Source organism: Anatilimnocola aggregata, assembly GCF_007747655.1.
Classification (GTDB): Bacteria; Planctomycetota; Planctomycetia; order Pirellulales; family Pirellulaceae; genus Anatilimnocola; species Anatilimnocola aggregata.
Map to the genome: position 1 here is coordinate 6,284,617 of NZ_CP036274.1, position 115,343 is coordinate 6,399,959.

The window sequence follows — 115,343 nt, forward strand, 5'->3', positions numbered from 1 at the left end:
GGAGACAATCAGAACGAGAGCAAGCGGGGCGTGCGCGGCCGCGTGACCGACGCCCTCAACACGGTGACCGGTGCGGTTCCGCCCGACGAATTTGAGCCCGACGATTTGCGGGCCACCGTGAACGGCGAATTAAGTAACTTCGGCGCTCGCACGGTGAAGACCTACGGCGACGATACGACCGAGCAATTCCGGTACGGTGCCGACTTCCGGTATATCACCCAGCGGACGCGTGAAGACTTCTTCATCACCGATCAATTTAATCCGGGCGATCCCGCGAACGGCTATCTCGCTCCAGAAGATGAAATCTTCTTTACGCAGCAGCCGCGCAGCGTCATGACCGACCCAGGCATCTTTGCCGAAGTCGCCATGCCCTGGTTCTCGTTCATGCGCACGACTGCCGGTGCACGGTTGGATTACGTGAACACACATCCGCCGGTCGGATACACCGCGATCAACGAAGCAGTGACCGGTGACGACGCCTACAACCAAAACGACATTCTCGGTGCGGGCTACCTGGTGGGAGATATCGATCTCTCGCAAGAGTGGAGCGTGCGCGTTGGTGCCGGCTATGCCGAGCGGGCTCCGAACCTGAGTGATCGTTACGCGGACGGCGTGTTCATTAGCATGCTGCAGACCGGCTTCAGCCGCGTGATTGGCACGCCTTCGCTGGAAAAAGAAAAAGCGATTCAGTTCGACACTGCGATTCGAGCCGACTACGAGTTCGTCCACCTGCGGGCGAGCTTCTTTTATAGCTGGATCCGCGACTACAACACGTACATTAATTTTGGCCTCGATCCACCGACTCAAGCCCGCCTGTTGCTCGCGACCAACACGCCGCTGGCCACACTTAACGGTTTCGAGCTCTATGGCGACTACAATGCCACCGATCGGCTGACCTACTTTGCTTCGTTGCAATACGTCGAGGGCCAGGACCAGACGATCAATGCTCCGCTGCCGGGCATTTATCCGCTCGAGAGCCGGCTCGGCATTCGCTTTACCGATTGCTGTGCCGGCCAGGTGTGGGGCACGGAATGGGGCTGGCGTCTCGTGGCTGCCCAGGACCGCCTGGGACAACTTCGAGCGAACGCGTTCGATACCGTCAACTTGAACGTGGTCGAAACGCGCACCCCGGGATTCGCCACCTCCTATATCAAAGGCTATTACAACTACAGCGAAGGAGTTCGCTTCGTCGGCGGCATCGACAACCTGTTGGATCGCAACTATCTCGAACACCTCGATTTGCGATTCGCGGGTCCGCCTACGCCCAACTCTGGTCCGCTGGTGGCAGCCTATTCGCCTGGCTTTACCGCCTATGGTGGCATCGAAATGAACTGGTAATCTCTGCCCGCAGTACGAGCAAAGCAGCCGGCACCGCTCTAGCGAAACGTGCCGCTGCTCAGCTTGGTAACGCGGCGGAGATCGACGCGGCGAATTGCCGACCAGGGAATGACCGAGAGCGAGAAGTTGTCGTCGGCATCTTTGAGGGCGAACACGCCATAGTCACCGGTCGACAGAATCTCGGCATAGTGATCGGGCGAAAGAATCTCTCCTTCGGTCAGAAAAATCTCGAGTTCCGTCGTTTCCGTCCGATGGTCCCACAGACGGCCAACGATATACCCGAGCGCATGCACGCCCGGGGGAATCGGTTCCGGATCGGGCTCAACTTCTTCCACCGTGGCTTCCACCACATCTTCGTCTTCGCCCAGGGTCAAGTCGTCTTCGACCGCTTCACCCGAGGGAACTTCATCGTCTTCGGCCTGTCCCGTCGGAATTTCGTCATCGGGCGGCACTTCGTCGTCTTCCGGAATGACGAACCGCGCGCCGCAATGCGGGCATTGGCCGGCCTTACCTTTAAGCGTTGCCGGACCGTTGAGCTTATGACCGTTGGGACAGAGAAAAACAAACACGCCGGACGATGGAGCCGAGCCCTTCTGGCTTCCCATACCGATCTTGGAACCTGCCGCAACATTCGACTTGCCCGACTCACCTGACGCGATCCCTGACTTGCCGCCGTTGTTGCTGGGCGAACTATCGGGCTTGTCTCCGGCCCCTGACGAATCGGGAGGAGTCGCACCTGCTTCGGCCAGTTCTTCGAGTGTCGGCACCATGAAGGCAGACGAACATTTAGGGCATTTGCCCCCCTTGCCCGCCAGATTATCGGGCGCGCTGAGTTGATGACCGTTCGGACACAAGAACTTGATCATGCCTGAGAGGAGCTTCTTTGAAGTGAATTATCGCGGCGTGAAATCATCGAACGGGCCTGGTCGAACAGTTCAATCTGCTGCAGCCCAGCCTAATCGCCCGGGTGATTTGGTTCAATTGGCAGGGATTGGTGACAACCCACTCGGCGCGAGTTACTCGTCCGTCGAATTGGTCCGATCGATCAATTTGCGCAGTTCAGAGAGTTCCCGCTCGTAACCGCCCGAGAGAATCGGAAACCGGCACCAGGTTTTGGGATCGAGGTTTTCGTCGTCCAAATGGAACGACGGCGCATACCGCTCGCGCTTCCACTGGTTCCGGCACCAAAGCCGAAAGAATCGTTCGACCCAAGCACCCAATTGGCGACCAGAGTGTTGCGGAAACTCGACCTGCATCACCCGCCAGATATCGATGGGGGACATCTTATCGCGAATGGCTGCCCGCTCGATGGCGTCGAGCAAGTCATAAGGCATCAGGTCGTCTTCGTCGGTCTGCTTGGAAGCAGCGGGGCGCAACTCGGCCGTGGGAGCCTGTTCGTTGACAACGACCAGTGCGGGGAGGGGACCGCCCAGGTACGAATCGTTGCCAAGTGGACCTTCTTTTTCGAACCAGCGGAGCCAATGACGAATGAAGTTTTTATCGATGCCAGCAATGGGTGAGAGCCCGCCACTCGTGTCGCCATCCATCGTGGCATAACCGACGGCCGCTTCCGAGCGATTGCTGGTTGAAAGGAGCAGAGCGCCTTTGATATTCGCCAGCATCCACACACTGGGGGAACGAACGCGGGCCTGAATATTCTGCAGGGCGATGTCGTCGGTCTGCCAATCGAGCGGGCGGCCCAGTTCGCCGCTCACTACATTGATATAACCCTGGACAAGCGCGTCAACATCGAGTTCCAAGTACTCGGCACCGAGCGCTTCGGCGACGGTGCGGGCGGCGTTGCGCGTGACGGGACCGCTGTTGCGCGTGGATTGATACGCGCACGTTAATAGTTGGCGAACGATGCCCTTGGTGTCCTTGTCACTAGTGCCCTTCGCATCGCCCAGGCCGGAGATGTAGCTCAACTTTTGGAGAAAGGCCTCGCGACCGATATCGGCAATGGCCAGAGCGACTGAAGAAGCAACGAGCAACGAAACGGCCGTCGAATCGGCACCACCACTGAGCGAGACCACAAAGCCGCGCGATCGACTCTTGCGCAGGTAGTCGAACAGTGCCAGCGAAACGGCGCGGGTGAATTCTTCTTCTTTGAGTCGGAGCGAAGATTCCCAACTCACTTCCATGGGAGCTGCCCGCTCAGGCTCAAGCGTCGGGAACGAGAAATCGCAACGAATGCTGCCACGATCTTCGTCCATAATCTCCGGCCGAAAACTGGCGAGGCGCGCGCGGCTCATTCGAATCGCATCGACATCGAGCACGGCGGACGTGACTTGCCAATCGGCATACGAAAAGCGTGACCCCGTAGCAATCAACTTCCCCGCAGCAGCGATCATTGCATCGCCGTCGTAGATCGCGCGACCCGATTCATTGCCGAGCAAGTTGGCGTAGAGATAGCCAACGTTGAAAGCTCGCGAACCTTCGGTGACAAAGCGCTTGCGCACTTCGTGCTTACCAAAGGCAAAATGGCTGGCGCTGGGGTTCAAAATCAAATCGACGCCCCGCTGGGCAAGATTACCGCCGGGACGTTCGGCGACCCAGGCGTCTTCGCAAATCTCGAAGCCCAAACGCACGCCGCCGCATTCGAAGATCAAATCGCCAAGTGGGATATTCCGTCCCATCACGTGAGTCGTCACTTGCTTGTCGCTGGGCCAGGGCTTGAACCAGCGCGGCTCGTAGTGAATCCCTTCGCCGGCCAGGTTCTGCTTTCCCACAAAGCCCAGAAGTTTGCCGTCGGCGGCCAGGCAGCAGGTGTTATAGAGCCCGCTGCCGTACAACAGTGGCACACCAAGCGAGACGATCATGCCGTGCGTTTCGGGGAGCAGCTCGCCCAGGACTTGCAGCGCGTACTGTTGTGTGCCGACGGCATGAAACGCGTCTTCGCAGCCGTAGCCAGTGATGCACAACTCGGGCAGACAGAGGATCGTCACCCCTTGCTGGCGCGCTGCGGCAATTGCTCCGCTAATGCGACGCTTGTTCCCATCCCAATCAAGGGGCGTTTGGTTCAGGATGGCTGCGCCGACTCGGACGAGCTTCATGGCGGGTCTCAGGGTGCTGCGATGGCGGGGTTCTCTACCTGCATCTTACCTTGCTGACGACAATGGTGTGATCCATCTCCGTTACTTACCCGCGGGAGGTTTATTGCGATTGGCAGCTGGCGGGGGCGCGAACTCCTTCACCCAATGGGCGATATCTTCGGCCGATTGGGGATGATCGCGATTCTCGGTCGTCGACGTGGCAGCAGCCGCTTGCTGACGGAGGTCGCGAATCCAAAGTTCGCTGTCTTGATGGGCGACTCCTCGCTGGCGGGCAGCGCGCTGGACTGCGTGATCGCTGGAAATGACCAGCAATTGACGGGGCTGCTTTTCGGCCGCGATCAGGTCGGCGATTAGTTCGTCGGCCGTCGTTTTGCGGCGGGAGAAGAGGACCGAAATCCGCTCAAACGATAGTTGCGAAGGAAGGCCTGGGGGCGCGTCTTTGCCATCGAAGACGACCGTAGTTTGCTTGCGGTCTTTTTCGGTCAGTTGCTGTGCCAGCAGGTCGAGGAGTGCGCGGCGGGCCGTTTCGAAGGTCGGCGGATCGCTGGGATGGCCGAAGACACCGCTGGCATGCAGCAGGTTGTAGCCATCCACGAGCAGTTTCATTGATCACTTCCGCTGTTCGTTGCCTGACGGGTCGGGCGACAGGCCTACATGCCGCCCATGCAGCGCCCCTGACCGCATTGAGGCTTACCGCAGCCCCCTTCCATGCCACTCATGGGCAAACCACCACTGTGGGCAACGTGAGCCGCTGGGACGCTCAACAGTTTGTCCATTTTCTTGCTGTGGCACTCGGGACATTCGGGCTTCTCGTCGCCACGAATGAGCAACTCGACTTCGGTCTGGCAGTTCTGGCATTGATAGTCGAACAACGGCATGGCGCATTACCTTCCAAAGAACGAACTGTTCGGGACTCCTCCATTCTATTCTCTCCGCATCGCTTCTGGAGCGAGGGGCAAAGCGAGAACGGGATTTCCGCGTGTGAGGAGGGTCGGCAGGGGCCCAATCGGTACCGCGAATTTTCTTCCAGCATTCACGCTGGCATGTAGGTCACATCCGCCGGATGTGATCCTGGTCGGCAGTTGGGCCATCATTCGGCATCCGACCGGCAAACTACAAATTCGGTGTCTCGCCGCTTCAGGTTCCGGCCAGCGGCCAGAACCTACCGGGAACTGGCGTAAACGGATACCAGTTATCTTCGCGCCGTGACCAGACGTGTCACAGGTCAAACGTCTAATTGGTTGCGGGACGGTCTTTCTCAACTTGGTAGCAACTGCGATTAAATTGCGCACGAAACGACTGCGAAATCAGAATTTACTAGTGTACTACTCACCAACTTCTATGGCGGAGATTTCGCCATTGCAAGATCACGAGGTAGCGGCGAAGAACGGCACGTCGCTCAGCGCGGACGAGTTAGGCGAATGCCTGATTTGCGAGTTTATGTCGGCACTGAGTGAGTAGTCATGTTTCAGCAGTTTGGAAATTCCGGAAATCGATTTTCGGACTTTCCATCTCGCGGTAAGGACTTAGAGCGAGTGGTTTGGACGCAATCGCCTGAGGCGAAAGTCGTTAGGAGATAATGGAAACTTTTCGCGCGCAACGCGAATAACGGAAATTTCCAAATTGCCGTGTGACAGCAATCGCGATCGTGCCGGGCTGTTCTTACCAGAACGGCCCGGTGTTCGTTCCAAGATACGGCTGGCTTAGTTGCCGCCGCTGCTGCCACTACCGCCGCTGATGCTGGCATCGGCGGGGAGGCGTGGGGCGGGAATCGACGAGTTAACGGCGTTGTTGAGAGCGTTGAGATACTCGCCGGAAGCACCTTCGGGCTCGGTGTGCGTCAGCATCACTGGCGGCAAATGGCCTTCGGGCATGACGCGAGAAATGTAGCGTTGGACCGATTCGACGCGGACCCGAGTATCTTCGGGGGTCTCGCCAACCAGCACGAACACCGCGCGGCGGTGAATCGGGGCCTGAGTAATCACCCATTTCACCTTCAACTCGCCGGCCCGGTTCAATTCCTGCGTTTCGGGGCTGAAGAGGTAGGTACCGATCGTGTTCTGCATCTTCCAGCCGTTGTTGACCATGATGCAGAAGGGCTCGCGCGTCACAGCGCGATCTGCGGTCTGAAAGGGTTCCGGCCAGGCATTGTTGCGGTGAAAGTCGATTTTCACCCGTTGCCAGAAAGTCGGCTCTTCGGCAGCAGAAGTGGAAACCAGGAAGGTGCTGCCGCCTGCAATGAGGGCCAAACCCAGCGAGCTGGCCAGAAACCATTGACGCATACCAGCATCCTCCGTAACAGCTGGCCCGCGACTATCCGTAGGGGCCCGCGACTGACCGCCGGGTAACAAACGCAACAGCAGGTGGTTCGATCCGAACCTATGACTTGTCGCCAGTACCGCTGACATGCGACGCTGGCATGTTTTGGACTGGCGCTTGGGGGCTTTCTCCAAGATGTCATCGGCTGGCGAAATGCCAATTGTCGACCCGCGATGCAAGCAGCGTCACAACCGGTGCGACCGTCACGCCGCACCGGTTCTGGCAGTCTAGATTGCGAGGCAAACGTGCCTTCCCAGCACTAAGCTGGTGCTTCCTGGGGGGCTGGATCCACTGCCAGCCCTTCAATCACATGTTGAAAGATGTGCTCTTCGCACAATTGTCCGATCGAATCGATCACCACGTCGGGACGATAGGCATAACGGACCAGGTCTTCGCGCTTGGTCGAACCGGTGAGGACCAACACGGTGCGATAGCCCATCGAAACGCCACCGAGAATATCGGTCTCCATCGTATCGCCGATCATCACGACGCCCCCGGTCGATAGGCCCAATTCTTTGCGGGCCGAGCGCATCATTACCGGACTTGGCTTACCAACACTGAAGGCCTTCAAACCGGTGGCGGTTTCCAGCATGGCAACGATTGCGCCGCAACCGGGCCGCAGCCCATGAGCCGTGGGACAGTTAGGGTCGAGATTCGTGGCAATCAACTTCGAGCCGCGGAGAATCATCCGCACCGCTGCTTCGACGGTTTCCATGTTGAACATGCGGCCCTCGCCCACAACGACGTAGTCGGGATCGTCGTCGACAATCGCATATCCATTTTTATGCAAGGCTTGCAGCAGACCTCCTTCCCCAATCACAAACGCAGTTCCACCGGGCTTTTGAGACGCCAGGAACCGTGCCGTCGCCATTGCACACGTGAAGATGTGGCTCTCGTCGACGTGGATTCCCATCCGCGCGAGTTTGATGACGCCATCTCTGCGTGTCCGCTGACTGTTATTGGTTAAGAAGGCAAACGGAATTTGTTCATCGAGCAGTCGTTGAATAAAACGATTCGCCCCTTCAACGACTTGCTTCCCCTTGTAAATCACACCATCCATGTCGATCAAAAAACCAAACTGGCCCATGACAGGCTCCCTTACGGAGAGGAACGTGAATTCCTGGCCGTCGCTTGTCCACTCCGTTCGGACGCCAATTGGCGTAACCGGTTTGGCAGCGACCTGCTGGCAAACTTGTGGGCATGACTGCCGGCAGCCGAATCTGAGACCACGTGTCTCAGCGGTGGCGGCTAAATCTCAGCCGCTCGGAAGCAGACAGGCGAAACGGTTGGTAAGAACAAATTGTTCCGCAAAGAACCGGGGGAAGAAGCACTGCATCGCCGCCTGCAATTCCAGTCCGACGCAGTAGTTCAAAGCGGCCGTTGGGGTGTACGATTTTGCAAACGGTATGCCGGACAGTCTGCCGCAGTCGCGGTGACTCGGCCAGAAGGGTGGCCGCTAACGCTGGAAACGTGGCAATTTTCGTCAAAATCGCAAACGTGCAGGCGGCACAAACGCGTCACGCATCGATCCACGACTGCCTATCTCTGAGGCAAGTTTGCCCGGCGATTCGGCAAACTCACACATTGCGAATTGTCAAATTGCTTAGCGATTTTGCCCCATTTCACATTCTTGGCCAGTGAACGACCGACTACTCGTTGCGGTCCGCTTATGCAGAGTCAGTCTGCAGAAACTTGGCGATTCAGCTAAAAGTCTTTCAAGATCAAGCTCGACATTCGCGGTGTTTGCGGCATAGAATCGGGAGTGGGACGGGCGAGGGGAATTGTGCGCGGGGATCTTGTCATGCGGCGTACGTTGCTGCAACGTTGGTGTTCGGCTGTTGCGATGGGAATGGTACCGGCACTTGTGCTGGGGCAGTTCTCGTCTCTAACCGCTGCGGAACCGTCGACAATCGCCATTGCGCCGACTGTTGAACTCAATCGCCTGGTGCTCGATCTCGATGCTGACGCCTATCCCGTGCGCGAACGGGCGACAGCCAGATTGATTGAAGCTGGACAAGCCGCCATCGAATTGCTCGCTCCGGCGGTACTCAGCGATAGCCCGGAGGTTTCGTGGCGCGCGAGCGTTGTCCTGCAACGGATTGCTGCACACGGTGATGAAGAAACTGTCAACCATGTAGCTGCGGCGCTCGGCAAGCTGAATTCCAAGCGACCAGTGCTCGTTGAAGTGATGCGCGACATCAAAGTGCAGCAACTGAAGCTTCGCCATACGCGGGCGATTGTGAAAATTCGGACGCTTGGCGGTCATCTAACCGGCCAGTGGCAAGACCAATCGCTCGATACTGCTCCTCCGCCCACGGCTGCTGAAGTTGTCGATCTCGATGTGGCACCAGCCGTCGCCATCGAACCGATTCCAATCGTCGAAGTTGCACCGCCTCGAGATCTCGACGCGTTGCCCCCTCCGCGTGGCTTGATCGGCGCGATTGCCCGGATTCTGGCACCCGTTGAAAAGCCCGCCGCTGAACCGCCCGCTGCTGACGAGCCACCGCTCGAAGTTCGTCCATTGGAAGTAGCGCCTGATGCGATTCCCTTGGACATTATTCCCACTGCGCCGAACATCGAAGTTCCCGTGCCCGCCGCGCCAGCCATTGCAGCTGCGGATCTTCCCAAGTTGGAAGAGCCCGCAGAGGCCTCTGATCCAGCGGCAGACTTGGAAGCGGCACTGTTGGAATTGGCTCCGCTCGAGGGGATTGCTGTCGAACCGGCGTTTGACGTTGTCATTGGCGGAGGAATGGTCGGTGCGGTCGACCTGTTTGAAGGTGATCTTTCGGGCGAAGGGAATGACTACGCCGAACTCGTGATTAATCGCACGTTCCGGGGCACCGATGCCGACCTGGCGCTTCTAAAGGACATTCCCGAGCTTTATAACTTGTCGATCACCGACGCCAAACTGACCGATAAAACGCTCGAACATATTGCTGCCTTACCAAAGCTCACGACGCTGAACGTACAAGGGACCCCGTTCACTTCGGCAGCTCTGCGTAACTTGCGCAACAAGCGGCCAGCGCTGTCCATCATCTGTCGCAGCAGCGCGATGCTTGGCATCAATGCCCAGCTGGAAGGGCCTTGCGTATTGAGTTCCGTCTTTTTCCGCTCGGGTGCCCATGATGCTGGACTAAAGGACGGTGATGAGATCATCGCGGTCGCTGGTGAGAAGGTTCGCGATTTCAGCGACCTCACCATCTCGGTCTATCCGCGTCGGCCCGGCGAAAAGCTCAACGTGCAGTATCGCCGCGACGGTGAAGAACACAACGTCGACGTCACGCTCAAGCCCCGCGTGGTGCCGGAAGTTACCGAGTAATCAGCCTGGGACTAAGCAATAGCTTTGCGGGCTACTCCCTCACTTCCTGCATGCCACTCCGGCGGCTTTGCCCAAAAACTGCAGGCTCCGCTGCGTGGACCACCAATTCAGGGGGCGCTCAAATATCGGGGCCATTGTTGAACAGTGACCTGCGTAACTCTCGGGTTTCCGAGCGATTGCTGTTCAACTAACAGGCCTAATGTTGAACATGTAGGTTGAATTGGTGCAGCGATATTTCGCCGCCGAGCGCCGTGAAGTGGTACCGCTTTTTTTGCACGACAGTCCTGGTTGCCTGAAGTGCTTGCCTGGTTCGATCGCAGGCCGCCTCAAGTGCTGCCTGGTCAATCAAATCAGCCCACTACCCTAGTCCCCCATCGCTTCAAGAGCTTCCATTTCTCGTTCGCGGGGGTCTTTCATGCTGTCTGCCAGGCGGGCGAGAGCTTCGGTTTCGATCTGACGGACGCGTTCGCGGGTAAGGCCGAGGCTTTCGCCAATTTCCTTCAGCGTGTGAGGCTCTGTGTTTTCCAGGCCGAACCGCATCTTCAGGACGGTTGCTTCGCGGACGTCCATCGTGGTCAGCATTTCGCGAATGTGCTTCAGCGAATCATGCTCAACCATTTCGTCTTCAGGATTCCTCAGCCGTTCGTCCATCACGATTTCGCCGAGCGACCAGCCGGCTTCGGCTTGATCCGTCTGCGGCGTGCTATTGTAAATGCGAATGGCCTTCTTGATGATCGGCAGCTTCTTCTTCTGCAGGCCGAGCACGCGGGCTACTTCTTCCGGAGTGGGTGTGCGACCCAGCTCTTCGGTGAGGCGAGCACTGGCGCGGCGCCACTTGCTCAACAGTTCGACCATGTAGGCCGGAATCCGAATCGTCTTAGCACTGTTAATCAGGGCCCGCTTGATCGACTGCTTGATCCAATAGCTGGCATACGTGCTGAAGCGCGTCCCCATGTTGGGGTCGAAGCCTTCAACGGCCCGAAGCAGACCGAGGTTCCCCTCTTCGATCAAGTCTTGCAGGCTCAGGCCCTTGCCCGTGTAACCGCGAGCAATGTTGACGACCAGCCGGAGGTTAGCGCGGACCATCCGGTCGCGAGCGCGGACGTCGCCATCGGCGATTGCACCGGCCAACTCTTGCTCGTCCTTCGCGGTGAGCAGCGCCGTCTCGTTAATCTCGCGGAGATAAGTCTCCAGCGGAGTTTGCAACGAAACGCTCTTGCGGGCAGGCAGTTTTTCCTTGCCGGCTTCCAACTTGCGTTTGAGCATGGCCATCGTGCGCAATACCTTCGTGCATCGTCATTCCTCGCGGTGCCCTAAAATCCCTGGGCCATGTCAAACGTTACCGCTGACAACAGTAGATATCGGCGCTGCTATCATTCGACTGCACTAACAAGCCAAACCCGGATACGTGCGCAGACTGTGCGTGTATCGCACTTCGTAACGATGGTGCCAGCCTTAACGCCCGGCACCAGCTTGATCGGCGCGATCGCGCCACTTGGTGCGACTGCCGAGTGCGGGTCGCACCGATTGCATCGCGTCGAACACCGCGGCTGGCTTGTCGCTCGCTAACTTACTGCCCGAATGAGCATCCAGGTGCATAAGGCCAGCCACGTTGCTGCAAACAGCAAGGGCACAGCAAAGGCCAACGGCCGAGAAATCGACAGCCCATCGGTTCGCCCCGGGCCGGCGAAGGCTGCAATGGTGCGGCGATACTCCGGCACGGCCAGCTTGATGAGTTCGTTTACGTGCACGCAGTATCGCCAATGCCGAATCTGCACCCATAGCCACAAGAGCGTGAAGCTGACCGCCACTCCTGTCAGCGGAATAAACACCGCAGGTGCTGCATCCTTGTGATAAAAGATGGCGAACACGCCGAGCAGTCCAATCTGCATGGCGGAGAAATAGTTCAGCCGATCATGGAACAGCCGTTCCTCGTGCATGCCGTGCTGCCACAGTCGATTCACTTCGTCCGGGTGTGTAGGCGGCTGAGGAGCATCGCTGGGAGCAGACATAGTGGCCGCTAGGTAAAAGGCAGGTGTTTAAACTGCCCTTCATGATACTGGCTAGCGTGTGCTTTGTTGCCCGGCGACTCTGCATTGCTTTCAACGCAGATGCACTTATGCCGACGCCTTGAAGCCCAACTGATACAGCCGGCTATAGAGTTCGCAGCGCTTGAGCAGCTGGTCGTGCGTGCCGAAATCGAGGATACGGCCGCTATCGATCACAATGACTTCGTCGGCGAGGGCCAGCGAAGCAACGCGGTGCGTAATCATCAGCGTGGTGCGGCCGCGGGTGAATTGTTCGAGCACTCGATGAATCAATTGTTCACTTTCGAGGTCAATCTGGCTGGTCGCTTCGTCGAGGATCAGGATCTGTGGATCGCGCAGAATCGCCCGGGCCAGCAAAATCCGTTGCCGTTGCCCGCCCGAAAGTTTGCCTCCACGTTCCCCCACGATCGTGTCGTAACCCAGTTCGAGTTTCTCGGTAATGAACCGATGAGCGTGGGCTTTGGTTGCTGCCTCGATGACTTGCTCGTCGGTCGCATAGGGAGTTCCGTAGCGAATGTTGGCAATCACCGTATCGTCAAACAGCATTGCCTGCTGTGCGACGAGGCCAATCCGCTCGCGCAGATCGTGCTGCCGCATATTTCGCAGATCGACGTTATCGAGCTTAATGCTCCCTTCGACCGGGTCGTAGAACCGGAGGAGCAGACTCATCAACGTACTTTTGCCGCAACCGTTCGGTCCCACCACTGCGACCGTCTTGCCGTAAGGAATTCGGAGCGTAATGTTCTTCAGTACCGGCTGACCTGGCTTGTAGTGAAACGAGACGTTCTCGAACACCACTTCGGGCCGCGTATTCGTGAGCCGCACAGGTTGCTTGGGATCGACGATGGCCGGTTCGCTATCGAGTACTTCGTAAATCCGATCTGAAGCTGCCAACCCCCGCTGAATGTAATTGAACACATCGGCCAACTTGCGGGCCGGATCGCTCACACCAGCCAGCAGAGCGTAAAAGGCGATTAGTGAACCGGGACTGAGCGGCCGATCCATGATCTTGATGCCGAGAATCGTCGTCTGCTGATTCAAGACCAGGTATGCACCCGACAAAATAGCCAGCGAGATAATGATCGTCCCCGTTAGTTCCGCACTGGTACGCGCGCTGGCGTTGTATACCGCGATCCGCATCGATTTAAAGAAGAACTGCTTGTTCCGCTCGTGGAACCGTTGCCGTTCGTGGTGTTCCATGCCGAAGGCCTTGACAGCTTGAATGCCGGATAGCGTTTCGGAGATTCTGCCGTACAACTGCGAAAGCTCTTCCATAGCACGGCGATTGGCCCGCTTGAGCGACTGAGCAAGTTTAATGGCGAGGTAACCTGCCAGCGGTGCCACGATCAGCGAAAGAATCAGCAATCGCCAGCAAATAAAGGCCGCGCCGATCAGGCAGGCGATCATTTTGAATGGTTCAAGTAGTACCCGGCCAATCACGGCTGAAAGAGCAGCCGAGACATGTGACATGTCGGCAGTAAATCGCGAGAGGAGGCCGCTAGTGCCCGTGTTGCCAAACGCATCGATTTCGCGATTGAGGACTGTCCGCATCATCTGCGAGCGCAATTCAACAACCGAGACCTGCGCCAGATTCTCTACCAGGTAAATATTCACTGCCAAGAAGCCATCTTTGATGACCGTGGCCAGGCACAGAATCCCGACGAGCAGTGCCAATGCCCAAAACGAACTATCAGGCAAATAACGGACGATCCAAGGGTGATAGGCTTCAGCCTGCGTTAAACCTAGCCGGGCCGAACCCAGTGCGACCTCGTCGCGCTGCAGTTGCAGTCGCCGTGGACCCTGCTCGGCTGCCGGTAACTGCGGCAATTCGACTTGCGCGTCTGCCACTTTTTTCTCGAGCTTGGCAACTTCCTCGGCCGCTTCCAGCACTTGTGCATCGGCCCAACTGTGGGGACTTTGGCCGCTGAAAGTGATATCGACGATGGGTTTTACGAGCCCCAGATTAGCGCCCCACAAGAGGGCCACCACCAACGAGCAGAACATCGTCAGCGCAAAGACCATCCTCCTTCGCAGGGTGAGGTGCAGTACGCGAAGAAAATTCTTCATGACGCTTCCGGTGCTGGCTGAACGACCTTCCGTGATCGTGATTTCGGGCTTGTTGGGGAACAAACAGCTTGCGCCTCGCAAATTCCTGAGCGCACGCAGCTGCGGGATCCTGGCAGATAGCCCGAGACGGCCCAAGTTCTAGCAAATCGACCACTTTTCGCCAAGATCGGCCAAACGTGGCAAATTCACACGTTTTGCATCGCCGAAGCAAATTTGTGAAGTTGGAGCCAATGGAATCGCAAACTTTCTGCAGGCTGCTATCACAACAGGTCTCGGCTACAATTACTCGTGAATGGTTGGCGATGGCGCGTCAAGATTTGGCCGCTGCCATCGAACCATGCTTATCTTGAACTCAGCGGGCACGAGACTCTCATCATGGCGTGGCTTGATTACATTCGCCTTGATACCATTCCAGTTTCTAGCTTGGTGCTGGTGGGCTGGCTGCTTGTAACCGGCTCGATCGGTGAACTCTGGCGGCTGATGATCGGCCCGCGATCTCCCTGGCTCGTGCGAGTATCGATGCCGCTGGTGATCGTCGCTGTCGCGGTTGGGGCGACCTTTCTCTCCTTGCTAGTCCTGCGTCCACTTGGACTTTGGATGGGGTTTGGCAAAGCGGTCGACTACTGGCTGCTGGTCGTTCTGTTTCTCGCCCCCTTCGATATTTGGCCCGTTCCCTGGAACGACGACCCTCGCGCTGGTTGGCGAGCGAACCTCCGCAATGTGGGCCTGAAGTTATTGTTGCCCATAGTACTTGCAGTCATCGGCTTGGCGATTCTTTGGCTCTATTCGTGGGCCTCACTGGGCATTCACAATTTGCTCATTCGCCTGAGAATGGGACGGTTCGCCCTTTGGTTTAGCGAATGGTTCGTCCTCACCAAAGACTTCGATGCCGACCGCCTCACGTTCGATCAACCCTGGCTCCTGCTTCTGGCTTTGGGCATTCCCGTACTGTTTTTCATAAGCTATCGCTCGTTAGCCGCTCTGGGTAAGTATCGCCGCGTCTTCGCCTTGGGTTATCGCGGCCGGGTCTTGCTTCTGATGATTCTCGCCCTCGCTGGCGTGCAACTGCAAAAAATCAGCGAGCGGATGACCGTGATGTACTTGCTCGATCAATCGGAGAGTATTCCCAAACCGGTTCGCGAGGCGATGATTCAATTCGTCATGCAGGATGTCGACGCACACCGGCACAAGGGCGATTTACAATCGGCCACTGAGGACAAAGCAGGTGTAATCGTCTTTGGTCGGGAAGCAACCATCGAGCACCCTCCGTTTGCCGACAGTATTCGTTCGGTTGGCAATCTCGAAAGTCTGTTCGAACTTCGAACCGATGCCACCAACATCGGCTCCGCTCTCAAGCTGGCCCAAGCCGCTTTTCCTGAAGATTCGGCGAAACGAATCGTGATTATCACTGACGGCAACGAAAACTTGGGCGACTCAAGAACCATTGCCAGCGGGCTTGCCGAGAACGGCATCGGTATTGATGTCGTCGCCGTACGTCTGAGTGCCCGGAACGAAGTAGCCGTCGAAAAAGTCTCACTCCCCAGCGACATTCGCCGCGGTCAACCTCTCGAAGCACGCATTGTCGTCCAGAACTATGGCGAGCAGGACGTCAAAGGTCGCTTGCGAGTTGTGCAGAACTTCAATGGTCAAGACAACCTGCTGCAAGAGTCAGAGGTGACTCTTAAGCCTGGCAAGAATGTGTTTGCCGTGCAGCACACAATCGATGTTCCCGCGGGCTACACCTACGGTGCTCGCTTCATTCCGGATGCAAACGCCGGCGATGCGATGGAGCAGAATAACTCCGCGACCGCATTCACACACGTCCGAGGTAAAGGCCGTGTATTAATGATCGTTGATGCCGAAAATCCCAAGGAGTTCGATCCGCTGATCGGCCGCTTGGGCGAACTGAACATGGAAGTCGACACCATGCCTAGCGACAACCTGTTCACGTCACTGGCTCAACTGCAGGGTTACGACTGCATCGTCCTAGCCAATGTCGCGCGTTCCAGCGGTGGCGATGAGAATGCTGTCGCCTTTACCGACGATCAAATCGCCATGCTTGTCCGCAATACTGAGCAATTCGGCTGCGGGCTGGTGATGATCGGCGGCCCCAACGCCTTCGGTGCCGGCGGTTGGGCCAATACCGAAATTGAAAAGGCAATGCCCGTTGATTTCCAGATCAAAAACAGCAAAGTGAAAGCGGTCGGAGCGCTCGTCCTGCTTATGCATGCCTGCGAAATTCCCGATGGCAATAACATTCAGAAGAAGGTCGCCGAAGAATCGGTGAAGGTCCTTGGGCCGATGGACTACTGCGGATTGCTGCAGTGGGAGAACTTCACTGGCGGCGATAACTGGCTCTGGTTCCATCAGGGCAAAGGACTCGTACGCGTCGGCGAGCGGCAAAAGGAAATGGCCTCGCGCATTGGTCGTATGACGCCAGGCGATATGCCCGACTTCGACCCCGCGATGACCAAAGCTATTAAGGAGTTTGAAACGAATCCGGCCTCCGTCAAACACATGATCGTCATCAGCGACGGTGACCCTTCGCCACCGAGTGGCGCGATCATGCAACGATTCAAAAACGCTAGTGTCACAGTCAGCACCGTCGCCATCGGTTCGCACGGTCCGGCCGAGAGTGGGTTGTTGCAGAGAATTGCCAATCAAACGGGTGGAAAATATTACGCCGTCAACAATCCCAAGGCGATTCCCAAGATCTTTCAGCGTGAAAGCCGGCGCGTCGCGCGCCCGCTGATTCTCGAAGAGCGTTTTCAGCCCTACGTCGTCCCCGAAGCTCGCGCGCACGAGATGCTGCAGAACATTGACGGCGAATTGCCCGAACTAACTGGCTTCGTGATGACGACCGTGAAAGAAAATCCGCTGGTTGAAGTCCTCATTCGCTCACCCAAGCCGGGCGAAGACAGCAACGCTACAATTCTTGCGTCCTGGACGTATGGCGCGGGTAAGACATGTGTATTCACTTCCGATGGCGGACAGCGCTGGGCCAACAGTTGGACCGACTGGGAGAACTACAACAAGTTCTATAGCCAGATGATTCGCTGGGCGATGCGTCCCGTAAACGAAGCCGGCAAATTCACGATTGCGACGGAAGTGAAAGACGGCAAAGTGAAGGTTGTCGTCACCGCTCTGAAGGAGGACGATGAATTCCTTAACTTCCTGAATATGTCGGGCGTAGGTGCCGATCCGGAACTGAAGAACCTACAACTGAGCATGCAACAGGAAGCTCCGGGGCGCTATGTCGGCGAGTTCGATGCCGACAAGGCCGGCAGTTATCTGCTCGCCATCAATACTGGCATGGGCGGGGCGCCTCTTCTTACCGGCATCACAGTTCCTTACTCGGCCGAATATCGCGAGCGCGAATCAAACGAAGCGATCCTTACGTCACTCGCCAGCTACAAACCTAAGGGGGGCGAAGCGGGCAAATTGATCGATGGACCACTCATGAAGGAAGCGGTACCGGAACTCATCAAGCAAAACGATACATTCCGCCGCACATTGCAAAAAGCAAACAGCAGTCAGGATATTTGGCCAGCCTTTCTGCTCCTTGCCGGCTGCGTCTTTCTCGCCGATGTCTTCGTCCGCCGCGTACAAGTCAACTTTGAATGGGTCATTCCCGGCATCATGTGGACCTGGCATCGCTTGCTGCGGCGTGAACCAGCAATTACCGCCGATGAACGCATGGATCGGCTGCGCAACCTTAAGGCCACTGTTTCGAACCAGTTAGACGAGCGCCGCGCCGCAGCCCGCTTTGAACCGCAAGTGGAGAACGATGCTCCTGCGCGTGATCCCAATGAAGTGCTGCGAGAAGCTACGGCGGGCGGCAATACCCCACCCATACCGCCACCCAGCAGTTCTGCAGCCGCCTTGCCGCAAACCGAACAAGAGTCCTACACCGAGCGTTTGTTGGCTGCGAAAAAGAAGTTGCGCAAAGACCCACCCAGTTGATCGGTCTGGTATCTTGAAATTACTTATCACCACGATTCTCGATCATCGCGGGCTACATCAACCCGCACTATTAAGTTAGTTAGTCCAACCCACTAGCGCCGCCCCAGCTTTGAGGAGCATTCATGAGTATCGGCGAGTCGATGCAGAAGCAGGCCGAGGAATTTCGGAGCCGTTATACCGCTGTCCGTGAGCAAGTGGGACGAGTCATTGTGGGGCACGATGAAATCGTCCATGGTGTGCTGACCGCGATGTTCATTGGCGGACACTGCCTGCTGGAGGGTGTGCCGGGATTGGGTAAGACGCTGCTCGTGCGGACTCTCTCCGAAGCGCTCGACCTGAAGTTCAACCGCATACAGTTCACGCCCGACTTGATGCCAAGCGACATTCTCGGCACGAACATGATTAACGAAAATGCGGAAGGACGCCGCGCGTTCGAGTTCCAGCGTGGCCCGATCTTCACCCAGATTTGCCTCGCGGATGAAATCAATCGCGCCACCCCTAAAACACAATCGGCAATGCTCGAAACCATGCAAGAAGGAACCGTTACGGTCGCCGGTGTGCGATACGAACTGGAGAAGCCTTTCTTTGTGCTGGCCACGCAAAACCCCATCGAGCAAGAAGGAACTTACCCACTTCCCGAAGCTCAACTCGACCGGTTCTTATTCAAACTCGTCGTCGGCTATTCGTCCCGAGAAGAACTGGCAACCATCGTTGATCGCACTACTAAGGGGATCACGATCAGGCCCGAAAAAGTGATGGACGGCACCGAAATCTGCAAGTGGCAAAAACTGATTCGGGATGTGATCCTTGCCCAGCATGTACAGGATTATATCGTTCGCCTCGTGCTAGCCACGCATCCGAGTGGCCCCTATTCGCTCCCCATCACAAATCAGTATCTGCGCTGGGGTAGCAGTCCACGTGGAGCGCAAACGTTGGCGCTTGCTTCCAAAGTTCGGGCCCTGCTCGAGGGTCGCTACAACGTCAGCTTCGAGGATGTCCGCCGCTCGTTCCTCCCCGCCCTGCGTCATCGCGTGATCCTCAACTTTGAAGCTCAGGCTGAGGGACTTGACACCGATCACGTGCTGCTCAACATTCTCGAGAAATTGCCTGAAAAGGGCGAAGACGCACCGGTCAAGGCCGCGCTCGCGAGGTAGGCATGTGCGTCATTGTTCGTAACCCAGTTTCGCCCTGACCACGAGCCGTCAATGTCCACCGTTCCTCCCATTCAACTACTTCAGCCTCAGTTGCTTGCACAACTGGAGAGGCTGGAGCTTATCAGCCGCAAGATCTTTCGCGGACGGATGAAGGGAGAGCGGCGAAGCAAGCGCAAAGGGCAAAGCGTTGAGTTCGCCGACTTTCGCAACTATGTCGCCGGTGACGATCTGCGGTTTATCGACTGGAATCTCTACGCGCGGCTTGATCGCTTGTTTCTCAAGCTGTTTCTGGAAGAAGAAGACCTGCATGTTTACGTGCTAGTCGATTCCAGCACGAGCATGGATTTCGGCGAGCCCACCAAGCTCAATTATGCCAAGCAGTTGGCCGCGGCGCTCGGCTACATTGGCCTGACACGGGCCGATCGGATTAAAATTGAATCGCTGGGGACTTCGCATCGCAATCCTGGCCCGGTGCTGCGCGGCCGCGCCAGTGTCTGGCGAATGGTCGATCACCTGAACAGCATTCAGCCTGGCGAAAACATCTCACTGGCTCAGGGAGTGCGCAACTTTTGCCTCCGCAATCAAGGCAAAGGGATTCTCATTCTGATCACCGACCTGATGGACAAGAGTGGCTACGAGCAGGCTCTCCGCTTGCTCGTTGCCCAACAGATGGATGTTTACTTGCTCCACGTGCTGAGTCCTGAGGAACTCAACCCCGAGATTAAAGGGGATTTGCGCCTGGTCGATGCCGAGGATGCCGATATCGCCGAAGTCACGATCAGCCGACCGTTGCTCGATCGTTACAAACGCACGCTGGCCGCCTTCGTTGATGGTGCTCGTGATTATTGCACTCGACGCGGCATGAATTACTTGATGACCAGCACCGAAACTCCGGTCGACAAACTCGTCGGCACCTATTTGCGTAAACGCGGGCTGGTGAGGTAAACGTCGATGCTGCTCGCTGACTTCATCAATACACTCACGCTCGGTCAATGGCTGGTACTCGGCCTCGTTCCGCCGGCCATCATCGCCCTCTATTTTCTGAAGCTACGTCGCCAACCGCTCGAAGTTCCCAGCACTTACCTGTGGAGCCGAGCGATCGAAGACCTGCACGTCAATTCGCTCTGGCAGCGACTGCGGCAGAGCCTGCTTTTGCTGCTGCAGCTGCTCCTGATCGGCCTGCTTGTTATCACCCTCGTTCGTCCGGGCTGGAAAGGGACCGACCTGGTTGGCAGCCGGCTGATATTCATGGTCGATACATCGGCCAGCATGAACGCAACCGACATCTCACCCACGCGACTCGATGCCGCCAAGCAACAGGCAATCGGCTTGATCGAGCAGATGAAGAAGGGGGACGTCGCGATGCTTATCAGCTTCTCGAACGTCGCCCGCGTAGAGCAAACCTTCACCGACAACCGTCGTCTGCTGCGGCAAAAGGTCGAGACAATTGAACCCACGAATCGCCCCAGCGACTTGAGCGAGGCCCTGCGTGCCGCCTCGGGCCTCGCGAATCCAGGTCAAACGGGCGACCCGAACAACCCCAACGACATTCAAACGGCCGAAGCGCAGCCCGCAACGATGTATCTGTTCACTGACGGCGGCTTCACCTCGGTCCCCAATTTTCGCCTCGGCAATCTGCAGGCTGAGTATGTCAAAGTTGCCTCGGCCGAACCGCGCAATGTCGGCATCGTGGCTTTCAGTACCGATGCCAATCCCGAGAAGCCCGGGCAGATTCAAGCATTCGCGCGAGTCGAGAACTTCGGCACTAAAGATGAAAAAGCGGTTGCCACACTCTTCCTCGACGACGTCGAACTCGATTCGCAGAACGTCGATATTCCCGGTCGTAATCCTGAGAATCAGATTTCGGGAGCGGCGGGAGTAAAGTTCGAAATGCAAACAATCGAGAATGGCGTGCTGCGGCTGGAACTCGCAATCAAGGACGATCTGGTAGAAGACAATCGTGCTTCCACGGTCGTCAATTTGCCGCAGCCCGCCAAAGTACTTTTGGTGACGCCGGGGAATGATGCCTTGGAACTCGCGCTCGCCACCGACGAAGCCACGAAGATGGCCGCCATCGTCACCAAGCCCCCGTCCTATTTAGATGAAAAGGTTTACCAAGACGCCGCTGCCGACGGTGCGTTCGATCTGATTATTTACGACCAATGCATGCCGAAGCAAATGCCCAGTTGCAACACACTTTTCATAGGGCGACTGCCGCCCTATGAAGGCTGGCAAGCGGGACCAAAGAACTATCCTGCCCTCGTGCGTGACGTGAATCAACTCCATCCACTGACTCAACTCATTCAGATGGACAACGTGATGATTGTCGAAGCAGCGCCGATCACCGGACCGCCAGGAAGCGCGTCGTTAATGGAAGCCTACATCGGGCAAGGGGAGACAGCGGAATTCAAAAGCGTGTTCGTTGTCGGCCCACGTGCTGGCTACGAAGATGCGGTGCTCGGATTCGAGATCTACGGCCGCAACGAAAAAGGAGAGACGACGGTCAACACCGACTGGGAACGCCGCCGCAGCTTTCCGGTCTTCGTGCTGAATGCCGTGAAGTATCTAGGGGGCGTGCGAACCGGACTGGCAATGCCCAGCATCAAGCCAGGCTCGCCGGCAACCCTGCGTACACTCACACCGGTGCCGCAAATCTGGGTGAAGCCACCCCGCGGCAGCGAAACAACGGTCCCGCGCGAATCGCAGAATCAATACGTCTTCACACGAACCGATGAACTCGGAACTTACGCTGTGCGCGATGGCTCTGCAGCCAAAGTCTCGCAAAAATTCGCCGTCAACCTCTTCGATGCTCGCGAAAGCAATCTCGTGCCGCGCGAGAAAATCGACATCGGCAGTGAAGAAGTGAAAGCTCAAACGAGCAAGCAAGTTTCCCGACAAGAACTATGGCGGTGGCTACTGCTAGGCGCCATTGGGCTGCTAATTTTTGAGTGGTACGTCTATAACCGGCGAGTGTATTTATAACTCGCGCTGGCCAGGTACTCTCACCCCTTCATCGCAATAAGGACCAAGCCCACCAGCGTGAAGATTCCATAGAAGCCGAGCGCGATCATCAGATAGGCGACAATAAAGTAGCCGAGGACGGCAAACGCTCGCTTCAGCCAGCTGCCAAGGAACCAATTCTCTGCCAACTGGCGTTCGAGATTCTCAATGCGCGCTTCCAGCTGCGCGATCGAGGTGGGGGATTCTGCACTAATCAACGATCGCCGTGCTTCACCTATCTGGGGCGATTCGTAAGGATTCTGATACGGGTCGCTCATGGACTGCGTCTTTTGCAGTGGACTATGGTACTGAATCGCTTACGCGGCGCGGCTGTTCGCGAGAGTTGCTGCTGCGTGGATCTCGTTCCCACGGAAAACTCACGTTGATGAATTTACCGAAGGTCTCTTCTTCGTATTCGGCCAGCCCTTCTACAGTGAGATGGGGGCTGTCGACTTCGATAAAACTGTTTTTCGGCAGAGTACGCAACTCCCAAAGGCCCTGATCGGTAATCGGCATACCTTCGAGATTGAGATGATCAAGCTTCGGCAGTCTCGCTAAGACCGACATGGACATATCCGTCACGTTCGGACATTTCAGCGTTAAGGACTGAAGCTGGGTCGCGTGCCCTAAAGCAGTGGCTCCCCGATCTGTGACCAAATCCGATCCAACTTGGAGTGTTTCAAGTTTCGCCAGCCTCGCGATTTGCTGCAAATCTGCATCGGTAATATTGATCTGGTCGATATCGAGATACTCGAGGCTCGTATGAGCCACAACTTGGTTGGCGAATTCAGCTGATGCTGACTGTCGCCTTTCGAGTAGCTTAAGTCCAAACTCAAACTCGGGGCCGATCGTTCGAACCTTGCCGCCAGCACAAGAGCGCACTTCCAATCCCAGGTTTGCTAATTGATCGTTTGCTCGTCCCCAGGCGTACTCGTTGTAAAGTGCAGGAATACGCACTGCGAACGCGACAGCCACAAGCATAACGATCAGCGCACCGGGCAGGGCAAGTGGCAGCCAGCTCAGTTGTCGTTCGCGCGCGGTTGTTGCCAAGCGGCGACAACTGACTTGCACCATTGCCGCCCCCAATAAAGTTGCGGCGACTGCATTCATTACGGCGAGGACTATCAACAACAGTCCACCTAGGCCCGCGATGTTTTCCCGCCACGTCATTGCCAGCAAAAACCAACTAGGCGAGGCAACTAGCAGTCCAACAAGAATTCCCCAGGAAAATGCTGGCCAACGGAGCTCCTTCACCTTGGCCAGACTGGCCACGACTCCGCAAACGCTTGCGATTGGCAGCAATAGGCAGAGTGCCCAGCCCACGTCATGAAACAGCAACTTCAGGACTTGTTGAAATGCCACTATTAGGCCGGCAACTGCCGCTCCAGGCTCGCGATGCGAGCCAAGCGGTGAAAGAGAATGCCTAGGGCTCAATCATCTGTACGCAACAGTATGAGGTGTGGCACGCCTAAAGGCAAACACTGAATACTCGCGGTGCTACACCGGCAACGAAGAGCTGTCTGAACCGCGCGAGGCGCGTGTGGCTTCGACAACTGCCGACTTCATATCTTCGAGCGAAACGTGCTTCACATCGATCCGATATTCGCGGAGAGTCCCGAAAATAGCCTCGACCACTTCTTCGTTCGAGCGGGCCGAGCAGGCTCGCGTGCGAATGGCGTTCTTAATTTGTTCGTTCATCACCGTCACCAATTCCTTCACCTTCGTGGCTGCGGCGCTAATGCCCACAGCTTTAATGGTTCCCGACATGGGAGTCGTTTCCTATTAGACGAGGAACTACACCGTTCGGATGTCGAACCGTGGTATCGCCCGTCCGTTTTGCCGCGTCTGACGTCGGTCGTCAGACGCTGGCTACCTGTAACTTGTCGTTGCCGGCATGACTGGATAGACACGCGAGCAACAAGCAAGTTCAGATTTTTCTCACTCCTAGGTGTTCGCAGCTCAGTTGCGTTCCTTGCAACCAGTGCTGTGCACCCGCTTCGATTCCTTGCGGCGTCCCGGGAGAAGGGCCGCAATTCATCGGGTTACTCGGCAAGCTAAAAGCTTAGCCAGCCAACCTTGCTGGAGTGTAGTTATCGCCCATTAGCTCGCCAAGCTTGAATTCGCGAAAGACCCCTTTACTTTGCGTTTTTTCCCGTAAATGGCTTAAATTTTGACGTTGGCGGGACCAGTCCCTACTCAGCCAGCTAACGGTGCAGAGTTTCCCCTAATCAAATGCTGCCTAGCTGGGCTAGCAGATAAATAACTGTATTGTCACTCCTTCAGACTGGCCAAATACTCTACCAAATCGCGCAATTCGAACTTCGTGAGATGTTTGGTCAAGTCTTCGGGCATCGGACTTTTGCCGGGCTTGCGCTCCTCGATTAGCTCTTTGTCGACCGAAATGAGTTTCCCTTCAGCCGTCATTAGTTCTACCCGTTGGTCATTTTCCTGTTTCACAATCCCAGCCAGAACGCGACCTTCGGCATCGAGAATCACCACCGAGTCAAAACCCTTGGCGATGTTTTTGTTAGGCAGCACGATCGAGTCGAGCAGGTAGCGCCGCGTCTTCAGCGGATCGCTCGTCAGCTTCGTCAAATCGGGACCAACGTCGCCGCCGACTCCCGCTGCCTTATGACATCGCACGCACGAGACCTGCGCGCGCTCGAAGAAGATCTTCTTACCCCGTTCTAGATCGCCACCTTCGGCACAGTCGAGATAGGCCGCAGCCGGATCATCCTGGGGCAACTGCGATTGATACTGCTTCACCTTGCTCTTAACGGCACCTGCATCCCGCTTTTCTGCCGCGGTCAGCAAGTCGAGCCGACTATCCGCTGGGAACTTTCCGGCGACGAGTTGATCGAGGGCTTTTTCGAGAATTGCATTCGTACCTTGTTGCGTGAAGTTCGTGAGCGACGCCAGCGCGGCCTGACGTTCGATCAAATCACCTTCAAAAATCGCCTGCTCAAACGCGCTGAGCGAATCGGACGGCTTGAGTTTCATCAGCACATTGCGACCAGCGGCCCGCACGCGTGAGTCACCATCGGCCAGTGCTTCATCGACCGTTGTTGTCAATTCGGGCACTTCCAGGGCTGCAAGTGCCATAAGCGCATCGGCCCGCGTCTGACCAGCCTGGCTCTTGTCGTTCAGCAACCCGAACAACACCGGACCGACTTCTTTCATCCCGAAATCAGCGGCCAATTGCGCGGCAGCTGTTCGCAACTTCGTTGGGCCAGTGAGAATGCCGGGTAGCGCCGGCTTCAGCGCTGCGACTGCGACTTCCTTAGAGCGACCTTCGAGCGGTCGCCAGAAATTGAGGACGCGATCTTTGGGCGATGGCTTTTCCCAGTCCTTCAGCATCGCCAGCGCTTCAATCCGCATGGCTTCAGGAGCATCGCTGCGAGCCGCAAAAGCTGCCACCGCATTCGCATTCTCAACACTGCCCAGACGGAAGTTCGCATTCAACACTCGCCGGAGCAGCGGATCGCTGGTCGTCGAACGTGTAACGAGCGCGGCCAACTTGGGAAGTTCCGAGGCAATCGGCAGATCGTGAATCGCACGGGCTGCTTCGAGCACCACCCGTGGTTCGTTGTCGTTCAGAAACCCTGCCAACTCGGGCGATTCCATGCGGCGCAAAGCCAGCACCACACCCAAACGCACTGCTGGCGAAGCGCCCTTTGCTGCGACAACCAATTGCGCCGGACTCTCAGCGGCACCCACCAACCCAACGACTGCACCATGACGCAAGACTGGATCCTGATCTTGATTTTCATTCAGCAGTTCGAGCAACGCCGGAACGGCCGACTTCGTTTTCAGCTTGCCTAGCGAAACCGCCGCGAAGTAGCGCACTCGCAGGTCATCATCTTTCAACAGTTTGATCAGCGTCTCGCTACCAACAGCAAACTTGGTTTCGCCGATGACCTTGGCCACTTGCGCACGGACTTCCGCATTATCGGACGTTGCGAGGGCCACAATGGGAGTGACCAACTTCGCGGCATCTTGTCCACGGCGAACCAGTTGCTCCACACCCCAAATCGCATGCAACTTCGCAAGCATGGAGTCGCTGTGCGTCGCTACTTCCACCAGCGTGGTCGATTCTTGCTTGTCGACGAGGCTGAACTGAGCCTCTTGTCGCACGCGACGATCAGGATGCGCGAGCAGTTTTTTGAGTTCGGCCACGCTTTGCCCGGCAAGTCCGTCGTTCAGCAATTTCTTCACCTGCTGGACCACTTCGCTTTGGGAAATCTCCGGCGAATAGAAGCGATAGATCCGCCCCTTCCCTTCACCGTTCCAACCATTCACCCAGTCACTGACGTACACACCGCCATCGGGCCCAAATTCAACATCGGTGGCAAGCACACTCCAGAACGACTGCTCTGCATCGACCATTTCAAACGAAGCGCCTTTCGGCTTGAGCTTGAACGTTCGGACACCGCTGTTTGCCGGACCGCCGCGGAAATCACAGAGGAAGAAGCGGCCGTTGAAATGCTCGGGCAAACCAGTTCCCGGGTAATAAGCCAGGCCAGATGGACCATCGGCAAAGTTTACGGTGGGCGGAATAATGTACGCCGGTTGTTCAGCATTCTGCGGATGCCAGATCTTCTCGCGATTGAACGGGCCGCGATCGGGAAAATACTGATACTCCATTCGCCACCCAGTATCGCCACCTTCGACGACATAAACCCAGCGGGCCTTGTCGCCGCTATCGCTGTTATTATCGCCCGTGAAAAGATTGCCGTGATCGTCGAAAGCCAATTCCTGCGGATTGCGCAATCCCGTCGCGAACATTTCTAAGTTCGAACCATCGAGATCGCAGCGCAATACGGCGCCGCTGCTCGGATTGATCAGCCGCTTTCCTTCCTTGGTCGTGACGTTCAAGCCGCGATCGCCAATGCTGAAATAGAGGCGGCCATCGGGACCAATAATCAGCCCGTGCATATCGTGACCGCGAAAGGCATAACGCACGCCGAAGCCGTAGGCCAGTGACTGCCGCACTTCGGCCTGCTCATTCGCGTCCACATCCTTCAGCATCCAAAGGTGCGGAATGTTGGTGTAATAGACGTTGCCGCGATATTCGATTACGCCAGCGCCGGTTCCATCGACGATTTCGTTGAAGCCGTCGGCAAACACGCTCGACTTGTCCGCTTTGCCATCGCCATCGGTGTCGGTGAGCAAGCGAATGCGATCGTCGTACTTCGTGTAGTCCGAAGCCTTCTCTTTGAGGTGCTTTTTTACATACGCCAGGCGATCTTCGACCGTCTGGGCAGCAATATCGTCATCGAGCCAATGTGCGTGCCCGCGGTTGTCTTCGACTCCCTTGCTTTGACGGAATGTCTCGCAAACGAAAATGCGGCCCCGATGATCGATGGAAAACGCAACCGGGTTTGCGAGCATCGGCTCGGCAGCGAACACTTGTCGCTGCAAACCTTCGGGAACTTTGAAGCCTTGCAGCGATTGCTCGGCATCTTTCGACTCTCCAGCAATCTTGGGCGGTTCGGGCGGAACGGCCACAACTTGGGAAAGCGAAACAAGGCTCAGGAGCAGCGCGGCGCACAACAACGGCGCAGCCATTTTCTGACGAACGAACATAACTGGATCTCACGAAGCAACGACATCAGTCGTGGCCAAGGACAAAAGAACGATACAGGCGGGAGCGGGCAAATCGATAAGGAGTTGCCCGCGGCAGTTGTGGTAAGCTATTTAGATTAGTTTCTCGAGCGATTCCTGGCAAGAAAGGGACCAGCGTGGCGCGCGAATGTCCCCGCTGTGGCGAAGTGCTGATGGGTGCGGTCAACCGCTGCTGGAAGTGCGGGCTCGATCTGAGAGCTGCCACACAGTCCACGACTCCGCGCACTTCGGCCACTGCTCACGAACCGTTGATCGTGGCAGAGTTGGCCAACGAAACAGACACTGGTCCGCCCTCAACGCACCCCTCCCCTGCCCCGCCAATCTCACCAGTGGTTGCTCCCCAAACTCCGGGAGCTGTCGAGTATTTCATCGACGGCAGCATTCGTCGCCGCGGTTCACCGTTCGCACCTGGGGCGATCTTGCTCCCGCCATCTTCGGCACCCTCCTTCGGTCGAGTCGCGCCGAAGACGCAAATCTCACTGCAACAGAGTTACGCCTCGAATGGCGGCGCGATTGCCGCCATTGTGCTCGGGGTATTTGGCCTGATCATCGCGCCCCTGCGCTTTGAAGGAGCGATTGTCGGACTTGTCGGGCTAACGATGGGCCTTTGGGGCCTCTATTCGCGTCGTCGTGGCTGGGCCTTGTTCGGCCTGATTCTCTGCTGCCTGGCCATTGGCATCGGCTGCTACACCGGTGCATTTTGGCTCTTTCGGGCGGTCAACAATTCCACGCGCTGGGAATATTGAACCCCCATTATTTGCCCATCGGCCAACAATAAATCTGTTGCATTGCGCGGGCTACGATGCCGGTGATATCGGGCAAGCGTACTGGCTTCGAGAGCACCGAAAAGGCCTGAGCGGCACGCGCTTCGGCCTCCAATTGGCGATCGAGTGCGGCACTAATCAAAATACAGGGCAGTTCGAAGTGGAGCGTTCGAAGTTGACGAATTGTCTCGAGCCCCGTTAATCGCGGCATGTGCATATCGAGCAATAGCAGGTGAACGGGTTCACGCTTGATGACGTCGAGAGCCTCTTCGCCATCACCGGCGAGAATGGTGCGAAAGCCGCGCGTTTCAAACACGCTCCTCAACGTTTCGCGAAAATCGCGATCGTCATCGGTGATCAGCAGTGAAGGTGTTTCCAGCTTCATCGCAGGCTCCGCGCTCCGTCGAACCCAAAAGCTTTCCAAAAACGTGCTCAGGCACCGGTAGACCCGGCCAAACTGGCAGCGTAGAAAGAATACCTTACTCCAAGCAATTGCAGTGCCGGAGCATGAACTGCAGGAAAATAGGCCCCTCTCTCAGACCACAATTTCATCAAAAGCGAGCCTCGCGGCAATGTCAACAGTTCGCCTAGCCATTTTAATTGTTCCTGCTTTGCTGGTCGGGGCGAATTTCGCCTCCGGAGCCGAGCCCGTCAACATTTCGGGCATCTACCCGCAGTTGGCAATGTTCAACAATGAGGGCGAATGCGGCACCGGCGCAGTAGTACCGTGGGCAAACCGCTTGTGGGTCATCACTTACGGCCCACACTTGCCGTTCGGCTCGTCCGACAAACTGTATGAGATCACTCCTGAGTTGCAGCAGATTGTTCGACCGGAAAGTGTCGGTGGCACCCCTGCAAATCGCCTGATCCACCGCGAATCCAACCAATTGGCGATCGGGCCCTACTTGATTGATGCCAACGGGAAAGTGCGGGTAATACCTCCCAAGCTGATGCCCGGCCGGCTGACTGGAACTGCCCGACATCTGACCGACCCTGCCAATAAGTTGTACTACGCCACCATGGAAGAGGGCCTATATGAGGTCGATGTTCGCTCGCTGGAGATCAAAGGACTGATCGTCGACGGCAATAAGCCGGGTGCGGGTCAAACTGACGAAAAATCACCGGCGACAGTCCAATCCAAGCTGCCCGGCTATCACGGCAAGGGGCTTTACTCGGCTCAAGGGCGATTGGTGTATGCCAATAACGGCGAACGGAGCGAGGCCGCCTTACGCGACCCGACCATTCCCTCCGGCGCACTCGCCGAATGGAAAGGAGCTGGCGATTGGGAACTCGTTCGCCGGAACCAATTTACGGAAGTTACCGGCCCCGGCGGAATTCTGGGCAATTCCAAAGAAACCGACCCGCTTTGGAGCATGGGCTGGGATGCCAAGTCGCTGATACTGATGGTGCTTGATGGCGGCCAGTGGCACGCCTTCCGCTTGCCCAAGGCGTCGCATAGTTACGACGGTGCCCACGGTTGGAACACCGAATGGCCACGGATTCGCGATATCGGCGAGCCGGGCAAGACTGACCTGCTGATGACCATGCACGGCATGTTCTGGCGTTTTCCTGCGACCTTTACGGCCAAAACCGCGGCGGGAATTCGGCCCCGATCCAGCTACCTGAAAGTGATTGGCGACTTTTGCCGCTGGAACGATGGACTGGTGATGGGCTGCGACGACACCGCCAAAAGCGAGTTTCTTAACAAGCGCAAGATGAAAGGGGATCTCGCGGGCCCTGGGCAATCGCAGTCGAACCTGTGGTTCATCCAGCCCGAATTGCTCGATCAACTTGGTCCCGTCATTGGCCGCGGAGCCGTCTGGTTGAATGACGAAGTCGCAGCCAATAAACCGACCGACCCGTTCCTTGTCGCCGGATTTGAACACCGCAGTCTCGTAATCAGCCATGACCACCAGACTGAGGTGACATTCACGATTGAAATGGATGAAAAAGGCGACGGCCAGTGGAAGACCTATCGCAAAGCGCGGATTGCGCCGCAATCTAGTTCCAGGTTGTCGATTCCCGCCGAGGTGAAAGCAGAATGGCTGCGCATTCGTTCGTCAGCCGATCTGACCAAGGCCACTGCCGTTTTTCAGCTTAGCAATCCCGATCGCCGTAAACCGGTCGCGGATGAGATCTTCGCGGGCATTGCCAAACCGGCGCAGAAGGAACTCAGCGGGGGCGTGATTTACGCTCGCGGAGCCAATCTGAAAACACTGCGATTTGCCGCGAAGTCGACAGCAGGCGGCGAGGTCAAGGACCTCGGAAGCTACGACCTTGACGCCAATCTGAAACTAATTCGCGTGGATGACCCGAAGGGCCCGGAATGGGCAGAAAAGAACTATGCGATCCCCACCAACGTAATCACGATTGATGAAGCTTCGGTACTGAATATTGACGAGCAAGGCCGTCGCTGGCGGTTGCCCAAGGGCGATTTGGCATTCGATCACGTCGGCCCCTTTGGTGCCGAGCGCGTCGATCGCGAAGTTTGCACCGAGCGGGATTTGCTCAACGTTCACGGCACGTTTTATGAATTGCCCGCTGAAAACGCTGGTGGTTTTGCGAAAGTCCGCCCCGTCGCCACGCATAATCGCCGCATCCACGATTACTGCTCTTACCGCGGACTGCTCGTCGTCAGTGGCATCGAGGCGGGTGACACCAAAAATCCTCACCTCATCACTTCGGACGATGGCCTTTGCAAATTGTGGGTCGGTGCCGTCGATGATTTGTGGAAATTTGGCAAACCTCGCGGTGTCGGCGGCCCCTGGAAGCAAACCAAGGTCACGGCCAAAGAAGTCAGCGATCCGTACCTGATGACAGGCTACGATCAAAAACGGCTGACCATCGAACACGGCGCTGCGAAGGCCGTGACGTTCCGCATTGAAGCCGACTTCACCGGAACCGGTACCTGGTCGAAGTACGAAGAAGTAGAAGTGCCCGCTGGCGCAGCGCTGAAACACGTTTTTCCCGCTGATTTCTCCGCCTATTGGGTCCGCCTCGTCCCCAGTGAAAATTGCACCGCCACGGCGATCTTTACCTATGAATAATTGCAATGGGCATGATCTACGTGCTTACGAGGGCTTCTGACGCGACGATTGACTTATTGCTTGACTAACCAGAATTCTTCCCCGCATTTCTATACGGCGAAGTATCCGGAGAGCTGCTAAAGCCGGTTGCGACAAAGGATGGAGAGCCTTGCAACCTGGACAAGGCACGGCACGGAATTCACCTCTGCTAACCAGGTGCCCTCCCCTGCCCTGCCGTCGACGTAACTTTGCGGGGCCAGCTCGCAATTCGCGCGCACTTGTTGAAGAAGCGACCGACTTTATCAACAGCACCTGTGCAGTATCTCTCGTGAGCGGCACGCCTGGGCGTTGAAAAGACCGAGGACTTTTTCAACACCGTCCCCTTGAGCAGTCGCCGACTTACGTCGACCGACAATGAGAGATCGACTGGAAAGTCGCTGGCAAGAAACAAAAAAACCCGCTCAGGTTTGGCTAAACCTGAGCGGGCTATCAATTCAAAATGGTTGGTGTGCCAATGAAGCTCGAAAAGAGCTTGAAACTGGCTGACCTCTTCACAACATGAGACAGTGTGCACTTAATGTTGTCGAACATAAAGTTACGACAACGATCAATTTCCTTAGAAAGGAGGTGATCCAGCCGCAGGTTCCCCTACGGCTACCTTGTTACGACTTAGTCCCAATCACGGAGTTCGCCTTAGGCACCTTGTTCCTTGCGGTTACGACAGTGCTTTTGGGCGCCCCCCACTTTCGTGGCTTGACGGGCGGTGTGTACAAGGCTCAGGAACACATTCACCGCGGTATGCTGACCCGCGATTACTAGCGATTCCGGCTTCATGCAGGCGGGTTTCAGCCTGCAATCCGAACTGGGGCGCGATTTTTGCGATTTGCTGGCTCTCGCGAGTTTGCATCGCTTTGTGCGCGCCATTGTAGGACGTGTGCAGCCCTAGTCATAAAGGCCATGAGGACTTGACGTCATCCCCACCTTCCTCCGGTTTAACACCGGCAGTCTCCTTAGAGTCCCCGACATTACTCGCTGGTAACTAAGGACAAGGGTTTCGCTCGTTAAGGGACTTAACCCGACATCTCACGACACGAGCTGACGACAGCCATGCAGCACCTGTGTAAAGGCTCCCTTGCGGGCACCCCTCCCTTTCAGGAAGGTTCCTAAACATGTCAAGACTAGGATAAGGTTCTTCGCGTAGCCTCGAATTAAGCCACATCCTCCACCGCTTGTGTGAGCCCCCGTCAATTTCTTTGAGTTTCAGCCTTGCGACCATACTCCCCAGGCGGAGCACTTAACACTTTCGCTACGACCGAAACCCTGTGCAGAGCTCCGGTCCAGTGCTCATCGTTTACGGCTAGGACTACCGGGGTATCTAATCCCGTTTGCTCCCCTAGCTTTCGTTCCTCAGCGTCAGAAGAGACCCAGTGAGCCGCCTTCGCCTCTGGTGTTCCTGATGATATCAACGCATTTCACCGCTCCACCATCAGTTCCGCTCACCTCTATCTCCCTCAAGCCCGGCAGTTTGAAGCGCAATTCCTTGGTTGAGCCAAGGGATTTCACACCTCACTTACCGAACCGCCTACGAACTCTTTAAGCCCAGTAAATCCGAATAACGTTTGGGCCTCTCGTATTACCGCGGCTGCTGGCACGAGATTAGCCGGCCCTTCCTCCAAGGATCGGTCAATATAATGGGTGAACCCACTACAATTTCCTCCCCTTCGACAGCGGTTTACAACCCGAAGGCCTTCATCCCGCACGCGGCGTCGCTCGGTCAGGCTTGCGCCCATTGCCGAAGATTCTCGACTGCAGCCACCCGTAGGTGTCTGGGCAGTGTCTCAGTCCCAGTGAGTGGGGGCACGCTCTCACGCCCCATACCCATCTTTGCCTTGGTAGGCCGTTACCCTACCAACTAGCTAATAGGCCGCAGGCTTCTCTCAGGGCGGAATCACACCTTTGATCCAGAGATATCATCTGGTATTACCGGCAGTTTCCCGCCGCTATCCCAGACCCCGAGGTAAATACCTACGTATTACTCTCCCTTACGCCGCTTCCGTGTATTGCTACACTTTCGCACGACTTGCATGCCTAATCCACGCCGCCAACGTTCATTCTGAGCCAGAATCAAACCCTTCAATTGTTTATTTGCTTGCCGAATGACATCTCGGCCGAAGCCTCGACACCACCCGGTGTTTAATAGCCAATTCAGAGTCTGGCTGGTTTTGCAACTTGGTCAAAGTTGCGAATAGCCAAAATTTTCCACTATCCCACGAAGACAAGCCTCGTAAGACCATGGTTCTTCAGGTCAAAAGACCCAAATGAACTTGAAGAGGTCACCAACCAAATTGTCAAAGATCAGACTTATTACTCACAACTTTGTGAGCATCTCGCCACTTTCGAAACCAAAGGCTCCTTAGTGGCGAGTCGCACATCTTAGCAAACCTGAAGTTTGCGTCAACAGGGGTGAAAGGAATTTTTTAGTCTTCACTTTCAGTCCTGCTGGACGTTCAAGAAGTGATTATCAGGAAGCTTTCACTTCCCGCATCACTGAACGTCATTCGTCAGTACGTCCCGAAATCTTAACGCGTATTCGCTTTCAGAAAAAGGGGGCACCGAACCTTTTTCGCAAATTCCAGTTCGCTGCTTGGGAGCCCCTATCATCGTCCGGCGATTCCTCGCTTCTTCACTCAAATCTGCCGCGCAGAAAACTCCGCCAGCGAGGCAGAGTGGATGCAATAAACTCCACTGAATTCGGCTGTTATGGCTGCGCAAGCTCGACAATCGAGGAATGCCCCAGGAGGAACTTACTCCGCTCCCGGGCGAACAGTTCCAGACTACTGCGATGACCGCCAGGCGGGCCATGGCCGCTGGAAAGATCCTGCAAGACTGCACTCTGAAAGTCAGCCATCGAGCTGAGCTTGCGAGTATCGGCGGCGACCTCGCTTTCAATCAGGGCAGCGTACTCTTTAACGACTGGCCCGAGTCTCTTCCAATCGAGCCAATCTTGAGCAATCGTCCGCACATTTTGCAGGTATTTCTCGCGAAATTTAGGAACTGCCAACAGCTTGCTCCGTAGTGGCTTGCTCGTGTCATACAGGCCTACGAGCGGATCAATGCGATAACCGCTGCTATTTGCGCCGCCACCCATGCCAGGCGGTCCTCCAGGTCCAATCCGTCCCCCGGGACCGCCCATGCCAGGTCCTCCCATTCCGGGGCCCATGGCTGGCTGCAGCACTTCGTTCATATCGTGAGCAATGACATGGAACTTACCGTTGGCATCGCGAAACAAGCTGTAATCGCTGCCACGAATCCAATATCCGTCGCTATTGATAAGCGCGTTATCGAGCGCAAGAAACCACAGTGCTCCGTCGATATCGAGAATCGGAGCCAGCGCTTGTTCCAACTGCTCTGGAGGTGTCTCGTTGAGCGTCTTGCACAGGTGAATCAAGGCTTTCCAGGCCTTTTCGCCATCGCTCGATTTCATTTCGTAGCGGCTTTCATAAGCAGAAACCTTGTCCCCCAGGTAACTGAGCGAGCCACCGCCACCTGGACTGCCGCTGACTTTCCAGCGTGTCCCTTTGGAAACCGGATAGTTCTCGGCGAGGAACACTTTGTCGAACTGCTGGGCGTTCACGTACAAACCCCAGCTTTCACCGTTGATCACTACCTTCACCAGATTCGCTTTGGGAGCGGGAATGTACTGCCGTGAAATGTGCGAAAAGAGAACCGTGTGCAAAAACGTGGGATCATCGTTGGCATTCAGCAAGTTCAGCGTTTTGTAGCCGTACAAGCGTTGGTTTTCGTCCACAAAATCGAGCGACAAATTCAATGAACGCTTGGAACCGGCGGGAATCATTCCAAACGATGACATGCCGCGAAAATGAACCCCGATGTTTGAATACTGCTTGCCATCAACGGTCAATGTCGCTGGAACTTCCACGTCGGTCCCGTGAAAGTTTTCCAGTTCCTGCTCCCAATCGGGATTTTCGAACTCGAGAAACAGCGTGCGTAAAACATCGGGAGCGTAGAGCGGGGCATCGGCAATCGGCTTCACGTCCTTGGGATCAACCTTCGGCCCCGGCTTGCCAGGCTCGCGTCGTGGCATGCCGGGCGGACCAAACCCAGGTGGGCCGCCCCCAGGACCGCCGCGACGTGGCTGCGACTTCGCTTCTTCACGGGCCAGTTTACGTTCGTCGTTGTTCAGCCAGCCGTCGTCGTTCTTATCGAACCTATCCACGAGTTTGCGTTCCTGTCCGCCAGGTCCACCGCCTCCAGGAGGGCCGAAACCGCCAGGTCCAAATCCACCTGATCCACGCCCCATTCCGCCGCCACCTTGGGCGACGGGAAAGGTGAAGTCCCTGCCGGCAAGTTCCTTCCACTTGGCTTGCTGCTGTGTCGTTAACAGGGCGAGCATATCCGCCGTCGCTTGAGGCGAAACAATGGCTGGCCCCATGCCTGCGAAGCTGCGAGCTTGGACTTCGGCGAGCTTAGTGAGTTGTTTTTCTGTCAAATCCAGCAGCTTGACGTTTTCAGGCTTGGCGAAGGCTGCGGCTCCGTCTCGCTGAATTTGCAACTGAGCAAATCGCTTCGTCTGCTCAGGCAGCAAGATCTTCAGCACGGCTGCCTCAGCCTCTTTGTTGGCAACTTCTAGCTTGGCCCGACTCTCGGCCATCCGCCTGGTCCGCTCCTCGTCGCTCAGGTCAGCCAGCTGCTGCGGGTTAAAGGCCGCCATGCCTTCCTGCAGCGCCTTTTGCTGAGCGGCAGAGGTGTCGGCCAGTTCTTTCTTCTGCTGGTCGGTGAAAGAGAGCTCCTGCTGCACGGCGGGGAGCGCGAGCAAACTGGCGGCCGAATTGGCAGGGGGACCAAAACCGCCTGGCCCCCCCGGCGCGAACATGCGAAACATGCCGCCGAGTATTCCCGGCCCCTCGCGCGGAGGTCCGTCGCGAGGCGGCCCCTGGGGCGGTTGTGCGAGCAGAGCAAAAGAAACCAATAACAAAGCGACCGAACCGCCAGCCCAGCCAATCAATGCTCGCACAGGGGCCTCAACTCATCAATAAATTGCTACCAATCAATGCCCTCGTCGCTATTGTTGGCTTCGCCCGCAAACAGCAAGTCGAGGACGGAAGTGTAAGCCGCAGCGGCTGGCAAACTGACCGAATTAGTGCGGTTGTTTGCGTTGGCAATCGCATTGATCGCTGCACTGAGCGAATCAAGGCGAGCCCATGTTGCAAACCCCGCCAAGGCGGCTGGGTTCTGCGCGACGACTGGAATTAGAACGGGCTGCGTCGAATTAAATTGCACCGTAGTCCCGCCAGTTGCGTCGATTAGCAGGGTCGAATTCGGTGGACGGGTGTACGCATCAGCAACGGACATATTGACCGTGTAACCCAAATCCGCCATTGAGGCGATCGAGATCGCACTTAGTGGATTTACCCCCGCATTGATGTATCCGGTCATAATCTCATTGCGCAGAGTGACTTCGCGCCAATGCGAATCGGCCGTTCCGCTGCCACCCGTATTTTCCAGGGGAATACCAGTTCCGGTGGTGCTAAAAATCGAGTTGTAGGCCGCGACCGCTTGCGGGCCCAGAAAGAGGGGATTCAGCGTCCCCGCTCCCGACACCAGTCCACGCGACTGCCACAGTGTTCCGAATCCCAGTACGTGTCCCATTTCGTGAATGATGACGTTCAAGAGCGAGCCATTGGCTTCCATATTCGCCATGTCGGCGCTATCGAACTGCATGATGCCGTGATAGGGAAGACGGGTACCAGTGGCGCGCAGACGATCGGGACCAGCTTGCCCCAAGATGCCGCTAACGCCGTCAATCGGAATGGCGCTAGCGTCAATCAGCAGGTCGTCGACAGTTGTGCTGTTATAAGTCGCCGTCGGCAAATCGCCGACAATAATTGCTTCCCAGCGAGCCGCTGCTTGATCAAAAATGGCCTGCTGACTGGCCGTGAAACCGACGTAATTCACCTGAATGTCGAATGCCGAGGTCCCGGTAGAGGTTGTCGGATTCACAATCTGCAATGAGTAATTGGCATTCGTGGCGCCCGTCGCACTATAGACGCGTGCATAGTAAGTGCCGGCAGCCAGGCCGTTGAGTGAAACCGATTCGGTGTTAGCGGTAGTCTCTGAAGTCAACACCACCGCTCCCAAAGAATTCACCAATTGGAGCGAGAGGTTTCCTTGAGTTTGTTGGAAACCAATCGAGACCAGATTGGTAGTCGTGCCGGTGGCAGTGGTCGTGAAGCGGTACCAATCGTCGGAATCGGCGAGCACCAAATTCGCCAGGTTAACGTTGGCCGAAAGTGTGCCGAGATTCGACGCCGTGGCAAACGTATCGTTCTGTTCGTAGGAATCGTCGGTCAGGGTGATCGGGGCAACAAACTGCATAGAATAGCTGGGATTCGCGGCACCAAATATGCGAACAAAGTAAGTTCCGGGGAGCCACGTCGCAATTGAAATAGTTTCGGTGTTGCCAGTCCCATTCGAGGAGCCGACAACAACGCCAGAGCCATTAACCAGTTCCAACCCCAGGTTACCCTGCGAATTCTGGAATGTAATCGATACCGAATCGGTAGGACGGCCGGTTGCAACTGTGGTGAAGCGGAACCAATCGGCAGCGTCCGCGAGCACCAAGTTCGAGATGGTCACGTTAGAGTTGAGCGTGCCGAGATTTGACGCAGTGGCCTGCGTATCGTTGTTTTCGTAAGCGTCGTCTGTCGTCCCGGTCGGCGGCGGATTTGTAACTGGCACTGGTGCCACAATCTGCAGCGAATAGCTTGGATTCGTAGCTCCCGTAGCACTATAAACTCGCGCGAAATAATTGCCGGCCGCGAGTCCTGACAGCGAGACGCTTTCTGAGTTGCCAGTACCGTCCGAAGTGGCCAGGACCGTACCCGCTGCATTCACCAATTGCAGGGCCAGGTTCCCCTGCGAGTTCTGGAAACTCATGGAAATGACGTTCGAACTGCCACCGGCTGCCACAGTGGTGAAGCCGTACCAATCATTCGCATCGGCGAGCACCAAGCTGTTGATTGTCGTACTTGAATTCAATGTGCCGAGGCTGGAAGCAGTTGCCTGAGTGTCGTTGTTTTCATAGGTATCGTCCGGCAGCGTGGGGGGGGTTGGTGGCGTGACCGGTGCCAGCGGAGCAACAATTTGCAGCGAATAGGCCGGATTCGTCGCGCCCGTGGCACTATACACGCGCGCGTAATAAGTGCCGGCCGCTCGGCCAGAAAGAGAGACACTCTCTGCGTTGGAGGTGCCATTGGAAGTGGATAGGAGCACTCCGGCCGAGTTATATAGCTGCAGCGCTAGATTGCCTTGTGAGTTTTGGAAAGCGAGCGCAACTTTATGCGTCGTCGTGCCAGCCCCCGCCGTCGTAAAGCTGAACCAATCATTGGCATCGACCAACCTCAAATTCGGCATGGTCACGTTTGCGGGAAGCGTCCCTAGCACGCTGGCAGTCGCCAATGTGTCGTTATCTTCATACGAGTCGTCAGTCACTACGGGAGGTGGAGTGACTGTCCCACTCAAATTAACCGATAAGTTGTAGCTGGGGTTTGTCTGGCCGTTGTAACCGTAGACGCGAACGTAGTACGTACCTGCCGCCAGTCCGCTGAGCGAGACTGTTTCGTTGTCGGTCAAGCTGACCGAAGCCTTAAGACGCGCGCCTGCGAAGCTATACAGTTCGAGATCCAAATCCCCTTGAGCGTTTTGGAAGGCCAACGTGATGTTGGCCGTTGCGCCCGGCTTGGTCGTGGTCGTGAAGCGGTACCAATCGTTGGCGTCGGCTTGAACAAGATTGCTGAAGGTCTTGTTGCCGGTAAGCGTACCCAAGTTCCGAGCCGTGGTGCGCGTATCGTTTTGCTCGTAGGAGTCGTCGACCAACGTTGCGGCTTGGGCAGAAGACCGCGACTTGTTGGTGGTGAAATTAGCCTGCTTCAAGGCAGCTAAGTCCAAGGCAGCCATCAGGCTTCGATCTTCTAAGCCTTCTATCTGCAAGGGGCGAAAAAAAGACCGAGCACGCCTAGAGGGAGAGAGAGATCCCATGTTCACACGTCAGCCTTCCCGGCAGACAGCCGTCAAAGAAGAGGTATCGCAACGTTGCAGCGCGGCTACTAGATTTACCCGCCTAGCTCGCGCCAGCAAAATCGTAATATACTCACCCGTCGGAAAAAACTAGACAGAAGTTCCCCGAATTTAGCTATTTTCAAGCTGCCCCAACGGTGGCCACGAGAAATCGCCTCAATTTGTCTTCACCGAGCCGTTCTTGGAGCATCGCGAGCTCGCCTATTGGCGGTCACCAACCGGTGCAGTTACCACCAAAGTTGGCTTCTCCTGCAAACAGCCAATCGAGCGCGGCAAGTTGCTTGGCTGTGCTTGACAAATCGACCACGTTGCTGCCACTCACCGAGTCCGCGCCCCCCTCAATTGAATGGCTAATCGGGTTAAATCGCCGGGTCGATGCCACCTCACTTAGGGCCTGTCCTAGGATTGAGCCAAAATTTGATCGCGAGGCTGATGCTTGAACCGACGCACCATTGCTTGTCGAAGTTCCACTCACGAACAGGGTCGAGTTTGTTGGCGGGGAATATAGGTCAGCTCGGGCATAACTGACCGAGTACCCCAGATCGGCGAGTGAGGCGATCGTGATCCTACTCAGAGGGCTAGACCCGGAGTTGATGAACCCCGTCATGATTTCGGTGCGGAATGTAGCTTCACCCCAATGCGCGTCGCGAGTGCCGCTGCCGCCGCCACTTTCAACCGGCACACCCGTCGCCCGAGTACCAAAAATCCCGTTATACGCCGCTACTGCCTGGGCTCCTGTATAGAGCGGATTGCTCGTTCCAGCTCCCACCAGCAGGCCGCGCGATTGCCACAAGGTGCCAATTCCAAGTACATGCCCCATCTCGTGGACAATCACGTTGAAGAGCGATCCATTCGCTTCCATCGAGGCCAAGTCGGCAGAATCGAACTCCATGTTGCCGTGATAGGGCAAGCGTGTGCCGCTGCTGCGCAGTCGGTCGTAGCCCGCCTGCCCAAGCACCCCATTCACGCCATCAATGACCGCCGAGCTCGCGTGAATCAGCAAGTCGTCGACAGCCACGCCGTTGTAGGTCGCATTCGGCAAGTCGCCAACAATAATCGCTTCCCACTTGGCAGCGGCTCGCTCGAAGATCGCCCGCTGGCTGGCAGTAAAGCCGCTATACACAATTTGAATGTCGAAGCCACCTGCCGCAGGAGGTGACGCCGCCCGCACGGGCGCCACAATTTGCAGCGAGTAATTGGGATTCGTGGCCCCGGTAGCACTGTACACGCGCGCGAAATAAGTCCCTGCACCCAGTCCCGCGAGCGAGACTCGCTCAGAGTTGCCAGTTGTGTTCGACGTGGCCAGAACTCTGCCACTCGCATTCACCAACTGCAAAGCTAAGTTGCCCTGCGAGTTCTGAAAACTGAGCGAGACGACATTCGCACTACCGCCGGTCGCAGTGGTCGTGAAGCGAAACCAGTCATCTGAATCGGCCAGCACCAGGTTCGACAAACCCGCATTGGTCGAGAGTGTGCCTAAATTGGCAGCTGTTGCCAGCGTGTCATTTTGTTCATGCGCATCATCCTTGAGAGTCGCAGCCGGGAGCGTCGCGGTGCCCAGATTCACCGACAAGCTGTAACGGGGATTCGTAGCACCTTGATAACCGTACACGCGCAAGTAATAGGTTCCCGCAGTCAAGCCGCTTAACGAGACACGTTCACTGTTCGCAGTGCTCTGCGAAGCCTTGAGTCGTTGACCGGATGCACCATACAACTCCAGATCCAAATCGCCCTGCGAATTCAGGAACGTAAGCGAAACGTTCGCCGTCGATGCACCTTTGCCAGTCGTGGTAAAGCGATACCAGTCATTCGCATCGGCCTGCACCAGGCCATTCACTGTTTTATTGGCCGATAGCGTTCCGAGATTGCTGGCTGTCGCGCGCGTATCGTTTTGCTCATAGGCATCGTCAACGAGTGCAGCCGCGAGAGCGCTACTCACACTGCTGTGTAACGAACCGGCAGACTTAGAACCTAGTGAGGCCAAATCGGAGGCAGCCATCATGCTGCGGTTTTCGAGAGCTTCCAAATGCATGGGTCGAGAAAACAAACGACCGCGCCGCGAGCGTGTCAGACAATCCATGTTCACACGTTAGCTTTCCCAGCAGAGCGCTGGCAGAAGAATTGAGTCAAAAGCAACGGCGCGACCACTGGTAAATCCTTTCCAGGTCGCGCTCGCAGCGTTTGCAAATATATCCGCAGCAATCAAGAACCTGGAGACGAGTTTCCGCTCAGGGGCACGTGAAACCCGCAATGAAAAAACGCTCGCGTTACTGGCAACGAATCAATGATTCGCTAGCGACGAAAGTCATCACTGCGCGCATTTGCACCACTCGATGAACTGCTTCCCACTCCGCGTGCGCGCCCAGCGTACCGGAATCCCGCGACGCTATTGTCGCCATTACCAGCAGCCAGCCTTGCATGCCTCGCACGCGCTGGACATCGTCCCTTGCGACGCGCAAACCAGCGACCTCGATAGAAGCCGCTCACACTTGGCTCATGTCGCTTGCGCATAGCAAGGTGCCGCCTTGCCAGCCGAAGTGGCCACGGCAGCCTCATTGCCAGTGGCCGAACCCAAGTGAGATACTGCGAACTGAGAATTCGGTTCGCGGCAAATTCACTGGGAGGACGGTCATGGATTATCGACAACTTGGCGGCTCGGGGCTCAAGGTTCCCGTCCTCACCTTGGGCACAGGCACCTTTGGCGGCAGTGGCGAACTTTTCAAGGCCTGGGGCGATACCGACGTCTCGGAAGCCAAGCGACTGATCGACGTCTGCCTTGAGCATGGTCTGAACATGTTCGACTCGGCCGATATCTATTCGCAGGGAATGGCTGAAGAAATTCTCGGCCAGGCCATCAAAGGCCGCCGCGATCAACTTCTCATTTCCACCAAGGCCACCTTCCGCGCGGGTAAAGGGCCGAACGACGTCGGTTCGTCGCGTTTTCACTTGCTCAAGTCGGTCGACGGCTGCTTGAAGCGACTCAAGACCGATTACATCGACCTCTTTCAACTGCATGGCTTCGATGCCGTCGCACCAGTCGAAGAAACTCTCAGCACGCTCGACGATTTGATCCGCGCCGGCAAAATTCGGTACATCGGCTGCTCGAACTTTTCGGGCTGGCACCTGATGAAGTCGCTGGCGACCTCCGACCGCTATGGCTGGCCGCGTTACGTCGCCCATCAAGCGTACTACTCGCTCGTCGGGCGTGATTACGAGCACGAACTGATGCCGCTGGCCCTCGATCAAAAGGTCGGCGCCGTCGTTTGGAGTCCGCTGGGCTGGGGCCGATTGACCGGCAAGATTCGCCGCGGCCAACCGTTGCCCGAGAACACTCGCCTGCAAAGCAAGCTGAACCGCGATATCGGCCCACCGGTCTCCGACGAGCACGTCTACAACATTGTCGACGCCATCGACCTGATTGCGAAAGAAACCGGCAAGACCGTACCGCAGATCGCACTCAATTGGCTGCTCCAACGTCCCTCGGTCGCTACGCTCATCATCGGTGCTCGCAACGAAGACCAGTTGCGGCAGAACCTCGCCTGCCTCGGTTGGAATCTGACCACCGACCAGGTCAAGCAACTCGATGCTGCCAGCGCCACCACGCCAGCCTATCCCTACTGGCATCAAAAGGGCTTCGCCGAGCGAAACCCGTTCCCGGTTTAATTTCCACATTCTCGGTACCTCACTTCCCCGGGCCTGCGCAAATTTCGGGCGCACACGCGCTGGCCCATGCCGCACGACTCTGGTCGCTTTCCGGAAATTTCCACTATCCAAGTTGACAACTACTTCTTGAATCCCTTGTCAACGAACGACTTAACTCAAAAACATCGCCCAACTTTCCATTTTCAATTTCCGGAATGTTCACCCGGGGTCGGGGCAAATTTCGGGCGCACACGCGCTGCCTTGGCCATCGAACATTGTCCCGAAACTTTGTCCTGACCCGCTCCTGGTAACACGCCGATCGACTCCCAAAGCCAAACAGCCCGAGCCATTCCATCCGATGTGGGTCAGGACGATGTTCCGGGGCAACCTTGTTCGGCTGAAGATCAAATCCAGCTGCCCGGAAATCGCCCCGACCCTGGCGGGGCTTTCTGGAAATTTCCACTACCGAATGTAACAACTCATTTTCGAATCCCTTTCCAACAAACGACTTAGCTAGAAATCCTCTCTTAAATTTCCATTTTCAATTTCCGGAATGTTCACCCGGGGTCGGGGCAAATTTCGGGCGCATACACGCTGCCTTGGCCATCGACCTCTGGGATCGAAACTTTGTCCTGACCCACTCCTGGTTGCACGCAGATCGATTCTCCAAGCCAAACAGCCCGAGCCATTCCATCCTATGTGGTTCAGGACGATGTTCCGGGGCAACCTTGTTCGGCTGAAGATCAAATCCAGCTGCCCGGAAATCGCCCCGACCCTGGCGGGGCTTTCTGGAAATTTCCACTATCGAATGTAACAACTCATTTTCGAATCCCTTTCCAACGAACGACTTAGCTGGAAATCCTCTCTTAAATTTCCATTTTCAATTTCCGGAATGTTCACCCAGGGTCGGGGCAAATTTCGGGCGCACACGCGCTGCCTTGGCCATCGACCACTGTCCCGAAACTTTGTCCTGAACCACCGCTGGTTGCGCGCAGATCGATTCCCCAGGCCAAACAGCCTGAGCCATTCCATCCGATGTGGTTCAAGACGATGTTCCGGGGCAACCTTGTTCGGCTGAAGATCAAATCCAGCTGCCCGGAAATCGCCCCGACCCTGGCGGGGCTTTCTGGAAATTTCCACTATCGAATGTGACAACTACTTTTCGAATCCCTTACCAACAAACGACTTAACTCAAAAACATCGCCCAACTTTCCATTTTCAATTTCCGGAATGTTCACCCGGGGTCCTGACCCACCCTTGGTTGCGCGCAAATCAATTCCCCAGACTAAACAGCCTGAGCCATTCCAGCCGATGTGGTTCAGGACGATGTTCCGGGGCAACCTCATTCGGCTGAAGATCAAATCCAACTGCCCGGAAATCGCCCCGCCCTTGGTCGCCAGTTCGGTCAGCGCGCAGCGGCACGTCAGCGAAATCTTCCTAAATAAATCATATCCACAATGTAATAGTTTGTCAATTATTATTTAATATAATACGCCTAAATGAACATTAATTGCAGATGACCGAAGCACTGACCCCAGGCCGGTCTTACGATACTTCCTTGCACCGCTGCGCCATCACCATCCGACGGCTATCTCGGCAATCGGCTCGCAGCGCTATACCTACACAAGACCAGTGATTCTCCCCAACTGCCACGCTAGCGTTCGTTGGTTTTCGCTCTTGTCGGGGGGCGACGACTGCGACTACATTGCACACCGCTAACGGGTGCGGCCGATGGATTTGGCCGCCAATTGCTTGAGGGGGAAGGAATCCAATGAACCTCACACTCTCCGAGATTGCCGATTTGGTGCAGGGAACGCTGCACGGCGACGAAGAGTTACTCATCACCGGCGCCGGGACTTTGGTCGCGGCTCGCCCGAGTGAAATCACGCTCGCCGATAATCCGAAACTGGCCAAGCAACTTGCTGCCAGCCAGGCCGCGGCGGTTATCGTACCGCTCGATTACGAGCCGGCTAACATGCCGTACATCAGCGTGCCGAACGTTCACGCGGCCTTTGCCACCGTCGTGCAATGCTTCCGCCCGCAGCGAACACGCCGCTCGGTCGGCATCAGCCCCTCGGCCTCCATTTCGGCGTCCGCTCGATTGTCGGCGGGGGTCGAAATTCATCCGCTGGCCTACATCGGCGACGATGTCGATATCGGCGAAGGGACCACCATTCACTCCGGAGTGCGGATTCTCGAGGGTTGCCGCATCGGCGAGGGAGTTACGATTTATCCCAATGCCGTACTCTACGAAAACACGGTCGTCGGCGACCGCTGCAACATTCATGCAGGGGCGATCCTTGGCGCGCATGGCTTTGGCTATAACAGCGCCAGTGGGCAGCACGTCCTCTCGGCTCAGTTGGGCTGGGTCGAACTGGGCTGCGATGTCGACATCGGCGCTTGCACCTGTATCGATCGCGGCACCTATGGCCCGACGACAATCGGCGATGGCACCAAGCTCGATAACCAGGTGCAAATTGCTCACAACTGCCGCATCGGCCAGCACAACCTCATCTGCTCGCAGACCGGTCTGGCCGGCAGCAGTTCGACCGGCGACTACGTGGTGATGGGGGGCCAGGCTGGCCTCCGCGATCATGTGAGCGTCGGCGATCATTCGACCATCGGGGCCAAGTCGGGCGTGATGAACGATATCGCTGCCGGCTCGCACGTGTTGGGAATTCCGGCCACCGACGAACGACATCAGCTCAGCTGCATTGTCGCCGTGCATCGCCTGCCCGGTTTGCGACAACAGATCACGCACATGCAACGGCAACTCGAAGCCCTGCAAGCGCGCTTGCCCGGTGGTTCGCAAGCCGATGCAGCTTGATCGAAGTGTTCGACGCCTTTACATAGCCCGAAGCGTCAGCGAGGGAGAACTTCGGTCCAGTTCACCATTCTCCCAAGACACTCCGGGTGCCATTGGCAGCTTGCCAGTGCCGAACTTCAACCAGGCATCAACGAGTCAATCGGAGTCATGCTCCACTTCACCCGCGCTGACGCGTCGGGCTAGGTAAGACAAGTTCTCAAATGACCATTTCCCCACCTAACTCGATCGGCTTGATTGCAGCCTGGGGACGTTATCCATTTGTGATTGCCGAGGCTCTCAAGGCCCAAGGGACCATCGTTCACTGCATTGGAATTGCGGGGCACGCCGATCCGCAGCTGAAATCGCTCTGCGATTCCTACCGGCAATTTGGTGTCGCCCGTTTGGGCGGCGCAATCCGCCATTTCAGTCGCCTCGGCGTGAGCCGGGCTACACTTGCCGGCAAGATTTTCAAGCACAAAGTTCTCTACAGCCGCTTCGGTTGGCTCTCTCTGGTGCCGGACCTGCGCACGGTATTGGCCTTCACACCGGCCTATCTGACGCGCCGCCGCGACCGCAAAGACGATACGCTGCTCGGCATCATCGTCGACGAATTTGCCAAGGATGGAATTCACATGGCTCCTGCGACCGACTTCGCTCCGCAATTGCTCGTTCCACCCGGCGTGCTGACGCGTCGCCAGCCCACCAAACTCGAACACGAAGACATTCGCTTCGGCTGGCGAATTGCCAAGGATCTCGGCCGGCACGACGTGGGCCAAAGCGTCGCGGTGAAAGGGCAAGCTGTACTCGCCGTCGAAGCGGTCGAAGGGACCGACGAGTGCATTCGCCGTGCGGGATTACTCTGCCGCCAAGGAGGCTTTGCGCTGGTGAAGGTCGCCAAGCCACAGCAAGACATGCGGTTCGATGTTCCGACCATCGGCATCGGCACGATCGAAACGCTGGCTCAATCCCACGGCAAACTACTCGCCATCGAAGCGGGCAAGACCATCGTTCTCGATCAGGACGAAGTTGTCCGTCTGGCCAATCATCACGGCATTGCCATCGTCGCCATCGACGATGCGCAGTTTGAGTAGACGCGGAGCAATTATTCTCCGGACGAGTTCACCGAATATTCTTCAGCACGGCTTCGCCCATTTGCTGCGTCGTCAATTTGCCGCCAAGATCGGGCGTGGCTGAGCCTTGCAGCAATGTTTGCTCGACAGCTGTTCGCACCCGCTGGGCGGCCGTGGGTTGGTCGACGTGGTCGAGCAACATCGCCGTACTCAAAACGGCGGCAATCGGGTTGGCGATGCCGCGGCCCGCGATATCCGGCGCGGACCCATGCACGGGCTCGAACATCGAGGGGAACTTCTTTTCAGGATTCGTATTCGTACTCGGGGCCAGGCCCAAACCACCGGCCAGCACGCCGCCCAGATCGGTCAGCAGATCGCCAAACAGATTCGAGGCCACAACCACGTCAAACTTCTCGGGCCAGCGGACGAAGTTCATCGCACAGGCGTCGCAGTGTTGGCGTTCACTTTGAATGTCTGAATATTGCGGCGCTAGCTCTTCCAGCACTTCGTCCCACAGCACATAGGCATAGCGCTGGGCGTTCGACTTTGTGACCATCGTCAACTTCTTCCGTCGCTTGCGGGCCATTTCGAAGCCATAACGCAGAATTCGCTCGACACCCTTGCGGGTGTGAACCGCCGTCTGCACAGCGAACTCATCAGGTGTTCCGCGCTTCATGCGGCCGCCATTGTCGACGTATTCTCCCTCGCTGTTTTCGCGCAGGACGACGAAATCAATCTCGTCCGGTCCCTTGCCCGCGAGCACGCTTTTCAAACCGCGATACAACTTCGCTGGGCGCATGCAGGCGTACTGATCGAAAGCCTGGCGAATCTGCACGAGGGGAGACAATGTCTCGTGATCGGGCAATAAGGCTGGCCAACCCACCGCGCCCAGCAGGATGGCGTCGAATGGGCGGACTTGCGCTAGAAAGTCCGGCGGCACCACGCTGCCATGCGTCTGCCAATATTCAATGCCCCACGGCAATGTCGTCAATTCCAAACGTAGATCAGCCTCGAGCGCTGCCACGGCTTGCAGCACGCGGACAGCCTCGGCGGTGACTTCGGGACCAATTCCATCGCCAGGATAAACGGCAATCTTCAAGGTGGGCATGATGCGCTCAGGGTTCGTCGGTGTCGGTTGGTGAAGTGCCCGTCGACCTGCGGTGTCGATCGCGCAGCCGATCGAGATCGGCCTGAAGCAACGCTCGTTCACCCTGCAGGCGACTCAACTGCTGATGAAAGTGGACGCGCGACGCGAGCCAATCGCTGGCGGCGAGCAGAAGCAACCACAGTAGCAGAAGCAGCACGCCCGACCAGTACAAGAGCGCCGGCCAACCCGTCCGCAGCCAAAGATCGCCGAGCAGCAGCAGACCGATCACTCCGACCATGACGCTAGCCTGCACGCGGCGGCGAAAACGGCGGGCATGAAACTCCCGTTCACGTTCCCCCAGTCCGCCGTGATCAGCTGACCGCCACGCGCGCAAGTGACTCACTACAAGCGCCAGCGCAGCTATAACCAGCACGACAGAGAGAGCTACCGAAGCCATGAATCACTTCGTAAGCTTCAGCCACTCGAAGATGACATAGCCCACTTTGCAGATCGATTCGCCCGAGCAATTCTCAGGCACGTCCTGAGTTGTGTGCCAGTAATTGGGGCCGCGCGCGTTTGGATACTCGAAGTCGATGATGTCGCAGGTGGGAATCTTGGCCACATTTCGTAGTGCCAGGTGATCGTCCCGAATTTCGTGCCGGGTGACATTTACAAATTCCTTCACCCCGAGCGCGGCGGCAGTCTTCCACAGTTCGAGCACCAGCGGTCGCGTGTCGGTCCAGGCCATGCTATTAACCTCGCGATAGATCGTGAGTTGTTTATCGCCGATCATGTCGACCAGCACTCCCCAGCGATACTTGTGCGCCGGCGGATTCGTCACGTAGTCGCGAGCGAAATACTCCGAACCGAGAAAGTAAGGGTCGCGCCGCAAGTTGTCGTCGTACACCAGTTCTTCACCATCGAAGAAGACAAAATCGACACCGTACTTGCTACGCAGGCCAGCCATGTGATTGCCGAGTTCCATCAGCATGGCGACTCCGCTGCCGCCGTCGTTCGCGCCGATGAAGGGGTCGCGAACTTTGCGCGGATCGGGCTCTCGATCGGGGTAGGGGCGCGTATCGTAGTGGCAACAGAGGAGGATGCGGTCTCGCTTTTCGGGATGCCACTGCACGATTTGATTTGCAAGTCGCACGCGTTGGCCTGTCTCGGGATGTCGCGCATCGAACTCTTGCAGCGAAACCTTAGCGCCGAGTTTTTCGAAGTGGTTCTTAAGCAACTCCTGCTGCTTGAGCATGCCGGGAGTTCCTGAGATCCGCGGGCCGATCGCGCAAACTTCTTTCAGATAGGCATAGGCCCGCTCGCTTTGCAGCGGCATCTTCGCCGCTGAAAACGGTGCCACCGCCCGTTGCGACCAGGCCAATTGAATAGCCTCGCCCCAAACGAAGATGACAATTCCCAGGACCACGACCGCGATGCCGATCACCGTGGACCAGCGAACACGTTGATTCAGTTTGGGAGGCGGATTGTTCATACCCATATTCTAGTGTCCTCCACACGGTCTCGGCGAGGGCTCATCGAGTCTGACTGACAATCGGTATACCCCGGGAATTAATGGCCGGGACCGGTTAAATTCCTGTCCCGGCACGCACAAAATCTGTTTACACTAAAGCACACTTTTCTCCCCGCGCATCATCCGCACGAATCCTCTCGCACCATGGCTACGCTGGGCGTCACTTCGAACAAGCTGTCACTCGATCAGCTGGTGGCTTTGTGCGACGAGATCGCCGCCCTCGCGCGGGCCGGCGTGCCGCTCGATCATGGCTTGACGGCACTTGGGCACGACTTGCCGGGACGCCTGGGCCGCGTTGCCCGCGAAATGGGCAGCGAACTTGCCGCGGGAACGCCGCTCGATCACGTGGTAGCCCGGGCAGATGGTCAGTTTCCGCCCGGCTTTCAAGCCATGTTGCAAGCCGGCATTCGCGCGGGCAACTTGCCGGGAATCTTGCAAGGGATCGCTCAACTCGCGCGGCGCACGGGCGAACTGCGCAAGCAGCTTTTTCTGGCAGCGATCAATCCCCTGGCCGTGGCCGTCATCACTTACTTGTTGTTTTTGTTCTGGCTCGACAAGTTAGCCCCCGTCTATTTGCTGATGTGTGCCGATTGGGACATGAACACCGGACCAGCTGAAGCCATCGTGACCGCGCTACAACAGTGGCAGTGGTTATGGGGACCACTCATACCGGTTCTGGGGGCTGTGCTCGTCTATTTGACTTGGCGCGGAGCTGGAACCAGCAGCGGCGATTGGTCGCTGCTCGATTGTTTTACGTTTGGTATTGTCGGCGGCATCGGGCGAATGCGCCGCGCGGGGCAATATGCGTCACTCTGCGAACAGCTAGCGATTCTGCTCGAACATGGCCTGCCGCTGGCCGAATCGCTACAGCTGATCAGTGCCACCATTCGTTCGCAGCCCCTCGCGCAAGCAACTCGTCAGTTCGCAGAGCAACTTGCGCGAGGCGAAACAGTTCGTCCGCCGCAGCCCTTTCCGCCACTCGTCGCCTGCATGCTGTTCGATCATTACAGTCAGCGCGAGTTGATCGTCAATCTTCGGCAATTGGCGGCAAACTATTACGATGAAGTTCGCCGTCGGAGTGCCTGGCTCACCACTTGGGTTCCGGCAATTCTATCGCTCTGCATCGGTGGTGTTCTCGTGCTGTTTCATGGCCTGATCACGCTCGGGCCTTGGCTATTGCTCATGAAACACATGGGGGACACGGCCTAATACCTTCTCCGCTTGTACCACTCTATTCAACGCATCCCTTGTCGAACCTCTCCTCCACCGCCGCCGACAACGCTCTCGCGCGTGAACTTACGCAAGCGACCCGCAGCGGCGCGCAATTGGGCGAAGCGCTATTGGCCGCCGCGGAAGGAACCAGCGACCGCCGCTTGGGACGCGCGCTCACGTCCATTGCAGAGCGCATCAAGCGCGGTGAACCACTCGACCAGATCCTCACCAAGGACTCGCCACTTTCTGCGCCGCTGTCTGGCTTGATGCGAGCTTCGTTAGTCACTGGCCAACCGGCGATGGCCATCAGCCAATGGCTGTTCATTCGCGAGCAGTCCCGGGCGCAATGGCAAAACGTGATGACCGCGCTCAATTACCCGCTCATCTCGCTTGCGGCGACCTACTGCGTGTTCCTGTTCATCTCGCTCTGGCTGGCGCCCGCTCTGAAATCGATGCTCGAGAATATGACGAGCCTGGGAGTCAAACTTTCCGCTGGCACTGCCGCCATCTATTGGTTCACCGAGTACGGAGTAGCGATTTCCCTGACCTTGTTTGGCTTCATTGGCGCGTTTTTGCTACTGCTTAGGCTGATTGGCGGGCGAAGCACCTGGTCGCAGTTCGTCTCCGCTGCGCCCGTTTTGGGACCACTCTGGCATTGGAGCGGCAGCAGCGAACTGCTGCGGGCGTTGGCACTCCTGCTCGATCAACAGATTCCGTTGCCTCAAGCGCTGCGCCTGACTGGCGACGGCATTCGAGACGCAGCCCTTGCCCGGCATGCTCACACACTGGCCGTCCGCGTGGAACAAGGTGCCAGCCTGTCACAGGCGATGCAAGCCTTGCACGAACTGCCTGCTTCGATTTTTCCCCTGGTCCGCAATGGCGAGCGGAGCGGCACTTTGCCCGACGCTCTGCGAACCGCCGCCGAAATGTTGGCAAGCCGGCAGCAAGCCCAGGCCAGCATGATTTTGCAGTTGGCCCCGACGGTTGTCTTCCTGTTGATTGCTGGGATGGTGGTGATGATGGTGGCGGGCTTTCTTGCACCGCTTGTTCAATTGATCCGCGGACTCTCTTGAAAGTATCGAACGGAGATCGCTGTTTTTCCTATGCAATCCCTTGGTCCACTCACCCTTGTGATTTTCTTGGTGCCAGGCATTGCCCTGCTGATGGCGCTGCGCCTGTTCTATCGCAAAGAAGTGGTAACGTCCGCCAATCAAGCGCGGCTAGCAATCTCGCTGGCCGCGTGGGTAATGATCTTTGTGGCGGTATTCGGCGCTGGCATTGGTACGTTGTCGTTTCTCAGCACCATTTACTTGCCAATGACCTTAATCGCGATTCTGATGCTCATCGATCGCTTTCGCCGCAGCGAGCACCACGCTCTTTTGAACACACTCGCCTTCTCGGCCGAGAAAGGGATCCCCCTGCAGGAAACAGCCCGCGCCTTTGCGCAGGAACATGCCGGAGATGCAGGCGTGCGGGCGCATTGCCTGGCAGAACGTCTGGAGGCAGGTGCGACACTTTCGGAAGCAACCCGGGTGGCCCGCCTGCGATTGTCGACCCCCATGCGCTTGGCGGTGAACATGAGCGACGTTCTCACCCTGCGCGGGCTGACGTTAAAGTCGCAATTGAATTGGGGAAATGAATCTGATGCCGCCCTGCGCACGATCATCAGCCGCCTGGTTTATCTGTGCGTGAGCTTCGTGGCTCTGCAAGTCATCGTGATCTTTGTCATGCTCAAGATCCTGCCTGTCTTTCAAAAGATGTTCGAAGAATTCGGCCTGATCCTACCAGCCATGACTCAGTCCCTGGTCACATTCTCGAAATGGATGGTCATGGAAGGCTGGCTCTTCGCAATTCCCCTGCTGTTGCTGGGACTGGCAGCGGCGTTTGTGGGAATTGTTTTCTATTCCGGCATTTACTCTTTTCCAGTGGTGCCCGGCAGTCAAGCGCGCTCGCGCAATGCGATGCTCCCCGATGTGATGCGGTTTATGGATTGGCTGTTTTTTCTTCGAATGTTTTTCTGGCGCTACGATGCCAGCCTGGTCCTCCGTAGTTTGTCTCTGCTCCTCCAGCAGCATCAGCCGCTGCCGCAAGCGTTGATCCTGCTCGCCAACGTCTATCCACGGCCGAATGTACGGCGGCGATTGACGCGCGCGGCAGTTGAAGTCGAGCAAGGCCGCGACTGGAAGCAGGCGCTGCGCAAGCAGTGGCTGGTAGGACCGGCCGAACTGGCCGTCCTCGCCGCCGCCGAGCGCGCGGGCAATCTGCCTTGGGCACTCGATGAAATGGGAGAAAGCCTGATGCGCCGGCTGACGTATCGCATGATGGTCGTCTATCAATTCGTATACCCCGCCTTACTCCTCTCGTTCGGTTTATTTGTCGGCTATTTTGCCATTGCCATGATGCTGCCACTGTTCGCCTTAATTCAGGGGCTAACATGAGAACAAACCATTCCCAGACCAAGCCCGCGAGACGCGGATTCACACTCGTGGAATTAGCTGCCGCGGGAGTCGTGCTGGTGGCCTGCCTCGCGCTATTTGCTCAAATTCTGTTCTTAGTTGGCAAACAAGAGCGGGCGGCAGAGGCGCGACAAGTTGCTTTGCGAACGGCGGCTAATCGCCTGGAAACACTCCTGGCTAAGAACTGGGATGAACTGACAGTTACCGAACCAACCGCGGAAGCAGCGTCTGCGGAAGTTCTGGCGCTAATTCCTTCCGCAACCATGAGCGTGCAAGTCTCGCTGGCCACCGAGCCGGTCGATCAACCACCCGCGAAACAGATTCGCGTCGAAGTCTCCTGGACAGACTCGGCGGGGGCTTTCGTGCAACCGGTCGGCCTCTCTGCCTGGAAGCATCAGCCGCGCCCGGAGGCTAACGAATGACAACTTGCATTCGCGCCCGTCGGCGCGGCTTTACGATTCTCGAAACCGGCATAGTTGTGACGCTCGTCGGTTTGCTCATTACCGTCATGGTGGTTCTCTTTTCTTCCGTGCTGAAAGCGCAGCGACAAGTCATGCTGCGCGAACGACAGCGGCGCGAATTCGTGCGGCTCGATGCTTTGCTGCGCAGCGATGTGCATGCCGCTACCAAAGCCGCAATCAAGAGCCCGAATGAATGTGAGTTAACGAGTTCTGACGGCTACAGTTGGACCTACGACAAGCAAGACAGTTGGCTCGTGCGCACGCATGCCCAAGGTGGCCGAACACTCCAGCGCGAGTCGTTCTTCCTCCGCCCGGGTTCGGAAGTTCATTTTCAGCTATCTCCGGCCGGCTCGCGCTCGCTGGTCCAACTGAAACTAGAACCCGAGCCGGACGGGCGCCCTGGCGAACACCACCAGCCCCGCTATTTCGCGCAGGTCTTGTTGGGCGGAGCGTTGCCCCCTGTTCGTGAGGAGCCCCAGCCATGACCAGGTACGTTAACCGGCGAACTCGCCGCGGCGCTGCAATTCTTGTGGCCATTGTCTTGCTCGTGGTGGTTGTCACCATTATGGGTATCGTGCTGCGCCAGGTGGCCACCAGCCAGCGCATGACGCGGCAGCAAAGTTGGGAGTTGCAAGCGCAACTGCTAGCCGAGTCGGCCATCGATCGAGCACTCGTACAACTCGAGCGAAACCAAGAATATCGCGGCGAAACCTGGTTACCCCTCGTGGGCGCGGCCCCAGCAGACGAACGTGGTGAGGCGCTCATCAAGTTGACGAAACGACCAGATAGCGATTCTTACGAACTTGTCGTCACTGCCACGTTTCCTAATCATCCGGCACATCGCGCGCTGGTGATGAGTCAGCGAATCGTTCCTCAGCCTGTCCCGACCAAATGAACTCGCCCTTGCGGAGAACTGATATGCGTTACCGAACTGCTGCCTTCACGCTGGTGGAACTGCTCGTGGTCATCGCCATCATCGGGGTTATGGTAGCACTCCTATTGCCGGCCATTCAATCGGCGCGCGAAGCGGCCCGCCGGGCAACCTGCGCCAACCACTTAACGCAGCTGATTCTGGGCATTCAGCAATACGAGCAATCGCACTTGCTCTATCCACCCGGCACCATTGCCCAGAAGTCCCCCATTCAGAACCTGCCCAACGACAAACACTTCAACTGGATTGCCCACATCCTGCCCTACGTCGAGCAGCAAGCGGCTTACAAGAATCTCGATCTCAGTGTGAGCGTGTACGACCTGAAAAATGCGCCGGTAATGGCCATGTCGCCCAAACTGGTAACTTGCCCGTCCAGTGCCGTTTCGGCAAAAGGCTTCAGCGACTACGCCGCCGCGCATCACGACCTGGAAGCGGCGATCGACGAGCAGAACAGCGGCGTCTTTTTTCTCAACAGCAAGTTGCGTTACGAAGACCTTGCCGATGGTGCCGCCAACACCTTGTTTCTTGGCGAAAAACTGACCGATGCCTTCGATCTCGGCTGGCTTTCAGGCACGCGTGCTACGTTGCGCAATGGCGGTGGCCCCATCAATCAGCTCAATTTTCAGAATGGTTTGCCACGTGCGAACCGTCCCAGCGGAGGACCTGTGCCGGGGACGGCCACGGCAGAAGAACAAGCGGTCTCGATGGCACCCCTGCCATTCACTGGCGTCGGTTTCGATGCGCCTGGTTTCGTCCGCGAAGGAACTCAGCCAGGCCCCTATGATCCAAACTTTGTTAGTCGCGATCCCGATTCAACGATTCCCATACCGGCATTCAATAACCCCAACTATGTCGGCAGCTTTGGGAGTTCACACGCGCTCGGTGCGAACTTTGCCTTTGGCGACGGGAACGTGCGATTTTTGGCCGACAACATGGCCCTCTCCCTGTTGCAGGCGCTCATCAATCGCCACGATGGAAAATTGGCCCAGCAACCATAACACGAAAACCGTCACACAACGAACTCATGAACGACCCGCTCGCCACGAATCGACGAACATTCCCGCTGTCGCTCCTGTTCGTGATGCTAACAGGCTTTGCCGTGATGGCAGCGGCCGCTGCGCCCCTGTTTCGGGATCTTGATCTGGAAGATTCTCCCGAGTATCTCGGGGCCATGGTCGGTGGGCTGGTCGCGGGAGCATTGCTCGGAATCATCATCGGGCTGTTTCAATTCCACCGTGGGTGGGGCGTGCTCTATGGCTCGGCGGTCGGCAGCGGAATCGGCATGATCGCCGGCCTCATGACTCGCGTCTCACCCGATCGCGTGGGGGCGCTGATTCAGGCAGTGGTGATCGGCTCGGGAATTCTGCTGATCACCGCGTGGCTGATTCGCCCTGCAATTCCGCCGGACGAGGCAGACATCATCACGGCGGTGGAAGTCCTTGACGAACGACTTAGGCCCCAGTCGGCACCGCCCAATGACCAGCGCGATACTTTCGCGTGAGCATGCTTTGGTCTGGCGCTTCGCCGCTGAATTGTTCCTTTGCCGGGTCAAACGTGAGCACGCGATTCGTCCGGCAAGCGATATTGGCCAGATGCGCCAGTGAAGCGGACAAGTGCCCTTCTTCCACATCGGCGTGCGATCGATTGCCGCTGCGAACACAGTCGATGAAGTTCTGGTGATGGGCAACCAAATCGAACCGGCCACTCATTTCTTCGAGCAACTTGTTGCGTGGGCCAAAGACTTTGAAGCCCTCGCCCTTGCCGAGCAACATGACTCCCTGGGTGCCGTAGAACGCGTTGCCGTTTTCATAACCTTCTTGCACGTAGGGCGACCAATCGCGCTGTTCGTAAATGAGCTGGCGCTTGTTGCCGACCTTGCCATCGCCAGACCATTCGAACACGCAGTATTGGTTGTCGGGAAATTGTTGATCGTCGTCGAAGAAAAACTTGCTTCCCAGAGCGGCGACGGTGTCGGGATGTGTGTTCACACCCAGGCCCCAGCGGGCGATATCGATATCGTGGACGCCGTCGTTGCCAATATCGCCGACGCCGTAGTCGTACCAAAAGCGCCAAATGCCGGGCAGCAAATTGGCCTGAAAGGCGCGCTCGGGAGCCGGCCCCTGCCATAGCTCGAAGTCAAGTTCCGCTGGCGGCTGGCTCGGTGACAGGTGACCGATATTGCGCCGCAGCTGACTGTTCCAGGCCTTTGCCACCAGCACATCGCCAATGATTCCCGACTGCAATAACTCCATCGCCTTGCGAACGTGAGCGGTGCTGCGCGACTGCGTACCGACTTGCACGACGACTTTGTTTTTTCGCGCTGCTTCAATCAGCAAGCGACCTTCGCGCACGTTGTGCGACACTGGCTTTTCGACATACACGTGTTTTTTCGCTTCGCAGGCCAGAATTGCCGCCGGCGAATGCCAATGATCGGGCGTGGCGATCCAGACCGCGTCGACCGCTTTGTCTTTTAGCACGTCTCGCAAATCCTTCGTCGCGACGGGCTTGGGCCGGCCCGATGTTTCGACCAGCTTGGCCGCACTAGTCAGTCGATTCGCATCGACGTCGCAAACATAGGCCAGGCGAATCTCTTTCCGTTGCAGCAAATTGCGCAGGTGGCTGGTTCCCATGCCACCACAGCCGATCAGGGCCACGTTGAGCGGCCGGTTATCGTCGGCAGCACTGGTTGCGCCGACATTCAACGAAACAGTGCTGGCCGCAGCTACGGCAGCAACACCATGCAGGAATTCGCGGCGGGGAAGCTCGCTCATGGGTGGGCCTCATCAAAGGACGGGAGATTGGCAGATCACTTCAACGCATTCGTCTTCAACGCATGCGTCGGGCCGAATCTACTCCGCCGCAGCGCGACAGGCAACCACTTTCCCCCTGTGGTACACCTCAGGCTTTGTCGTGAGCTCATTAGCAGCGGGCACAACGGGGAGCGAGTAAACACCAACAAACATTCACCCTAACCGCACGTGATTGACATTATGGTCAACCATCCATTGCAACCAGGTTTCGTGCTCGTCGGTAAGTGGAATCTCAGCCTTCGACGCCGCATCGAGGGGCGATACGACACACACGACCAGATCGTCGAGCCATTGGCGCGCTTCGACTGGATCGATCCAGTATTCACCTTCCGGCAACTTGGCGGGCGCTCCGTGATCGCCGGGCACAGTCATGAAGTAGACGATCTCCATGCGAAATCGCGTGGGCATCTCGAGCGGGGGAACTTCAGGACGGCCAACAGCGACAATTTGCATGGAACACGTATGCAGCCAAATGACAGAGGGCGAAAGAGACCGGGCCTAATCGAGATAGATCATCTCACTGCTGTTGAGCAACGCCAAGGCGGCTTGCACAATGGCGGCTCCGGTGGGCGCATTGTTCTGATCCTGCCAGCCGCTCGGCAGGGCCAGAGACGAATCAGCTCGCCCAGCGCGAGCGAGCATCGTTGCCTGCTCACTGATGAACTGCTGCAACGCAGTGATTTCGACCGCCGTTGCGTCGCGCGAGAGAATCTTCAGCACTAGGTCGCGCGGCGCATGGTGTGGATCAATCTTGCCGGCAATTTGCTGCGCGGTTTGCAGTACCTGGTCGGAATTGAGCATCAGCAGCGCTTGGGGCGCGGTTGTCGAGCGAATTCGCGAAGGACAACTGGCGTTCGCATCCGGGCGGTCGAAGGCCTCGAACAAGGGATAACGCAAGTTGCGACGAGCAAACAAATAGACACTGCGGCGATAATGATCGGCTTCGCGTTTGCTCGTTTGCCACTGATTCTTTAGCAGTGTGCTGGTTAGTTCCGGGGGCAACGGTGGCATCACTCCGGGGCCACCAGCCCGCGCGTCGAGCATCCCGGCCGCTGCGAGCATGGCATCTCGAATCATCTCGCCGTCCAAGCGACGGCGTGGATAACGACTGAACAGTTGATTCCCGGAGTCTTTTGCTAATCGCGTCTGCCACTCGGCTTGATGGATCGGCTTGCCTGACGAATGACTGGCCTGCCGATAGACGGCCGATTCCACAATCGTGCGGCGCAGGGTCTTCATGCTCCAATCGCGACCGGTGAACTCGGTAGCGAGGTAATCGAGCAGCTCTGGATGAGTGGGCGATTCACCCAGCAGACCAAAATCGCTGGGTGACGCTGAAAGCCCGCGGCCAAAGTGTTGCTGCCAAAGGCGATTGGCCATGACGCGCGCGGTGAGGGGATGGTCGGGCTGCGTAAACCAACGAGCGGCAGCTGCGCGGCGATAGGTCGATTTGGCTTCTGCCGAGGAACTACTCGCCACTGCCGAAATCAGTGCGACAAACTTTTGTTCGCCCAGGTTGGCAATCCGCGGCACATCGGGCTGAAGTTCCGCGCCAGGGCGGCGATGATCGCCGCGAATCCACAATCGCGATTTCTCGGGCTTCGTTACTTCCTTCAGCCACTCGACCGATTGATCCTTTTTCAACTGCACAGCTGGCTCGAAACAGGCCCGCAAACGGAAAAAATCAGCCTGACTGAGCGCATCGTATTTATGGTCGTGGCATTGGGCACACCCTAATTGCAACCCGATGATGACCGACGAAACCATCCCCGTCATTTCGTTCAGTAGATTATGCCGCCGTTCCTGCTGATCGTTCACGTCCGGCATATCGGGCCCAGCCAGGCAAAAGCCTGTGGCAATGCGAGCCTGCTCGTCACCGGGCAGGATCTCATCGCCGGCAAGTTGCAACTGCAAGAAACGGTCGTAAGGCAAATCGTCATTGAGGGCGCGAATTACCCAGTCGCGATACTTCCAGGCCAGCGGCCGGACCTTATCGTGCTCAAAGCCATCCGTCTCTGCGAAGCGGGCCAGATCGAGCCAAGCTTGCCCTGCGTGTTCGCCATGCGCGGGGGACGCGAGCAGTCGATCGACGACGCGCTCGTAAGCATCGGGCGCTGAGTCATCTAAAAACGCACTTCGTTCTCCCAACGTCGGCGGCAATCCAGTCAGGTCAAATGTCACGCGTCGCAGCAATGTTGAGTGGTCGGCGGCTGAGGCCAGCGCAAGTTGTTTCTTCGCCAACTTTTCGAGCACGAACCAGTCGACAGCTGAATTGCTTTGCTGGTTAGCATCCGCAACCGTGGGAACCGCGGGCTTCACTAGCGGCTGAAAAGCCCAGTGATCTCGATCGGCCGCTGTAATCGGCAATTCTACAATCGGCCGCTCATCAGCAACGACCTCGCGTTTGCTATCCTCAAGTTCCTCTTCTGCATTCGATTGCGGCATCAAGAGCAGAGTGAAACAGATTGAATAACTAAGCCAGCGCATCATGCGAGCACCTCGTGCACGACATGCGCCTCAGCTGGTCCAGTAAGCCGTTCTTCCAAGCCATTGTGAAAGTAGGTGAGTTCGTCGAATTTCAGCCCAAGCAAGTGCAAGATCGTCGCATGCAGGTTTTTAATTGGCACAGGCTTGTCTTCAGCCCGCAGACCGACGGCATCGGTGCTGCCGTAACGCATGCCACCTTTCACGCCGCCACCAGCCAGCCAGACCGTATATCCCCAGGGATTATGATCGCGACCGGTTCCTTGTTCGCTCATGGGCATGCGACCGAACTCGCCGCCCCAAATTACGAGTGTATCGTTCCACAGTCCGCGACGTTTCAGATCGTGCAAAAGCGCGGCGACCGGCTGATCTGTGGCGCGACAATGCTGCGTGTGATTGGTGAGGACGTTGCTGTGAGCATCCCAGCCGTTGGTATCGCCCGAGTAAACCTGCACGAAGCGCACGCCGCGTTCGATCATTCGCCGCGCGAGCAAACAGCGCTGCCCGAATGAACGGGTGTGAGTTTCGTCAAGACCATACAATCGCTGCGTTTCTGCGGTCTCATCCTGCAGGTTGACGAGTTCCGGCGCTGTGCTCTGCATGCGGAACGCCAGTTCGTAGGCGCGAATGCGAGCGGCCAGTTCATCGTCACCATCGCGAGCATCAAGGTGCGCACGATTGAACTGCTGTACCAGATCGAGCGTTGCTCGCTGCTGGGTACCCGATAGTTCTTTGGGAGGTCGCAAGTTGAGCAGCGGGGAATCACCGGGCCGCATGGTGATGCCTTGATACGTGGCTGGCAAAAAGCCGCTACCCCACGCAGGTGGTCCACCTTTCACGCCGCCGCCTGGATCGGGCAACACCACATAAGCAGGTAGATCGCGATTCTCACTACCCAGGCCATAGGCGACCCAACTCCCCACGCTGGGCCGACCCATCAGGATGCTGCCGGTGTTCATCTGATAAACCGACTGCGGATGATTCACACTGTCGCCGCACACGCTATGGAGCATGCACAGTTCATCCGCATGCTTCGCGGTCTCCGGGAGCAGGTCGCTGATCGCATGGCCGCATTCACCATGCTGCCGAAGCGGCTTGATCGGCGCGAGCAGCGGATTCTGCGCGACCTTGCGCCGCGTCATCACTTCGCCAAACGAATCAGGGAGCGGCTTGCCACTCAACTTGACTAAGTCAGGCTTCGCTTCGAACAGGTCCACGTGACTCGGCCCGCCATGCATGAAGAGCCAGATCACCCGTTTCACCCGCGGCGCGAAATGGGGTGGGCGAGTCGCAGTTTCTTTGCCGGTCGACTCATTGGCACGCAGGCCGTTCGACTCCTCGGCCAGTAGTGAAGCCAAGGCCATCAGGCCAAAGCCTCCACCCGCGCGCGTTAAAAAATCGCGGCGATTTCGCGACGAGAGAGGAAGGTGCTGCTGCATGGCGCATTATCACCGGCGGAGAGAGCGGTCAATTACCGACACCGCTCGATTATAGCCGGATGAACCTCACTCACCGCAAATAGAATTTAGCGGCTAGAAGTTGTGGAACGTGGCAGAGTGCGATCTGGGAACTTAGAACAAGTGAGTCATCGGCGAACTCAAGAACCACATCGTCAAATTCTTGGATCGACGATCGTGACCGGCAAATTCCTGAAATCAGCGGCATTGAAAGTCATAAGACGGGTGATGCCGTACGATTGCATGACAGCGACAAGTCGCACGTCGTGCGCGCGAAAGCCCGTTACGTTGTGCGTTTCGACCAACGACTGCCAAAGCAAAGTTAAATCCTCTCGGTCAGGCAGAAACGTGAAACGCCTCCGAAAGAACCGAAGCCAATGGACCGTTTGGGCCGGCGACATGCCAAGGCCGTTTCGTCCGCTGGGCGGTGGCCCTGTAGAGCGGGTGGCAACGGCCCAGAATTCAAAGACAGATTGAGGAACAATAACGAGTTGCTCACCTTGGGCTAGCAATGAGTGAATCGTTGCTCGGACAAGGGCACACTGCGAATCACTCGCGCGGACGATACGTACGAGCAGATTCGTATCGAGAAGGATCATTCCCCAACCTGGCGAGTGTAAATGTTTTCGCGAGAGTCATCCACGAAATCAACCTTAACCATGTGGGAAGACATTTCGGCGAACATGTCTTCATTCGCCAAAGGGGCAGCAGTGCCAGGGGCGAAGCTGGAGTCGCCAACGAAGACAATCGCTTCACTCACTTCACCGTGCATACCGATGAGTTTCGCAGCGATTTCCTGTTTCGTTCCTCGCAGAACTACTGGATTCATGCTGGGTTGCCCCTACCTCTCCACTTGGAAGCCGAGATGGGCTTCCTACTTTATTTATCTTCGCTGTGGGAATTGCAGACGGCAAGTCCATTCGCCCGAAGCCAAGCTGCCGGCGATCCGCACTATGCCTGCTTCGGCACGACCATGGCGATCATCCGCTTTTGCTGCTGCTGCGGCGGCGACTCGAGCTTGCCAACTTCGAGCAGCTTGGTGATGACCTGGTCCATCACTTTGCGGCCTTCGTCGATGTGAGCCAGTTCGCGACCGCGGAAGATGACCGAGACCTGCACCTTGTCTTTGTGCTCGAGAAAGCCCACGGCTTGCTTGACCTTGAATTCGATATCGTGGTCGCCCGTCTTGGGGCGCAAGCGAATTTCTTTGGTCTTGGGATGGTGCGCGGTTTGATGCGACTTTTTGTTCTGCTGATACTTGAACTTGCCGTAGTCCATGATGCGGCACACCGGCGGCCGATCATTGGGAGCAACTTCTACCAGATCCAAGTCGGATTCGCGCGCTTTCGCGAGTGCGGTATCCACGGGCATGATGCCCAATTGAGCCCCATCGGCTCCGATCACACGTACGGGAGAAATTCGAATCTGCTCGTTAATACGAGTCTTCTGGTCGGCTGGAGGGATCGCAGGCACCCTTTCGAATCAAAGGAAAAAACTCAGCCGATTCGGCGGACGTCGTTGCCCACCCATCAAGCTGCTAGAACTTGCAAGCATACCATAAACATACGTCACGCCAGCTGCCAAAAGGTGAGGCCAAATCAGGCCCGCCACGATTCGCAGCAAAGCATAGCGCCGCAACGTGTTACTAGTATTTGCTATCGGAGCAACCCAAGTCAACAGTATCGGCGTGAAACTGCCACAGAAAAAGAGCTTCTGGGCAGTTGAAAAGAACAACTGGCAGGGGCCGGAGTGAGTCGCTCACCGCGATCAGAACTAGTTCGTTAATCGTCGTCGCAGTAGTCGCCACCTTCAACCGAGATTGGATTTTGGGCGATGCGGCCCATTTCGTCGAGGGTACGACGCTGGCCAACGCTGTGCCAAGGTCCGACTTCGCGCAGTTCGGGCATGATTTCAACGAGTTGTTCAATCAGGTTCTCAGCCATCCGCCGAGTGTTATTGTTGGGAGCATCTTCGAGCAGCGCTGCGGCCGTTTTCATCAGCCGCACCATCCGCGCTCGCTCCATCACGGGACGAGACAGAGGTTCCTCGGTTTCCACCAAGAGTTCACCAATCGGCACTTCGAGCGCGGCCTGCCAACGATAGAGATCGCTGAGTCGCAAATCCGATGTCGATTGTTCTTGGGCTCGAATTGTTCGCACATCGAGTCCCAAGTGCCGCGAAGCGGTTCGCAGCGTCATTCCCTGTTGCAGTCGAACCTCTTCAATTCGGTGCAATGGTTGACCGGGCGCATTGCCTTTGCGCGGCGGTCCCTGCCCGTCGTAACGAAACACACTCAATTCCGCCGTCGACATATCCTGCTCCTTTAACGCTGCCGTGGGCAACGGTCTCTGTTCCTCTGCCCGCGGCTGACACTCGCCTGGCAGATAAGTCTGCTAGCTTTGCGCAGCAACGCTCTTTAGAAATGGATGCGCAGCAGGTTTAGCGCGTTCCCTCTCCGTGAATGATTTTCCCGCCATAAGCGAAAAAGTTGCCGGATTTCTGCGCAAAAAGATTGACACCGTTTGCTGGGCATTCATCAGCCAGCGACGTTAACCACTTGCAACGATGATGGTTGCGAAAAGAGTTCGAGTGCTGGCTTTTCTCGGGGAAGTTTTTGCGGCGGGTCGCGCGACTTTACTGCCACTACACCGCAAGAGAGTGTCGCCTCGATTATAATTTTCAGGTGCTGACTACCTCCCACCTCGAACGGGTTTCACGCTCTGCCATGTTGACGCACTTGCTTCGCACCGTTTGCCTTTCACTCGTGTTGGCTCTCGGTTTATTCACCTTCGGTACTTCGACCGCCTGTGCTCAAGCCGGCGCTGCTGGCCCTCTCCTCAAACTGTTGCAAAGCGGGCGATTGCCGAAAGAACGGCAGCCCCAAGTGGTTGAAATGGTGGTGACCCGCGGTGGTCCGGATGATCTGGCATTTATCGTCGGCGAGGTGATTAAGGACGATGCGTTCTCCGCGCCACTTCGTCGACAATCGCTGACCTGGTTAGCCGATGCCGCCCGCGTGCGGAAAGTGGTTCCCAGCGGTGACTTGAGCGCGATCAAGCAACTGCTGACGGGAGACGTTACCAAGCGCGACCCGGCCATCATCAATGGTGCCATCGAACTGGCCGGACTCTGGAAAGTGGCAGCGGTTCGCCCGCAACTGCAAGAGTTAGCGCAAAGCGACAAGACTCCCGCAGCCTTGCGCCGTGCAGCCATCGGCGGCCTCGTTTCGCTGGGCGACGCCGAGAGCAAACAGACCATTCGCGATCTGGCATCTTCCGGCAAGTCCGTCCAACTCCGACTGCTCGCGGCTGCGGAACTCGCAGCAATCGACCTCGAGGCGGCAGCCGCTGCTGCGGGAACGATTATTCCCGAATTGACTTCAAAAATTGATCCCGCTCCACTGCTCGATGCGATTCTGGGACGGAAGGAAGGTGCCGAAAAACTAGCTGCACAACTGAAAGACAAAAAGATTCCTGAAGAGGCTGCGAAGATTAGCCTGCGGCATATGTACAGCGTGGGTCGCAGCGATGCCGCCCTTTCGGACGTCCTGAGCCAAGCGGCGAACATCGCCCTCGATGCTCCTCCACCAACGCAAGAAGAAGCTGCGAAAATTGCCGCAGAAGTGATGGCAAAAGGCAACGCTGAACGGGGTGAACAGATTTTTCGTCGCAAAGATCTATCGTGCATCAAGTGCCATAGCATCGCCCAAGCTGGCGGCCAGGTTGGCCCCGAACTCACGGCGCTCGGTTCGATTTCGCCTGCCGACTACGTGGTGAACTCAATTCTCAATCCGAATCTGGCCATTAAAGAGCAATATGTCACTCGCGTATTGCTGACCGCCGACGGCGGCGTAGTGACTGGCATCGTCATCGACCGCGACGATACGCGAGTCCGCGTGCGCGATGCTGCGGGCAAGATCCTCACCATTCCGGCAGCTGACATCGAAGATGAAGCCGAAGGAAAATCGCTGATGCCGCAAGGGCTGACGAAATTCCTCACGCACGACGAGTTTCTCGACCTGGCTCGCTTCGTCTCGGAACTTGGCAAACCAGGGCCCTATGCCGTGCGCAAAGTGCCAACCATTCAGCGCTGGCGGGTTCTCAGTTCGCCTGAAAAATTGGTGCTCGATGAAGTTCCCAACGTCGAACTGCTGCGCGAGCACGTGCTCGATACTCCCGATTCGGCCTGGACTACTTCCTATGGCATGGCGGGCGGCGATTTCCCGCTTGCCGAACTGAGTAGCGGCAGCGAAGGGGCTGCTCTCTATTTGCAGGGCCAGTTCGACGTGATTGACACCGGCGAGATCGAACTCGAACTCACCGCGCCAACGGGAACGGTCTGGTGGCTTGATGCCGAACCATTCGAAGGGACCACGCTCGCTAAGCGAGAGATTGCCACCGGTACGCACCGCGTGACCATTCGGGTTCCTAAGGCCGCTGGGAAACTCCGCATGGAAATTCGCAAACCGACCGATTCCACGGCGAACTACACCGTACTTGGCGGCCAGTAATTTTTCTTTTCTGGCCGCGAATTTGGGCAACCAACAGACCGGTGTTTACAGCCGGCAATTGTTGATCTGTGTCTCTAGTATGGCGTGAGCGCCAACCGCCTCGAGTTTCTCCATCACTTCAATGACTTCGCTGCGGCGAACCATCACGCGAACTGCACACCACGCAGGATCTTCGAGCGCGTTGACCGTGGGACTGTTAAAGCCGGGCGTAATCTTCTCGGCATCGGCTAACTTCGTACGAGGAATGTTGTATTCCAGCAACGAGTACGCACGGGCGATGACCACTCCTTCCAAACGTCGCACCACTCGATCGGCCAGCGCCCCTTCGCGGCGCTGGCGATTCTGAATGAGCACGGTCGAGTAGCGACCGATTTCGTCGAGCACTTTCAGGCGATTCGCGGCCAGCGTACTGCCGGTTTCTACCAGATCGACAATGGCATCGGCCACGCCGAGGGCAATCATCACTTCGACCGAACCACTTAGTTCGACCATGTGAACATCGGCGTTGTGCGCTTTGAGATACTTGCGAGTAACATTCGGGAAACTAGTGGCGACTCGCTTGCCGTTGAGTTGCGCGGCCTCATGAATATCGCCATCTTCACTCACACAGAGGGCCAGTTTGCACTTGCCCACCCCCAGATCAAGCCGTTCGATCACATCGGCACCCGATTCGGCCAGCAGATCGCTGCCGGTAAGCCCCATGTCAATCGCGCCTTCGGCCACCAACACGGGAATGTCTTCGGTACGCAGAAAAGTGATGTCGATAGGCATTTCGCCGCAGCGAGCGAACAAGCTCCGCTCTTGACGGCGAAAGCTGAGGCCCGCTTGCTTCAAAATTTCGGCGGCAAGTTCACTGAGGCGGCCTTTGCTGGGGACACCGATCCGGAGGTTCGACATGAGAATTCAATCGCTCGTTGCAGTTGTTCGTTCAATCGGGCGGCTGCGGAAGAAAACTCCAGCAGCCAGATTCTATAGTTCGACCCTCGCAATCCCGCAGGATCACTCGGGTCAATTCAGACGGTAGAGGGGAGAGAGGGACTAGCCCTTGGGTGGCCGGGCCATTTTTTCATCGAGACCGCTCATGCCAAACCGGCGAGCAATCTCGGCTTCAACTTCCGCCCAACTCACTTCTTGCAGTGCGAGCAAGACCAGCAGGTGGTAAACGACGTCAGCAGCCTCGGCGATCACATGCTTGCGGCCTGGTTCGCCCTGCTCGTACGCGGCTTCGACCACTTCGCGGGCTTCTTCCTGGATCTTGCCGCCGATCTTGACGACTCCTCCCTGCAACAGCGTGGTCGTGTACGATTTGGCAGGCGGGTTACGCTTGCGGTCCTCGATCACGGCCATCAATCGGGAAACCACCGACGAATCGGTGGCAGACGGAGAAACGGGGGCGTTCGGTAGTGTGGCGGTCACGTTTGTCTCGTTGCTTGCGGCAAAATTCTGCGGGATGGATACTGGGAACCCCAGCAGCATGATCGCGATCGCCGCGAGACAAGGGAGTGGAGACATTCCGCCGATGCCGGACAAGTCAATCAGGCACGCGATCCCCGCTGAGGTACTTAAATATCCTAAATCCAGTTGCCCAAACCCGCAATCCGTGCGGTCCGAAGTAGCTTGCCGCAAGGCGATTTTCCTGCGGAATTCCTCCCGCAAAGTTAGCTAGAACCTTATGAATTCCTCGGATTACAGCTCGACCTTCATTCCCGGCGACATTCCGCCCACGCCAGCGCTGCGCGACTGCTGGTTTTTGACTGGGCCAACTGCGGCCGGCAAGACAAAAGTCGGCATTCAACTGGCCCACAAACTTGATGCCGAGATCATTTCGCTCGATTCGATGGCCCTGTACACGGGAATGGACATCGGCACGGCCAAGCCATCTGCAGTCGAGCGAAACGCGGTGCCCCATCACTTGCTCGACGTCTTGCCGCCGAATGAGGAATACAGCCTGAGCGAGTATTTGGACGCCGCGCATACCTGTGTGGACGAGATCCGAAGTCGCGGCAAGCAAGTGCTATTCGTGGGTGGCACGCCACTCTATCTAAAATCCCTGCTGCGAGGAGCCTATCAAGGCCCGCCAGCAGACTGGGAATTTCGCCAGCAAATCGAAAAGGAACTGGCCGAAGTCGGCATCGATGCCTTGCACGAACGGTTGCAAGTCATCGACCCACTCATGGCTTCCAAGCTTCATCCGCGCGATAAACGCCGGATCGTGCGGGCCCTGGAAGTCTTTCGCTTGACTGGCCAGCCGTTGAGTCATCAGCAAAATCAGTTCGACGATTCTCGCTCGGCGGCCGAGAGTCATGTCTATGTGCTGCAATGGCCGCGCGAGTTGCTTCATCAACGAATCGAAGCTCGCGTCGATCAAATGTTCGCAGCGGGCCTGGTTGAAGAAGTGAAGGCGCTGGTCGCCCAATATGGCCAGCTAAGTCGCACTGCAGCTCAGGCGGTCGGCTATCGCGAAGTGTTGGAATTTTTGCAGCTGATTCCCAGCGAAAAGAACCAACCTCCGGTCTCGATTGGCCAGTGCATCGACTTTGTCAAAATCCGCACCCGACAGTTCGCCAAACGGCAAGAAACCTGGTTCCGCAGCTTGAGCGAATGCACCTTCGTGCCGGCCGATGTGGATCATTCGCCGCAGCAGGTGGCAGAAATGATTATCGGATTGAAGCAGGCTTGAACTCAATCCAGCTTGATCTGCCGGAAGATCGGCAGATGCCGGTAATAGACTTCGAGCGTGCAAACCGAGAGCGAAGTCATATAGATGCGACCACCGCGGTCGGCATGATCGCCGCGCGGGGCCCAACTGCCGGCTGCGTGGCCGCTGTTCTCTTGTGTGGAGGTGAGGACATCTCGCATTTTGAGATTCCAGGCGTCCCACTCTTCACCGCCGTAATGATGCATTGTTTGCGTGGCGTAGTACCAATAGTAGAGATTGGGATTACCCTTCAGCGGCAAGTGGTCTTCGACCAGCCGTTGCACTCCGCGCTTCAGTGCCGGGTTCTGCTTCTTATTCCAGCCGAGATACATCCGGCAAAGCAAAGCTTCGGCGCTCATCGTCGGCGTGGGAGCATAACCGGCCATGTAGCCGTATTGCGACCCGTCTTTGGTGCACCGATCGAGATACGCACTAGCCCGCAACAGCGTGCGTTCGGGCACATTCAGATTCGCCGCGCGAGCACTTTGCAGGGCCATCAGTTGCCAGCCGACGACGCTGGTATCGCCGCGATCATTGCTTGGGCCGGGCTGATAGCGCCAACCACCATCGTTGAACTGCGCCTTCACGACAAAATCGGTAGCCTTTTGAGCTGGAATGCGCAATTCTTCATCACCGGTCATGGCGAAGGCTTCGCAGAGCACGATCGCTGCCTGGCCATGCGTGTACATGCCGGCATTGCTGCGTTCGTCATGACGCAGATCGCCGTTTTCTTTTTGATGCTGCACGAGCCAGCGCAGGCCTCGCGAAACGGTCCCCTTATGCTTGCCGGCGAGATGCGTTTGACCGGCACCGAGAAACGGTAACATGGCCAGCGCGGTACCCGGCGCCTTCGTGTGAAAATGGCCGCGGCCGCCGCAGTTACAGTCGTGCACACTTTCAAAATCGTCGAGTCGCCAACTGCCATCGTTGCTTTGATGATTGGCCAACCATCGCAAGCCACGCGCGACCGCTGCTTCGGTCATGGTAGTGCCACCTTCCTGAGTCACCATTTCGACACGCAGCCGAGGATCTCGGGCAGCAAGTGCCTGGCGCACTCCAGTGGCATTTTCGACCTGCTTCTTCACCACATCAACATTGGCCAGATGCTGAACGGCTTCATTGTCGAGTCGCAACTCGCGTGCATCCTGATTGGCGGCCACCAGCGATTTGATCTCGTCGGGATTCTTCAGATCGATCTTTTCCGGCAGGGGCATATCAAACTGAGCGCGCACATCGGGTGGCAGCACCAGCGCATCGCCACCTTCCACCCGTTCGTGACTGATATTGGCCGAGAGAATAATCATTGGCCCTTCCTCCTCGTCTTCGGGCACCGTAAACATCGCGAGCAATGTCAGGGCGATCAGATGCACCAAACCACTGATCATCCAAGCTGGCATGGCATCGAGAAAACGCTTCAGCCAATCGACTTCCTCCACTGGCTTAGGCGGAGGTGCGGTTCGTCGCTGCTGAGGTGTTGGTTTCGCGGCCGGTGGTGGTGGCGGAGCGATCACTCGCTTTTCCGGCACAGCAGGTGCCGGCGGCGCGACAACAGCGACCGCAGCAGCGTTAACGACAGGCTCTGCTTTGCGAACCGGCGGTGGGAGGACCTTGGGCGGAGCGACCGGCGCAGTTGGTTGCGGACTCTTACCCACTGGGCCAACGGCAACACCAGGCGAAGTGGATTTGGGCGTCGTCGAGATTGGTGCCGGCGATTTCGGCGGCGCTGGCTTCAAGGCACTCGGCGCTTTAGCCGCGGGGGGCGAAACTGGCGGCGGAGTGACTTTGGCTGTTGCTGCAGGCGCAATCGGCACTGTCGGTTTGGCGGCAGGCGGGGCAACTTTCGCCAGCGCTGGCTTTCGTGCCTCCAGCAGTTTGCCGATTTCCCGCTCTTGCTCTTCGGTCAGATCGATGCTGATGCCACAGCGCCAGCAGTCGGCGGTCATCAGCCACAACCGAACCGACATCGGCGCTTTGCAGTCGGGACAACCGCAGAGAACCGTTTCGCCATCGAGCCAAAACCGGGCCTTGGCACCATTCGATGGCAAGGAGGAGGCCACAATCGGCCGTTCCAACACCGGGATCGCACTATCGAACAGAGGCAGTTCCGTGTGGGACTGCATGTCGAAGGTAGGGATCGTATTCTCGGGCTGAGTGGGAAGAGGCGCGCTAGTCGTCTGCAACGGTAGGAAATCGAAGCCGATTTCCCCCGGTCCAAAGCTATGCTGCAGTTCGGAATCTTGATTCGTCTGGGTGCTCATGCCCACCTAAAGGCCGGGCAGTCGTACGAATGACAAGCGCCCGAAGCATTGGAGAAAAGACCTGACTCTGTTCTAGATGGCCCGCTCAGCCCTGCATTGTAACCGAGAAATTTCCCCGGGGACAAATTTCCGTACCAGCCAAACGGCTTTTTCGCGGGAATCGGCTGTCGCTAGCTTTTTTGGCGGTGTTCAAACTTCCGGCAAGAAATAGGCGAGGCGCGCTAACCAGGTTAGCGCGCCTCTGAATTTAGTTGATCAAGTACGCCGCTTCATTCGCCGCCGTTGTTACACCGCGACAAGTTCTTCGACGTGCTTGGCGAGCCGCTTCCGAGCGACGTGCAACCGCCGCTTGATGGTTCCAAGCGGAGCATCGAACGCATCGGCCATTTCGAGCAGCGACTGACCCCGGACGTAAAACGCCTCGAGGGTTTCGCGGTCGACCTCGCCCAGCTGCGCGAGCCCTTCCCGAACACGAACCTTCCGCTCGTCTTCGAGCGCGAACTCCAGCGGAGTCTGCTCTTCTACGCAGTTCTGCTCGAGCACTTCGTTATCGAGGGGCTGGTCGTGGCCGTGGCGCACAACCCGGTTGATTGCCATCCGGTTCGTGATCGACCGCAGCCAACCCGCGAACGCTTCCGGCTGCCGGAGCTGCTGGATCTTCGTCATGGCCTGAATGAACACGTCCTGACAAAGTTCCTGCGCCTCGGCGAAGTCGTTCAAACGCCGCAGCGCGATCGCGAGCACGTGCCGCTCGAACCGCTCGAACAACTGGCCGAACGCTTCCCGATCACCCTGCTGAGCCGCCTTCACCAGTTCAACCAAATCCCCATTCTCGGTCTGTTCAAAAACGTTCATGATGTTCTCTCGCATGTTGAGCACATCGCTACCCAGCGAACCGATCCCTCCAGCGTGTGTCTTCAAGGAGACACAAGCGAGGCATCAGCCGAAGGCGGCGAAGTGCAATGCAGGTGAAAGCAACGAGCGGCATCAGCGGCGGGCAGCAAAAGTGTGAACGATCACACTTGAGCCCGGCTGGCATCCGCTTGGTGCGTTTTGTTGTGCGTGAGAGTCAGTCCCGTCGCATGGATTGCGACACTCGGGCTGACTATTTACCCACGTAACAACAAACTTCTAAACCCTTGCGGACGCCGGCTCCGGGACGATGCCCCACTACGTTGACTACTAAGGTCAAACGCAGGGACCAAATCCCGGGATAGCTGACAGGTAAACCACGCCAACCCTAGCCACGCTGGTTCTGAACCTGGCTGTTCAGACTTCGGTGGCGATTTGGGGCGCTTTATTCCTGCCGATCCGGCATAAAGATGGCGCTGATGGGAATCTGCGACGCGCAGCGTACCCATACCTGCCACTGCCGTAACGGCTTGGCGATTCGCGGCGACGACGACATTGCGTGTCACGGTGGCGATGGTATTGATGATGCTGCGCATGACGAAGCTCCCTTCGGCGCGAGACAAGGGTGCACTAGCTTAAAGTGCCCTGCTCACGAGAGAAACAAAAAAACGAAAACGACTCCTGAGTAAGGACTTAGATCCAAAACTCGCTAGAACGACTATTAGCAAAGGCGACTGCGGGCCTGCAAAGCCCAGCGATCCCTCGACCAGCATTCCTCAGCCACGCCTGACTGTTTCCATTCAGCCTGTGGCCAGCAAAAATTGGCTACTTCCCCTCACAAACCAACACAATATTACCAACCGGGAACAAAAACGGCAAATTCAACCACCGCATCCGGCGGGCGAACCGTCTCCGCTCCCAGTTCCTGACAGCTTAGACGCCCTTGGAACCAGAAGGTTCGCGGGCCTCACAAAAAATATATCGTCTTTTTTGCGAAGCCGGCTTCCTAGTACTTTTTCGAGTTCTCGGGCCTTCCTCAGCCTCCAATCGGCGTCTTTCGCTACGATAGAGAGGCCTGAGCAAGCTGATTTATTCCAAACATTAATCCTCGGCGCAGGAACCTTTTTCGATGCCGATAGAGTTTGACTGCCCAACTTGCCAAACACGAATTCGCACGCCCGACACGGCTGCCGGCAAGCAAGCTCGCTGTCCGCGCTGCCAAACAATTGCTGTGGTCCCCTCAAGTTCGAATCTGCCGCCACTGCCAGGTTCGGTCTTCCATAGTCCACCGCTAGCAGGGTCATCATCCGGGCCACTGGAGGCGGTGCTCGAACCAACGAACTCACCGAATCCTTCAAACGCCTGGCTGCCGCCGCCTGGGGCCTTTGCTCCCGTCGGCACCTCGCAACCAGCTATGTTCACTCCGGGCCTACCACCTGTCAGTGCCAATCCGTTTGGTGACTTACCCGCCGGTTCCGCGGCACCAAGCAATATCCAGAATCCGTATGCTTCGCCAACAGGTTATGTTGCTCAGCAGGCGCAGCTGTCAACTGACGAAGTGCGCAGCAAGTTGCTGGGTCCAGCCATTGGGATTTCGCTCAGCGCCGTTCTATCGCTGGGATTCACCTTGCTCATGACGATCATGTTGGCAGCGGATGAGTCGTTCCGGGATGAATTTCAAGGCGAGAATGCGGCAGAAACAGCTGGCGCTTATTTTGCGGCAATCATGATGTTCGCCTTCGCGGTCCTCCCTCCGCTGGTTTCGTTGGTGGGCGCGTATGCGATGTTTCGCGGCCGGGGTTTAGTCGCCGCCTGGATTGGGGCGTTCGCGACGTTGATTCCCTGCACTCCCTGCTTTTTCATCGGGGCCATATTCGCGGTCTGGGGGATGATCGCCCTCGCCGATTCGCGAGTCAGTAAGGGGATGCTCTAAAACATGGCCACACTGCGCTCGATTCAAGTTGCCCTGCCTCAGAATTACGGCAACGCAGGCGCGCATGACGAACACGATCGCCCTTGGACAACGGCCTTCTTCAAACTACCCGTTACGGGCCCGCAGCAGGTAGGCGAATTAGGAATCGCCGGCGATGGGCAGGCGGACTTGCGGTTTCATGGAGGGCCCGACAAAGCTGTCCTCGCTTACTCAGCTGACCACTTTCCCCGCTGGCAAACCGAGATTCCACACATTAAGTGGACTTGGGGTGCCTTTGGCGAGAATCTCACCATTGAAGGCTGCGACGAAACGAACGTCTGCATCGGCGATGTCTGGCAACTGGGCGGAGTTCAATTCGAAGTCTCGCAGCCGCGGCAACCCTGTTGGAAACTCTCTCGCCGTTGGCGAATCAGCGATCTCGCCAGGCAAGTCACTCACAACGGCCGCAGCGGTTGGTATGTACGGGTGTTGCAACCGGGTGAGATTGAAGCCGGACAAGAAGTGTTGTTGCTCAGTCGGCCATTTCCCGAGTGGACAGTAGCACGCGCGAGCCAGATCATGCACCACGAAAAGCAGAATCTGGCGGCTGCCGAAGAGCTAAGCAATTTGCCGCAGCTGGCGGAGTCTTGGCGCGAGACATTTCGCGAGCGCGTCGCAAAACGTCGTTCTCATTAGATTATTCTTCGGTCAGATTGACGTCGCTCGAATCGAGATCGACCACCTCGTAGTCGCTTTCGCCCAGCACTTCATGATCTTCGTCGTTCCCTTCGTCGAACACCGCGCCAACATCCGTGTCGTCCTCGGGCACCACATTCTGCCGACTCTTCTGCGGCCGGCCACTGGCGAGATCTTCTTCCGGCGCTTCACGCCCGCGCAGCCGCTGTTCGCGCCGTTGCAGATAGAGCTTGATCGGCACTTCGCCAAAGTCCAACTGATCGCGCAGATAGCCGAGCAAATACCGCCGATACGAGGGCGGGAATGCACTCGGCTCGTTGCACATCAACACGATGGTGGGCGGCTGCGTGCTGACTTGGGTGGCGAAGTAAATCTTGGGCCGTAGCAAACCTTGCAGCGGCGGCGGATGCGAATCGAGCGCGTCGCGTAGCATCTGGTTCAGCTTGGCCGTCGACACTCGCTGCAGTGACTGCTTGAACAGCATTTGTGCGTGATTGAGCAGCGCCTTCACATTCTTGCCGGTCTGGCCCGTGATGAAGGCGATCGGCACGTGCCACATGGTCGAGAACGTATCGCGCAGATAATCGACCCATTTTTCGGTCGGCATCTGGCCGTAGAGCAAGTCCCACTTGTTCACGACAAAGATGCACGGTCGATAATTATCGGCAATGTATTTGCATAGCTGCTTGTCGACTTTGCTCAGTCGCTGCGAGCAATCGAAAAACAGCAGCACCACATCGGCCCGGCGAATGCTCCGCTGAGCGCGGTGAGTGCTATAAAAATCGATATCGGTCTTCACGCTCTTGCTGCGTTTGAGGCCCGGCGTATCGATGGCCATGAACGTCTTGCCGTCGAGTTCGAACCGCACATCGACGCTGTCGCGCGTGGTGCCGGGAACTTCGCTGACGATGCACCGTTCGGCACGAGCCAACGTATTCACGAACGTGCTCTTGCCGGTGTTGCGACGGCCGACAATGGCCATCTTCATCATCGGCTCTTCGATTTCTTCTTCCTCGGATGTCTGCGGAGGGAGACGCTCGAGAATCATCCGCAGCAGTTCTTCTTGATGACGATTCTGCTGCGTGCTGACCTTGATGATTTTGCCGCGGCCCAGTTTGTAAAACTCGTCGGCCTGCGAATCGAGCGATTCCGCATCAGCCTTGTTGGCAACCAAGATAATCGGCTTGTCGATATACCGCAGCCGCCGGGCGACTTCTTCATCGAGCGGAACTAGACCCGTGCGGGTATCGCAGACGAATAGCACGACGTCGGCCGTCTCCAGGCCGGTTTCGATTTGGGCTTCGATCTCTTTGGTGAGATTGTCGCAGTCTTCGATGCCGATTCCGCCGGTATCGACCAGTTCGAAAAACCGCCCCCCCGCTTCCATCAAATAGACGATGCGATCGCGCGTCACGCCGGCGTGGTCGTCGACAATCGAAATGCGACGACCGGCGAGCCAGTTGAGCAGGCTCGACTTGCCGACATTCGGCCGACCGACAATCACAACCTGGGGGACGGGCATGGGGGCGTAAACCGTTCGAATCGCGGAGAGGTCAAGGACAAGATAACGTTGTATGATACTCCAGAGCAGGCCGATTCGAAATGGCCGCCGCGCGAAACACTCTGCCAAAAACGGATGGATAACGATGACGCAACTCGCACCGTACAGGCAAACGTGGCTTGCTGGAGCAATCATGCTGGCGTGGGCGGGGATTGCCGCCGCACAGACTGAAACATCGACGGCGAGTGCTCCGCTTTTACCAGCCGAGGCCCTGACGAAGTTTCAGCTCGCGGAACCCGATCTGCAGATTGAACTAGCTGCCGCTGAGCCGGACGTGATCGATCCGGTGGCGATCCGTTTTGATGAGCGCGGGCGAATGTGGGCCGTGGAAATGCGCGATTACCCGCTCGGTCCTCCGGTGGGAGACAAGCCACTATCGCGCATCCGCGTGCTGGAAGATCGGGATGCTGACGGCCGGTTTGAAACGGGAACCACCTTCGCCGAAGGTCTTTCGTTCGTAACCGGTTTGCAACCTTGGCGCGGTGGCGTGATTGTGACACTGGCCGGACGAATTGCCTGGATGAAAGACAGCGACGGCGACGGCAAGGTCGATATCGACGAAACCTGGTTCACAGGCTTCGCGGAGCAGAACTCGCAGCTCCGTGCGAATCATCCGCGGCTGGCGCTCGACAACCATGTGTATGTCGCGAACGGGCTGCGGGGCGGAGTTGTCGTGAACAAGCGACTGCCGGACGAGAAGCCCATCGATCTGCGCGGACGTGATTTCCGTTTCGATCCGCTCACCGGCAAGGCTGAGGCGATCTCCGGTAACGGCCAATTTGGCATGTGCTTCGACGATTGGGGAAATCGCTTCACCTGCACCAACCGCAATCCGGTAATTCACGTCGTGCTGGAAGATCGCTATCTCAAACTCGCGCCGAAGATCCCAATCGCTGCCGTCGTGCAAGATGTGGCCGCCGCGGGTGAGAAGTCGAAGGTTTTTCCGATCAGCCGTGCCTGGACCACTTCGAACTTGCACGCGGGAACCTTCACCGCTGCGTGCGGCGTGCATGTCTATCGGGGCGACACATTGCGTACCGTCATCGATACCAACAGCGTGTTCACGTGCGATCCCACGGGTAACTTCGTCCATCGCGAAATCATGACGCCCGACGGCCCCTCGTTCACCAGCAAGCCCGCCTATGAAGGCAAAGAGTTTCTCGCCTCGACCGACGAATGGTTCCGTCCCGTTAGCATCGAAACCGGCCCCGACGGCTGCCTGTACATCGTCGACATGTATCGCTGTGTGATCGAGCACCCCGACTTCGTCCCCGATGAATTGAAGAAACGCCCCGATCAACGGTTGGGGGATGATAAGGGGAGGATTTGGAGAATTGTGCCGAAGAATAGCGTACCAAAAGAACGACGCCAAGCCCCTTTTGCACGCGAGACGGCATCCTTTTTGACATTCCCAAATCAACTCACCAACGAGAACTCCTGGCAGCGAGAAACGACGCAAAGGCTCTTGCTTACTAAGGAATTGCTGTCAGAAAAGTCGATCGACGTGACGTTAACGAAAGTCTTGCGGTCGATAGCGCTCGGTGCTGAATCACCGCAGGCTCGCATTCATGCCATGTGGATTTTGAGGGGCCACGAACAATTGAATGGAGACCTCGTTGCCAAGCAGATGACCGCTATGCAAGCCGACGTTTGTCGGCAATCACTGCTACTCGCCGAAGGGATGCCGCTCGATGATCTCAAACTCGTACACGCGGCGTTGATAGCGAGACCCGATTCAACGGCACCGCTCCAATTTCAAACGTTCTTGTTCGAGATGTCTCAATTGCGTTTGTTCGATCTCCCGTCTCCGCCCATTCGCCCGTATCTCCCTTCAGACGGAACGAATCGCTGGCTCCAAAGTGCAATCCTTCTGCGCTATCAAGAGCGTTTGCCCGAACTGTGCAGCCGCGCAATCTATTACGATAAAAAGTCTCAATCGCGTGAGTTCTTTTTTCAATTGGCGCAATTTGCCGGCAGCCAAGGTGCTGACGAAGATGCAGCACTAGTAATGTTGCATCTGATCAACCGAGAGGATGATTCGGAACCGATCAAGACCCAAGTGGCTGTACTCGAGGGCCTTGCCCACGGCATGAAGAATCGCGGGAAGAATCTGCTTGATGTCTTTCATCGTGAGGCACCTTCTCAATTTGTCCTTGGTGGCGGACTACTCCCCCATATTCTGGAAGACGTGGCGACTCTGAAAAACAAGCAGCCGGCTGATGTGATTCAGTCGGCAATTAGAGCGCTCGGTTATATGCCTGCAGAGAGCTCGACCGAGAGTCTTCTCCTCTCTTTCTCAGCGGTTGGCGATGATCTTAAACCAGCCGTAATCGCTGGAATCGCGCAGCAGGGGAAATATGCCGATGTAACGTGGCAGGAATTGCTCATAAAATATGAATCACAACCGCTCGGGGTGAAGCGCGCGCTCATCGACAACAGCTTTCGCCGCACTGATGGTCCCAAGCTGTTGATGGAGCAAGTGGCTGCGGGAGTGATTCAGCCGGCGGAGATCGATCCGCTCCGTAGGAAGCAGTTGCTAGAGAGTAAGGATGCGGCGATCAAGAAGCAGGCTGCAGAGTTGTTCGCGGCACTCAATCCGGCCAATCGTCAGCAGGCGCTGGAGGAGTATCAGCCCGTGCTCACGCTGGCGGCGGATGGCAACCGCGGCAAGATTGTCTTCGAGAAGAACTGCAGCAACTGCCATCGCGTCGGCGATGTGGGCGTGAACGTTGCGCCAGACATCAGCGACTCGCGCACGAAAACCGCGGCTCAGATTCTGGCCGATATCATTCAGCCCAACCGGGCCATCGATAGTAACTTCCTCGGCTACCAGGTGCTCCTCGCCGATGGCACCATCGCCAGCGGACTTCTCGCCGCCGAAACAAGCACCTCAATCACACTCAAGCAGCCAGGCGGCAAAACGCTCACGCTCGCGCGCGACGAGATCGAACAACTCAAAGCAACCGGTGTCTCGCTGATGCCCGACGGCCTCGAAAAGAACATTCCCCCCGCCGACATGGCCGACCTGCTCGCCTACCTCAAAGGCTGGCGCTATCTCGATGGCAAAACGCCGCTGTCACCCAAATAGTTCCATCTGCCTTCCACGCCATCGCCACCGCGGCGGTGGTTCTTTGGCTTTTGCGCTACCGCGTTCCGAGCACCGCGTACCACACCAGTCCCACGCCAACCGTGATGGCCAGCGAGACGAGCACGCTCCGCTTGATTGCAAAGATCAATACCATGGCAACGCTCATGCAAAGGAGCGTACCAAACGACAACGTGTGCCACTCCGGCGTGAGCCAATGAAGCTTGAAGCCGAAGAGTGGCAAGCTCGATTCATGCACTGTGCGAAACACGGTATGCACGGCCAGCCAGATTGCCAAATTCAGAACGACGCCAACAACTGCGGCAGTCACCACTGCCAATCCGGCACTCAGCACCTGACTGCGACGGAGCGTTTCGATCCACGGCGCTCCCGTCAAGATGTAGAGGAAGCACGGCGCAAATGTCGCCCACACCGTAACCACCGAACCGAGAATACCCGCTGCGAGAGGTGAGAGATGTTCGCCCGGATTGTGGTACGCGCCCAGAAACGCGACAAACTGCACGACCATAATCAGCGGCCCCGGGGTCGTCTCAGCAAGTCCCAGCCCATCGAGCATCTCCGCTGGCTTCAACCAGCCGTATCGATGCACCGCTTCTTGCGCGATGTACGTCAGCACGGAGTAGGCACCGCCGAACGTTACGAGCGCTGCCTTGCTGAAAAACACGCCCTGCACGGTAATGACACTGTCACTTCCGAAGATCAAGGCGACCAGGCCGATCGGTAACCACCAAATCGCGAGCCAAACGGCGGCCACAAACAACGTGCGCGACCAAGTCGCGCGTACCGCGACAACTTGAGGATTAACTTGCTCGCCCGGCTCAATTTTCAAATCGCTAACTTTCTCAGTCCCCTGCTTTGCGTGAGGCTGCAGCGTTGGGAACCAAAGTGGTGCGAGTCGATGGCCAATCAAGCCGGCCACGCCCGCCGCTAGAATCACCAGCGGAAACGGCACATGCAAAAAGAAGATGGCAAGGAACGCAACTATGGCAACGGTCAGCATGGCGCGCGTCTTCAGCACGCGTGAGCCAATCCGCATCACGGCTTGCAACACCACGGCGAGAATTGCGGCTTTCAATCCAAAGAACACCGCATCGACTGCAGGCACTTGTTGATACAGCACATAGACGATGCTGAGTGCCAGAATCGAAACGAATCCCGGCAAGATAAACAGCAAACCAGCCGTGAGCGCGCCGCGAGTGCCGTGCATCAGCCAGCCGATGTAGGTGGCCAACTGCTGCGCTTCGGGGCCTGGCAAGAGCATGCAGAAATTTAGGGCGTGGAGAAATCGCGACTCTCCGACCCATTTCTTTTCGTCTACCAGAATGCGATGCATAACAGCAATCTGCGCCGTCGGTCCGCCGAAGCTGAGGCCCGCAATTCGGAGCCAGGTGGGAAAAGCTTGCCAGTACGTGACTCGCTTCCTTGGCAGCTCGGCAGCGATCTCGTGCATTTCCACGAGCACTAACCTTGCCAGCCCGGTGGCATATCGGGCTGTTGCCAGGCGCTCATGCCGCCATCGACAAGCAGCATCTGGCCATGCACATGCTCAGCGACATCGCTGCACAAATAGACTGCAGCACCGCCGCACACATCGCTGTGTGGCACCTGGCCGTTCGGCGTATGGAGTTCCATCCAACGCCGGAATCGCTGGTCGCGTTCAATGACCGAGGTAAGCGGCGTCCGCACGAGCCCCGGTGCCAGGCCGTTTACACGAATTCCTATTGGCGCGAGCGATACGCACAGCGACTTCACCATCGCTTCGATCGCCCCTTTGGTGGAGTCATAGCAGGTGTGTGTCGGTTCGGCGAGGCGACCGTTGATCGAGCCGATCATGAGCACGCGTCCGGCAACTCGATTTTGGATCCACCGCCAGGCAAAGCGCTGCGTTAGAAAATAGACCGATGAAACATTTAGCCGCCAGGTCTTCTCCCAAGTCTCAAAGTCCATTTCGAGAAACGGCAGATCGATGTAAGTACCCGCATTATTCACCAGAATATCGATTGCCGGCATCGCCTTGATGGCCTGCGCAAATAGCGCGTCGACAGATTCGATGGTCGGCCCCGCGAGGTCGCCGGTGATGAACTCCGCCTGCACGCCGGCCGCAAGGCAATTCTCGATCACTTCTTCTGCATGCTCGTCGCGCTGGCGACCGTGCAGCACAACGTTCGCACCAGCCCGCGCAAAGGCCTCGGCAATTGAACGCCCCACCCCTTTTGTAGAGCCGGTGATCAGCGCGGAGTGTCCCTTCAGATCAATCATGATGCTTTCATCGTCTACTGGCGGGGCAGATCGTTGTCGCGTCGGCGGAGGCGGGCTTGAAGTTCTGTGACTAAACCTGTGAGTTCTGGCAGTGGCCGAGAAATCAACTCGGCAGTGCCAGTGGAAGCCTCGCCGAGTAATTCCTGTCGCAGTTGAATGCGGCCGATTAACAAACCTTCGCCGCGTCCTTCCTCACGTCCCTCATTCCGTCCTTACTCACGTCCCTCGTTTTGCGCATGACGCAGCCGTGCCTGTTCGTCGCGCGCTGCCTTAACTCGGCTTTCGTATAGGATTAACTCTTCTTCCGATTTTGAGATCATCACCAGCACTCCAATCGCTTCGTAAAAAGCCGCATCGCCGAGCAAGTTTGCCAAGGCATCTAGTTCCATCTCGGGAGCATACTTCAGCAGAAATGCCCACTTATCGACCGGCGACATCGCACCTACATTATTGCTCGCTGGCTGAAACTTCGGCAACTCCAGTGTGTGGAACTCGAGATCATTGCTGAACACCAAATCGGTCTGATCGCAATGAAGGCGAAAGCTAAGGTGGTACAGGTTCACCGCACGAAACAGCACCTTGTCGAGTACGCAGATGCTGATTGTCGGACGAAGATGCTCGTATTCCTCGCCATGCTTGATTTGTCGGACGTAGTTCAAGCAATTGTAATAGGTCAGCCGCTCGCACAGAGCTTCGGGAAGCGTCGTTTGCATCTCGATATTCAACCGTCGACCGCGATTGTCTCGGGCGAGAACGTCTAACACTGCTTGCTTAGCCGAAAAGTGAGCCTTGTCTTGAATCGGATTGAGTATTTCAACATCCGTGACTGGATCGGTAAGTTGGAGCACCGAGTTGAGGAAATGAATCGTGACCGCGGGATGCTCAGGACTTCCCAGCATCCGCTTGAAGGCGAAATCCACTTTCGGATCGATTCCGGGCGGCATCGTCGCTCACCTCGGAGATGTGTTCTTAAGTTCAGGAGGTGAACGGTCGACGAACTTGCCCGTCGTAAATGCGCCGCGAACGAACGCCAACGACGTCAGAAACAACACGCTGCTCAGTAGCAAAGCCAAGCCGAGACAGACAGCGAAATAATCTCGCATCAACTTCAAGGCTGGAGGTTCGGCACTTTTTGGCACACGACGAGTGACCGGCCCTATCCCTTTGGCCAGGTCCTTTGCGTCCTCGCGCCAGGCGTCCCACTCGGTTTGCGCATTCTGATCTCCGTACACGTGCAGCGCCTGCGCGCGGCCATACACCAGCCCCGCGCTCACAATGGCGAGAAGGGAAATCAGCAAGATGAAGTCGAGTAGACGAAACTGCATGGTGATTATTTCTGGCGGTGGAGGCGGATCATTTACTAAACAAATCCTGCACTGCCGCGGTCATGGTGCTGACCGCAGTGACGAGCACTTCATCAGCATCAGGATAGAATAGCGGCGAGTGGAGCGAAGGGGGACTTTGCCCAAGTTCTTTGAACCTTTGCAGACGTTTCTCATTCACCGCGCCCAGGCGATACATCAAGATCGGCACACCGGCGCGACCATACTCGCTGAAGTCTTCGCCACCCATCGAAATCTCGCCGGGCTCGATCTTGTCTTCACCCAGTTGCTTGCGGAACAATTGAGTGATTCGCAAAGCCAGTGATTCGTCGTTGAATGTTGCGGGAGTGCCGTCGGAAAACTCAATGATCGGTTCGGGAGCGCCGGCCGCAAGGGCAACACCTTTGGCCTTGCGCAGAATTCCTTCGCGCAGTTGGGCTCGAACTTTATCGGTGTAACTGCGGACGGTAAGCTGCAAGTGACACGTATCGCCAATGATGTTGTGCTTGGTCCCGCCGTGAATTGAACCCACGGTAATTACTGCGGGCTCTGTTGGCTTGATTTCGCGGCTGACAATCGTCTGTAACGCGACTACTAGTTCCGCAGCTTGCACGATGGGGTCGACGGTGGTGTGAGGCATCGCGCCGTGACCTCCCCGGCCACGTACCGTGATATCGACGCTATCGACATTCGCCAGGATATAACCACCGCGAATGCCAATCCTTCCCGCAGCCAGTGTTGAATCGCAATGCAGCGCCAGGGCATAGTCGGGCTTGGGAAAGCGTTCGAACAGTTTATCTGCGAGCATCTTCCTCGCCCCGGAACCCCGTTCTTCAGCGGGTTGGCCTATGACGACCAGCGTTCCTTTCCAGTCGGATTTGTGGGCAGCAAAGAAGCGAGCGACCGCAATCGCGTTGGTGATGTGAATGTCGTGGCCGCAGGCGTGCATCACGCCAACCTCGCCGCCGGTATCGTTCTTCACCATCACTTGCGAGGCATAGGCCAACCCTGTCAATTCCTTCACTGGCAGCGCATCGAGATCGGTACGGACCATCACGGTGCGACCAGCACCATTTTTCAGCACACCTACCACACCGTAGCCACCCACGTTTTCGGTCACTTCTAAACCGGCCTCACGCAGATGCTTCGCGAGCGTAGCAGCCGTTTCCTTCTCTTGAAACGACAACTCTGGAGTACGGTGAAAATGCTGATAAACCGTCAGCAAATCTTCAAGGTTCTTTCTTGCCCAAGCTTCGCCGGGACTACTGCTGGCCGCTGGTTGCTTCGTGGTCGAATCTTCTCGCTCTTGAGCGTGGCCGAGCGCGCTGCCACAAGTGAACCAAGCTGCTGCCACAATCAACGGAAATTTAGCCCTGCAGTCTCGAAGCATGGCTTGAAAAAGCGCGAGGCCTAACATAAACTTTGCTCCTAATTCATACTTTGCAATTGTCATTTGGCAGGTTGCCGCATCATCTTTCCGGCAGCCTGCCTATTTTTTTGCGCCGGACCATTCTCGTTCGGCTTTTTCGCAACGACTTCGCGTCACGATAGGCCTTTCGCTGGCCCGCTGCAATCAAGCGATCCAGGCGAAGACAAAGTTTGGTCGCGGCGCGCAAAGATTTTGCTGAAAACGCGAGGCCTGCTTTCGCGCCTCATGTTCTGCAGAATTGAAGAGGTGCGGCAGTACCGTCGCCGCCGCACACTCAGGAGATGCGTCTCTAGGCTGCCAGGGGACTAAGGCAGTTCGAATACGCTCTGGGTTTTGACGATGGCGTAATCGTCCGGGAACGTGTGGAACGCCTGAACCATCAGGCTGCGCGAACGTGTCTCGGCATTGATGAAGCTGACGGCACCGAGTGCCATCCGACCACTGGCGTCGAAGACGTGCATCAGGCCGTTGTGCTGACTATCGCTATTCAACTGTTCTTGAAACGACCAGAAGACTTCCGGCGCGACTGGCTCCAGCTGATAGTTCATGTGATAGACAATACCGCCGCGACATTCGACGCGGTCGTTGCGTTCGCCCTTTAAGCGGTACGACAACAGCCTGCGCTTCTCCGGCAAGGGGTGTTGGGCGGAGCAGGCAACTTCGGTAAGGGTTAAGCCACGATATCGCCAGGTGATGACGTGCCCGGCGCTTGTGATATCGATTTGTGCGCGATAGTCGCCACGCTCGAGCGTCTTCGAAGCAAACACTTCAAACAGTTCGGGATGAAGCGCGCGGCCGAACACCTGAAAGGACAATTCGGCAACTTTTGGTCTAACGGAGAGCACGGTGTGCGTTTCCTACTGCGTTGATGCGTCGCCCGGCATGGGCTGGATGTGTGGCATTATACGTTCGAGCTCGCGAGCCCACAAAGGCACTTTCTGCGGGTGAAAGTTAACGCGCGAAATGTCTCTTGACAGTCTCAACAGAGTTACTCCGCACGCAACGCGCGAGCGTCTCTTCTACTCCGTAACCAGCACCAGAATGTCGTACAGCGCGTGAGCGCCCACGACAATTCCAAAGCCACGAAGCACAAACAACCAACCGAAAATCACCCCTGCCGCGACGCGAAACAAGAAACTGAACCAGCTGAACGAGTCGCCATACTGCGGACCAATCGACCAGCCGAACAACGACAATTCAAAACGATAATGCACAGCTGCAAACGCGAGACTCGTGAGCAAGAGCCCGACGATCACACTGCCACGAAGATTCAATCCCGCCTGCCGGGCCAACCACAACAGCGTGGACAGTAGGAGCAGGCGGAACAAAACTTCCTCGTACAGACCGGCTCCTAAATAGCCGATGAATTTGGACCACGTCGAACGCGGAATCGTTCCTGCGTCCAACCGCAATTCGATCTGGCTTGCGGCCACAATCTCAGCCGGCGAAAAAACTCGCCCCATGAACTGAGCCAAGGCTAGCAGTGCCAGCCCAAGCACGAGAGACTCGAGCCACATAATCCCGATCACTCGGCCATGCATACGCCAGGGATCGTGCCGCACATGATGCCAACCCAACAGGACTCCGCAGACGAGGAGCGGCAACAAAAAATATTGCCCAAAACCCAACGCCCCGAGTAGTTGCCGAATCCAGACGTCGGCTGCATTGCGAAGGGCACCGGGACCGAGCGTAAGGACACCCAGTTCATAAGCGAGCAGAATGGGCGCAACGAACAGTAGCGATGTTAGCGGCCGGCGCGAAAGTTCCCAATAACTGTCGCGCGGTTGCGCGGGCGTAAGCGCCGCCGACTTCACTTTCGACGTCGGCGTTGCTTTTCCCTGGGCATCCGCTGCGCTGGTCATCCCGACTTGAATCCTTTCTGCGTTCCCTGCTGGGCCACTGCGCCCCTGGCTACCTTCGAGGCCCGAGCAAACGGGTCGAATGCCGCGCAGTATAAACGCAACCGGCAGCGTCGTCTTCCGGGCCTTGCCTGGAAGCAAGGAGATGACACAGGCTGCAAGCTATTCGGGTTGTAAACCCGGTACGATGGCATCCGTAACGCGCCGGATCGTATTGTCGTGAGAAAGGATTTTCTGCTTGCCGACAAAATATGTATTGAAGTCGGCCACGACCAAGTTGTATGTCACGTCGACAGTTCCCTCGCGAAGTTGCTTCACGTGGATTGGTCCATCCGCAGTATGCAGCAGCATGCCACTGCGCAAATCGCGTGCCTTTAGCCAGCCTTCGCCCGAGACCCAAAACAAGTGACCGGCACTGGTCTCGAAGGATTCATTGCCGACATCCAGGCGCAGCAATTGAGCTTTCGGTCGAACTGTGGCGCGAAGTACAGGCTTATAGGTCAATTCCCCAGTGTCGACATCGCGCGCCAGCACGCAATCGCCAGGAAGAACTTTTTCGATAGCCAGCGTCCCTTGTTCGGTCCACACTAGCGTTCCAGCAACGAGCCACTCGTGCCGCGGTCCCCGAACTTGCCCATCAGGTATTACCCCTGGGCCGAGGTTGGAAGTCAAACCAGTGGACGCATCGACTAATTGAACCTCTCGTGTGTGAGCGATGGTATTCACGTATTTGCTGCCGGCTACGAACACCTCATTTTCGTTACTCCACCAAGCCCACCATTCGTCGGGCAAAGCTGGGAGTTTGACACCCATGGTCTCCGAAAGTACCCAACCGATGCGATCGTTGAGCGCTGTTGTGAGTGCCCGCTGTCGCTGTGCTGCTGTTTCGAGTGCGGCGGCCTGAACTTGCGCATCGGCAATGGCACGACTAGCAGTCTCTTCGCGGTCACCGCCCAGGCGAGCAATCCGTTGGTATTGGGTTTCCAGCACCAGCAGTTCTTGATTCTCGGCTCCCTCGCGCAAGAACTCGTGGCGATAGGCCAATCGGCCGTTGGGGAGTGCCGTCAATGCAACGCGAGAAACCACGGGCGTGTACATTGATGAAATCAACATCGGAGCGTAGTGATCTCGTCTGCAGGCTTTCAACTTTTCGACTGCTGCCTGCCGTACTCGCAGCGAAGGGGAAAACACCGCATGCCGAGTAATCTCTACAACCGCCTCCGGCCTGTTAATCTTTGCCGTGATCTCGAGCACGAGCATTTCCTGCGACTCGCCTTGCTGGCCGACAATCGCTTGCAGCGTGCGGAGCGCTTGCCAGTCTTCAATTTGCTTCAGGTGTTCGACAGCGTACATTCGTTTGGATTGGTCGCTCGAGCTCAGCAATTCCCCGAGTTTCGCAATGATCGGCGTCCACTTGGCCGCGGCTGTTTTAGCTGCAGCATCGCGTTGCTGCAAGTTACGTCGATCGGCGATTGAAACCCATTCGCTCCCCATGCGCATATGTCCCAAGCGAGCCTGCGCCACGGGATGGTGGGGAGACAGATCGCAGATCCGCGCTAGATGCACTCGCTCCTGTTCAGTCATTTGATGCTTGTTGCACCAATCGGCCAACTGCATTTGTCCGGCAATCGAATCCCCGGCCGACGCGCGACGTTTTTCGTATTCCTTGAGCATCATCTGCCGGCGCTGGTCGGGCTTCGCACCAACCTTCAGCCAATCGCCTGAGCCGAGTTTGACAAAGCCTTGATTCCACCGAGCCGGACCAAACTCGGGTGCGGTGGAGAATGCCTTCGCGAGCAAGTCTTCACGGTCCGCGTTCATGCCATAGACTTCGCGCTGCAGCGCCTCGCGAACCGACTCAAGCGCCGAGTCAGCAGCCTCATCGGTAACTTTCTCCGGCGGTGCTCCCCAGAGGGAACTCGCAACGAAGATCAAACTAAAACTAAACGAAAACCCCTTCCAAGCCCCGCCGTTCATCCCTGCCTCCACGCCAATGAATTTGGCGAACAAGAGAAGACCTGACACCTCGCCACCGACAAGGTCACGCGAGCCCTGAAGCTCGCGTGATTACTTGCCGGTGTTGACTTTCCGTAGCAACTGGCAGGAGTTTTGATCTGGCAGGGGTTCGCCCAGCAATTAATCCGCTTGCAGACCGGGAACGATGGCGCGAGTTACCCGCCGTACCGTATTGTCGTGCGACAGGATCTTCTGCTCGCCCACGAAGTAAGTATTGAAATCGGCCACGACGAGATTGTAAGTGACGGCAGTCTGACCGGGAGCAACGCTGGTTACGCGGGCCGGGCCATCGGCTGTGTGCAGCACCATGCCGGGGCGCAACTTGCGAGCCCGCAGCCAACCTTCGCCCGAGACCCAGAAGAGATGTCCGCCGCTGGTCTCGAACGTTTCGTTACCGACTTCAATGCGAACGAGTTGGCCTTCTGGACGAACGGTGGTGCGGATGACCGGCTTGTAGGTCAACTCGCCCGATTCCACATCGCGCGAGAGGACCAAATCGCCTGCCCGCATCTGCTCGATAGCAACCTTTCCTTGCTCGGTCCAAACTGGAGTACCGGCGAGCAAACAATCTTGCGCGCCTCCGCCGGGGACCGGGTCTGGATCGGGATCGGCCACCGTGACATTGCGCGAGAGTTGAATCGTATCGACGGGCTTCGAACCGACGAAGAAAACTTCGTTCTCGTTATTCCACCAGGCCCACCATTCGTCCGGAACGGCAGGCAACTTGGCACCCGTCGCCTGGGTCAATACCCACGCAATTCTGTCGTTCAGCGCGCGAGTCGTTTGGTTCTGACGTTCTGCTGCGCGCTCTAAGGCTTGCGCGGTGGCCGAGGCTTCGATCATTGCCACCGCAGCAGCATCGCGGCCCGAACCGCCCGTGTTCTGGCGACGATACTCAGTATCGAGGATCAGACGTTCTTGCTTCTCTGCGCCTTCGCGAAGAAATTCATGGCGATAGCCAATTCGCCCACTCGGGAGAGAAACCATGGCGACCTGCGAAACAACTGGCGTGTACATCGACGACACCAGCAGCGGAATGAAGCGATCGGGCTCGGCGGTTTTCAGTTTCTCGGCGGCAGCCTGGCGAACTCGCAACGACGGCGAAAACACGGCATGTCGCGCGAGCGCTGCCGTTGCCGCGGGATCGGTCATCTGCGCGGTGATTTCAACCACCAGCAGTTCATAGGTTTCACCCTTCGCGCCGACAATCGCTTGCAGCGTGGGAAGAGCACCAGGATCGTGAATCTGCTTTAGCTGATCGACCGCGTACTTGCGCTTGCCTTGATCGGCCGATGACAACTGCCCGGCATACCTGGTGATGACGGGAGTCCACTTGGCAGTGGCCACGCGGACGGCCTCGTCGCGCTGTTCCTGCTTCAAGCGATCTTCGCGGCTGATCCACTCCCGCCCGCTGCGGGTGAAGCCAAGACGTTGTCGCGCACTAGGATGATCGGGAGACAACTCGCAGACGCGGAGCAAGTGAACCCGTTCTTGTTCTTTCAGCAGGTGCTTGTTGCACCAATCGGCCAGTTCCAGTTGATCTGCCACCGTACTGCCTGCTTCGCCGCGACGCTTTTCATATTGAGCGAGTAGCGCCTGACGACGGGCGTCGAGCTTGTCGCCTGCCTTGGTCCATTCGCCAGTGGGCGATTTGACATACCCTTGGTGCCACCGGGCGGGAGCAAAGTCCGGGGCAGTTGAAGTCGCCTTGGAGAGCAACGTTTGCCGATCGCCATCGAGGCCATAGACCTCGCGTTGCAGTGCTTCGCGCACGGCATTTTCGGCGGACTTTTCCGCGGCAGCGCCGCCCGTATCGACAGCCTTCGCGGAACCAGCTGCGATGAAGACCCACGCAGCGACAAAAGAGGGAACAAATCTCAAACCAAAAGCCGACCGCCACGCGTGAGCGCTCATCGGTGCCTCTCCAAAATAGCCCCTGTCCCAAGAAAAGAGTTGCTGGCGGGCACAACAGCGTGACAGCGACGAACGTCACTGGGCAGTTCACAGCTGGCCTCATGTGCGGACCGACAACGTCTTGGTTATAAGCAGCGTCGTTTCGAGATGCAAATAAAATGCGGGTTCTAGCGAAATAGGCGGGGCCCCAAGTCTGGCTCGTGAAAATTGTTGCGTTGTCGAGCGAACTTCGCCCTACAATGCCCGTTGAATTCGTGTTCTGTCCAACTTTGGCAAGGAGATTGAGATGGGATCGCGCTTTCTACTTCTCTTGTCGGCTGCCGTCATTTCTTTCGCAGCAACTTCCACGACTCAAGCGCTAGCTGAGTCCATCGATGGCCGCGTCGTCGTCGTCGACTTTCCGTTCGAAGACTTCCACTTGGAATGGGTCGAAAGCAAAGGAAGCTTCTCCATCCACGTGAAAGCCAAGAGTGTCTACGTTTCCGGCCACAAGTTTTACGTCGGCGATGGCACGGTCGCCGTCAGACTCGAATCGGACAACCGCCGCGGGATAGTATTCCAAGGGCAAACCGAGCTCGACCACGGCTACAAGTTCAAGAAGGGAGAAATCATTACTCTTCTGCCCGGCTACAAGCAGGCTGCCGATCTGAAACCCGGCGATACGTACCTGATCCTGCCGCTGGTATTCAAGGAAGCGAAGAAGTAGCGGCAGCGCGCGGGAAGCAACCGCTCATTCCGGCAGAGAAGTGGTAAATCCTTGATCTGTGAATTCGCCACGCAGTAGGGCGTCCCCCTTGGGATAACGCATAATTCGAGGAGGGACTGTCAAGTCGGCAAACTATGCTGGGGTGACCTTGGGGGTGGCTTTGTCGAGCACATTATCGACAAGGCCAATTTGGATATTCGAAGGTGCGCTAAAATATTTACTGGACTTCCACAGGGGGTCAGTCGTGCCCGTCAAACAGAGGGTTATCTCGGCATTCAAGGGAGTGACCGTGACTCTTTCAATCGACGGAAAGATACGGCCTCGATCAAGTTCGTAGGCAACTTCTACCGGATTGCCGGGACTGATGTTGACCGCCAACGTGTAGTGCGTCTGGTTTCCTTCCAGGACTGGTATCCACCCTTTCTTCTCGCATAGCTTCTTCAAGTTTTGCTTGATCGCCCGGGTTTCGGTTTCTGATACCGCCCCTTCAACCGAAAAACCGACAAAACTGCCCGGCCTGACCCGCAAGAACATGTCGCGTTCCGCCGACTTGGCAAATTCAAACATCTTTTCGTCCGGCACGGCGGAAGCGATGATCTCGGTACTTTTACGATTCATCGCATATTGCCGCCCACGGGAGGACGCAAAGGAATTGGGGTGAGTTAGCCGGCAAAGCATGAACTCGCGATCGTAGTCGAACACCAGTCGATTCTGGAAGACAACCGTGTTCCTGGAGCCAAACTGGAGCCCTTGTTCTGCCCCCGGGAAATCCATTCCGCCAATGTGCTTAGCGCACTTACCATCGGTGAGAGTGAAGATCCACAAGTCTCTAGAGCCAGTGAGCGCGAGCCTGGCTCCATCTTCACTAAAGCAAAGTCCACTGAAATGTGGATAGGACGGATCTGCCGCGGGGATCGAAATCGTCGTCAGAATATCGCCCGTTGCCGGATTGAGTACAAAAATGGATTTGTCTACTGCAAGCGATACATACTTACCCCCTGGGCTAATTGCCCAGGCAGCAGAGTACGATGCTACATCCAGCGACGCGATGAGCTGGGACGTGTTCATGTTCCAGAAGGTCATTCGACCGCTGGCGGCGGCCACGGCGATCGCTCCCGCGAGTCGTACTTTTGTGAGCTTGGAATCGGTTGGTTTGGCCGCCAGACTGAGGTGCTTCAAAAGTTCCAATCCGTTTTTCTGAATGCGCCAAAGCTCGAGCGTTTCGGCCAATAGGCCTGCGTCATTGATCGCGACTTTGCAGGTCGCTAGAAACTGGCCACTCGAATCGATCGATTCGAACCTGCGATCGCGGAAGCTCTCGTGCTCGTGAAACTCCAAGGGAGGCAGATAGCGACCACTTTTCAGATCAATCCGATCGACCCAACGCCGCTTCTGGCTAAAAGCGCCACTCGTTGCAGCCAGCCAGGCAAGGCCGTTCGCAGCATCAATCAACATCGTTCCGATGGAAGGGGAATGCGAGATGTACCCTTGCCGCGTTTCAGCAATGGATAGGAGCTCGCTTGCAGGGCGGGGGCAGTCCTGATCGGATCGGGCGATAATGCAACAAAGGTCGTGGGCGTTAATCGAATCTTTTTTGCGGCAGAAGCGTTGACATGGACTGCGGAAGCCAATTTCTCTGGGATCGTCAAAACAGCTTCTTCGTCTGGAATTTCTGGAACAGGCTCAGGCATCGGCGGGACTGTAGACGCAGTCGATGGAGAAGTAGAAGGAACAGGAGATTGTGAGGGTGGCGCTGAAGTCGACGGTTTTGGTGCAGATGGGACGTCAACGGCGACTGGATTCGTTTTGTTCCCATCTATTAAGTACTCTTCAAAAGGATTGTTAGCGGGTGCGTTTGCGGCTCGCGTTTCTTCCTTCGTTGCCGCCTTTGAGAAGGCGACAGCCAGATTTTGGTCATCCGTCGAAAGCCTGTCGAAAGGGAGAGCGATGACTTTCCCGTCGTTTTTTTTCAATTGAACCTGGCCATCAGCGAGGCTGAGAAAAGCAGCTTCGACTTTAAATTTGCCGGTGGAGTCGGTCCAGGTTCGCTTGCCGCCGACGGCAACGGGCGCAGCAGCCGGCGGTTCAGCGACGGGCTTATTCTCGCGAGAGACGGCGTTGGGATGCCAGCGCACAAAATTACGCCGGAATGCCTTACGGCTGTCATCTTCAAAACGGACTTTGATCAAGCCGACCGGCGTGAACTCGACGAACTCCGCGTCTTTCATTCTGCCTTCGTCATAGACCTGCAACAGATCGCCCGGCCGCAGATCGGGACGTCCACCCGTGGATTTGTTTTGCCCAAATAGAGTTGAGCAAGAGATCAAAAGCAGGACAAAGCTGAGCGAGATGATCGAGCGGTTGGACATGACATGAGCTCAGGGTTCATGTGGATGGACGCTCAGCAAAAATGATGTTTAGTAAAGCGCCTGCTGAAAATTCTAACGAGCAAGAATGCAGTTGTCTGCTCGAAGATTGAGAATGCATTTCGGGCCGCGACAGAATGTCGCGTAAAGGAAAATCCTATACATCATTCGCATTCAAAGTATTTCGCATCCGATTGCGATTTACCGTGCGAGTTTCGCTTGGGCCGCCAGTAGCTGCAGGGCTTGCTGAGGATCGTCACCGAGGCGCCAAAGTGTGGAAATGAGTGGGCGATGAGTTACCGGCAGGATCTCCGCCGCACCGAGTGGCAGATCAAGGGTGGCGGCAGTTGGAGTGTGCGATTGTTGCATGATGACTGCCTTCGCCAACTCTCCCGCCAGGGGCATGTCGCCGCCAAGACGGTCGTCGTCCAACACCACAGCCCAGCCAACGCGAGGGCTGGTGCAAGTATGCGGAGCACAAAATTCACTGGACTCGGCTCATCCGTATCGACCCACACGACCACAGCGGTCAGCGAACCAACGACGAGGGCAAGTACGCTCAACACGCAAACCCATTGACGAACCGCTGGCGATCCCATCCCGAATCCTTTTTTTAGCGTTCTGTCACGACGCGCTGAAGATCTGCAATCAGGGTACCGACACTCAGTTTCGCCGCCTTTCAGGAAACCCGAAGCGTGAGCGAGGCGCGTGCGGATCGCGGTTAAGAGCCGTCACGACCGCTAGACCATTCGCTATTCCCCTCGCTATGCCGCGCTCCGCGTCGTCCCAACGCATTTTGTGAGACTTGCACTTCTATACCGCTCGCTCGCCTTCCTCGCTCACGCTTTGGGTTACCTAAAGAGGTGCCAGCGTGTATGTATACAGCACAGTCAGCCAACGATACTTACCGGGAAGTTATTAATCGCAAGAGCTTAGTTTGTCTCTTTTTTTCGTTTTTCGAGAGCGTCTTTTACCGCCTCTTTCGCGCCCTCGACCGTCCCCTTCACAAAGCCCTTGGCCGCCTTGGTAGCGGTTTCTTCAACGCTATTCTTGATGTTGTTGACGACGCCATTGAAATTGGCCGACATCCGTTCGGCAACAAGATCATCCTCCGTAAAGTAACGACGATCGGGGCCAGCCGAACGAACCGTGATGACTTCTGCGACACCTCCCTGCGAATAGTTCACCATGAGGAGCGTGTTCCAGGGATCGGTCTCGCGGACGTCTTTTTCATCGACGCGCACATACACTCCCGCCTTGTCGGTCTTTTGATCCAACTCTTGCGCTAGTCGTTCCACTTGCGTCTGAGCAAGTGCCGCTCTCCGCGGTTCGTTTTTAGCGCAACCAGCCAAGACGAAAGAAGTCAAGATCAGAGCCGAAAGGCGCAAGTGCCAGCCTGCGGATTGAATCATTGGAAACACTCCTTGGAACTCTGTGGAAAGGATCGTCAATCATTCTTTGCTTCGCCCGGGCACTTCTTGCTGGCCAGATCGAGACGGGGCGAAACCAATTCAGCTAGGGAGCAAACGACTACTGAGGATGATCGCGATGGAAATTCTAACGACGAGGAATACCAGTGTCTGCACAATGTTCTCGATTGACTGTCATGTCGCGCTAGATTGTGGCGCAAAGAAAAAATCCCTGGATCTTTTGCCTGCATGTTGCCGAGTCAGCGATGGCGATTCAGCTTTAATTAAAAAAGTATCGAAAATATCTGCCGGTTGTGACCAGAGGTGTCACGGCGCAAGCCTCTAATGGCTGATGGATTGCGTTGGCAATTTGGTGGAGTCGAAACTGCAGCAACTGCGTTAAGTGGTGCTGTGCAGTGTACGAAGATTGACGTAAGTCGATTGAACCACCAACAGGGGGGTATTGATAAACCCCACCCTCGATTTGTAGATTCTGCGGGTTTAACGTCGATTCGCAGGAGAGTTTATCAACAAACAGGATGAAAAAGCGAATTCAGTTAAGCTGACTTACGTCAAAACGAATGAGAATATCTACTCGCCGGCGCTGAGGATAATCGGGACGTCGATTCTGCGATCGCTACGAACGACGGTGAGGATCGCTTGCTCGCCAGGCAGGTGGCGTTCGATCAAGCCGAGAAACTCGTCGGCAGTAACGACTTTTTCGCCGTCGACAGCGACGATCATGTCGGCACTGGTCCGATCGATGGAGCGCTCTTCGTAAGTGAAGGGACCGCGGCGCTTTTGCTCGCGAACAATCCGAAAGCCACGCAGGCCAGCGCGTTCAGCAGGGCCACCGGTAGCAAGAGTGGCAATGACGAGGCCTTTGTCAGTTTGGTAGACGCGAGTAATGCCGGTATCAGGGCGGGTCACTTTGCCGCTGGTAATTAGTTGCGTGACGACGCGGCCGAGCGTGTCGGCGGGAATCGCGAAACCGACGCCAGTGTTTTCGCCCGTGCTGCTGGCAATGGCGGTGTTCATGCCGATCAGGCGGCCGCGGCTATCGAGCAGCGGGCCGCCGGAGTTGCCGCGATTGAGCGCGGCATCGATCTGAATGATCGATTTCATCGTCCGTCCACTCTTCGACGGCAACGAGCGATTCAAGCTGGAGATGATGCCGGTGGTCATCGTTCGTTCGAGCCCAAACGGATTACCGATGGCAAAGATCAACTGGCCGACTTTCAATTTGGATGAGTCGCCGAAGTCGACGGGAATTAGCGAATCGGGCGGGGCGGTGATCTTCAGGACGGCGATATCGTTCGGGACATCGCTGCCGATGAGTTTTGCCGGGTACGTTTCGCCATCGTAGAGCGTGACCTTGATTTCGGTCGCCCCTTCGATGACGTGATTGTTGGTGAGGATGTGTCCTTGCTTGTCGAGAATCGAACCGCTGCCCGTCCCTTCAGTTGGGACTTCGAGGAAGATCAATTCGGCCCGAGCGCTTTTGGTGGTGATATGGACGACGTTGCGATTGCACTTTTCGTAGACGGCGATATTCACGCGTTCTTCGGGAGTCAGGTCCGCGAGCGGATCATCGGCGACAATGACGCGCGGCGGATTGCCGAGCGGTTGATTCAACGGCTGACCACTGGGTTGACCAAGAACCGGAGGAGTCAGTGTCGGCACGCGCGGCTGTCCAGCGGGAGCAAACCGACCGCCGGGTGGTGGCGGCAAACCGGGAATGCCTTCTTGAGCGGTAGCGAGCGAACGGAGAGCCGGATGTTGCCAGGCGGTAGCAGCGGCAGCTCCGAAAAGCATAGCGACAACAGCGACAATCCAGTGACGGTACATGAGCAAACTCCGAGAGGCGAGATGACAACTGGCATTTTTACCGCGGATGAGAGGAAAGGGGAAAGGCAGAATTGGAATGCAGAAGGAAGAAGTCAGAATGCAAAAGGCAAAGACCGGAATTGCAGATGCCCAATAGATGCACTTGCGAGACGCCCCGACCCTTTTTCATTCTGCATTCTGACTTCTACGTTCTGCTTTCCGCTAGCAGAACCGCGACTGTCTCCTTGCACGGCTAAGTGCTAAGCTTAACTGCGGTCTCGATAGCAGGCTGGACGGTCGTCGGCTGCTGCAAGGCAGCGGGAGGAAAGTCCGGGCTCCACAGGACAGAATGGTCGATAACGTCGACCGGCCGCAAGGCTCGGGAAAGTGCAACAGAAAGCAAACCGCCGCGGTGGGGTTTTTCTGCGTCCCTTCTTTTCGGAGAAGGCGCATGCAGCACGAGCCCCCGTCACAACCTCCGCGGTAAGGGTGAAACGGTGCGGTAAGAGCGCACCAGCAGACAGGGCGACCTGCCTGGCTTGGCAAACCCCATTCGGAGCAAGGCCAAACAGAGAGTACGTGCGGGCCTGAGTCGGCAACGATTCAAGCCGCGGCGCGCGGGCCGGTCCGGCCTGGCCAATTCTCGGGTAGGCTGCTTGAGGCGGCGAGCAATCGCCGTCCTAGATAAATGACCGTCGGTGGCGTGAAGCCCTCGGGAACACGCCGCGACAGAACCCGGCTTATAAGCCTGCTATCGAGACCTATTTTCTTTGCCCGGTTTTACGGCGCGCGACCAAGCTAGTCCAGGCGACCTGGGCAATCTTCGCTAGCAGTGCAGCGGCCGTTTTTTGCCGCGCGCAGCTGCCTCAGCGGCGCTGGACAGTTGGCCGCTGAAACAGATTTGCGTGCTAGCTCAACTGGTTACTCGGAAACAACCAACTGCTCATCAATGACTTGCAGCAGCTTGGAAATACAGAGTTGATTCATGCTGGTCTTGCGATCGTGAGCTTCAGCCCGGAGGGATTCGTGCAAGCTCTTGGGCAAGCGGACGGTGATCACGCGGGTCGGTTCTTTGCCATCCGATTGAGCGCCCGAGCGTTCGCGCAGCTTGGCAACCATCGCTTGAATTTCGGCGTACTCAGCTGTCTTCTCAAATTCGGCCAGATCTTCAGGAGTGGTGAAGAGCTTGCGAACGAGACCGTCAACACCCAAGACTTCACGAAAGAACGTGACCCAATCGGGTTGCTGTTGGAACATCGTGTCTGCAATCCGGGTAGCGGTCTGCAGACGCTCTTCGGGGGTCGCGGGAGTGAGAGTAGGGGTAGCGGTGGTCGTTTCCATTGCCGGCTCCTTCCATTCGAACAATAAACAGGGATTCAGTCATAAACGGCGCGACCAATCAAGTCGCGGTTTGACCCAACCATACAAGTCGCGTCAAGGTCAGCACCAATGTCATTGCAATGCTTGCACTTACGAACACTGGCGGCAAATGCTTAAAATCTGACAGGCCTGCCCGAATCGCGAGCAGCACGCCTCCTGCACAAAAGTTGTGCAGGGCGTTTTTTCTCATTGTCCCAAGTGTCCACTTGGGGCGAGACTGGTTTTTCTAAAGTTTCAAGCTGGGTAAGCCGAAAACCGGCCCATTCATGCCTGCAGCCAGCTAATACCAGCCTGAGCCCAATTTGCTCAATAGCAATTTGCTGGCGCAAGTTAGCCAGCTGAGTTATGGGGATTACTTAGCGGTCGAGAGAGCTGCAATCTCAGCGGCGGGCTCATTCTTCGGGACCGCTGGATGTTGAATCCTCTGACCCAGCCAGTGCGAGGCGCGATCGGTCCTGTTGATGGAGGGATCGCGGGGCTGGCGCGTGTAAAGAAAGGAAGTCCGGGTTGGTCTCCGACCATCTGCCCCCTTCCTGATATCCGGCTGACTCATAGGCTGGTCTCCGACCAAGCGGTTAACAGATCAATAGTTGCTAGCGACGTAGGCGCGGCGATTGAAGGTTCGGCTTGCTCTGCCGTCACTGCAAACCTTACGCAGTGTTAGATGGCGTGGTTCGGCATTTTGTCGCACTGTTTTTTGCCGTTACCGCTTACCCAGACCGGGACTGCGCCTAGAATTGCCTAACTCAGCAGTCAAGCTCGACCGCTGAGATTTACCCCTTAGGTGAACCAATGCTGGTGCTGTCTCGCAAACGTGACGAACGGATCCTGATCGGCGATAGTATCGTCGTCACCATCGTCGACATCCGAGGGGATAAAGTCCGCATCGGGATCGAGGCCCCGTCTGACGTGGCGGTGCACCGGGAGGAAGTTCTGTTGGCACTTCAACAGCATGCGGCCCAAGCAGCGGCCGCCCAAAATTCTTCGCCTGCCAAGCCCAACAATCCGTAAGGCTGTCGCATCTAGGTTCTGTCCCGATCAGCTGTCAACAGCAGTCTTCGTTGGCGTCGTCCGCACGCCAGCTTGTTTCTATTCATCCGCGGTTGATTCGCCGTTCTTGCCGGAGAAAATCCGTATGTACCGAAGTCTTTGGACCGCAGCTTGGTCTCTCGTCGCCATCGCGATTGGAGTAGCGTCAGTCGCGCTCACCCACGCTGCCGATAAACCAAACATTTTGATCTTCTACGCCGATGATCTGGGCTATGGTGAGCTCGGCTGCCAGGGAAATTCTGAGATCCCAACACCGCACATCGATTCCATCGCTAAGAGCGGACTCCGCTTCACCCAAGGGTATGTTGCCGCCACCTACTGCAGTCCCTCTCGCGCGGGTTTGATGACCGGCCGCTATCCCACGCGGTTCGGCCATGAATTCAACAGTTCGCACAATGCCGTTGGCCTGGCAGCAAAAGAAACCACGATCGCAGATCGGTTGAAAGCAGTCGGCTATGCCACCGCGGCTATCGGTAAGTGGCACTTGGGGCACCAGCCCGAGAATCGGCCGACGAAGCGTGGTTTTGACGAGTTCTATGGCACGCTCGCTAACACGCCGTTCTATCATCCGACCAATTTCGTCGACTCACGCGTAAGCGACGAAGTGCGGGCAATTGAAGACAAAGAGTTCTACACCACTGACAAGTACGCCGAACGGGCTGTGGATTGGATTGAAAGAAACAAAGCCAAACCTTGGTTTCTCTATCTCCCTTTCAACGCCCAACACGCTCCACTGCAAGCTCCGCAAAAGTACCTCGATCGCTTTCCGAACATCGCCGATGAAAAACGCAAGATCTTCGCGGCGATGCTTTCTTCGATGGACGATGCCGTCGGCCAAGTGCTGGCGAAGGTTCGCGAACTAAAGCAAGAAGAGAATACACTGATCTTCTACATCGCCGACAATGGCGGCCCGACACAGGGTACAACCTCGAAGAACGATCCTCTCCGCGGTTTCAAAATGACGACCTTCGAAGGTGGACCGCGCGTCCCCTTCATCGCCCAGTGGAAAGGGAAGCTGCCGGCCGGCAAGACTTACGATCTGCCGGTAGTAAATTTGGATGTGCTGCCAACGGCCTTGGCGGTTGCGGGTGCGCCCGTCGATTCGACTGCCAAGCTCGATGGCGTAAATCTGATGCCCTACCTCACAGGCGAAAACAAAGCTCGGCCGCACGAGACGCTCTATTGGCGGTTTGGGCCGCAGTGGGCAGTGCGCCACGGCGATCTGAAGTTAGTTGTCTCGCGTGGCGGCAGTGGCGAACCCGAACTCTATGATCTTGCCATCGACATCAGTGAATCGAAAGACCTCGCCAAATCGCAGCCTGAAAAGGTGAAGGAATTACGAGCGTTGTACGAGACCTGGAGTGCCGAACAAGCACCACCGAGTGCGCCGGATGCTCCTGCCAAAAAGGGGCAGAAGAAGAAAAACAAAAACAAGCAGAAGCAATAGCTACTGCTGCAAGGCGTAGAGAATGATATTTGCGCCGATGCGAGCCGCGTCGGCCGATGTATAGCCTTTGCACTCGAGCGACGCTCCTTTTTCCAGTGCACAGCTAATGTCGTATGGCGAAAGGACGACGGCAATGCGGTCGTCTACTTCGAGAACTTCCAGCAGAGGCGTCGTCTTTACTAGCTTCGCGGAAAGGGGATCTTCCTCGCTACGAAACTGTGGATCGCGCAGCATGACGCTTCTGAGATTAAAGCCTTGAAACTCATCCGTTAGCAACGGATGCCCCGCCGGAACTCGATAGAACTTGGCATTGGGATAGATCAGTTGCAGCTCGGCCTTGAGTGACTGGGAAAACTCTGTGCTCGCGCAGATCGCATCAGCGAAAATGAAGCCGCCTCGATCCAAGTAGTCCTTCAGTGATTTTCGCTCAGCGCTGGAGAATTGAAAGCCACGGCGACCGTGCGTGAAGACAATCGGATAATCGAGCAGCTTGGGCTCGTTCGGGGCGAACTTGCGGCGCTCGTAGTCAATTTTGATCTGCAGTTGCTTATCAAGCACGGTGAGCAAATTCTGCAAGGCATTCGGTGCGTCATCGCTGCCACCACCGTGCGTTAGCTTGGGTATGACAAGCGAACCACGCGGAGATTTGCCGCCAGGCAAACTGATGGAAATCTGCGGGCGGTCTAGCTTCTCCTTCAGCTGTCGATTCGTCGCATAGGCCAAGATGTTGCCACCAATGCGTGAGACCTGTTCGATCTGATCTTTGACGACTTGAGGATAATCGAGTTCGCGATAGGGATGCGCTAGTTCCCAATAACACGACAAGCTGCGCGGGCAGTAGACAACGCCAGTACGGCAGCAAGAATCGAGTCCCCACAGCCAAAATTCCGGATCTTTCGGCAATTGCTGCGGCTGCACTCGCTGCTGGGCATACCAGACGGCATGATCGGGGGGCAACTTGCGGAGCGCGCTTTCGGGAAACATCTCTTTAAGCATTTGGCGAATATCGCGATCGAAAGCCGAACCATCACACCCATTGCCGTCGCATGCTTCGATAAACAGGAAGCCACCTTGGTTCACATACTCACGCAACATTTTCTTGTGCACGTCGCTGAGCTGCAAACTTTGTGAACCGCTGAGAAAAAGAACCGGCGCTTCGAGCAGGTCGGCAACAGTGGCATCTTTCAGGTCATATGTCTGCCAGGAAAGATCGCGGCGCCATTGTCGTTCCACTCGCCCCACCAGGTTCTGCAAACTGCGGCGATGGTGGTTCCAGTCGTTATTGGCAGTGCCAGTGTTCAACCGGGCAATCGCCACGGGTCTGCGTCCCTTCGCCAAAAACAGCAGCGCGAGTGGTGTGGCAATGAGTGGATCGCGTTCGATCTCCATGCCGGCCCAGTTCTTTGTTAGCGCGTCTTGTTGTTCGAGCAAAACCTGGCAACCTTCGCGATACCAGTCGTATTTTGGCGTTGCGAAAGCACCGGTATTGGGATTGAGTTGCGGCTTGCCATAGAAAAACCGCTGGCCCGACATCCGACCGACCCGCTCCATGCCATACAGATAGTAGTAGAGCCAACGATTGGCCTGTCCATCGTCGCCTGGGTTATTCCGCGCCGAAAAATTCCGACCCAGCCAATCGATGGCCCGTTCGACTTCGTCTTCTTGCGGTTCATTGCCGCAGCATTGAATTTGCTCGCCAACCACGCGCGACTCACCGTTCGCTAGCCGATCTCGCGCGATGATCAGCGATGAAATAGCCGCGCATGTCATGCTTCCCGACACACCGTTGTGATAGCCAAATGCGCCGCGACCTTTGTCATAGACGGGATTCTTCAGCCAATAGTCCTTGGCCAATTGCCAGGTGCGATCGGGAATCTTGACGCCGACGCGTTCGGCCTCGTGCAGGGCAAGCATCGCGAACTGAGTATTTGAGTTGTCCGCAATCCCTACACTGGGCATATATGACCAGCCCCCTTTGCTCTTGCCATCGGCAACCACCTGGTGCGCTTCGAGCCAACTGGCGAGGCCCGTAATCTTCAGCTTGTAACGGAGCGGATCGGCTTGGCAAAATGCCATTACGTGTAACGACGTGGCATACGTTGAACCGGGCGCAGGCTGGCTTTCGAGAAAGTCGAGAGCTGCCTTCACATGCGGTTCGTCGACGCGCTCGCCGCAATTAAGCAAGGCCAACGTAGTGAGTGCAGTCACCGCGCCCGGCTGTGCGAATGGACTTTCGAAATCGGCCCAACTCCCATTGGGTCGCTGCCTGCCATGCAAGTAGCCAACCCCAAAGCGAATCGCATCGTTGACGGTTGCTGGCGTAACTTCGCGATGGAGCGCAATGCCTGCCCCTTGTGCGAATACGGTCGCGGGGAACAACTGCTGAAGGCAAAGCGCAACAATTAGCAGTGTGATCCAGCGCGCTGGCGACAGTCCATCGACGATCCGGTAGGGGCCGGTCATGCGGATTCTCCTGGCTGTCGAACGAATTCTGGCTGTGCCGCACCCGAGTTGGGCCGGCCTTCGTCACGGCAGTCTTGTTATTTTACTACGGATTCGGCGGTTGAAAGGGCTGCTGTTGTAGCAATTTGCCGCCCGCCCTAGAATCGAGTGAGACGGTTCCTGGTGGCTGCCGATCTGGCCGGCCAAGGGGGCCCGCAATCATTCGGTCTCGTGAGACCGCCGAAAATGGATGCCGCGGAATCGCCACCGAGCGCAATCGAATCAACATGAGCGAAAAACCGAAGAGCCTGGGCGATATCCTGCAAGAATTCGCCAAGCACCGGCAGGTGATGCAGCAGGAACTGCAGCGCGTCATCGTGGGCCAGAATGAAGTCATCGAGCAGCTATTCGCGGCCATCTTTACGCGCGGCCACTGCCTGCTCGAAGGGGTGCCCGGGCTGGCCAAGACATTGATGGTCAGCACGCTAGCCAAGATCCTCGATGTCGGCTTTAAGCGGATTCAGTTCACACCTGACCTGATGCCCAGCGACATCACTGGCACTAATGTGCTTGAAGAAGACGAAAACGGCAAACGTAACTTCCGCTTTGTCGAAGGCCCTGTATTCACCAATATTCTCCTGGCCGACGAAATCAACCGCACGCCCCCCAAGACACAAGCCGCGCTGCTGCAGGCCATGCAGGAACGCGAAATCACAGTCGGTCGCACCACTTATAACTTGCCCGATCCATTCTTCACCATCGCCACACAAAACCCCATCGACCAGGAAGGAACGTATCCGCTGCCAGAAGCACAGCTGGATCGCTTTATGTTCAACATCAAGGTTGGCTATCCCTCCTCCGATGAAGAAGAAAAAATCCTCTCGTCGACCACGCGCCAAGAGAAGGTCGAAGTGCGACAGATCCTCAATGCCAAGCAGATCATCAACGTTCAAAAGCTGGTCGGTGCTGTCGCCGTTAGTGAGTTCATTGTGAAATATGCCGCCCGCCTAGTCCGGGCAACTCGCCCCAAGGACGAAACCGCCCCGGCGTTTATCAAAGAACTTGTCGACTGGGGTGCGGGGCCGCGAGCAGGGCAATTCCTCATCAACGGCGGCAAAGCGATCGCCGCGATGGAAGGACGCTTCAGCGTTGCCATCGACGACATTCGCAAAATCGCCGTGCCCGTATTGCGGCACCGCATCAGCACTAACTTTCAGGCCCAGGCAGAAGGAATGACCAATGAAGACGTTATTCTGCGACTCCTTAAAGAAGTGCCTGAACCTGAGATTAAAAAGTTCGTCTGAGCTAAAATAGCGCCGTGTAAACTGTGGCCCTCAGTGAGGCCGCGAAGATTGAGCCTTCAAGATTATCGAACCCAATGACGTTTTACCCTCCCGGCAAATTCACACTCTCGTTTGAGTTGTTCCCTCCGAAGACCAGTACAGCGGAAGCAGCGATGTACGACAACGTCGAACATCTGATGGCTTTCCGCCCCGACGTCATTACTTGCACTTATGGCGCGGGGGGCAGCACGCAGCAAAAGACGCTCGAGATTACGAGCGAAGTGAAACGCCGGTTTGGTGTCCGCGTGGCTTCACATCTGACTTGCGTCGGTGCGACGGTCAACCAACTCCGAGAATACCTGCAAATTGCCGGTGACCGCGGCGTCGATAACATCGTCGCTCTCCGTGGCGATCCACCCAAGGGCGAGACATCGTTCACTCCAGTCGAAGGTGGCTTACGCTATGCCAATGAATTGCTGTCGCTAATCAAGGCCGACTTTCCGCAGTACGGTGTGGCCGTGGCCGGCTACCCAGAAACGCATCAGGAAGCGCCCAGCTTCGAAGTCGATCTGCAAAACCTGCAACGAAAAGTAGCTGCCGGTGCAGATGTGGTGATTACTCAGTTGTTCTACGACAATGCCGACTTCTTTCGCTTTCGCGACGCGTGCGGGCAACTGGGAATTAAAGTTCCGATCATCCCCGGAATTCTGCCGGTGACCAATCTCGGCCAGATTCAGCGGATCACTTCGCTCTGTAAAGCAAAGTTGCCAGCCGAGTTCATCGCAAAATTGGGCGAGAAAGACTCGCCCGAATGGCAGTTCGATGTCGGCGTCGAGTTCGCCACTCGTCAGGTGCAGGAGTTGATCGACAGCGGCATCCCCGGCGTTCACTTCTATGTGCTCAACAAGTCGCCGGCCACTTCGGCCGTCTTGCAGGCCGTGAAATACGCATCGTAGTCACGGCTTGGTTGCTCATACCCTCGCTCAAAACCCTGCTTGCGGATCGTCAGCAGATGCATCGTTATAAGTATCGAACTCGCGCAAGCGCTCTGGCGTGGGATCTTGAAACCGCGTGAACTCCTTGTGCCATTCAAGGTTCACATCCCCCACCGGGCCATTACGCTGTTTGGCGATGATGATCTGTGCTTGACCCGCTAGCCGGTCACGTTCTTCACCGCGCAGGTAGTATTCTTCGCGATGCACGAACATCACCACGTCGGCATCTTGCTCGATGGCTCCTGATTCGCGCAAGTGGCTCAAACGCGGAATGTTGTCCTTGCCCATTTCTGTCTGGCGATTCAACTGTGCCAGGCACATGACGGGCACCTTCAATTCGCGGGCGAGCCCCTTCAAACGACGGGCAATTTTCGCGACTTGTTCTTGCCGCGGATCTTTGGCATTATCCGGCTCAATCAACTGCAAATAGTCGATGACCACGAGTCCCAGCGATCCGTGCCGGCGTTTGATCCGCCGAGCGGCAGCTGCGATTTCAGAAACGGTTCGACCGGGAGAATCATCGACAAACAGGGGAGCCTTGGCGACTTCTGCCGCTTTCTCAACAAGTCTCAACCGATCCTCTTGCGACACAGTGCCATTGCGCAAGCGATAGCCATTCACACGTGCCACCGAGCAAAGCAAGCGGTCGGCCAATTCGATCGACGACATTTCGAGGCTGACAAACAACGTGGGGACATTTTGCCCGAGAGAAACGTTCTCGGCCACGTTCATCGCGAATGCTGTTTTGCCCATTGAGGGACGAGCAGCGAGAATCACAAGTTCGCCGTTGTGTACGCCACCGGTCTTCGAATCGAGTTCGCGAAAGCCGTAGTCTCCGCCGCCAGCCGAGTGGGTTCCCATCATCACGGCTTCGAGCCGATCCATCGCGTCGTGCAAGATGTCTTTGATCGGGCGAACGGCATTGTCGCTCCGATTGTCGAGGATCGAAAAGATTTTCTGTTCTGCCTGGCCCAGCAAATGCGCCGCTTCCTGCGACTCGTCGTAGGCCTCGCGGAGGATCTCGGTCGACGCGGTAATCAGCGAACGATAGGTCGCCTTCTCGCGCACAATATCGGCGTAATAAGTCGCATGTGCCGCGTTGGGAACCGCGTTGATGATCTTGCTCAAATAGGCGCTTCCGCCGATGGCGTCATAATCGCCGGCTGTCTTCAAGCGATCGACAAGCAGCGTCGGATCAATTTTTTTGTTCGACTCATGCAAGCTGCACATGTGCTCGAACAGCTTGACGTGGGCATCGTCATAGAAGTCGCTCGGCCGAATGATCATGATCACATCGTCGAGCACATCGGGCAGCAGCACGATGCTACCGAGCACGCCGATTTCGGCCTGCAGGTCGAAAGGGGGCTGCCGTTGCAGCAGTTCGCCTTGCGTCTCTTTCTTTTGCCGCGGCTTATCCGTCCGCTGAACCGATGACATCTGTTACCTCCGTGCAGTAGGTCATGCCCGCCGGGCGTGACCTTAGTGTTGCAGTTTGAGCTGGAAACTGCGTACCGCGTATTCAAGCTGATAAGCAGCGCGACGAGCCATGTGCTTTTGGAGGTCACTTCCAGCGGAAGTGACCTACCCGCTGATTGTACCGCGCGCAATCGCTGCCAAACCAAACGCTGACGAAAAAAGGCCCACGCACTGTGATGCATGAGCCTTCTTAGCTTGCTTGTCGCCGGGGAAAACTTGTCGGCGTATCTCTCGTTATTTCTTCTCGGTCTTGGCGGGCTTAGCAGCCTTGTCAGCGGCAGCTGGCTTCGCGGCCTTCTCGGGAGCTGGCTCGTTGACCACCGTTGGCACGACCCACACCTTGAGTTCGGCGTTGATGTCGTGGTGCAAGTGAATTTTGACCGTATACAAACCGAGTTCCTTCAGCGGGCCGTCCAGGCGAACCTGATCGGCCGTGATGTGGAAGTGCGCCTGCTTGAGCGAAGCGGCGATATCGTTGGCATTCACGCTGCCGTACAGATGGCCTTCTTCGTTGGCATTGGCTTCGATGGTGATGCTTTGCTTGGCAATCGCATCGGCCAATTGACGCAGCGTGGCCAGCCGTGCCTTTTCGATTTCTTGCAGCTTGGCCTTGTGCTTTTCGACCATCCGCTTGTGATGGTTCGTGGCGACGGTGGCCAGCCCTTGTGGCAACAGGTAATTGAGAGCGTAACCGCGCTTCACATGCACGATATCGCCTTGCTTGCCGAGGTGATCGACCGATTGAATCAGCAGCAGTTGCACCGTGTGATGCGGACCGCGGGGCAGCTCTTGAAAACTGCCGCGAGCGGCGAGAGCACTTTTGGTGGCGGACATTTTCTCAATTCCTCTAGGTTTTGATATTTGCGGTGCAGCGGAAGGATTCGCCTCAGCTGCCGTTCAGTTCGGTTATTTTTTCGTAGTCAATTAAAACGGAATGTCGTCAGCGGGCTGCGGAGGAGGGGACGATTGACGTCCGCCACCACCACGACTGGGCGGGGGAGCCGACATCGACTCACCACCATATTCAGATTCATCAAACGAGGGGCCTTCGTCGCCGCCGCCTCGATAGCCCCCACCACCTCCACCACCACCGCGAGGTCCACCCTTGGCACCACCATTGGGAATCATTTGCATCTTCTCGCAAATAACTCGCATCTTCGATCGCTTCTGGCCATCTTTTTCCCACTGGTCGAGCTTCAAACGCCCTTCGACCAGAATAGGTGAGCCCTTGCCCAGATATTCGCCAGCGACTTCGGCAGTTCGACCCCACAGGGTGACATCGACAAACGTGGTCTCTTCGATCCACTGGCCGCCTTGGTCTTTGCGGCGATCATTCACCGCGATCCCAATTTCAGCGACTGCCATACCACTCTGCAGGTACTTGATTTCGATATCGCGCGTGAGGTTACCCAGCAAGATTACACGGTTAAAACTGGCCACGGCGAGTTACTCCTAATCGGCGGCGAAAACAAACCCTAACTGCACAAACGTCAACTACAGTGTAAGGAGTTTGCCCTCGCGCCGGCAAGCACGAGAGAGAGCTAGTTCAGCTCGCCCACTTCTTCCAGGTCTGGCATTTCGATGTGGCGTTCTGGCGCACCGACGGTCGGCTCGGGAGCACGCGGACGCAAGCCACCCTTGGCATGTTCGACCAGCGCGTCGACGAGGCGGGGGTCAACATGCAACGTCAGCGAGCGGACAACCGTCTCATTGATTCGCAGATCGCGGTTAAATTCCACCAAACGACTACCGTCCAGGCGGAAATAAGTGAGCCAGTACGTCCCCTTCTTGTGGCCATCGATTGGGTAGGCCAACTTCTGGTCATTCCACAAGCGGCTGACGAGAACTTCGCCACCCAACTTGCCGACGAGGGCCGCAATCTGGCCGCCCACCTTCGTGGCGTCTTGTGCATATTTGTTCGAATCGTAAATGACCATGCACTCGTAAACGCTTTGCTTCTGTGCCAAGTGACTCTCCCTCGCTGAAACGGACCTAGTTGACGTTTGTTTGAATAATGTCTTCATCGCCCCCGCCTCGACAGCAGGGGGGCATGTTTTCGTAATTTCACGCAGCGTTGTACTGGTTCATGCAGTAACTCAGGCCTTTTTCGACCCAAGCTTCCGCACTTTCGGCTGCTCTCACGATGCTCTCGTCCGCAGCAGACTGTTCATCCGGTGCAAATCTGCCCAGCACATAACCCGGAACATCGCGCCCCGGAGCAGGTGCCCCGATACCAATTCGCAGGCGAGGGATTTCATCACTCCCTAGCCGACGAATCACATCGTCCAAACCTTTTTGCCCCCCCGACGATCCCTTGCCTCGAAATCGCAACTTGCCCAGTGGCAGTGCAAAGTCGTCGCAGATGACCAGGATATCGGGATGCTCGATCTTATAAAAATCTCTTGCCGCCAGGACACTTGCCCCGCTGCCATTCATATAGGTGAGTGGCAACAGCAACAGTGATCGCTGACCGGCAATCGTTGCTTCGTACAGTTCGCCTTGAAACTTCGCTTTCGCTGGACCGCTCGACCGCGTGGCAATCAACTTTGCGAGTGTCGCAAAACCGACATTGTGCCTTGTGCCCGTGTATTGCTTGCCAGGATTCCCCAGGCCGACGATCAGTTTCATCCTCGCCGGCCCTGCTGATTCGCTCATCGACCAACCACTTATCAGGCAGCCGATTACTCGGCAGCTTCGTCGCCCGTCTTTTCCTTGCGGATCAGTTCCGGCTCGACACTCGCCTCGGCAGCAGCCAATTCTTCTTCTGTCTTGGCGGCAATGCACGAAACGATGACCAGGTGAGGATCGGTCGTCAGCTTGGCACCCTCCGGCAGCGCGATGTCGCTGGCGTGAATGCTCTTGCCCAAGTGCAGGTTGTTAATATTGGCAAACAACTTGTCGGGAATGGCAATGGCCGGGCATTCGATGTGGAGTTCGTGCAGCACGAACTGCAACACACCACCTTCGGAAAGGCCCGGAGCAGTACCCTTCAGCTCGACAGCCACGGTGGTCTCGACGAGTTCCTTTTCCGACACGCGGATCAGGTCGACGTGAATAATGTCTTTCGAGTACGTGTCCCACTGCACTTCACGCAGTAGAGCCGTCTCGGTGATATCGCCACTCAGCTTGACGAGCTTGCCACCGTGCTTGATGACAGCGTTCAACTGGGCGACCGGAACCGACAGCGGAGCGTTGGCTTCGCCGTGACCGTAAAGGATGGCGGGAACCAAGCCCGTGGTGCGCAACCGACGAGTTTCGGCGGTGCCCAACTTTTCGCGTTTCGTAACGACCAGCGTATCTGACATGTCCGCTCATTCCTTCCGGCAAACAAAAACGACTTATTTCCCTAGCTATATTGCTCTTAGGGATGATTGTTCTTTAGGCGAGAAACCCCCTATTGTGCCAAAAAACAGCGGGTTCGCAAGGGCATCCAAGCGAGAAATCCGAAAGGTTTTTGAAGATGATATGTCGGCTGGAAAACGCCCAGAAATTCGCCCGACAAACGACTCAGCTAGCCCATATCAACTGCTTCAGAGTCGGCACGCGACTCGATGTAAGTTTTCTGACGCGAATTGGCTTTCCGCCCTACTTGTTGAATTAATCGGCGACTTTTTCAACAGCAGACACCGTATCTCTCGGGCCCGACGCGCCGGAGTGTTGAAAAAGTCCGGACTTATTCAACACTCCCCGAAAGAGCGTATTCGCAACTTAAGCCGCCTTTTGACTAGGGTCGACGTGGCGGGCCTTCACCGGCTGGACCAGGTCCACCTGGGCCGCCAGGCCCCCTGCCTCCCGGGCCACGTCCACCACCTCCGGGTCCGCCGCGCATGCCACCTGCTTTAGCCACGCCAGCCTGAACAGTTCCTGGTGCCGGATCTTCAGCATTCTTGCCCAGCACGACATCGAAGTTCGCAGCCAACTCGCCGATTTTGGAGTTTTTTACCGGCTGGAACGGAACCAGCACCGACTTGGCTTGGTCACCCAAGTTGCGGAGGATTCCGTCTCGCTCGTTCCCCGGGTGACCATCGACAAACAACTGCGTCGTAAGCACTCGCTTCCCATTTCGACTGATACCGACGTGAATATGCGGCGTGCGACCCGGATAAGGCACCGGCTTGATCGTGCGGAAGTAGTACTCCCCTTTACTGTTCGTCAAAAAGCGGCCGTAGCCCTGAAAGTTCTTGTCGCGTTTGTCGGCGTTACTCGTTCCCGCGTGCAAGTATGCGCCGTGATGATCGACCTGCCAGATTTCAACAAAGGCATTCACGATCGGTTCGCCATTCAGGTCCAAAATCTTACCGGTCAGGTGTGTTACCTCACCCACCGCTGGAGTAATCGCATCGTTTAGCAACAGCAGGTCGTTGTCCGTATCGAGCGGCAACTTATCGGGATAGAACGGCCCCTCGGTCATCGCCGGCGTTTGCGACAGCATCTCCGCATACAGGCCCGGCGTGGTAAACATCGCCGCGGTGAAGGCCGACTGAGCCAGAAAGTTACGGCGAGAAAAACTGCTTCGCAACATAGCCGCCACTCCGAACAGAAAAGAATAGAAGTCGAATCGAGCGTGCCCTTGCCACACTCAACCCTCTCAACGTACCAGAGTGCCGGACCAGCGCACAGCAAAGTTTCGTTTGCGGGGATTACGCAACTGCACCCCCACTTATCCCTTTAGTGCGTCATGCTCAACACCCTGTCACACATATCAGCACGACAACGCGCGCGACTATAATCGCCGGCATGCCTTTCCTTCTCTCCCGTTGCCACTGTATGCCAATCACCATGACGAATATCAGCTTCTCATCCGTGGTTCAACACTTACGACAAACGGCAATTGTGCTGGCCAGCTTGCTCGCGATCTTCACTCCGGCAAGAGCTGCTCATGCTGCAGAAATGGTCGACGTTCTCGTCTACGGCGCTACGCCGGGTGGAATTGCTGCAGCTATTGCGGCGGCGAAGGGAGGGAGCACGGTCGCTTTGATTGAACCGACACCGCGGATTGGTGGCCTGGTGACATCCGGGCTGTCGCACACCGACTTTCGCACGTTCGAAGGGCTAAATGGGACATTTCTCGATTTCGCTCGCCGCGTAGAAGCGCACTACGTCAAAGAGAACGGTGCGGACTCCGCTCAGGTTCGCGAATCGTTTCGCGGCACGTTCGGCGAACCGAAGGTTAATCTCGCGATCTTCGAGGCGATGCTGGTCGAGCAGCCGAAGATCACTGTCGAACGCGGACTTCGGCTCGCGTCCGTCAAGCTCGACAAGTCAGGTGATCGCGCTCGTGTTGAATCCGCGACCTTCACCAAATCGGTCGGCACGCCCGGCAGCACACAGCAGAGCGAGTTTCAGGCAAAGGTCTTTATCGACGGCACCTACGAAGGCGACTTGATGGCCATGGCTGGCGCGCCGTGGCGAGTCGGCCGCGAAGGGAAAGCGGAATACAACGAGTCCCTCGCGCCAGACGAAGCAGACGACCAACTGCAAGCCTACAACTTCCGCTGGATCATGACGCGCGATCCCAAGAATCGCGTCACGCCAACCGCTCCCGCCGGTTATCGCCGCGAAGATTTTGTCGAAGTGCTTAAGGTGCTCGAAACGGGGAGCATCAAGAAGATCTTTGCTTACCCCAGCGGCTGCATCTTCAAAGCTCAGCTTCCGCCGCTGCCGAACGGCAAGTTCGATATCAACGATGTCTCCAACGGCCTGATTCGCCTTTCGCTTCCCGGCAAGAACCTCGCTTGGCCTAATGGCGACGCTGCTGCGCGGGCCGCGGTCTTTCAGGAGCACGTGCGCGATCAGGTCGGCCTCCTTTACTTTCTGCAGAACGATCCCGAAGTTCCCGCCAAGTTCCGCGACGAAGCTCGCGAGTGGGGCTGGTGCCGGGACGAATTCGAAGCCAGCGGGCACATGCCGCCGCAACTTTACGTGCGCGAAGCGCGGCGTTTGAAGGGCGTGCATATCTACACGCAGCAAGACAGCGCCCAAGCACCCGGCGATGCGCGGGCGGTGCTCCATCGCCAGGCCATCGCGATGGGCGATTACGGCAACAACTGCCACGGCACCTTGCACCCCGGCCCACGATTTGGTGGCAAGCACACGGGCGAGTTTTATAACGCGGTTCCTCCTTACCAGGTTCCGTACGGTGTCATCGTGCCGGCGATCGTGCAGAACCTGCTCGTGCCGGTGGCGGTCAGTTCGTCGCACGTCGGCTTCTGTGCGCTCCGTCTGGAGCCAATTTGGGCTTCGCTCGGGCAGGCAGCAGGTTACGCAGCAGCACACGCAGTGAAGAACAAGATCGCCGTGCAAGAAGTGCCTGTGCCCGAACTGCAACGACAATTGCATGCCGATCAATCCGCGACGATTTACGTGAGCGATGTTCTTCCCGGGCACGCCGACTTTGCCGCGGTGCAATGGTGGGGCTCAGCGGGCGGGCTGCATGGTTTGCAAGCTCCGTTTGCCAAACCCGGCCAGCGTGGCAAGAATATCAGCGGGCAATATTACGAAGCCTATCAGGGACACGCTGCTGAACTCGACAAGAAGCTGGAGCCCGCCCAACTCGAGCGCTGGCTGGCCATCGCAAAAGAACTTCGATTGCCGCTCGACAAACTGCCCGCTGCCACAGCGAGCCCAACGCGCGGCGACTTCATCCGCGCTGCTTGGAAGTAGAGCCGCGAATCATTGTAATTTCTGAGCCGGAAGCGTTAGCGCCCGGAGAGTATTTTCTCCGTCTTTTGCGAATAGAACTTTCCCGGCCCTGAAGCTTCCAGTTCCAACGACGGTAACCAGATTCAATCGAAAGTCCTCCCATGCGTCTGATTCTCTGCACCTTGAGTCTGCTGTTGTTTTCAACGCTCGTCCGCGCCGCTGAGACCGGCGAAACCAAAGTCGCTCAGTGGAACGATGACAAGCGGGCTCCCTTCATCCTGATGTTCGACGACAGCATGCAAGGGCACGTGAAAACGGTCCTCCCCGAGTTGAAGCGGCGAAATCTCGTCGGCACGTTCTATATCAACGCCGGGTCCGGGCATTACAAGGCTCAGAAGGCTGCGTGGGAAAAAGCGTTCACCGAAGCGGGCATGGTCCTCGCGAATCACACCTTCACCCACAAGGGTGCCGCCGATGTGGCCGATCTTGAACAGGAGATCGTGAAGTGCAACGAGGTGCTCTACGCCATCGCCGAAGCCAACGGTCAGCCCAAGCCCACGCTTTTGTCTTTCGGTCGCCCCGGTGTGCCGCAGGGTAAATGGAATGTCACCGAAGAGGAACTAAAAACGCAGCTGAGGAAGTACAACCTGGTGCTGCGGCAGAATGTGCTCTTCGCCCAAATCCATTTGAAAGACGCAGCGGCGATGATTGCCCGTGTCGAAAAAGCCCTCGCGAGCGGCAAGACCGACGTCGTCGCGTTTCACGGCGTCGGTGGCGAATGGCTGAGCATCGACACGCCTTCGTTTCTCCAACTGCTCGACTTCATCGTCGAAAAACGCGATCAACTCTGGGTGACCGATCCGATCTCTATTCACAAGTACGAAACCGAGCGCGAATCAGCATCCGTCCGCACCCTGGAAGCAACCAAATCGCAGATCACACTTGAACTCACGACCAACGCCGACGCTGCCATCTACGATTCTCCGCTGACACTCATCACTCATGTTCCAGCCGATTGGAAGACCGTCCAAGTGACTCAAGGCAAGCACACGGCCAGTGTCATAGCAAAAGAGGGCAAGGTAGTATTCGACGCTCGGCCAGGGAAAGACACTGTTGTGTTGAAGAATAGGTGACCAGCGCTAGACTTGATTTCATGGGTTTTCGTCGGAGTGTTCGAACGTGAGAACGAGCGACTCGTAGTACGGACCGTTCAGGTCCATCGCGCGCTTCGAACCATGCAAAATGATTGCGTGATAAAACTCGCCACCGTCAGCAACGTACAGCACCCACTTGTGATCCGTTGCAGGTACCGACACCAGTTCACGTTTCATCGCCGGCAGCGTGCCAATGGTAATCGGCTGCCACTTGGAATCTGCCCATTGCTTCGCTTCCTTGGGTAAGAAGCCCGGTAAGATCGTGTCACCGCATTCGGTAAGTGATCCACTTCCTGCAGCCGTGAACATCACCGCATGAATGGCCGCATGGTTATCCGGAGATTCCAAGGAAAATGTGTTTCCTTCGTCTGTCGTTGTCCATTGCGAAGGTACCGTAAAGGTAACACCGAGCTGCGATGTTGCGGTGACGTAGATATCGCGTTCCATGGGAGTGCAGGCTCCGGCAATGAGCACCACAGTGAGAGCGACAAAGAAATGGGGGCGTTTCATGAGTGTATCATTCTATCTCCTTACCATCGGCACTGGTCCTTGCTTCACCGACTTGGCCAGTTCTGGAACATTGGCGAGGATCTCCTCAACGGCCAAATCACAAACGCGTGAACCGCCGACAGCGTTGAGGTGCGTGCCATCTTTGAAGCCGTCAGGGTACTGCGGAAAGAGGCCCGGATCGACATTGTTGAAAAGCAACTTCGAGCGTTCGGGGCCAAGTTGCTCGACGAGGGCCGCGGTCTTCTTGTTGAGGTCGAGCAGCGGAACCTTTAGTTCTTCCGCAACCTTGCGAGCTGCCACAACATAATCGCCATGCGTATCGCGCAGCGATTGGTTGTCGGAGTTCCAGACGTTGCGGACGATCGACGTCGCGAGCATGGGAGTCGCCTGACGCTCACGAACTTCTTTGACGAAGCGAGTAAGGTTTTCGCTGAAGGAGCCAAAGGGGTCCGTATGTCGGCCCTCGTCAGGCTTATTGTCGTTGTGGCCGAACTGAATGATGACAAAATCGCCAGCCTTCATCAGCGGCAACATCTTTTCCCAG

Annotated in this window: 89 protein-coding genes, 1 rRNA gene and 1 other RNA gene (2 of these 91 only partly in view); 32 read left to right on the top strand and 59 right to left on the bottom strand. The window is 56.9% G+C overall.

From position 1 onward, the window contains the following. On the top strand, positions 1-1,338 hold the 3' portion of the coding sequence (locus ETAA8_RS23610; RefSeq protein WP_145094245.1) for a TonB-dependent receptor. The gene continues 1,059 nt to the left of window position 1, outside the view; only the last 1,338 of its 2,397 coding nucleotides appear in the window; its start codon lies off the left edge, out of view; its stop codon occupies positions 1,336-1,338. A gap of 38 nt (positions 1,339-1,376) precedes the next feature. Here the strand turns inward: ETAA8_RS23610 and ETAA8_RS23615 are convergent, their stop codons facing one another. From ETAA8_RS23615 to ETAA8_RS23640, 6 genes are all read right to left on the bottom strand, one after another. After that, positions 1,377-2,204: a hypothetical protein gene (locus ETAA8_RS23615; RefSeq protein WP_145094248.1), complete on the bottom strand. Its 828-nt coding sequence runs from the start codon at positions 2,202-2,204 to the stop codon at positions 1,377-1,379. Between the two features lie 150 nt (positions 2,205-2,354). Then, on the bottom strand, positions 2,355-4,391 hold the full coding sequence (nadE, locus tag ETAA8_RS23620; RefSeq protein WP_145094251.1) for an NAD(+) synthase: 2,037 nt from the start codon (positions 4,389-4,391) through the stop codon (positions 2,355-2,357). Between the two features lie 81 nt (positions 4,392-4,472). Further along, positions 4,473-4,997: an NYN domain-containing protein gene (locus tag ETAA8_RS23625; RefSeq protein ID WP_145094254.1), complete on the bottom strand. Its 525-nt coding sequence runs from the start codon at positions 4,995-4,997 to the stop codon at positions 4,473-4,475. A 44-nt stretch (positions 4,998-5,041) separates the two neighbouring features. Beyond that, complete coding sequence (locus ETAA8_RS23630; protein WP_145094257.1) at positions 5,042-5,269, bottom strand: FmdB family zinc ribbon protein; 228 nt, start codon at positions 5,267-5,269, stop codon at positions 5,042-5,044. A gap of 825 nt (positions 5,270-6,094) precedes the next feature. Beyond that, entirely contained in the window at positions 6,095-6,673 is a 579-nt protein-coding gene (locus tag ETAA8_RS23635; protein ID WP_145094260.1) for a hypothetical protein, read from the bottom strand. Positions 6,674-6,969: 296 nt separating this feature from the next. Beyond that, positions 6,970-7,797: an HAD-IIA family hydrolase gene (locus ETAA8_RS23640; RefSeq protein WP_145094263.1), complete on the bottom strand. Its 828-nt coding sequence runs from the start codon at positions 7,795-7,797 to the stop codon at positions 6,970-6,972. A gap of 714 nt (positions 7,798-8,511) precedes the next feature. Here ETAA8_RS23640 and ETAA8_RS23645 point away from each other — a divergent pair. Next, complete coding sequence (locus tag ETAA8_RS23645) at positions 8,512-10,029, top strand: PDZ domain-containing protein (RefSeq protein WP_145094266.1); 1,518 nt, start codon at positions 8,512-8,514, stop codon at positions 10,027-10,029. A gap of 363 nt (positions 10,030-10,392) precedes the next feature. Here ETAA8_RS23645 and ETAA8_RS23650 read toward each other — a convergent pair whose 3' ends face one another. The 3 genes from ETAA8_RS23650 to ETAA8_RS23660 form a co-directional block, all read right to left on the bottom strand. Next, complete coding sequence (locus ETAA8_RS23650; RefSeq protein ID WP_391484824.1) at positions 10,393-11,295, bottom strand: sigma-70 family RNA polymerase sigma factor; 903 nt, start codon at positions 11,293-11,295, stop codon at positions 10,393-10,395. 299 nt (positions 11,296-11,594) lie between these two features. Continuing rightward, positions 11,595-12,041 carry a RipA family octameric membrane protein gene (locus ETAA8_RS23655; protein ID WP_145094272.1) on the bottom strand — a complete coding sequence of 149 codons (447 nt, stop codon included), beginning with the start codon at positions 12,039-12,041 and terminating at the stop codon, positions 11,595-11,597. Between the two features lie 105 nt (positions 12,042-12,146). Then, the gene (locus ETAA8_RS23660; RefSeq protein WP_145094277.1) at positions 12,147-14,144 is read right to left on the bottom strand and encodes an ABC transporter ATP-binding protein; all 1,998 of its coding nucleotides are present in this window, start codon (positions 14,142-14,144) and stop codon (positions 12,147-12,149) included. A gap of 375 nt (positions 14,145-14,519) precedes the next feature. On the opposite strand from ETAA8_RS23660, the gene ETAA8_RS23665 reads away from it, so the two are divergent. The 4 genes from ETAA8_RS23665 (at position 14,520) to ETAA8_RS23680 (ending at position 22,243) form a co-directional block, all read left to right on the top strand. Continuing rightward, a complete protein-coding gene (locus ETAA8_RS23665) occupies positions 14,520-18,107 on the top strand; it encodes a VWA domain-containing protein (protein ID WP_238397548.1) in 3,588 nt (1,195 codons plus the stop codon). Between the two features lie 122 nt (positions 18,108-18,229). After that, on the top strand, positions 18,230-19,261 hold the full coding sequence (locus ETAA8_RS23670; RefSeq protein WP_145094280.1) for an AAA family ATPase: 1,032 nt from the start codon (positions 18,230-18,232) through the stop codon (positions 19,259-19,261). Between the two features lie 51 nt (positions 19,262-19,312). Further along, on the top strand, positions 19,313-20,206 hold the full coding sequence (locus ETAA8_RS23675; RefSeq protein ID WP_145094283.1) for a DUF58 domain-containing protein: 894 nt from the start codon (positions 19,313-19,315) through the stop codon (positions 20,204-20,206). Positions 20,207-20,212: 6 nt separating this feature from the next. Further along, positions 20,213-22,243: a vWA domain-containing protein gene (locus tag ETAA8_RS23680; protein ID WP_145094286.1), complete on the top strand. Its 2,031-nt coding sequence runs from the start codon at positions 20,213-20,215 to the stop codon at positions 22,241-22,243. Positions 22,244-22,263: 20 nt separating this feature from the next. Here the strand turns inward: ETAA8_RS23680 and ETAA8_RS23685 are convergent, their stop codons facing one another. From ETAA8_RS23685 to ETAA8_RS23700, 4 genes are all read right to left on the bottom strand, one after another. Further along, positions 22,264-22,539: a hypothetical protein gene (locus ETAA8_RS23685; RefSeq protein WP_145094290.1), complete on the bottom strand. Its 276-nt coding sequence runs from the start codon at positions 22,537-22,539 to the stop codon at positions 22,264-22,266. A 22-nt stretch (positions 22,540-22,561) separates the two neighbouring features. Next, a complete protein-coding gene (locus ETAA8_RS23690; protein WP_145094293.1) occupies positions 22,562-23,533 on the bottom strand; it encodes a leucine-rich repeat domain-containing protein in 972 nt (323 codons plus the stop codon). A 225-nt stretch (positions 23,534-23,758) separates the two neighbouring features. Further along, the gene (locus tag ETAA8_RS23695) at positions 23,759-24,028 is read right to left on the bottom strand and encodes a hypothetical protein (protein WP_145094296.1); all 270 of its coding nucleotides are present in this window, start codon (positions 24,026-24,028) and stop codon (positions 23,759-23,761) included. Between the two features lie 504 nt (positions 24,029-24,532). Further along, a complete protein-coding gene (locus tag ETAA8_RS23700) occupies positions 24,533-27,847 on the bottom strand; it encodes a PVC-type heme-binding CxxCH protein (RefSeq protein ID WP_145094299.1) in 3,315 nt (1,104 codons plus the stop codon). Between the two features lie 155 nt (positions 27,848-28,002). Between ETAA8_RS23700 and ETAA8_RS23705 the strand changes: the two genes are divergently transcribed. Then, positions 28,003-28,632, top strand: a complete 630-nt coding sequence (locus tag ETAA8_RS23705; RefSeq protein WP_145094303.1) for a hypothetical protein — start codon at positions 28,003-28,005, stop codon at positions 28,630-28,632. 7 nt (positions 28,633-28,639) lie between these two features. On the opposite strand, the gene ETAA8_RS23710 is transcribed toward ETAA8_RS23705, so the two are convergent. Next, on the bottom strand, positions 28,640-29,035 hold the full coding sequence (locus tag ETAA8_RS23710; protein WP_145094306.1) for a response regulator: 396 nt from the start codon (positions 29,033-29,035) through the stop codon (positions 28,640-28,642). A 187-nt stretch (positions 29,036-29,222) separates the two neighbouring features. On the opposite strand from ETAA8_RS23710, the gene ETAA8_RS23715 reads away from it, so the two are divergent. Continuing rightward, positions 29,223-31,697: a hypothetical protein gene (locus ETAA8_RS23715; RefSeq protein WP_202921231.1), complete on the top strand. Its 2,475-nt coding sequence runs from the start codon at positions 29,223-29,225 to the stop codon at positions 31,695-31,697. 599 nt (positions 31,698-32,296) lie between these two features. Here the strand turns inward: ETAA8_RS23715 and ETAA8_RS23720 are convergent. The 4 genes from ETAA8_RS23720 to ETAA8_RS23735 form a co-directional block, all read right to left on the bottom strand. After that, positions 32,297-33,816, bottom strand: a 16S ribosomal RNA gene (locus ETAA8_RS23720). 618 nt (positions 33,817-34,434) lie between these two features. Next, a complete protein-coding gene (locus tag ETAA8_RS23725; RefSeq protein WP_238397549.1) occupies positions 34,435-36,579 on the bottom strand; it encodes a CotH kinase family protein in 2,145 nt (714 codons plus the stop codon). A gap of 158 nt (positions 36,580-36,737) precedes the next feature. Beyond that, on the bottom strand, positions 36,738-39,653 hold the full coding sequence (locus tag ETAA8_RS23730) for a pre-peptidase C-terminal domain-containing protein (RefSeq protein WP_202921232.1): 2,916 nt from the start codon (positions 39,651-39,653) through the stop codon (positions 36,738-36,740). Between the two features lie 331 nt (positions 39,654-39,984). Beyond that, positions 39,985-41,775 (bottom strand): pre-peptidase C-terminal domain-containing protein, encoded by a 1,791-nt coding sequence (locus tag ETAA8_RS23735; RefSeq protein WP_202921233.1) that lies wholly within the window; start codon positions 41,773-41,775, stop codon positions 39,985-39,987. Between the two features lie 629 nt (positions 41,776-42,404). Here ETAA8_RS23735 and ETAA8_RS23740 point away from each other — a divergent pair. The 3 genes from ETAA8_RS23740 to ETAA8_RS23750 all read left to right on the top strand — a co-directional run bounded on the left by ETAA8_RS23740 (position 42,405) and on the right by ETAA8_RS23750 (position 47,312). After that, positions 42,405-43,436 carry an aldo/keto reductase gene (locus ETAA8_RS23740; RefSeq protein WP_145094315.1) on the top strand — a complete coding sequence of 344 codons (1,032 nt, stop codon included), beginning with the start codon at positions 42,405-42,407 and terminating at the stop codon, positions 43,434-43,436. A gap of 1,750 nt (positions 43,437-45,186) precedes the next feature. Further along, on the top strand, positions 45,187-46,242 hold the full coding sequence (lpxD, locus tag ETAA8_RS23745) for a UDP-3-O-(3-hydroxymyristoyl)glucosamine N-acyltransferase (RefSeq protein WP_145094318.1): 1,056 nt from the start codon (positions 45,187-45,189) through the stop codon (positions 46,240-46,242). 200 nt (positions 46,243-46,442) lie between these two features. Further along, positions 46,443-47,312: an LpxI family protein gene (locus tag ETAA8_RS23750; RefSeq protein WP_145094321.1), complete on the top strand. Its 870-nt coding sequence runs from the start codon at positions 46,443-46,445 to the stop codon at positions 47,310-47,312. Between the two features lie 28 nt (positions 47,313-47,340). Here the strand turns inward: ETAA8_RS23750 and ETAA8_RS23755 are convergent, their stop codons facing one another. Genes ETAA8_RS23755 through ETAA8_RS23765 form a run of 3 tightly spaced genes read right to left on the bottom strand, consistent with a single transcriptional unit; the run spans position 47,341 to position 49,870 of the window. Further along, positions 47,341-48,399, bottom strand: a complete 1,059-nt coding sequence (locus tag ETAA8_RS23755) for an isocitrate/isopropylmalate dehydrogenase family protein (protein WP_145094324.1) — start codon at positions 48,397-48,399, stop codon at positions 47,341-47,343. A gap of 7 nt (positions 48,400-48,406) precedes the next feature. Further along, positions 48,407-48,835, bottom strand: coding sequence for a hypothetical protein (locus tag ETAA8_RS23760; protein WP_145094327.1), 429 nt, complete (start codon positions 48,833-48,835; stop codon positions 48,407-48,409). Positions 48,836-48,838: 3 nt separating this feature from the next. Continuing rightward, positions 48,839-49,870 carry a M28 family peptidase gene (locus ETAA8_RS23765; protein ID WP_145094331.1) on the bottom strand — a complete coding sequence of 344 codons (1,032 nt, stop codon included), beginning with the start codon at positions 49,868-49,870 and terminating at the stop codon, positions 48,839-48,841. 183 nt (positions 49,871-50,053) lie between these two features. On the opposite strand from ETAA8_RS23765, the gene ETAA8_RS23770 reads away from it, so the two are divergent. From ETAA8_RS23770 to ETAA8_RS23805, 8 genes are read left to right on the top strand one after another with little or no spacing between them, the layout of a single operon-like run. After that, entirely contained in the window at positions 50,054-51,118 is a 1,065-nt protein-coding gene (locus tag ETAA8_RS23770) for a type II secretion system F family protein (protein WP_145094334.1), read from the top strand. Positions 51,119-51,156: 38 nt separating this feature from the next. Next, positions 51,157-52,194 carry a type II secretion system F family protein gene (locus ETAA8_RS23775; RefSeq protein ID WP_145094338.1) on the top strand — a complete coding sequence of 346 codons (1,038 nt, stop codon included), beginning with the start codon at positions 51,157-51,159 and terminating at the stop codon, positions 52,192-52,194. Positions 52,195-52,224: 30 nt separating this feature from the next. Next, positions 52,225-53,559, top strand: coding sequence for a type II secretion system F family protein (locus ETAA8_RS23780; protein ID WP_145094341.1), 1,335 nt, complete (start codon positions 52,225-52,227; stop codon positions 53,557-53,559). Positions 53,560-53,606: 47 nt separating this feature from the next. After that, positions 53,607-53,999 carry a hypothetical protein gene (locus ETAA8_RS23785; protein WP_145094344.1) on the top strand — a complete coding sequence of 131 codons (393 nt, stop codon included), beginning with the start codon at positions 53,607-53,609 and terminating at the stop codon, positions 53,997-53,999. Continuing rightward, positions 53,996-54,523 (top strand): pilus assembly FimT family protein, encoded by a 528-nt coding sequence (locus tag ETAA8_RS23790; protein ID WP_145094347.1) that lies wholly within the window; start codon positions 53,996-53,998, stop codon positions 54,521-54,523. The genes ETAA8_RS23785 and ETAA8_RS23790 overlap by 4 nt, the downstream gene beginning before the upstream one ends. Then, the gene (locus ETAA8_RS23795) at positions 54,520-54,933 is read left to right on the top strand and encodes a hypothetical protein (RefSeq protein ID WP_145094350.1); all 414 of its coding nucleotides are present in this window, start codon (positions 54,520-54,522) and stop codon (positions 54,931-54,933) included. Before ETAA8_RS23790 ends, ETAA8_RS23795 begins: the two co-directional genes overlap by 4 nt. A gap of 23 nt (positions 54,934-54,956) precedes the next feature. After that, on the top strand, positions 54,957-55,967 hold the full coding sequence (locus ETAA8_RS23800) for a DUF1559 domain-containing protein (protein ID WP_202921234.1): 1,011 nt from the start codon (positions 54,957-54,959) through the stop codon (positions 55,965-55,967). Positions 55,968-55,993: 26 nt separating this feature from the next. Next, the gene (locus tag ETAA8_RS23805; protein ID WP_145094353.1) at positions 55,994-56,470 is read left to right on the top strand and encodes a hypothetical protein; all 477 of its coding nucleotides are present in this window, start codon (positions 55,994-55,996) and stop codon (positions 56,468-56,470) included. Here the strand turns inward: ETAA8_RS23805 and ETAA8_RS23810 are convergent. From ETAA8_RS23810 to ETAA8_RS23845, 8 genes are all read right to left on the bottom strand, one after another. Next, complete coding sequence (locus ETAA8_RS23810) at positions 56,421-57,740, bottom strand: Gfo/Idh/MocA family protein (protein WP_145094356.1); 1,320 nt, start codon at positions 57,738-57,740, stop codon at positions 56,421-56,423. The genes ETAA8_RS23805 and ETAA8_RS23810 overlap by 50 nt on opposite strands. Positions 57,741-57,932: 192 nt before the next feature. Then, complete coding sequence (locus ETAA8_RS23815; protein ID WP_145094359.1) at positions 57,933-58,232, bottom strand: hypothetical protein; 300 nt, start codon at positions 58,230-58,232, stop codon at positions 57,933-57,935. A gap of 45 nt (positions 58,233-58,277) precedes the next feature. Then, positions 58,278-60,269: a DUF1549 and DUF1553 domain-containing protein gene (locus tag ETAA8_RS23820; protein ID WP_145094362.1), complete on the bottom strand. Its 1,992-nt coding sequence runs from the start codon at positions 60,267-60,269 to the stop codon at positions 58,278-58,280. After that, positions 60,266-61,702: a DUF1501 domain-containing protein gene (locus ETAA8_RS23825; protein WP_145094365.1), complete on the bottom strand. Its 1,437-nt coding sequence runs from the start codon at positions 61,700-61,702 to the stop codon at positions 60,266-60,268. Before ETAA8_RS23825 ends, ETAA8_RS23820 begins: the two co-directional genes overlap by 4 nt. A gap of 173 nt (positions 61,703-61,875) precedes the next feature. Next, on the bottom strand, positions 61,876-62,319 hold the full coding sequence (locus ETAA8_RS35985) for a type II toxin-antitoxin system VapC family toxin (RefSeq protein ID WP_145094368.1): 444 nt from the start codon (positions 62,317-62,319) through the stop codon (positions 61,876-61,878). Further along, entirely contained in the window at positions 62,316-62,549 is a 234-nt protein-coding gene (locus ETAA8_RS23835; protein ID WP_145094371.1) for a hypothetical protein, read from the bottom strand. Before ETAA8_RS23835 ends, ETAA8_RS35985 begins: the two co-directional genes overlap by 4 nt. A 122-nt stretch (positions 62,550-62,671) precedes the next feature. Then, a complete protein-coding gene (gene infC, locus ETAA8_RS23840; RefSeq protein ID WP_145094375.1) occupies positions 62,672-63,193 on the bottom strand; it encodes a translation initiation factor IF-3 in 522 nt (173 codons plus the stop codon). Positions 63,194-63,501: 308 nt separating this feature from the next. Then, on the bottom strand, positions 63,502-64,032 hold the full coding sequence (locus tag ETAA8_RS23845) for a helix-turn-helix domain-containing protein (protein ID WP_145094378.1): 531 nt from the start codon (positions 64,030-64,032) through the stop codon (positions 63,502-63,504). A 413-nt stretch (positions 64,033-64,445) separates the two neighbouring features. Between ETAA8_RS23845 and ETAA8_RS23850 the strand changes: the two genes are divergently transcribed. Continuing rightward, positions 64,446-66,230 (top strand): c-type cytochrome, encoded by a 1,785-nt coding sequence (locus ETAA8_RS23850; RefSeq protein ID WP_145094381.1) that lies wholly within the window; start codon positions 64,446-64,448, stop codon positions 66,228-66,230. Between the two features lie 45 nt (positions 66,231-66,275). On the opposite strand, the gene hisG is transcribed toward ETAA8_RS23850, so the two are convergent. Beyond that, positions 66,276-67,127, bottom strand: coding sequence for an ATP phosphoribosyltransferase (gene hisG / locus ETAA8_RS23855; protein ID WP_145094384.1), 852 nt, complete (start codon positions 67,125-67,127; stop codon positions 66,276-66,278). 141 nt (positions 67,128-67,268) lie between these two features. Then, positions 67,269-67,646 carry a phosphoribosyl-ATP diphosphatase gene (hisE, locus tag ETAA8_RS23860; protein WP_238397550.1) on the bottom strand — a complete coding sequence of 126 codons (378 nt, stop codon included), beginning with the start codon at positions 67,644-67,646 and terminating at the stop codon, positions 67,269-67,271. Between the two features lie 256 nt (positions 67,647-67,902). Between hisE and miaA the strand changes: the two genes are divergently transcribed. Further along, on the top strand, positions 67,903-68,910 hold the full coding sequence (gene miaA, locus ETAA8_RS23865; RefSeq protein ID WP_145094387.1) for a tRNA (adenosine(37)-N6)-dimethylallyltransferase MiaA: 1,008 nt from the start codon (positions 67,903-67,905) through the stop codon (positions 68,908-68,910). 2 nt (positions 68,911-68,912) lie between these two features. Here miaA and ETAA8_RS23870 read toward each other — a convergent pair whose 3' ends face one another. Both ETAA8_RS23870 and ETAA8_RS23875 read right to left on the bottom strand, forming a co-directional pair. Further along, positions 68,913-71,186: a hypothetical protein gene (locus ETAA8_RS23870; protein ID WP_145094390.1), complete on the bottom strand. Its 2,274-nt coding sequence runs from the start codon at positions 71,184-71,186 to the stop codon at positions 68,913-68,915. A gap of 285 nt (positions 71,187-71,471) precedes the next feature. Next, positions 71,472-72,041 carry an RNA polymerase sigma factor gene (locus ETAA8_RS23875; protein WP_145094393.1) on the bottom strand — a complete coding sequence of 190 codons (570 nt, stop codon included), beginning with the start codon at positions 72,039-72,041 and terminating at the stop codon, positions 71,472-71,474. A 1,411-nt stretch (positions 72,042-73,452) separates the two neighbouring features. Between ETAA8_RS23875 and ETAA8_RS23880 the strand changes: the two genes are divergently transcribed. Together ETAA8_RS23880 and ETAA8_RS23885 are read left to right on the top strand one after the other, a co-directional pair. Next, positions 73,453-73,971: a hypothetical protein gene (locus ETAA8_RS23880; RefSeq protein WP_145094396.1), complete on the top strand. Its 519-nt coding sequence runs from the start codon at positions 73,453-73,455 to the stop codon at positions 73,969-73,971. A 3-nt stretch (positions 73,972-73,974) separates the two neighbouring features. Beyond that, positions 73,975-74,646, top strand: a complete 672-nt coding sequence (locus ETAA8_RS23885; protein WP_145094399.1) for an MOSC domain-containing protein — start codon at positions 73,975-73,977, stop codon at positions 74,644-74,646. A 1-nt stretch (position 74,647) separates the two neighbouring features. On the opposite strand, the gene der is transcribed toward ETAA8_RS23885, so the two are convergent. After that, positions 74,648-76,168: a ribosome biogenesis GTPase Der gene (gene der / locus ETAA8_RS23890; protein ID WP_145094402.1), complete on the bottom strand. Its 1,521-nt coding sequence runs from the start codon at positions 76,166-76,168 to the stop codon at positions 74,648-74,650. Positions 76,169-76,292: 124 nt separating this feature from the next. Here der and ETAA8_RS23895 point away from each other — a divergent pair, with 124 nt between their 5' ends. After that, positions 76,293-79,295, top strand: coding sequence for a PVC-type heme-binding CxxCH protein (locus ETAA8_RS23895; RefSeq protein WP_202921235.1), 3,003 nt, complete (start codon positions 76,293-76,295; stop codon positions 79,293-79,295). 55 nt (positions 79,296-79,350) lie between these two features. Here ETAA8_RS23895 and chrA read toward each other — a convergent pair whose 3' ends face one another. The 9 genes from chrA to ETAA8_RS23940 form a co-directional block, all read right to left on the bottom strand. Next, a complete protein-coding gene (chrA, locus tag ETAA8_RS23900) occupies positions 79,351-80,763 on the bottom strand; it encodes a chromate efflux transporter (protein WP_145100901.1) in 1,413 nt (470 codons plus the stop codon). An 11-nt stretch (positions 80,764-80,774) separates the two neighbouring features. Then, positions 80,775-81,572 carry an SDR family NAD(P)-dependent oxidoreductase gene (locus ETAA8_RS23905; RefSeq protein ID WP_238397551.1) on the bottom strand — a complete coding sequence of 266 codons (798 nt, stop codon included), beginning with the start codon at positions 81,570-81,572 and terminating at the stop codon, positions 80,775-80,777. Positions 81,573-81,784: 212 nt separating this feature from the next. Beyond that, positions 81,785-82,516: an Rpn family recombination-promoting nuclease/putative transposase gene (locus ETAA8_RS23910; protein ID WP_145094410.1), complete on the bottom strand. Its 732-nt coding sequence runs from the start codon at positions 82,514-82,516 to the stop codon at positions 81,785-81,787. A gap of 6 nt (positions 82,517-82,522) precedes the next feature. Beyond that, positions 82,523-82,897: a hypothetical protein gene (locus ETAA8_RS23915; protein ID WP_145094413.1), complete on the bottom strand. Its 375-nt coding sequence runs from the start codon at positions 82,895-82,897 to the stop codon at positions 82,523-82,525. Between the two features lie 28 nt (positions 82,898-82,925). Continuing rightward, positions 82,926-84,311 (bottom strand): M20 metallopeptidase family protein, encoded by a 1,386-nt coding sequence (locus tag ETAA8_RS23920; protein WP_238397552.1) that lies wholly within the window; start codon positions 84,309-84,311, stop codon positions 82,926-82,928. 317 nt (positions 84,312-84,628) lie between these two features. Then, entirely contained in the window at positions 84,629-85,168 is a 540-nt protein-coding gene (locus tag ETAA8_RS23925; protein WP_145094416.1) for a DUF2617 family protein, read from the bottom strand. 174 nt (positions 85,169-85,342) lie between these two features. After that, positions 85,343-86,185: a CPBP family intramembrane glutamic endopeptidase gene (locus tag ETAA8_RS23930; RefSeq protein WP_145094419.1), complete on the bottom strand. Its 843-nt coding sequence runs from the start codon at positions 86,183-86,185 to the stop codon at positions 85,343-85,345. A gap of 159 nt (positions 86,186-86,344) precedes the next feature. Beyond that, positions 86,345-88,159, bottom strand: coding sequence for a polymorphic toxin-type HINT domain-containing protein (locus tag ETAA8_RS23935; RefSeq protein WP_145094422.1), 1,815 nt, complete (start codon positions 88,157-88,159; stop codon positions 86,345-86,347). Positions 88,160-88,318: 159 nt separating this feature from the next. Next, complete coding sequence (locus ETAA8_RS23940) at positions 88,319-90,112, bottom strand: polymorphic toxin-type HINT domain-containing protein (protein ID WP_145094425.1); 1,794 nt, start codon at positions 90,110-90,112, stop codon at positions 88,319-88,321. Positions 90,113-90,398: 286 nt separating this feature from the next. Between ETAA8_RS23940 and ETAA8_RS23945 the strand changes: the two genes are divergently transcribed. Next, positions 90,399-90,818: a hypothetical protein gene (locus ETAA8_RS23945; protein WP_145094428.1), complete on the top strand. Its 420-nt coding sequence runs from the start codon at positions 90,399-90,401 to the stop codon at positions 90,816-90,818. Between the two features lie 132 nt (positions 90,819-90,950). Here the strand turns inward: ETAA8_RS23945 and ETAA8_RS23950 are convergent, their stop codons facing one another. The 5 genes from ETAA8_RS23950 to ETAA8_RS23970 all read right to left on the bottom strand — a co-directional run bounded on the left by ETAA8_RS23950 (position 90,951) and on the right by ETAA8_RS23970 (position 96,441). After that, positions 90,951-92,048: a WD40 repeat domain-containing protein gene (locus tag ETAA8_RS23950; protein ID WP_145094431.1), complete on the bottom strand. Its 1,098-nt coding sequence runs from the start codon at positions 92,046-92,048 to the stop codon at positions 90,951-90,953. A 218-nt stretch (positions 92,049-92,266) separates the two neighbouring features. Then, positions 92,267-93,187, bottom strand: coding sequence for an SHD1 domain-containing protein (locus tag ETAA8_RS23955; protein ID WP_145094434.1), 921 nt, complete (start codon positions 93,185-93,187; stop codon positions 92,267-92,269). Positions 93,188-93,385: 198 nt separating this feature from the next. Then, entirely contained in the window at positions 93,386-93,616 is a 231-nt protein-coding gene (locus ETAA8_RS23960) for a hypothetical protein (RefSeq protein WP_202921236.1), read from the bottom strand. 500 nt (positions 93,617-94,116) lie between these two features. Then, positions 94,117-94,596 carry a hypothetical protein gene (locus ETAA8_RS23965; RefSeq protein ID WP_145094440.1) on the bottom strand — a complete coding sequence of 160 codons (480 nt, stop codon included), beginning with the start codon at positions 94,594-94,596 and terminating at the stop codon, positions 94,117-94,119. Between the two features lie 588 nt (positions 94,597-95,184). Beyond that, a complete protein-coding gene (locus tag ETAA8_RS23970; RefSeq protein WP_238397553.1) occupies positions 95,185-96,441 on the bottom strand; it encodes a S1C family serine protease in 1,257 nt (418 codons plus the stop codon). 260 nt (positions 96,442-96,701) lie between these two features. Between ETAA8_RS23970 and rnpB the strand changes: the two genes are divergently transcribed. Beyond that, an RNA gene (gene rnpB, locus ETAA8_RS23975) (RNase P RNA component class A) lies at positions 96,702-97,179 on the top strand. A gap of 162 nt (positions 97,180-97,341) precedes the next feature. Here rnpB and ETAA8_RS23980 read toward each other — a convergent pair. Next, a complete protein-coding gene (locus tag ETAA8_RS23980; RefSeq protein ID WP_145094445.1) occupies positions 97,342-97,761 on the bottom strand; it encodes a toxin-antitoxin system HicB family antitoxin in 420 nt (139 codons plus the stop codon). A gap of 831 nt (positions 97,762-98,592) precedes the next feature. Here ETAA8_RS23980 and csrA point away from each other — a divergent pair. Next, the gene (csrA, locus tag ETAA8_RS23985; protein WP_145094448.1) at positions 98,593-98,811 is read left to right on the top strand and encodes a carbon storage regulator CsrA; all 219 of its coding nucleotides are present in this window, start codon (positions 98,593-98,595) and stop codon (positions 98,809-98,811) included. Between the two features lie 124 nt (positions 98,812-98,935). Further along, positions 98,936-100,297 carry a sulfatase gene (locus ETAA8_RS23990; RefSeq protein WP_145094451.1) on the top strand — a complete coding sequence of 454 codons (1,362 nt, stop codon included), beginning with the start codon at positions 98,936-98,938 and terminating at the stop codon, positions 100,295-100,297. Here the strand turns inward: ETAA8_RS23990 and ETAA8_RS23995 are convergent, their stop codons facing one another. Continuing rightward, positions 100,298-102,760, bottom strand: coding sequence for a DUF4159 domain-containing protein (locus ETAA8_RS23995; protein WP_145094454.1), 2,463 nt, complete (start codon positions 102,758-102,760; stop codon positions 100,298-100,300). Between the two features lie 266 nt (positions 102,761-103,026). Between ETAA8_RS23995 and ETAA8_RS24000 the strand changes: the two genes are divergently transcribed. Beyond that, positions 103,027-104,043 (top strand): AAA family ATPase, encoded by a 1,017-nt coding sequence (locus ETAA8_RS24000; RefSeq protein ID WP_145094457.1) that lies wholly within the window; start codon positions 103,027-103,029, stop codon positions 104,041-104,043. Positions 104,044-104,117: 74 nt separating this feature from the next. Continuing rightward, on the top strand, positions 104,118-104,978 hold the full coding sequence (gene metF / locus ETAA8_RS24005) for a methylenetetrahydrofolate reductase [NAD(P)H] (protein ID WP_145094460.1): 861 nt from the start codon (positions 104,118-104,120) through the stop codon (positions 104,976-104,978). Between the two features lie 27 nt (positions 104,979-105,005). On the opposite strand, the gene dnaB is transcribed toward metF, so the two are convergent. The 7 genes from dnaB to ETAA8_RS24040 all read right to left on the bottom strand — a co-directional run bounded on the left by dnaB (position 105,006) and on the right by ETAA8_RS24040 (position 111,015). Beyond that, a complete protein-coding gene (dnaB, locus tag ETAA8_RS24010; protein WP_145094463.1) occupies positions 105,006-106,454 on the bottom strand; it encodes a replicative DNA helicase in 1,449 nt (482 codons plus the stop codon). A 273-nt stretch (positions 106,455-106,727) separates the two neighbouring features. Then, positions 106,728-107,327: a 50S ribosomal protein L9 gene (rplI, locus tag ETAA8_RS24015; protein ID WP_145094466.1), complete on the bottom strand. Its 600-nt coding sequence runs from the start codon at positions 107,325-107,327 to the stop codon at positions 106,728-106,730. Positions 107,328-107,417: 90 nt separating this feature from the next. Then, on the bottom strand, positions 107,418-107,933 hold the full coding sequence (gene ssb, locus ETAA8_RS24020) for a single-stranded DNA-binding protein (RefSeq protein WP_145094469.1): 516 nt from the start codon (positions 107,931-107,933) through the stop codon (positions 107,418-107,420). A gap of 101 nt (positions 107,934-108,034) precedes the next feature. Continuing rightward, positions 108,035-108,460, bottom strand: a complete 426-nt coding sequence (gene rpsF / locus ETAA8_RS24025; protein ID WP_238397554.1) for a 30S ribosomal protein S6 — start codon at positions 108,458-108,460, stop codon at positions 108,035-108,037. Positions 108,461-108,557: 97 nt separating this feature from the next. Further along, a complete protein-coding gene (gene pth, locus ETAA8_RS24030) occupies positions 108,558-109,121 on the bottom strand; it encodes an aminoacyl-tRNA hydrolase (protein WP_145094475.1) in 564 nt (187 codons plus the stop codon). Positions 109,122-109,174: 53 nt separating this feature from the next. Continuing rightward, entirely contained in the window at positions 109,175-109,798 is a 624-nt protein-coding gene (locus ETAA8_RS24035; RefSeq protein WP_145094478.1) for a 50S ribosomal protein L25, read from the bottom strand. 419 nt (positions 109,799-110,217) lie between these two features. Then, a complete protein-coding gene (locus tag ETAA8_RS24040) occupies positions 110,218-111,015 on the bottom strand; it encodes a dioxygenase family protein (protein ID WP_145094481.1) in 798 nt (265 codons plus the stop codon). Between the two features lie 245 nt (positions 111,016-111,260). On the opposite strand from ETAA8_RS24040, the gene ETAA8_RS24045 reads away from it, so the two are divergent. Together ETAA8_RS24045 and ETAA8_RS24050 are read left to right on the top strand one after the other, a co-directional pair. Then, on the top strand, positions 111,261-113,156 hold the full coding sequence (locus tag ETAA8_RS24045; RefSeq protein ID WP_238397555.1) for an FAD-dependent oxidoreductase: 1,896 nt from the start codon (positions 111,261-111,263) through the stop codon (positions 113,154-113,156). Between the two features lie 140 nt (positions 113,157-113,296). Then, positions 113,297-114,268: a polysaccharide deacetylase family protein gene (locus ETAA8_RS24050; protein ID WP_145094484.1), complete on the top strand. Its 972-nt coding sequence runs from the start codon at positions 113,297-113,299 to the stop codon at positions 114,266-114,268. Positions 114,269-114,286: 18 nt separating this feature from the next. Here the strand turns inward: ETAA8_RS24050 and ETAA8_RS24055 are convergent, their stop codons facing one another. Together ETAA8_RS24055 and ETAA8_RS24060 are read right to left on the bottom strand one after the other, a co-directional pair. Beyond that, positions 114,287-114,799: a hypothetical protein gene (locus ETAA8_RS24055; protein ID WP_145094487.1), complete on the bottom strand. Its 513-nt coding sequence runs from the start codon at positions 114,797-114,799 to the stop codon at positions 114,287-114,289. Between the two features lie 12 nt (positions 114,800-114,811). Beyond that, positions 114,812-115,343, bottom strand: partial view of a rhamnogalacturonan acetylesterase gene (locus ETAA8_RS24060; protein WP_145094490.1) — the 3' portion only. The gene runs 251 nt beyond the window's last position; the window shows 532 of its 783 coding nt (coding positions 252-783); its start codon lies beyond the right edge, outside the window — the gene reads right to left on this strand; its stop codon occupies positions 114,812-114,814.

Bases quoted from the DNA above. Each gene is read 5' to 3' on its own strand.
- ETAA8_RS23820 (WP_145094362.1), bottom strand. From the start codon at position 60,269: ATGATGCGCTGGCTTAGTTATTCAATCTGTTTCACTCTGCTCTTGATG.
- ETAA8_RS23940 (WP_145094425.1), bottom strand. From the start codon at position 90,112: ATGAGCGCTCACGCGTGGCGGTCGGCTTTTGGTTTGAGATTTGTTCCC.
- der (WP_145094402.1), bottom strand. From the start codon at position 76,168: ATGCCCGTCCCCCAGGTTGTGATTGTCGGTCGGCCGAATGTCGGCAAG.
- ETAA8_RS23845 (WP_145094378.1), bottom strand. From the start codon at position 64,032: ATGTCGACGGCGGAATTGAGTGTGTTTCGTTACGACGGGCAGGGACCG.
- ETAA8_RS23725 (WP_238397549.1), bottom strand. From the start codon at position 36,579: ATGTTTCGCATGTTCGCGCCGGGGGGGCCAGGCGGTTTTGGTCCCCCT.
- ETAA8_RS23735 (WP_202921233.1), bottom strand. From the start codon at position 41,775: ATGATGGCTGCCTCCGATTTGGCCTCACTAGGTTCTAAGTCTGCCGGT.
- ETAA8_RS35985 (WP_145094368.1), bottom strand. From the start codon at position 62,319: ATGATCCTTCTCGATACGAATCTGCTCGTACGTATCGTCCGCGCGAGT.
- ETAA8_RS23970 (WP_238397553.1), bottom strand. From the start codon at position 96,441: ATGTACCGTCACTGGATTGTCGCTGTTGTCGCTATGCTTTTCGGAGCT.
- ETAA8_RS23920 (WP_238397552.1), bottom strand. From the start codon at position 84,311: ATGTTAGGCCTCGCGCTTTTTCAAGCCATGCTTCGAGACTGCAGGGCT.
- ETAA8_RS23665 (WP_238397548.1), top strand. From the start codon at position 14,520: ATGGCGTGGCTTGATTACATTCGCCTTGATACCATTCCAGTTTCTAGC.
- ETAA8_RS23835 (WP_145094371.1), bottom strand. From the start codon at position 62,549: ATGAATCCAGTAGTTCTGCGAGGAACGAAACAGGAAATCGCTGCGAAA.
- ETAA8_RS23945 (WP_145094428.1), top strand. From the start codon at position 90,399: ATGGGATCGCGCTTTCTACTTCTCTTGTCGGCTGCCGTCATTTCTTTC.
- ETAA8_RS23635 (WP_145094260.1), bottom strand. From the start codon at position 6,673: ATGCGTCAATGGTTTCTGGCCAGCTCGCTGGGTTTGGCCCTCATTGCA.
- ETAA8_RS23710 (WP_145094306.1), bottom strand. From the start codon at position 29,035: ATGAAGCTGGAAACACCTTCACTGCTGATCACCGATGACGATCGCGAT.
- ETAA8_RS23990 (WP_145094451.1), top strand. From the start codon at position 98,936: ATGTACCGAAGTCTTTGGACCGCAGCTTGGTCTCTCGTCGCCATCGCG.
- ETAA8_RS23790 (WP_145094347.1), top strand. From the start codon at position 53,996: ATGACAACTTGCATTCGCGCCCGTCGGCGCGGCTTTACGATTCTCGAA.
- ETAA8_RS23825 (WP_145094365.1), bottom strand. From the start codon at position 61,702: ATGCAGCAGCACCTTCCTCTCTCGTCGCGAAATCGCCGCGATTTTTTA.
- ETAA8_RS23965 (WP_145094440.1), bottom strand. From the start codon at position 94,596: ATGATTCAATCCGCAGGCTGGCACTTGCGCCTTTCGGCTCTGATCTTG.
- ETAA8_RS23700 (WP_145094299.1), bottom strand. From the start codon at position 27,847: ATGTTCGTTCGTCAGAAAATGGCTGCGCCGTTGTTGTGCGCCGCGCTG.
- ETAA8_RS23755 (WP_145094324.1), bottom strand. From the start codon at position 48,399: ATGCCCACCTTGAAGATTGCCGTTTATCCTGGCGATGGAATTGGTCCC.
- ETAA8_RS23730 (WP_202921232.1), bottom strand. From the start codon at position 39,653: ATGGCTGCCTTGGACTTAGCTGCCTTGAAGCAGGCTAATTTCACCACC.
- miaA (WP_145094387.1), top strand. From the start codon at position 67,903: ATGAATTCCTCGGATTACAGCTCGACCTTCATTCCCGGCGACATTCCG.
- ETAA8_RS23780 (WP_145094341.1), top strand. From the start codon at position 52,225: ATGCAATCCCTTGGTCCACTCACCCTTGTGATTTTCTTGGTGCCAGGC.
- ETAA8_RS23850 (WP_145094381.1), top strand. From the start codon at position 64,446: ATGTTGACGCACTTGCTTCGCACCGTTTGCCTTTCACTCGTGTTGGCT.
- ETAA8_RS23980 (WP_145094445.1), bottom strand. From the start codon at position 97,761: ATGGAAACGACCACCGCTACCCCTACTCTCACTCCCGCGACCCCCGAA.
- metF (WP_145094460.1), top strand. From the start codon at position 104,118: ATGACGTTTTACCCTCCCGGCAAATTCACACTCTCGTTTGAGTTGTTC.
- ETAA8_RS23750 (WP_145094321.1), top strand. From the start codon at position 46,443: ATGACCATTTCCCCACCTAACTCGATCGGCTTGATTGCAGCCTGGGGA.
- ETAA8_RS23715 (WP_202921231.1), top strand. From the start codon at position 29,223: ATGTCAACAGTTCGCCTAGCCATTTTAATTGTTCCTGCTTTGCTGGTC.
- nadE (WP_145094251.1), bottom strand. From the start codon at position 4,391: ATGAAGCTCGTCCGAGTCGGCGCAGCCATCCTGAACCAAACGCCCCTT.
- lpxD (WP_145094318.1), top strand. From the start codon at position 45,187: ATGAACCTCACACTCTCCGAGATTGCCGATTTGGTGCAGGGAACGCTG.
- ETAA8_RS23910 (WP_145094410.1), bottom strand. From the start codon at position 82,516: ATGCCGCCCGGAATCGATCCGAAAGTGGATTTCGCCTTCAAGCGGATG.
- ETAA8_RS23765 (WP_145094331.1), bottom strand. From the start codon at position 49,870: ATGAACAATCCGCCTCCCAAACTGAATCAACGTGTTCGCTGGTCCACG.
- ETAA8_RS23955 (WP_145094434.1), bottom strand. From the start codon at position 93,187: ATGTCCAACCGCTCGATCATCTCGCTCAGCTTTGTCCTGCTTTTGATC.
- ETAA8_RS23625 (WP_145094254.1), bottom strand. From the start codon at position 4,997: ATGAAACTGCTCGTGGATGGCTACAACCTGCTGCATGCCAGCGGTGTC.
- ETAA8_RS23680 (WP_145094286.1), top strand. From the start codon at position 20,213: ATGCTGCTCGCTGACTTCATCAATACACTCACGCTCGGTCAATGGCTG.
- ETAA8_RS23885 (WP_145094399.1), top strand. From the start codon at position 73,975: ATGGCCACACTGCGCTCGATTCAAGTTGCCCTGCCTCAGAATTACGGC.
- ETAA8_RS24040 (WP_145094481.1), bottom strand. From the start codon at position 111,015: ATGTTGCGAAGCAGTTTTTCTCGCCGTAACTTTCTGGCTCAGTCGGCC.
- ETAA8_RS23615 (WP_145094248.1), bottom strand. From the start codon at position 2,204: ATGATCAAGTTCTTGTGTCCGAACGGTCATCAACTCAGCGCGCCCGAT.
- ETAA8_RS23660 (WP_145094277.1), bottom strand. From the start codon at position 14,144: ATGAAGAATTTTCTTCGCGTACTGCACCTCACCCTGCGAAGGAGGATG.
- ETAA8_RS23805 (WP_145094353.1), top strand. From the start codon at position 55,994: ATGAACGACCCGCTCGCCACGAATCGACGAACATTCCCGCTGTCGCTC.
- ETAA8_RS23655 (WP_145094272.1), bottom strand. From the start codon at position 12,041: ATGTCTGCTCCCAGCGATGCTCCTCAGCCGCCTACACACCCGGACGAA.
- ETAA8_RS23930 (WP_145094419.1), bottom strand. From the start codon at position 86,185: ATGACCAGCGCAGCGGATGCCCAGGGAAAAGCAACGCCGACGTCGAAA.
- pth (WP_145094475.1), bottom strand. From the start codon at position 109,121: ATGAAACTGATCGTCGGCCTGGGGAATCCTGGCAAGCAATACACGGGC.
- ETAA8_RS24045 (WP_238397555.1), top strand. From the start codon at position 111,261: ATGCCAATCACCATGACGAATATCAGCTTCTCATCCGTGGTTCAACAC.
- ETAA8_RS23670 (WP_145094280.1), top strand. From the start codon at position 18,230: ATGAGTATCGGCGAGTCGATGCAGAAGCAGGCCGAGGAATTTCGGAGC.
- ETAA8_RS23915 (WP_145094413.1), bottom strand. From the start codon at position 82,897: ATGCAGTTTCGTCTACTCGACTTCATCTTGCTGATTTCCCTTCTCGCC.
- ETAA8_RS23870 (WP_145094390.1), bottom strand. From the start codon at position 71,186: ATGAGCACCCAGACGAATCAAGATTCCGAACTGCAGCATAGCTTTGGA.
- ETAA8_RS23815 (WP_145094359.1), bottom strand. From the start codon at position 58,232: ATGCAAATTGTCGCTGTTGGCCGTCCTGAAGTTCCCCCGCTCGAGATG.
- csrA (WP_145094448.1), top strand. From the start codon at position 98,593: ATGCTGGTGCTGTCTCGCAAACGTGACGAACGGATCCTGATCGGCGAT.
- ETAA8_RS23675 (WP_145094283.1), top strand. From the start codon at position 19,313: ATGTCCACCGTTCCTCCCATTCAACTACTTCAGCCTCAGTTGCTTGCA.
- ETAA8_RS24000 (WP_145094457.1), top strand. From the start codon at position 103,027: ATGAGCGAAAAACCGAAGAGCCTGGGCGATATCCTGCAAGAATTCGCC.
- ETAA8_RS23770 (WP_145094334.1), top strand. From the start codon at position 50,054: ATGGCTACGCTGGGCGTCACTTCGAACAAGCTGTCACTCGATCAGCTG.
- ETAA8_RS23630 (WP_145094257.1), bottom strand. From the start codon at position 5,269: ATGCCGTTGTTCGACTATCAATGCCAGAACTGCCAGACCGAAGTCGAG.
- rplI (WP_145094466.1), bottom strand. From the start codon at position 107,327: ATGTCCGCCACCAAAAGTGCTCTCGCCGCTCGCGGCAGTTTTCAAGAG.
- ETAA8_RS23695 (WP_145094296.1), bottom strand. From the start codon at position 24,028: ATGTCGGGAACCATTAAAGCTGTGGGCATTAGCGCCGCAGCCACGAAG.
- ETAA8_RS24035 (WP_145094478.1), bottom strand. From the start codon at position 109,798: ATGTCAGATACGCTGGTCGTTACGAAACGCGAAAAGTTGGGCACCGCC.
- ETAA8_RS24050 (WP_145094484.1), top strand. From the start codon at position 113,297: ATGCGTCTGATTCTCTGCACCTTGAGTCTGCTGTTGTTTTCAACGCTC.
- ETAA8_RS23895 (WP_202921235.1), top strand. From the start codon at position 76,293: ATGACGCAACTCGCACCGTACAGGCAAACGTGGCTTGCTGGAGCAATC.
- ETAA8_RS23640 (WP_145094263.1), bottom strand. From the start codon at position 7,797: ATGGGCCAGTTTGGTTTTTTGATCGACATGGATGGTGTGATTTACAAG.
- ETAA8_RS23650 (WP_391484824.1), bottom strand. From the start codon at position 11,295: ATGCTCAAACGCAAGTTGGAAGCCGGCAAGGAAAAACTGCCTGCCCGC.
- chrA (WP_145100901.1), bottom strand. From the start codon at position 80,763: ATGCACGAGATCGCTGCCGAGCTGCCAAGGAAGCGAGTCACGTACTGG.
- ETAA8_RS23740 (WP_145094315.1), top strand. From the start codon at position 42,405: ATGGATTATCGACAACTTGGCGGCTCGGGGCTCAAGGTTCCCGTCCTC.
- ETAA8_RS23935 (WP_145094422.1), bottom strand. From the start codon at position 88,159: ATGAACGGCGGGGCTTGGAAGGGGTTTTCGTTTAGTTTTAGTTTGATC.
- ETAA8_RS23880 (WP_145094396.1), top strand. From the start codon at position 73,453: ATGTTCACTCCGGGCCTACCACCTGTCAGTGCCAATCCGTTTGGTGAC.
- hisG (WP_145094384.1), bottom strand. From the start codon at position 67,127: ATGTCGAACCTCCGGATCGGTGTCCCCAGCAAAGGCCGCCTCAGTGAA.
- ETAA8_RS24055 (WP_145094487.1), bottom strand. From the start codon at position 114,799: ATGAAACGCCCCCATTTCTTTGTCGCTCTCACTGTGGTGCTCATTGCC.
- ETAA8_RS23995 (WP_145094454.1), bottom strand. From the start codon at position 102,760: ATGACCGGCCCCTACCGGATCGTCGATGGACTGTCGCCAGCGCGCTGG.
- ETAA8_RS23875 (WP_145094393.1), bottom strand. From the start codon at position 72,041: ATGAACGTTTTTGAACAGACCGAGAATGGGGATTTGGTTGAACTGGTG.
- ETAA8_RS23795 (WP_145094350.1), top strand. From the start codon at position 54,520: ATGACCAGGTACGTTAACCGGCGAACTCGCCGCGGCGCTGCAATTCTT.
- ETAA8_RS23905 (WP_238397551.1), bottom strand. From the start codon at position 81,572: ATGATTGATCTGAAGGGACACTCCGCGCTGATCACCGGCTCTACAAAA.
- ETAA8_RS23645 (WP_145094266.1), top strand. From the start codon at position 8,512: ATGCGGCGTACGTTGCTGCAACGTTGGTGTTCGGCTGTTGCGATGGGA.
- ETAA8_RS23685 (WP_145094290.1), bottom strand. From the start codon at position 22,539: ATGAGCGACCCGTATCAGAATCCTTACGAATCGCCCCAGATAGGTGAA.
- ETAA8_RS23800 (WP_202921234.1), top strand. From the start codon at position 54,957: ATGCGTTACCGAACTGCTGCCTTCACGCTGGTGGAACTGCTCGTGGTC.
- ETAA8_RS23760 (WP_145094327.1), bottom strand. From the start codon at position 48,835: ATGGCTTCGGTAGCTCTCTCTGTCGTGCTGGTTATAGCTGCGCTGGCG.
- dnaB (WP_145094463.1), bottom strand. From the start codon at position 106,454: ATGTCATCGGTTCAGCGGACGGATAAGCCGCGGCAAAAGAAAGAGACG.
- ETAA8_RS23810 (WP_145094356.1), bottom strand. From the start codon at position 57,740: ATGAGCGAGCTTCCCCGCCGCGAATTCCTGCATGGTGTTGCTGCCGTA.